Below are 115,343 nucleotides of genomic sequence, written 5' to 3'. Positions count from 1 at the left end.
TCAAGAGCCTATTTAAGTCGTTTTAATTTTTCGGGAAGTGAACAAAACAAGAAAGTAAGCATGCTTTCTGGTGGGGAACGTAACCGTTTGCACTTGGCCATGACTTTAAAAGAAGAAGGTAACGTGTTGCTGTTAGATGAGCCTACCAACGACTTGGACGTGAATACCTTGCGAGCTTTAGAAGAAGGTTTGGAGAATTTTGCCGGATGTGCGGTAGTGATTTCCCACGACCGTTGGTTTTTAGATAGGATCTGTACCCATATTTTGGCCTTCGAAGGGGATTCTCAAGTGTATTTCTTTGAAGGGTCGTTCTCGGAATATGAAGAAAACAAAAAGAAACGTTTGGGCGGCGATTTAATCCCTAAGCGACTTAAATATAAAAAGTTAATTAGATAATAGTCCCTGTAACTTTAATACCGCGGATCCCTGATTTTTTTTTAGGGATCCGTTTTTATTATTAGTACTCCTCATTAGGATACCAATCTAACTGTACGACCCTTATGGTTGAATCCTTTTCATTGACCAATTTTTTAAACTGAAGGACATCGCTAACTTCGGGTTTACCTCTGTAATGATAAGGGTAGACTTCCTTGGGCTTAAAGGCCAATACAGCATCGGCGGCGCTTTCGACCGTCATGGTATAGGGTAGGTTCATGCAAATAAAAGCCTTGTCTATGTTCTGTAAAGCCCGTATTTCAGGTATATCTTCCGTATCCCCGGAAAAATAAATCCTAGTGCCGTTTTTACTTAAGATATAACCATTGCCGCGACCCTTGGGATGAAAGTCTTTGGCAGCTTCCCGAAGATTGTACATAGGGATAGCTTCTATGGTAATTCCAAAGCGTTCCTTACTATCGCCATTGTTTAGAATATCCAATAGAGGTGTGAATTCTGAAGGGATGTTATCGGCGACGGCCTGTGGTACAATTATTTTTGCCTTCTGGGTGTTTAATGCTTCTAGGGTAGAAAGGCTAAAATGATCGCCATGGATATCGGTAATCAATATCAAATCTGCTTCCTTTTGATTCCTAAAAGCATCTTTTCCACCAACCGGATCAATATAAATGGTGATATCGTCCCATTGTAGAACAGCTGTAGCATGTTCTATTGGTGTAATGGTCAAGGTAGGTGCTTTTTGATAAGAAGTGACCGTGGGTGCTTCAGATTCCTTTTGAGATGTCTTAGGCGAATCCTTACAGCTAAATAACAGTACACAGCCTATAATATTAAAGATGATTGTTTTGCTAGTATAGGTCATGACTATATTATTTTAAATTAGTAAGAAGAATCAAGGCTTCAATCTAAAACCAGTTCCATTTTTATATCACTGCGATCAAACGGGATATCGCTTTCTAGTACTACCTCCTTAAAACCATATTTTCTATAGATATGAAGGGCATTCTCTAATTTGGTGCTAGAATATAAAACAAGTTTGTGCCATTGTTTTTGATGGGCAAATTCTATGGCAAAGTTCATAAGCGTCTGACCAATTTTTAATCCTTGATATTTGGTGGTCACTGCCATTTTTCCTAGTTCATATTCTGTGGGACTCAATTGTAACAATGCAAAACATCCTACAATTTCATCGTTGTATTGCGCAAAATAGATGAATCCGTCCTTATTTATGATGGTTTCTTCGCAGTTTTCCAAAAGATTGATATCTTTTGGTTCAACATAAAAGTACTGCTCTAGCCACGCTATGTTAAGATTTTTGAAATCTGCAGCATATTGGGAACTAAAAGGAAGGATTTTTAATGACTTCATAGAATAAAAGTATAATAAGTATAAAGTTAACAATTCATTTTATAAATTTGGTATGAAAATATTTATATACTGTAGGAATCTAAAAACATCATTAGATCGTATATACATATGGTTGTAATGTTTTTAAAAAAAAAATAACAAAAGAAATAAATAATAATTTAGATTATGACAGAAGCAAAAAGCAATAATGGATTAAAAGTTATCGCGGGGTTATTAGGGGTTGTCTTAATTGGAGTGCTGATCTATACCGTAAGTTTATATCAGGACAAACAAAAAACTACTGCCTTACTGACCAAAGAAAAAGAATTGGTCGTTGAAGATTTGACTAGTTTAAAGTCGGAGTACGATAAGGCAATCTTAGAGAGTAATGCCACCAACGAGGAGTTGGTTTCTGCACGTGACAATATCGCCAAATACATAGACTCGGTACAAACCATGAAAGCAGATATCAGTTCTCTATACCGCTATAGAAAGCAAGTGGGAATATTGACCAAGGAAAGAGAGCAACTACTTAGAAAAGTCGATTCTTTGACCAGATCCAATTCTTATTTGGCCATGCAACGCGATAGTACCTATGTCGAATTGGAAAGACAAACTGTTTTTAATGATTCGCTAGTAGTTCAAAACACTCAATTAGCCGATGCTGTTGAAAAAGGATCGGCCTTAAACTTATCCAAGTTTTCGGTAGATGCAATTAAAGAGCGTTCTAGTGGAAAGCTGGTTTCTACCTCTAGAGCCAAGGCAACGGACAAATTAAAAGTATGTTTTACCGTAGCCGATAATATTATCACACAGGCCGGAGATAGGGAGTTTTTTATAGAAGTATTAGACCCGCAAGGAAATGTTTTGGGAGAGAGCTTTTCTAAAACAAACGATGCAGGCGGAATGGTGACTTACAGCAAGGCAACCGGATTTTACTATGAAAACCGCGCTCTGGATGTTTGTGATTTTATAGACAAACCTGCCACAGGAGAATTTCAAAAAGGAAATTATATGGTGAATGTGTATGATAACCGTCTAAAACTTTTGGGGACTTCTAAATTTCAACTGAAATAAGATCTAAAACCCATTAAAATAAAAAGGCCAATCTTTCTAGATTGGCCTTTTTTTATAAACGGTGTTTTGGTAATTAAACCAAATTATTTTAAACTACCTACCATTTCTTCTGGTTTGACCCATTCGTCGTATTCTTCAGCGGTTACATACCCAAGGTTGATGGCTTCCTCCTTAAGAGTAGTGCCGTTTTTATGGGCCGTATTGGCAATTTCTGCTGCTTTGTAATACCCTATTTTTGTGTTTAAGGCCGTTACTAACATTAGAGAGTTATTTAATAGCTGCTTTATAACCTGATGGTTTGGCGCTATTCCTACCGCACAGTTTTCGTCAAAACTAACACAGGCATCCCCAAGTAATTGGGCAGATTGTAAAATATTGGCCGCCATCATAGGCTTAAAGACATTTAACTCGTAGTGGCCTTGGGTTCCCCCAACGCTGATCGCTACATCGTTCCCCATAACCTGTGCACAAACCATGGTTAAGGCCTCGCTTTGGGTAGGGTTTACTTTTCCAGGCATAATAGAACTTCCCGGCTCATTGGCAGGGATGATAATTTCCCCGATTCCCGATCTAGGTCCAGAAGCCATCATTCTAATATCATTGGCTATTTTGTTAAGGGCTACGGCCAATTGTTTTAGAGCACCGTGGCTCTCTACAATGGCATCGTGCGAAGCAAGGGCCTCAAATTTGTTTTCAGCCGTTTTAAAAGGGAGTCCTGTAAATTCGGCAATGTATTTTGCGACCAATACATCGTATCCTTTTGGAGTGTTTAATCCGGTTCCTACAGCTGTACCGCCAAGAGCCATTTCACTTAAATGATCCAAAGTGTTGTTCAAGGCACGTAAACCGTGGTCTAATTGAGAAACATATCCAGAAAATTCCTGGCCCAAGGTAAGGGGAGTAGCATCCATTAAATGGGTACGTCCTATTTTTACGACCTTGGCAAATTCCTGAGCCTTTTTGTGTAAAGTGTTCCTTAGTTGGGTGATCCCGGGAATGGTAACTTCTACAATCTTTTTGTAGGCAGCAATGTGCATCCCCGTAGGGAAAGTATCGTTGGAAGACTGAGATTTGTTGACATCATCGTTGGGTTGAATGGTTTTTTCGCCCTCGCCGATCTTTTTCCCTGCCAATTCATGCGCACGGTTGGCAACCACCTCATTGACATTCATATTGCTTTGGGTTCCAGAACCTGTTTGCCAAATAACTAACGGAAACTGATCGTTGTGCTTTCCGGCTAAAATTTCATCGCAAACTTGCGCGATCAGATCCCTTTTCTCTTTGGTCAATACCCCTAAATCGTGATTGGTGTAGGCAGCGGCTTTTTTCAAGTATGCAAAACCGTAGACAACATCCAAAGGCATAGAGCCCGATGGACCAATTTTAAAGTTGTTTCTAGAGCGTTCAGTCTGTGCTCCCCAATATTTGTCGGACGGAACTTTAACCTCGCCCATGGTGTCCTTTTCTATACGATATTCCATAGTATATATTACGTTTATAATGAATTACAGTTTGTATTTATAAGAGTTGTTGTAAAATAACAATCCCCGATTTCTTTCGTTTTCCTTGGTCTACATAATAGTTTTAAAGAAATTTTCCCTGTAAGCTTTCTTGGGGAGCCATACAGCTGTCTTTCTTCCCGTACCAACGATACCTGTTTTTTGCAACATAATCGTAGATCAGATTCCTAAATCCTTCCGGTATCCATGCTAGCACCATCAAGGCGCTCCATAATCCGCCAAAGGATTTTACAATATGGATCGCGGCCGTAGACTTGGTGTAATAGGCTACCCCCGGATCTATCAGAACAATAGAATCTATTTTTGTAACATCTATACCGCGCTCCTTTACTAATTTTTGACCTATGGTACTCTGCAGGGCTGCAAACCTAAAAGTATCGGCAGCATCGTGCTTAATAACATTTTGTACCCAAGCATTGCAAAGATTGCAAACGCCATCGAAGAGGATTATTTTCTTGCCTTGTGGGACTTCCATTGTTTTATTATTATTTTTTAACGCCTTTTCCCTTGGCAATGTTTGCCGCAGAATTTACCAGTTCTAGCTGATCGACACTGACATTGGTCGTAAACAGCCCATAATTGATAAAAGCTTTGTTTTTTTCTAACTTATCGATACTGCCTATGGCCTTGCCATCGAGTAAACGTACCCGGTCGCCAATTTTAAAAACTGGGCGTGGCTTGTTTTTTTCGGTGATCTCCGCCTTCTTTTTCTTAATCTTTTTTTCCTCCCGAATGACTTCAACTTTTTTGTTGACCTCTTGCTCTACCTTGGCTTTTTTCTCTTTTTTGGCCTTTATTTCCTTGACCGTTTGTTTTTTGCGCTTGCTATTCTCGGTCTCTACTATTTGTAGCAGGTCCGAAATCATACTGCGCTTTTTCTTGTCGTTAAAATAGCGCTCTGCCAGGGTGTTTACCTTATTCCCCAAATAGATCATGCGCTGGTTATGATCATAAAGTTCCTGGTAGTTTTCTAGTTTCGATTTTATTTTGGAATTTAGATCTTCTAGTTTTTGGGCCTCTGTCCTTGCCTTGGATTCTTCCTCTTGCAATCGCGAGCCGGTTTTTTCCATTTTACTGCGTTCTTTTTGCAATTTGGCAATGGTGGCATCAAAACGGACCTTGCCGCGCTCTATTTTTTTCTTGGCCTTGTTGATCAGACTATAGGGTATTCCGTTTTTCTGGGCTACCTCAAATGTAAACGAGCTACCGGCCTGTCCCAAGACCAATTTATAGGTAGGCTCTAAGGACTTTTCGTCAAAAAGCATGTTGGCATTGGTAACATATGGCAATTCGTTGGCCAATAGCTTTAAATTGGCATAATGGGTAGTAATTACCCCGTAAGCCCCTCGTTCATAAAACACTTCCAAAAAGGTTTCGGCCAAAGCGCCGCCAAGTTCGGGATCACTACCTGTTCCAAATTCATCAATAAGAAACAAGGTTTTGTCATTGCACTTCCGCAAAAAGGAATTCATGTTCTTAAGACGGTAGCTATAGGTACTCAGGTGGTTTTCTATAGATTGGTTGTCGCCAATATCCGTTAAAATATGGTCGAACAAACACACCTTGGACCGTTCATGAACCGGAATCAATAGACCACTTTGCAACATCAACTGCAAAAGTCCAATAGTCTTTAAAGTAATACTCTTACCACCAGCATTGGGACCCGAGATAACGATAATCCTATTTTCCTCATGTAGCTCAATGGTCTGTGGATAGGTGTTTTCGTTTTTGTACTTATTGCTCAAAAACAATAATGGGTGATATGCATCTTTTAAATGCATTTCCCTATTCTCACTAATGGTCGGTAATAGCGCATTCATTTCCAAGGCATACTTAGCCTTGGAAGCGGTAATGTCTATATGAATCAAAAACTGTTGGTAAGCATATAGATCGCTAGCGTAAGGGCGAATGAAATTGGTAAGCTCGTTTAGGATTTTTCGGATCTCCTCCCGCTCCTCAAATTCTAAATTGCCCAGTTCTCGGCTATAGCGCAAGGTTGCCTCTGGTTCTATATACACAATACTTCCCGTTTTGGAAGTTCCCATAACCGCACCCTTAACTTTTTTGCGGTACATGCTCTTTACGGCAAGTACGCGCCGGTTGTCTACCACAGATTCTCGTATCTCGTCCAAAAGATCAGAGGCGTGATAGGTGCTTAGGGCCGAGGCAAAACTTTGGTTGATCTTGCCTTTTACCGTATTGATGTTTATCCGTAGTTGGTGCAAGTTATTAGAGGCGTTGTCCTTCACCTCGCCAAACTTATCAATGACCGAATCTATCTTTGTAGGTACCTCCGTATTCAAATGTACGGTCTCGGAAACCTTATATAGCAAGGGGTAATAGTCCTTAAATTTCTTGAAAAACTTTATATGGGTGGCTACATTGTGGAAGATGCTCCCAATTTTCCTGAAACTTCCAATTTCTAGGGTGGTATTCTCGATTTTCAAGAGTTTTAATTCCTGATTTACCGAATCAAAACCATGATGGGGAATGCTATTGTCATTCTGATAAGAAGATAAATACTCCGAGGTTTGCCCCAAAGCATCTAAAATATGTTCCCTGCTCGACAAGGGGGTTAAAAGCAAAACCTCTTCCTTTCCTAATTCCGTAGTACAACGAACCGAAAGTTGTTTTAAAACCGTATTGAATTCTAAATCTTGAAGTGTCTTGGAGCTTATTTTATTCATAGTATATTAAAAAACCATACAAAGGTAGTCATTAGCGACGAAAGTATAAATATGCTACTGCCTTATCCAAAGCATTTAAAGTGCGACTTAATAAAATTCACAACAGCTGCTTAAATTGTAATTAATTAGTGGAGTTTAATTTTTAATGATATATTCGCCATGTAAACTTTGGGAGTAACTAGTAATAGTTTGAGAAATATCCTTAGAACCTGATTTGGTTGATACCAACGTAGGGAAAATTTACAGGCATCTTCATAGCATGATATGCCCTGCACTTTTATATTTCCACACACTTCCTTTTTGGTTTGCATAATTTAATTATGAACGTTAAAAACGACTTTTCCCAAGCGGAAGGTTTTATTCGTATGGTTACAATTAGAGTAAACGACAAAGAGCATCAATTTAAAACACCTCCTTCGCTCGAAGAGGTTTTGGACCAGCTACAATTTTCTTTAAACGGTATAGCGGTAGCTGTAAATCAACAAATCATTTCAAAACCCCATTGGTCCAAGACCAGTTTGTTCCAAGACGACAAGGTTTTGGTCATTACTGCCACTCAAGGCGGTTAGGAGGTTCCATTTTTTTAAACACGAAGTATAACTGTGCTTGGGCTCAAGGAAAAATCCTTGTGTCCTGCACCATAACATGTGAAAATGAAAACAAAAGACACAGCACCAAAAAAAGACGGTATTACGAGACACCCGTTTCCCAGTTCCCAAAAAATTTATGTACCCGGAAAAATCTATCCCGAGCTCCAAGTAGCAATGCGCGAAATATTGCTCAGTGATACCACCGATTCGTTAACCGGAAAGAAGATTCCGAATGAGCCGGTGACCATCTACGATACCTCCGGCCCCTATACCGATCCCAATATAGCTATCGATATACATAAGGGCTTAAAACCTTTACGAAAACAATGGATATTAGATCGTGGCGATGTAGAAGAGTTGAATGAATTTTCCTCTGAGTATTGCAACCAGCGCCTTAATGACAAAAGCTTGGATTATTTGCGTTTTTCGCACCTTAAAAAGCCTTTACGAGCCAAAAAAGGAAAGAATGTCTCCCAGTTATATTACGCAAAGCAAGGTATTATTACCCCAGAAATGGAGTATGTTGCCATTAGGGAAAACCAACGTATCGATGAAATGACCCGTTTGTCGGAACAACATAAAGGGCAAAGCTTTGGGGCTAGTATTCCCGAAAAAATAACGCCCGAATTTGTACGGGACGAGATTGCCAGAGGCCGAGCCGTGCTGCCTTCCAATATTAACCACCCCGAAAGTGAGCCCATGATCTTGGGGCGAAACTTTTTGGTGAAAATAAATGCCAATATCGGAAATTCGGCCACCACTTCTAGTATCGAGGAAGAGGTAGAAAAAGCCGTTTGGGCATGCCGTTGGGGCGCCGATAATATTATGGATCTATCGACCGGAAAAAATATCCATGAAACAAGGGAGTGGATTGTGAGGAATTCCCCGGTGCCAATCGGTACCGTACCTATCTATCAGGCCTTGGAAAAGGTCAATGGAAAAGCCGAGGACCTTACATGGGAAATTTATAGGGACACCCTTATAGAGCAGGCAGAGCAGGGAGTAGACTATTTCACGATCCATGCCGGGGTACGCCTGCGCTACATACCCATGACCGCAAAACGCATCACTGGTATCGTTTCTCGCGGAGGTTCTATTATGGCAAAATGGTGTTTGGCACATCATAAGGAGAGCTTTTTGTATACCCATTTCGAAGAAATTTGTGAGATTATGAAAGCCTACGATGTTGCTTTTTCCCTTGGCGACGGCCTACGTCCGGGCTCTATTGCCGATGCTAATGACGAAGCCCAGTTTGCAGAATTGGAAACCTTGGGAGAACTGACAAAAATTGCTTGGAAACACGACGTTCAAACGTTTATCGAAGGTCCTGGGCACGTGCCCATGCATATGATAAAGGCCAATATGGACAAGCAATTAGAAGCTTGTAACGAGGCGCCTTTTTATACCTTAGGACCACTGACTACCGATATCGCTCCGGGCTACGACCATATTACCTCTGGGATCGGTGCGGCCATGATCGGATGGTTCGGTTGTGCCATGTTGTGCTATGTTACCCCTAAGGAGCACCTTGGGCTGCCCAATAAGGATGACGTTCGGACTGGGGTGGTTACCTATAAACTTGCGGCCCATGCGGCAGATCTTGCCAAAGGCCATCCCGGTGCCCAGCACAGGGACGATGCCTTGAGTAAAGCGCGATTTGAATTCCGTTGGGAAGATCAGTTTAACCTAGCGCTAGATCCGGAATTGGCAAGGGAATACCACGACGAAACCCTGCCTGCCGAAGGCGCTAAAATTGCCCATTTCTGCTCTATGTGCGGGCCAAAATTCTGCTCCATGAAAATTTCTCAGGAAGTACGCGATTTTGCTGCCATCAATGAAATAAAGAACGATGAGGTTTTCGCTAAAGGCATGGAAGAAAAATCTAAGGAATTTAAAGATAAAGGTAGCGAAGTGTATTTGTAAACTTTTTTGGGAGGTCCCCACGCCATCAGATGGCGTGGTCGGGCTTTCCGCTATATCTTTTTTATAAAAATAAAAAAGGATGCCGCTGCAATCCCTAACCCAAAAATATGATGGTTCTTATAGCCCCGGAAACAGACTTGGAAAATGAAACCTCCCGCCTTAACCAAATGTTTAAGGCAGGCCTACAATCCTATCATTTTAGGAAACCTGCAAAAACCTTGGAAGAATGCCGTAGCTATTTAAATCAAATTGAGCACGCATATTACCCTAGAATTGTAACACATGGATTTCATTTCCTGGCCGAGGATTACGCGCTAAAGGGGATACATTTAAAAGAACAGTTGCGAAACGATTTAAAAGAAGAGCTGCTGCCCTATGTGCAAAGGTATCAGGACAAGGGTTTTACGGTTAGTAGTTCCTTTCATGAACCAGAAGTGTTGTCGGACTCTAAGATTCCATTTGATTATCATTTGTTAAGTCCGGTTTTTTCTTCCATTTCAAAGCAAGGATATCAGGGAAGGGGCTTTGATATAAGCCAAATACCCAAAAAGATCATCGGTTTGGGTGGAATCCAAGAAGAAACAATAGCGCAGGCGGTTGCTTTAGGGTATTCCGGTATTGGGGTGTTGGGGGCTATATGGCAATCCAAGGATCCCATAAAAAGTTTTAAAAGGATACAAAAGGCCTACAGGGCATGCATTAAATAAATTCACTTATGGAAAATCGCCCTTATGTATTGACAATAGCCGGGCTTGATCCCTCAAGTGGCGCAGGTATTACCGCAGATATAAAAGCCATGGAGGCCTTAAATTGCTACGGGTTATCTGTCTGTACCGCTATTACTGTCCAGAACGATGTGTCGTTGAAAGCGGTTTATTGGACAACCCTAACTGTTATTTTGGAACAAATAGAATTCCTTTTCGATCGCTTTGACATCACGGTAGTGAAAATTGGGGTAGTAGAAGATTGGACCGTATTAAACACTATACTAACCGTATTACATCAGAAAAATAACGACATAAAAATTGTACTCGACCCTGTTCTTTCCTCTAGCTCATCCTATCGTTTTCACGATTCGGATAGGGCAGAGTTTTATCAGGTGTTGGAGAAAATATATGTGCTTACCCCTAATTATTTAGAGGTGCAAGAGTTATTTCCAGACCGGGATATCGTTATAAACATATCCGAAATCACCCAAAGAGCAAATCTTTTGCTAAAAGGCGGACATCACCCAAACCGAATAGGAGAAGATGTATTATACCTGACGAACGATGAGGTGTACCGCTTTTCGCCCAAGGTCGATAAAGTTTTTCAAAAACACGGATCTGGTTGTGTACTGTCTTCTTATATAGCGAGTTATTTGGCATTAGGGGAATCCTTGCATCAAGCCTGTGAAAAGGCTAAAATCAATATAGAATCCTTTCTGAATTCTAATTCCAGCCTCTTGGGCTATCACTGAAAAAAAAGAAAATGAATCATTTATATTATATCTCCCAGGGAAAAACTCCCGAGGAACATTTAACAAATATAGCCACCGTAGTTCGTGGAGGTTGTCGCTTGGTACAACTGCGGTTAAAAGGGATATCCCAGAACATGGTTTTAAAAACGGCCATGGAGGCAAAGCGAATATGTAATGAAAACGATACAACCTTAATTGTAAACGATGATCCACAGGTTGCCCATGCCATAGATGCCGATGGCGTGCACCTAGGCAAGGAGGATAGCAAAATTGCCGATGCCCGTTTGCTGTTGGGAACTACTAAAATAATTGGAGGTACCGCCAACACTTTGGAAGACTGTTTAGAACTTATAGAATCGGGAGTCGATTATATTGGATTGGGCCCTTATAAGTTTACGTCCACCAAAAAGAACCTAAGCCCCGTGCTGGGGACAGAAGGGATCAGAAAGATAATCACTGCCCTCAGTGCCAAAGGCCACAAGGTGCCTGTATACGCCATTGGAGGTGTTGTAAAGGAAGATGTTGAGGTGTTGTTGGACACGGGAATTTTTGGTCTTGCCGTATCCGGACTCCTAACGAATACATCGGCAGAAAGTATAGCCCAGCTAAGGCAATATGTCCAAAAGAGGTATATGGCGACCAGCATATAAAATATACAGTATAAAAAAACTAAAAAAACGCATGAACAACGATATACTCACCATAGCAGGAAAGGAATTTAATTCCAGATTGTTTACCGGAACCGGTAAATTCAATACTTCCCTTTTAATGAAGGAAGCCTTGTTGGCCTCGGAAAGCGAATTGGCCACCGTGGCCCTAAAACGGGTAGATATAAAGGATGAAAATGATGATATTTTAACCCATCTCAATCACCCTAACATGAGTTTGTTACCCAATACTTCTGGAGTTAGAACGGCAAAAGAAGCTGTTTTTGCTGCCCAGTTGGCTAGGGAAGCCCTAGAGACCAATTGGATAAAATTAGAAATACATCCCGATCCCAAATACTTATTGCCAGACCCTATAGAAACATTACAAGCAGCCGAGGAATTGGTAAGACTCGGCTTTGTGGTCATGCCCTATATCCATGCCGATCCCGTTTTGTGCAAACGCTTAGAAGATGTGGGGGTGCAATGTGTAATGCCTTTAGGAGCTCCCATAGGAAGTAATAAAGGCTTAAAAACCTTGGAGTTTTTAGAAATAATAATAGCCCAAAGCAAGGTGCCGGTCATCGTTGATGCCGGAATCGGAAGTCCGTCACATGCCGCCTTGGCCATGGAGATAGGGGCCGATGCGGTCCTAGTGAACACCGCTATTGCAGTATCTCAAAACCCCATAGCCATGGCAAAAGCCTTTAAAATGGCCGTAGAGGCCGGTAGAATGGCCTATAAGGCCAAATTGGCACCCGTAGTTCAAATAGCATCCGGTAGTAGTCCACTAACCAGCTTTTTAAGTAATTAGACAGCCCATGTTTCAAGATTTATTCGATACCTATAATTGGGACGAAACCCTAAAAAGCATCTATGCTAAAACAGCAAAGGACGTAAGGAACGCTCTAGATAACCCCAACCGGGATCTGGAAGACTTTAAGGCCTTGATTTCACCGGCAGCAGCACCATTTTTAGAAGAAATGGCCCAAATAAGCCGTATGCTTACCAAAAAACGCTTCGGGAATACCATACAAATGTATTCGCCCATGTATTTGAGCAACGAATGCCAAAATATCTGTACCTATTGCGGGTTTAGCCTAACCAATAAAATTCCAAGAAGAACCCTTACCGATAAAGAAATACTACAAGAAGTAGACTATATAAAATCTAAAGGCTATGACCATATTTTACTGGTCACCGGAGAAGCGAATACAACTGTAGGGGTAGCTTACATTGACAATGCCATTCAATTGATTCGTTCGCACTTCTCTAATATCACCATAGAAGTACAGCCCTTAGAGCAAGAAGATTATGAACTGCTGAAGGGTAGTGGCCTCTATGCAGTGCTGGTATACCAAGAAACCTATCATAGGGATGAATATAAAAAACACCATCCCAAAGGCAAAAAATCCAATTTTGATTATCGGTTGGCGACTCCCGATAGATTGGGAAAGGCGGGGGTGCATAAAATAGGCCTTGGCGCATTATTTGGTTTGGAAGACTGGCGTGCCGATAGTTTTTTTACGGCCCTGCATCTAAAATATCTCCAAAAGACCTATTGGAAAACAAAGTATTCTATTTCCTTTCCTAGACTAAGACCACATTCAGGGGGATTAGAGCCAAAAGTGGCGATGACAGATCCGCATTTGGTACAGCTTATTTGCGCTTATAGACTCTTGGATGAGGATGTAGAGCTTTCTATTTCGACCCGAGAAAGTGAAATATTTAGAAACCATATCGTCAATTTGGGGATTACCTCTATCAGTGCAGAATCTAAAACCAACCCCGGGGGCTATACAGTAGAAAAACAATCCTTGGAACAGTTCGAGATATCAGATGAACGCAGTACCGAAGCCGTAGCTGAGATGTTAAAAGCACAAGGCCTAGAGGTGGTTTGGAAAGACTGGGAGCATTATTTATAAAAAAAACCACAACCATACTATAACTACCATGGTTGTGGTTTTTTAAGAGTTATAAAAGCATTAAGCTTCCACTTGATACAACAGATGCTCATAAGCTTCGCCCAAGAGAGTTTTGATCCCTATGGTTATAAAACCCAACTTTTCATACAAGCGTTTTGCATTGGGGTTAGAAACATCGACCAATAAACCTATTCTCTGGTAGCCTCTTTTTGTAGCATGCTGTATTAAAGTGCCGATAAGCCCTTTTCCTATCCCTAACCCCTGTTTGTTGGGCGCTACACTGATGGTATCAATATAATATTCCCCTTCCGCAGTTTCATTTTCCAAGGCCATACTAAAGTTGTAATGCTCCTGTAAGTATGATGTAAAGGGCTGTCGCAGTTGCTGAAACAGGCCACCGTCATAGGCGGTGATAGAACCTACGATCCCCGTATGGTCTTCGGCTACCAAGGTGTTTTCGTAGCTATAGATGTTTTGGGGCTGTGCAAAAAAATACTCAAAAACGGCAACCGCATCCGAGGCCCGTTTCCCATTCACAAATTTTAGGGCCAACTCTTCCATGGCCTGAATCATAAGCGGAGCAACAAAAGTCTTGTCTGTTGGTTTTGCGGTTCTAAAAGTTAATGTAGTATTCATAGTAATAAAAGTGGACCAAGGCCCATTTATATAAGTGATTTGATAAGCTACAAAATTAATGAATATACCAGTAGGGAAGGAGGTTTCGTCCTGGGATAAGATGAGTAAGGTCTTTGCCTATGTCCAATTCAATTTATTACAGCGGGAGTTTTGTGTATATAGGTGTTGTCATTCAGTTGTTTTAACATAAAATCGGCTACACTGACTCTTGAGATGCAAGGAGTAAGGATATAATGGCCTAATTTTTCACCAGCTTGGTAATCGGATTTCATTCTTCCATTAGTCAGTTGTCCTGGACGAACAATAGTCCAGTCTAAATTGCTTTCCATGATAAGTTTTTCTTGTTTGGATTTATCCTTAAAATAAAACCATAAAATTACAGGGATCACAAAGAGGGTATAATACAACCCAAGTTTATAGCGGCTATCGTTAATCCCTAAGGAAGTAATCGCAATAAGACGTTTTACTTGCTGTTTTTCCATGGCCAAGATAATATTCTTCGTGCCTTGGGACAGGATACTGGTTTTAATAAAAAACCGTTTATGACCAAGTGCCGATAGCACTGCGTCTTGATTCTGAACGGCTGCTGTAAGGTCTGGTAAGGATAGAACGTTGCCTTTGCATACTCGAAGATGAGAATGAGTAAGCTTTACTTTTCCGGGCTTGCGTACCATGGCTGTCACTTGGTGTCCTTGTTCTAGTGCCTGCGCTATAAGTTGACGTCCCGTTTTTCCGGTCCCTCCAATGATCAAAAGCTTCATAATACGGTTTTTTTAGGTAGTTATTAAGTTCCGAATAGTAAGGACTACCAGAAAATTTTTATTCCTGAAATGTAGAATTATAAGGACGAACCGCTTAAAAGGAACTAATGGCTTTTAAAGTGCTAATATTAAGATTCTGCCTTATTGGGATTCCTGGGAGAAATCTATTGAACTGACTATAAATATCAATATAAAAACAGATAGAACAACAGAAAACCTAATAAGTGGTGGTCATATGACTATCTACACAAATGATAAAGTCGGCCAAATGCTTGTTTTCTTCTAATAAAACAGCAATATCTTCCTGGGATACCGTGGAAATGGTGGCATACTTTAAAGCGTTGTTTTCTTTTTTTAAATACCATAACATACCTTCATAATGGTCCGAGTGGTAATTGCCGTTATAATGGATGAATACATGGTCGGTTTTATAGTTTTTAAGAATAAAATGCGCCATGGTCGCATCCTTAATGGCTTGTGCCATAACTAACTTTGGGGAACCATGGTCGCCCATCATACCAAGTATATTTTTATAAGTAGGAAGCTCACTGTCAAAAGCGATTGGCAAGGGGGCTATCCATTGTTTTTCTTGGGTAGGAAGCGAGTCTAATACTTCAAAACCATTTTTAAAAACCAGGCTAGCGTACCGCCTAGGAATATTGGTGGCAATAAAGGCTAGTTGCTTTTCTTTGGAAAAATTTACCAATGGAGCATAGTCCGTATGGTAGTTAGACCATAAGCGGCCAATTGTTTCCAGTTCTTTGGCGCTAATACGGCCGTTTAAATAATCATCCAATAGCGTTTGTTGGTCGGCCTCGAGCATTTCTGCTCCCAAAATAAGTTGGTGGTCCTTATGGAGGTCTGCGGTAACCTCCCTTTGTAGCCAATGGGAAATAGGGTTGTTGTGGATTTCTCCAAATAAAACGATGTCTTTTTTTGCCAAGGTCTTTAGCATCTTTTTATAAGAAACCTTCTTTCCTTTGGCGTTATAAAGGATATAAGCTTCTTTCTGACCCAAACAGGGAAGGCTAAGCAAAAGAAAGATGATAAGAAATAGAGTTTTCTTCATGGCGGTCTAAGGATATAACTCGTATGCAACGAGACAATTTCTTTGTTTTTTAAACAAAAGCTTAAATTTAAGATTTTCTTGAAAATAATAAGCTATTTGTTTATTGTGGGCGCCAAACCGGATTTTGGTTTCTTGTAGGATCCTTGGTCAAACGGAGTTTTTTATTAGTGCTGAGGTGTATAATCCAAACATCGTACTGCTTTGGATGTCCGCTAGTGAAGGCAATCCATTGCCCGTCGGGTGACCAGGAAGGGGAATAATCTTCGGCGCTATCGTTGGTCAAATTAATAAGGTTGTCGCCATTGGCATCCATCAAAAAGAGATCCCATTGATCTTGCTCGCTCAGGCCATAAAAAGCAATCTTTTTTCCATTGGGCGAGAAAACAGCACCAGAATCATATCCTTTTTTGTGGGTCAATCGTTTTTCGTTTTTGCCATCACTGTCCATGATAAAAATTTCCCCATTGGAAGCATGAGAGGGATCGTTTGGATCTTTTAATTGTTTGGTGAAAATTATTTGGCTCCTATCGGGGGACCAAGAAGGACTTTCGTTATAATCTTCATCATGGGTCAAGCGTGTTACCTTAGAGCCATCGGTGTTCATGACATAGATTTCACGGGACGAATGGTCTCTATCCGAGGTGAAAACTATTTTATGCCCATCTGGGGACCAGCTTGGTACATATTCGTTGGCAGGATGCTTGGAAATATTAATTTGGTCGGTACCATCGGCATTCATAAAATATAGTTCCTTATTCCCATCACGGTCCGAATAAAATACTAGTTGTTTTCCATCGGGCGACCAAGAGTTTCCATAGTCGGTTGCATTATTGTTGCTAAGGTTCTTTATATTCTTTCCATCGGCGGTCATGGTATATATTTCAAAATTCCCGTCTCGGTTAGATAGAAAGGATATGGTGCCCGAAGGGGTTTCTATGGAAGAAATTTTTTGGGTTGGTTTAGGAGTTTCTCTACAACTTAAAAGACACGTAAATATTATCAGGAAGGGTAGGAGCAACACTTTTTTCGTTTTCATAGCGTACATAGATTAAAGTAAAAAACAATTGGTTGAGCGGTATAGCTTCTTAGTTTTTATTGCCATCAACCTCCAAAAATACAGGGGCCTGTTGGAATTTAAAGCTAGTGTCCGTTAATACCTGCATCTCTTTGGTACGCCAGTTCATTAGACCGATATGAAATTGATCTTGTCCCTCATCAAAAAACTCAATGGCCAACCATTTTCCATCAGGACTCCAACTGTGCCATCCTTCATTCTGGCTATTGTCTGTTAATTTCCATTGTTGCTTTCCGTCTGGGGATACCGCATATAAGCTGTATTTTCCCTGTTGTTTGCTTTGATAGCTTATAAAGTTTTCTGTGGGATGCCAGCGCGGTGGTCCGGCTTTGTAGGCATACCATTCTGCAGTAGTATCGGTAGTAGGGTAGTTGGTTAATTTTTTTAGGCCATTGCCATCGGTGTTTACCACATATATTTCTGCCTGGTATCCATCTTCCTTTTTCGATTTCTTATTACTCCCTACAAAGGCAATCCATTCTCCGTCTGGGGAAAAAGAAGGATCGGAAAAATATGGGGTGCCCGGATTTATTTTTTTTAAGATCTCTCCCTCGGTATTTATCAAATAAAGCAAGGAATCTACCTTAGGGTGGGGGACTACGATTAGTTCTTGTCCGTGTTTTCTAGTTCCCATCCAACTGTCGCGTAACTGAAAATTGGAAATCTTTTTAATTTGTTCGCCTCGGTGATCCATCTCATAAAGAAAAAAGGTCCTAGTAGTGGTGTCCCTATCACTTACAAAATAGATCTTATCGCCATGTGAGAGATAGGTCCAAGCAACATCGGGATGATCCGTAATGTTTTTTTTATACGTACCATCCATTTTCATGGTAAAAATATCATAGTTGTCGTCATGGATACTATCCGGGACATAGACATTATAAGCAATGATATATTCTTTTAGAGGCTCCTTTTTTGTAAAAGTACAGGACAAAAGAAAGAATAGCCCAAATAGCACTGTAATAGTATGTTTCATGACCTTTGGCGGTTTGATGGTATGGACGGTAATTTATTTTTTGCACCAATTTTCAAGATACGGATTTTTGAAACTTCCAAGTTAAAATTTAGGCGTACTGCAATAGATTTTCGGTTACCCAATAAACATATTAGACTTTTATTGTTTTTTCCTATTCTCACTAAAAAGTGTAGGAAAATAAGGAGAACACCTCCTTAGAAGCCATGTTCTAATAGGCCTTCACTGCTCCCATACCAATGGTGATAGGGCCTATTTGGTGACTACTGGGTAAGAGGACTCCTGCTGCCGTTTTTTGCCAACCCTCCCAACTAGCTTCCAATCCGCCTAAAGGAATTATTTCCACCCACATTTTAAAGCTTTTTGGAACAGCATCTGGTCCTAAGAGCCATAAATAAGAATCCCCAGGGGTCGTTCCTCCTTGGGTATAGGTGACCAATAAACCTTGGGAGCCATCTTTTAAAGTTACTAAACGACGTTCGGTACCAGGGTCAAAAACTTTGAAAGGAGCAACTAACCAAAAAGAATCGTTATTAAAGTAATCGGTTGCTTTTTGTATTATTTTTTGCTGTTTCTCGGTCTTGAGAAGCCTGTTGTTTTTATACGCCCTACTCTTGCCTTGATGCTTTAAATTTAAATGAACCCTATATTCGTCCCATAGGACCCTAACAGTGTTTTCTTCCTTGTTCCATACATATTGATGTTTCCCCCTGGCAAAAGACCACTCTAATATTGAAGTGTTTTTATAATTATCTTCCTGTATTGCTGTTAGCATTTTCTTTGCCAAGGCATCCGCTTTGGGGCCTTGTTCCCCCTTTGGCAGCTCTTCGTTATAAAAGCCAAACAATAGTCCTAAGGCAAGAATAAAAAGCAGAAGGGAGCCTGCTGTTATGCGGTATATTTTACTTGGTTTTTTCACAGATAATGAATGGTATCACCTAGTGAATAATGGTAGTTGTTTCTCATTTTTAAAACCCTACAGCGGTATCATCACCACGCTTGTCGGCGCCTCCCTCCAAGCTGCCATTGGGCAGTACTAAGATGGCATCGACTTTTCCTATGATCGGATTGTTTTGTTCGTTAATATGGTACCCTTTTGCTTTAAGCTCGTGAATGAGTTTGGGGGCAAATCCATTAGGCTCAAAAACAATGGCATCGGGTAGCCATTGATGGTGAAAACGGGGAGCGTTGACAGCCGCTTGCATGCCCATGCCAAATTCATAGGTATTTAATATGGTTTGGGCTACTGCCGTAATAATGGTAGAACCTCCCGGTGTGCCGACAACCATCCATAGTTTGTCGTCTTTTTCTACTATGGTCGGAGTCATACTGCTCAGCATACGTTTTTCTGGCGCAATACTATTGGCTTCGGCCCCTACCAATCCGAACATATTGGGGACTCCTGGTTTGGCACTGAAATCATCCATCTCATTATTTAGAAAAAAGCCGAGTTCATCGCAATACAATTTAGAGCCATAGCCACCATTAATGGTCGTGGTCGCAGAAACTGCATTTCCATATTGGTCTACAATAGAGTAGTGGGTGGTTTCGGTACTTTCGGTTATTTGGACCTCGCCGTGGGCTACCTCAGATGATTTTGTAGCTTTCTCAAAGGAAAAATCCTGCATCCTTTCCTTTAAATAGCCTTCATTTAACAAGGCTTCCATAGGAATGTCCACATAATCCGGATCCCCTAAATAGTAGTTTCTATCGGCATAAGCCCTGCGCGAAGCTTCGGTAAACAGCTGAATGGTTTTGGCAGAATTATGACCAAACTCGGACACCTTATATGGCTCCATCATTTTAAAGATTTGATGTATGGTAAATCCGCCACTGCTAGGGGGACTCATAGAAATGATTTTAAGCTCCTTATATTCAAATTCAATAGGGTCGCGCCATTTAGCCTCGTACTTGGCCAAATCTTCTTCGGTAACATAACCGCCATTCGCCTGAATGAAATGGGCTAGTTTTTGGGCTACCTCTCCCTTATAAAATCCGGCCTTCCCCTGATCTGAAATTTTTTTCATGGTCCAACCCAAGGCAGGATATTTTATAGTATCCCCAGCGTGGTAGGTTTTGGCAAAAAAGGTACTATCTCCGTTTACTTGTATAAAAATATCCTGGTATTCTGCCAATCGATCTGCTTGTTTTTGGGTAACCACTACGCCTTTTTCGGCTAATTGAATCACTGGGGCTAAAATTTCTTTTAGACTTAGGGTACCAAACTTTTCGTGAACGGCCATCACTCCGGCTACAGTTCCTGGTACTCCAACAGCAGTAGCCCCTAAGGTGCTTTTGTTGGGGATTACATTGCCTAAAGAATCTAAATACATATCCTTATGGGCAGCCAATGGGGCTTTTTCCCTATAATCTAATCCACCAGTCTCGCCATTGGCCTTTCGGTATACCATAAATCCACCGCCACCAATATTTCCCGCATAGGGATAGGCAACGGCCAAAGCCAATTCCGTGGCTACCATGGCGTCAAAGGCATTGCCGCCTTTTTGTAAAATGGCCGTCCCAATTTTGGAAGCTTCTTCTCGGGCAGAAACCACCATCGCCTTTTCAGTGACTAAACCTGTAAGAGGCTTTGTCTCTTGCCTACAACCCATTAGAGAAAGGATAAATAGAATGCTAAAAAAATGTTTTGCTTGCATATATTGTTTTGTTTGACTTTTAAAACACACTTTTTCCTGTTTTTAAGGAGTGGTGCTTTTGTTTGGAAAAGTTTATCAATTCTTCAAAAAAAGAGGTGAATTCAGCTTCAAAATCGGCGTAGTGTTCCTCTAAGTCACCAATGGCCAAATGCATGTTGGATTTGTATTTTGTACGTCGGTTTATATTGGTCAGGGCTGTAGAAATACCTTTTAGTTTAGAATAATTATAGATCCAGTTGTCAGAAACCATATAGGGCATCATATGTTGTACCCGTTCTGGGAGTATGCTATAGTGGTTTTCTAAAAGGGCATAAAAATTTTCGGTATAGTCAACCAAGGGAATATCGCAATAGGCTGCCCAGTTTTTAGCAAGGAAATGGTCATAGTAGATATCTACAATGACCCCGCTATAATGACTGTAGTTGGGATGTAGGCGTTTGGTGCTTTTACGAAACGTTGGGTGGGCATCGGTAAAACTATCAATAGCACGGTGTAATAGAATCCCTTTTTGTATCTCCTCCGGAAATTGCAAGTATTTATTACCCCTAATACTATCCGCTATAAAATTTCCAATAGTTAAATTATCGTTATTAAAGGATAAGTATATGTGTGCTAAAAAATTCATAAATAGCTAGAAATGTTATTAAATTCGAATTTACGAATTAAGAGGCTAGGTTTTAAGCCTATCTCTTATATTTGTAAAAAAACATTAACATACACTATGACTTTAATAAAATCGATTTCTGGTATTCGAGGAACCATTGGCGGGCAGCCAGGAGATAACTTAACTCCTATTGATGCGGTAAAATTTGCAGCCGCGTACGGAATTTGGCTAAAGGAGTATTCCAATAAAGAAAAATTAACCGTCGCGATCGGTAGGGATGCTCGTTTGTCTGGAGAAATGATACAAAACCTTGTGGTATCAACCCTTGTAGGTCTTGGAATAGATATTATAGATCTAGACCTTTCTACCACTCCTACCGTAGAGATTGCCGTTCCCTTAGAAAAGGCCGATGGTGGGATCATTCTTACTGCAAGCCATAACCCAAAACAGTGGAATGCCTTAAAATTGTTAAACGAGAAAGGCGAGTTTTTAGATGCCGCACAAGGAGCTAAAATTTTGGCAATAGCAGAACAGGAAGCCTTTGTTTTTTCTGAGGTAGACGATTTAGGAAGTATCACCAGAAATGATTCTTATATAGATATCCATATCGATGAGGTGTTAGACCTGCCATTGGTGGATGCAGAAGTTATTAAAGCTGCCAAATTTAAGGTGGTAGTCGACGGCGTGAACTCTACCGGAGGGATTGCCATTCCAAAATTGCTAAAAGAACTTGGCGTTGAGGTAGTGGAACTTTATTGTGACCCTACCGGACATTTTCCGCATAACCCAGAACCTTTAAAAGAACATCTAGGCGATATTTGTGAGCTGGTAGTGAAAGAAAAGGCCGATTTTGGAATTGTTGTAGATCCGGATGTAGACCGTTTGGCCTTTATAACCAATGAAGGAGAAATGTTCGGGGAAGAGTATACTTTGGTTGCTTGTGCCGATTATGTTTTGGGAAAAACGAAAGGAAATACCGTGTCTAACCTTTCTTCTTCGAGAGCGCTAAGGGATATTACCTTAAAACACGGAGGTTCTTATGAGGCTTCGGCAGTAGGAGAAGTAAATGTAGTAGCCAAGATGAAAGCCAATAACGCCATTATAGGCGGTGAAGGTAATGGAGGGATCATTTACCCAGAAAGCCATTACGGTAGGGATTCGCTTGTAGGGACAGCCTTGTTCTTAATGCTGATGGCAGAAAGAGGAGGTACGGTTAGCGAGCTAAGAGCTAGTTATCCTAGTTACTTTATGAGCAAAAAGAAAATTGAATTAACCCCAGGATTGGATGTCGATGGTATTTTAACCGCCATGGCCGGAAAATATAAGGATGAAGAAATTTCTACCATTGATGGGGTGAAAATTGATTTTCCAGAGAATTGGGTGCATTTGAGAAAATCCAATACCGAACCTATTATCAGGATTTATACCGAGGCCAAGAGTCAGGCCGATGCTGATGCTTTGGCCGATAGGATTATCGCCGAAATAAAAACGGTAGCAGGAATCTAACACAGATAAAGTTTAGCTAAGGGTCGGGGTTTTATACTGCCGGCCCTATTTTTTATAAGATATGAAATGGGCATAACCGAAAACTGTTTGTAATTACGAATTCAACGATGCCAATTACATATGATCTTTAAAAACAATAAAATCAACATATGAATCTGACCAATTTAAAAATATCTCTTTTTGTTTTTGTAGCTAGCCTGTCTCTTTACAGCAGTGCCCAGGCCGATACCTTGAGGGTGATGAGCTTTAATATCTTACATGGGGCCACCACAAAAAACGATTTTAATCTAGATACCCTTGCCGGGGTCATTAACCATTATAAGCCCCATTTGGTGGCCATGCAGGAGGTAGATTTTAAAACCAAAAGGGCCAAGGAGTACGATTTGCCTACAGAGCTTGGATATAGGACAAAAATGGCATCCCTTTTTGGCCGGGCCATGTATTATGATGGCGGAGAATACGGGGAAGGGGTTTTGTCCCAATATAGCTTTATTGGTAGTGAAAATGTAGCATTGCCGCATTTGCCCACTTCAGAGCCACGGGCAGCCTTGGTAACTAGGGTAAAGACCCAACAAGGAAATACCATCCAATTTGTGGCAACACATTTAGATCATTTAGAAGATGATACGGATAGAGTGATGCAAGCAAAGGCCTTGGTAGATACCTTTAAAGACTCCCCTTTGCCAACCCTTATTGTGGGCGATTTAAATGCTGAAACCGACAGCGAACCTATGAGGATTTTACAGAAGGAATATACGAAAACAGCACATCCGGAAGCTTTTAAGCCGACTTGGCCTTCAGAAAACCCATCGGTTTGTATTGACCATATTTTAGTGAATATGCCCCAAAAATGGAAGGTTATAGCTTATGAGGTGCTATGTGAAAACTATGCTACCGATCATTGTATTATTATGGCCACTTTGGTGTTTACACCTTAGCCACCTTTTTTTGTGAAGGAATGTTTTGTTGTAAATGCGCGTTCCTTACAATTTTTGCCGTTTGATGTTCTCCCGTATGGCTCCATCCGGGAGGCATTACGGTATACAAAAGCTTGTTTTTTAAGCCTGGTGCCCTTGCGATGTCCTTGAACAAGGCAACAAATTCACCGAAATAAACATCCAAAAAATTGCCCGAATTTATTTCTCGGGTGATACCATATTCAATCGCAATATCTGCTTCCTCATTTTGATAGGTGCCGAAAAGCTTATCCCATATATTTAATAGATTACAAAAGTTGGTATCCATATATAGTGGGTTTTTAGCATGATGTACCCTATGGTGCGATGGGGTTAAGATTATTTTGTTCAGAAAACCCATTCGGCCATTTTTCATCAAATTCTCTCCCACATGGATAAATGCTCCGTAAGTACCATCAATAAACATAATTAAAAAAAGCAGGGCAGGATCTACTCCCAATAAAATACAAACCGTTGTTCTTATCGTATCCGCATAAGGAGCTTCCAGAAAAAAATGTGCATGGGTTACCGAAAGATTCATTTCCTCGGGGGCATGGTGGGTAGAATGCAAACACCAGAATAATCGCACTTTATGACCCAAGTAATGGTAGATAAAGTGCCCAAACTCCCAAATGATATAGCCGTAAATAAACCAATACCACGTCATTTCGGTTTGAAACAAGGCATAGGATTGCAATGCTCCTATGATTAATACAACCATGGCAATTGCGATGAACCTTCCAATGAATCTATTAAAGATATAGATAAGAAAATTGACTTTATATACCTTGGTTTGTGGTTTCTTGTAGACTAACCCTAGTATAAATTCAAGGAGAATCAGCAAAGGAATTATGGGGTATATTAAGGCTACTATACCCTCATAGGTGGTAAAACTACTGTAGTTCCCGGTTTTTAATATCTCCCATACCTGTGAGACTCCGAGAAATCCAATGATTTCGTTATATAAGGTTTGCAAAATATCCATGGGCCTGATAGCTGTTTTTAGTGTTACAGCTTTGAAGGTATATTTAAATTGTAAAACTGCAAAATTTAGCAATGTATTTAACCGAATTTCTCTAGTTCATTGATATTCAGTTTAGGAGAGTGATAGACAAATAGAATTCCTAAACTTTTATACAAAAGGGCAGTTAAGGGGTCTATTCAAGACAAAGCATATTTTTTTCTCGGAAGTAAGTTATATGCTTTAAAAAGAAGTCGGTTTCGGTAGTAATTTGCTATTACTGTGTGCAATTAAGATCAAGGGATAAGTTTAAAATCCTGATGTAGCATATCAAATGCGAATTTAAATGAAGCCATAATAGTTTTACCCCACTAGCAAAGGAAAGGTCCGGTCTTGCTGCGGAGTTTTAAGCCAGTAGAATTTAAAGGGAAGTAGCTTAGGAGGGCCTATTGGTACTCCTTCGGAACTTTATCCCGATGCTTCCAACGTCTATGCGACCAAAGGTAATGTTCTGGCCTTTCCTTAATTTGATTTTCGGTGAGTCTGAAAAACTCGTCCGTAATTTCATTTTTCTCGGTATCTTTTCCAGAAAGGGTGATAGGAATGATTTCAGCAGAATAATACCCTCTTTTTACTTTGCTTACCTTCATGAATAAAACGGCTAGGTCTAATTTTTTGGCTAAATTTTCAGGCCCGTTGAAAACAGGAACCTTAACCCCCATGAATTCTCGCCAATATTGGTTTTTTGTAACCCTAGGAGACTGGTCGCTTACCATTCCATACACAGCTAAAACTCCGTTTCTGGCATTTCCGACGACTGTTTTTACGGTTTCTCTTTGCGAAATTAGCTCCGTATTCCATTTCGCCCGAATTTTTTTTATCAAGCGATCGAAATGCTTATTGCCTACTTTTTGATATACTCCATAACCCTTGGTATCTACATGGTTATTGGTACTAATTAACCACTCCCAATTGGCATAGTGTGAGCAAACTACAAGGACGCTTTTGTTTTTTGAAATATCCTGTAACACCTCAATATTGGTTATTTTAAAACGCCTAAAAGCTTCTTTTTTAGAAAGCGACATTGTCTTTACCATTTCTAGGAAAGTGTCGCACATATGATGGTAAAAACCTCTCCGGATCTTAAGAATTTCTTCTTCGGTTTTTTTGGGGAATACAAGTTTTAAATTGTTGTAAACGACTTCCTTACGGTAGCCGACAACATGAAAAACCAACACATATATAAAGTCGGAAAAGAGGTAAAATAACCTAAAAGGCAATATGGAAATAAGCCATAAAAAAGGGTAGGCCAAAAGATATACTAAAAGCTGCATGAAATTTAAATTAGGGCAAATATAACTATATTTGGAACCAAAATTAATTGTTTTATACATGAATAATATACATTTGGCAACTATGGCTATTATGGCCGCCAATGTCCTGGCATCCTTTAAGGGGTTTAAGGATCAATCATTTTTTGAGCGTTATAAATTTGGAGTTGGGGCGATACAAGCTGGGCAAAAAGACAGAATGATTACTTCTGGTTTTCTGCATGTAGATCTTTCCCACCTTTTCTTTAATATGTTTACCTTATATTTTTTCGCCGATGTGGTGATTGGTTGGTTGGGGCCGGCTAAATTTGGGATCATATATTTTATCAGCCTGGTCGCCGGAAGTATTTTGGCCTTGTTTTTTCATAAAAAAGAACCTTTTTACAGTGCTGTCGGTGCCAGTGGGGCCGTGACGGGTATTTTATATGCAGCTATATTGTTGCAACCCGATATGCGTTTGGGAATTATGTTTATTCCAATTCCGTTGCCAGCTTATGTCCTGGGAATTTTGTATTTGTTCTATTCTATCTATGGAATGAAAAACAGATTGGGGAATATTGGTCATACGGCCCATTTTGGAGGGGCAATCGGTGGATATTTGACGACCTTATTATTTAAACCGGAACTGTTACTTACAGATACTTGGATGGTGCTATTATTGGCAATTCCGATCATTATCCTATTTGTTTTAGGGAAACTAGGGAAGCTTTAATACAATCCTATAACACTAACATAGAAAGTAAAACAGATAGGGGGGCTTTTTAAAAGGCTTCCCTATATTTTTAGTTCCTAAAGAAAATGTGGGGCATTCTTTTTTTTAACTTCCCTAACAGCACAAACCAATCAGGGTTTCTCCCTACACTCGATGCCTGATTGCAGTTTGTTTATTTTAGGAACTAGAGGGTTTTGTTAAAGGTTGCTTAGTGGGTTTTTTATTTTAATGCTGTTGCATTTTGTTTGTTTTTTCTTCTAATAAATGCTTTTGATCGTCATTTAAAACGATGCCGATAATAACCCTTTTGTAAATGAGAGAAAGTATACTCCATAAAAATACTTAGAAAAACTAGCGAGATCCTTTCTCGAGCTAAATTGAGCTAGGGTGTTTTATTAATTTAACCGCTCAAAAGCCAATTTCCTAATTTCGTGTTCCTTGCCATGTAGTGCTATGGAAGACAGCGTTGATTTTATGAATACAATCAACGGCTGACCTTGTGTCTTTTCTTGGTAGAAAACTATATCTATGTTACAATATAAGGAATTATATAGTATTATTCTTACTTGTAAAAAAGAAATAAATTAAGATAGGTTTTTCTGAGGCAGTATTAGCAGTGGTTTTGATAGTTTCTTACACCAGGGAAAAAATAAAGTATAGCTATCAGTGTCTAGAGGGCCCATTGTGATGAATTTTTCCCTTTTTACTAAATATGTTTTTAGGGAGATTCCTAGGGATTAGGTTCTTAGTAGTAAAATTTAAGAAAACGATGCTTTAAGCATTAAAAATATACGGTTTACTGTTGTATTATTTTCGCGTTAGGGATCGCAGCGACATCCCCGCAGCAGGGCAAGGGATATAGCGAAGAGCCCGCCCCGTTAGGGGAACGCCCAAATTATTGTTCTTATTATGGACCATAAGGTATTTAGAATAACAGCGACCGCTTCTCATGGTTTTTGGATTCATCTGCTGAGCGGTATTAATAGGGTGTCTTTTTTAGGGGCCGTTTTAGTAATATCGCAGGGGATCTATAGGTTGTTGCATCTTAATAGGGGTGCGGGGAATGGTCTTTTTTATAAAAATAAACGCAAAAAAAAGACTCATAACAAAATGGTTATGAGCCTTTTTAGGAATAATTAGGAACAGTGTTTTTTACTGTAAAAGCTCGGCTATTTTTGCCTCTAATGCAGGTCCTCTTAGGTTTTTTGCAATAATAACACCGTTTTCGTCCAAGATAAAGGTCGCAGGAATTGCGTCAATATTATATAGGCGAGCGATGGCATCATCAAAATAGTCCAAGCTGGAAATATGGTTCCAAGTAAGTTTGTCATCGGCAATGGCTTTTTTCCAATCCTCGGCCTTTCTGTCTAAAGAAACACCAATAATATTTAGACCTTTACTGTGGTATTTGTTGTAGATATTAACCACATTCGGGTTTTCTACTCTACACGGCTTGCACCAAGCTGCCCAGAAATCTATGATGGTAACTTTCCCCATAGCCTCTTTTAAAGACAACTCTCCACCATCTGGTGTTGGTCCTGAAAAATCTGGGGCTACCGCGCCTATTTGAGTGCTCTTTCCCTTTGCTTCACGATCCTTGACAATATCAAGGCTTTTTTGAATTTTCTTAGCTGCTTCGGTTGCCTTGATTTCGGCCGTTAAAGCATCGTACATTTGCTGAGCTTCTTCTGTGGTTATTATTTTAGTGTTAACACCTTTGTCTATTAATAAAGCGGTAATAAGACCTTCAGGGTTTTCCTTAATAAAATTAAGCTCAAAGTTTTTGTATTCTTCCTGTAATTCTGCAAACTCATCACGCAAAGAATTTACGGTAGCCTCTTTGCCTTCCATAGTAGCTTTTTGCAAATCGCCTTGGATAGACATAGCCTTGTCCGATAATTCACGAGATTGTTTAATATATTTCCCGAATATTTTGTTTTGTAGGGTACCCTCTATCTTAGCAAAGCCTAAGCTGTCTTTTTGGGCAGTAAATTCAATAACACCTTTCTCGATAACGATAGGGCTGTATCCCTGGATATCTCCAACAAAGAGGTATGCTAGATCTGGAGCATCTACAGGTCCGCTTATGCTAAATTTTCCATTTTGGACCATGGTGGTATCTATATCGTACGGCTGATTGTTTTCATTGATCTTACGAATAAAAACTTTGGTTCCATCCTCTACATTGCCAGATAGTGTTCCGTTAATAACAAAACCTTCTGGTTTGTTGTCACAGGCAACTATTCCAACAATAACAGCAAGGGATAATATAATTTTTTTCATTTTTAATTTTTTAAATTGTGCAAATGTACTTATATATGTTAAATAAAAAAATAAGGTTCTACCGGGAATGGCTTCTAAGTTACTGCGCAACTGGCAGAATTTATTAAAACTTATAGCGGATCCCCAAGGCGATATCAAAATCAAAATTGTCGGAGAAATTTTTATAGCCTGCCAATCCAATTTCCGGTCTAAAATCTATAGAAAGCAATAAAGGGATGTCAAATGAATATTCGACCCCAATATCTCCTGCTGCAAAAACAAACAGACCTCCGTCTGGTGTCCTTGTATTACCGGGTTCGCTGCCGGGGACAGGAGCAAAGTCAACATTGCCCAGACCTGCACCAGCACCATAGTACCAGTTAAAGTTGTTTTCTATCGGGAAAATCCATTGGTAGAGGGCCGAAACCTTAAAGGCATCAAAATAACGACTATCGCGCCACCCTAAATTGGCCTCTAAACGGTTGAACTCAAAGAGCGATTTTTGATAGGAAATCTCAGCTCCAAAACCATCGCTATCTCCCAGACGCAATCCAAGCGCATGGTCGGAAATTTCTTGGGCATTTCCAGAATACCAAGAACAACACAGCAATAAAGCAAATAATTTCAGGATTTTCATAACATAAGGGGTTCTATTTATTAATTATTTAAAAAAGGAAACTTCATGGTTTCGTTAAAACAATAAAAACTTAATTTAGTGGCCTAATTGTTTTAGGTGGATAAAAATATGCTAAATAAATTAAAAGAACGATTGGAAGGGGAGTTGTTTATAGATAAATTAACAACGACACTATATGCGACCGATGCTTCTGTGTACAGAAAACTACCCATGGCCGTAGCCTATCCAAAAGTTGATAAGGATATTGAAGAAATAATTCTTTTTGCAAAAGAAAATAACATTGGATTAATTCCAAGAACCGCTGGAACATCCTTGGCTGGTCAGTGTGTGGGAGATGGAATTGTGGTTGATGTTTCCAAGTATTTTACCAAAATAATCTCTGTTGATACCGATAAAAAACAAGTCACTGTACAACCAGGTGTTATTCGCGATGAGCTGAATTTGTTTTTAGCACCATATAACTTGTTTTTTGGACCCAATACCTCTACTTCTAACCGCTGTATGATTGGCGGAATGGTAGGGAATAATTCTTCTGGGACCACCTCTATTCAGTACGGTGTTACCCGAGACAAGGTAGTGTCTTTAAAAACGTATCTTTCCGATGGGAGTAGGGCCGAATTTAAAACCCTGTCCCTAAATGAATTTTTGGGAAAAATGTCCCTTGAGAATCTTGAAGGGGAAATTTATAAAAGCCTTCATAAAGAGTTGTCTAACAATGAAATAAAAGAAGAGATTATCAGGGAGTTTCCCAAGCCTGAAATCCATAGGCGGAATACTGGGTATGCCGTTGATGAGCTTCTTAAAAACAATGTATTTGGGCAAGAGGACGAAGGTATAAACCTGTGTAAGTTATTAAGTGGAAGTGAAGGGACCTTGGCGTTTACTACGGAAATTGTTCTGCAGCTCGATGATATTCCGCCTAGTTTGTCGGCAATGGTGGTTACCCACTATAAGACCTTGGAGGATTGTTTAAGCGATGTGGCGCCCTTGATGGTTAACACCCTGCATACCTGTGAAATGATGGATAAGGTGATTTTGGATTGTACCAAAAATAACCGGACCCAATTGGAAAACCGATTCTTCGTAGAAGGCGATCCGGCAGCATTGTTGATGTTAGAGGTGAAATCGAATACCGAAGAAGATTTAGAACTACAGTTGCAGCAGCTTTTACAAACTATAAGGGCTTCTGGGCTAAGCTATGCCAGTCCTGTTTTAAAAGGAGGCGATATTAACAAGGCAATAGAATTAAGAAAAGCAGGCCTAGGGCTGTTAGGGAATATTGTTGGCGACCGTAAGGCCGTTGCCTGTATTGAAGATACTGCCGTTGCTCTAGAAGATTTAAAAGATTTTATCGGTGAATTTTCCCAGATCATGAAGGATTATGAGCAAGAAGCTGTCTATTATGCCCATGCCGGTGCGGGAGAATTGCATTTAAGACCTATCCTAAACCTGAAAAAATCCGAAGATGTAGCCTTGTTTAGGGCTATTACAACAGATGTTGCCAAGCTTACCAAAAAATACAACGGATCTTTTAGTGGGGAACATGGTGATGGTATTGTAAGGGCAGAGTTTATTCCTTTAATGATAGGCGATAATAACTACGAGCTGCTAAAAAGGGTTAAAACCTATTTTGACCCTACTAATATTTTTAACCCAGGTAAAATTGTAGAGGCTTACCCCATGGACGAGTCCCTACGGTATGAAGTAGATAGGAAAGAACCGGAAATAGAAACATTGCTCGATTTTTCGGATAGCGAAGGTATTTTAAAAGCCGCAGAAAAATGTAACGGAAGTGGCGATTGCAGAAAAACCCATCATATGTCCGGGGCTATGTGTCCTAGTTATCACGCTACAAAAAACGAAAAGGATACTACTAGGGGAAGGGCTAATACCTTGCGTGAGTTTTTAACGAGTACCGAAAAAACGAATCGGTTCGACAACAAAGAGCTCAAAGAAGTTTTTGACCTGTGTTTAAGCTGTAAAGCATGTTCTAGTGAATGTCCCAGTAATGTGGATATCGCTACCTTAAAGGCTGAATTTCTCTATCAGTACCAAGAAGAAAACGGCTACCCTTTAAGGGCAAAACTATTTGCTTACAACACAGCTTTAAATAATTTAGGAAGTAAGGTGGCCGGACTTACCAATAGTGTGTATGAATCAAAACTATTAGGCGGTCTGCTTAAAAAATCGGTGGGGGTAGCGCCGCAAAGAAGCTTGCCTAAAGTCTCAAGCTTTGATTTTGATAGTCATCTTAAAACTGTTAAAAATCAGAATAATGTATCCCTCTCCAAGGTAGTGTTGTATATAGATGAGTTTACAAATTATTTGGATGTGGAGTTGGGGCGCGATGCTATTGAGGTGTTGGGGCGTTTAGGGTACGAGGTGACGCTTTTTTATGCAGAAAGCGGACGTACCTATATCTCCAAAGGCTTTTTAAAACAAGCCAAAAAATTGGCCGTGAAAAACATGGAGAAGCTACGGGAGTTTTCTGAAAAAGGCTTGCCTGTATTAGGGCTAGAGCCTTCTGCGGTCCTTACTTTTAGAGATGAATACAAGCGCTTTGGATTTGATAAAAAAGAGATGGAAGCCATTGCAAATAATTCTTTTTTGATAGAAGAGTTTTTGGCCAAAGAAATTGCCAATGGGGTGTTGACGGCAGATTTGTTTACTGCGGAAAAGAAAACCGTGAAAATTCATAATCACTGCCATCAAAAATCTATTTCCAATCAGAAGGTGACTTTTGATATATTAAACCTGCCCAAGAATTATGAAGTGTCTATTATCAACTCTGGCTGCTGTGGTATGGCAGGGTCGTTTGGGTACGAAAAGGAACATTACCAGATAAGTATGCAGGTAGGAGAGCTGAAATTGTTCCCTGCGGTACGCAAAACATCCTCCGATGTAATTATCGCCGCAAACGGCACTAGCTGTAGGCATCAAATCTATGATGGTACCGAAAGAAAAGCAAAGCATCCTATATCTATATTTAAGGAAGCTTTACTGTAATAAATATATGTTTGTAAAGGCTCTACAGTACGGCATTGCCCTTCTGAGAGCCTTTTTTTTCTTTTTTAGGTGCTTTCTTTGCTTTTTTGTTTTTTTTGTCCTTGGGGATATTGGTGGTAATAGTAGCGATCAATTCGTGAATATCCATGGCCTTTAATGCTTCGTCTACAAAGAATGGTGATAGTTTGTCGGCGTTGTAGCGGTATATCTTCCAGCGCTTAAAGGTGTATTCCAAGGCCGTCAGGTTTTCTACCCAATCGCCAGAATTTAAATAAGTACATCTCCCTTTTTCATTTTCGAATATTTCCTTTTTTGGATGGTGAATATGACCACAAACAACATAGTCGTGCTCATTGGCTATGGCCAGTTCCTTAGCGGTATCCTCAAAATTCCGGACAAATTTCACGGCTCCTTTTACGTTGTTCTTTATTTTTTTGGACAAGGAGTATTTCTCTTTGCCCATTTTAAGAAGGCCCCAATTGATTAGTTTGTTTAGTACAATGAGCAAATCGTAGCCGTAGGCACCTATTTTTGCCAGCCATTTTGCATTTTGAATAGAAATATCAAATACGTCACCGTGAAAAAACCATGCCTTTTTTCCGTCAAGATCCAAAATTAACTTGTCCCTGATGTGTATATTTCCCAAAGAAGCACCGCTAAACTTACGCATCATTTCATCGTGGTTCCCGGTGATATAGTACACCTCCGTGCCATTGGCGGCCATGCCTATAATTTTTCTTAAAACCCTTAAATGGGAGGCCGGGAAGTAATGTTTGCTAAACTGCCACATATCTATGATATCCCCGTTTAGGATTAATGTCTTAGGGTTGATGCTGCTTAAATAGGTTAATAATTCGTCGGCATGGCAACCATAAGTACCTAAATGTACATCTGAAATGACCGCTAATTCTATCTGTCTCTTTTTCAATAGTAGAAGTATTTACACAAACTAAGGAGTTTTGTGTAAAGTGAAGGTGAAGGCAGTGATAAGTTAAAAACAGGAATACGTTAAGTTTCCATTAATTTGTGTCATTTATAAATTTTAGGTACAATAAGAAAGGCTTAATTTTTGTATTTCTTTTTTAAAATTTACCTTTGGGTCGCTTAGCGCATGAGATGGGCAGTAAGCTCATATATTACCAATAACTTAATTACGATAATGGCAGGAAATACTTTTGGGAACCTTTTTAAAGTGACCACTTTTGGCGAATCGCACGGTGTGGCAATAGGAGGGGTGTTGGACGGATGTCCGGCAGGAATTAGCTTAGACATAGAAGCAATTCAAAATGATTTGGACAGACGTAAACCAGGTCAGTCGGCCATTGTTACCCAGCGTAAAGAACCCGATACGGTAGAATTTTATTCCGGGATTTTTGAAGGGAAAACAACGGGGACCCCGATTGGTTTTGCTATTCACAATACCAATCAGAAATCACATGATTACTCGCATATCAAGGATTCTTACAGACCTTCCCATGCCGATTATGTGTACGATCAGAAGTATGGCTTTAGAGATTATCGCGGAGGAGGACGAAGTTCGGCACGTGAAACCGCCAGTAGGGTGGTGGCCGGTGCCATAGCGAAACAGTTTTTGGGCGATATGAAAATAAACGCCTTTGTTTCTCAAGTAGGGGAACTGCAATTGAATAAAAATTATACGGAATTAGATTTCTCCCTGATAGAGTCTAATCCTGTACGTTGTCCAGATCAAGAGACTGCCGCCAAAATGGAGGAGTATATCAAAAAAATAAAAAAAGAAGGCGATACAATAGGGGGTGTCATTACCTGTGTGATCCAAAATGTCCCGATAGGTCTTGGAGAACCTGTATTCGATAAGCTCCATGCAGAACTGGGAAAGGCCATGTTGTCTATAAATGCCGTGAAGGGATTTGAATATGGTAGCGGTTTTGAAGGGGTAAAAATGAAAGGTAGCGCACATAATGACCAGTTTAATACCGATGGGACTACCAAAACCAACTATAGCGGTGGTATACAGGGCGGTATAAGCAATGGTATGGACATCTACTTCAAGGTAGCCTTTAAGCCTGTGGCTACAGTTATACAAGCATATGATACTATAGATAAGGAAGGGAATAAAGTTGCCACTCAAGGAAAAGGAAGGCACGACCCATGTGTTGTTCCAAGAGCAGTGCCCATTGTAGAAGCAATGGCCGCATTGGTGATGGCAGATTATACTTTGTTAAATAGGACGATTAAATTATAAAGAGGCTTTCTTGGAGCTTTGTGCTGCAAAATAGTATCTTACTAGTTTAAAAAAATATTTTTATGAAAAAACTGGAATTGCATTGGCGAATTTTATTGGGAATGGTTGGCGGTGTGCTTTTTGCATTGCTGATGATTCAATTTGAATGGGGGCCTAAGGTCGTTTCGGATTGGGTTAAGCCATTCGGTAATATCTTCATCAATTCCTTAAAGTTGATTGCGGTTCCGTTAATTCTGGGCTCACTGATAAAAGGAGTCTCCGATTTAAAGGATATTTCCAAACTCTCTAAAATGGGGGGGAGGACCATAGGGATCTATATTCTTACCACGGTTATAGCGGTATCTATAGGGTTGACCCTTGTGAATTTAATAAAGCCAGGGAATTCGATAAGTGAAGAGACTAGAACTGAGCTTGTTGAAAACTATAAAGGAGATGCAGATTCAAAAATTGCACAAGCCAATAAGCAAAAAGAATCTGGACCCTTACAGGCCTTGGAAGATTTGGTGCCCAGCAATATCTTCAGCGCTGCCAGCGATAATGGCAATATGTTGCAGGTGATCTTTTTTGCTATCTTTTTTGGCGTTGGATTGATTTTGATACCCGAAGAACAGGCGAGTCCTGTGAAGAAATTCTTTGACGGTTTTAACGAAGTAATCCTAAAACTGATCGATCTAATCATGTTAGCCGCGCCTTATGGGGTATTTGCCTTGTTGGCAGCGTTAATAGTAGAATCGCCCAGCATAGATCTGTTTAAAGCCTTGGCATGGTATGCCTTATGTGTAGTGCTAGGGCTGACCCTTATGATCATGGTGTATGTACTATTTGTTTGGGTGTTTACCAAAAGAAGTCCTTCCTTCTTTTTAAAGGGGATTTCTCCTGCTCAGCTCTTGGCCTTCTCTACAAGTTCTAGCGCCGCGACCTTGCCGGTGACTATGGAACGGGTAGAAGAACATCTTGGGGTAGAAGAAGAAGTGGCAAGCTTTGTACTTCCTATCGGGGCAACCATCAATATGGACGGTACGAGCCTATACCAGGCAGTTGCAGCGGTTTTTATCGCCCAGGCCTTTGGTATGGATTTAAGTTTTGCAACCCAATTGGGGATCATAGTAACAGCTACCTTGGCCTCTATTGGGAGTGCTGCGGTCCCAGGAGCAGGGATGGTGATGCTGGTGATCGTTTTGGCACAAGCCGGAATTCCCGAAGCCGGATTAGCATTGATTTTTGCGGTCGATCGCCCCTTGGATATGTGCCGTACCGTTGTGAACGTAACAGGAGATGCGGCCGTTTCTATGATCGTAGGCAAATCTGTAGGTAAATTAGGAGAACCAAAAGTGAAAAATTGGGACGACACCTATAAAAAGGCAGTATAATTAAACCTTATTTTTTACCCCCTCCCCCGAAACGTATAAATTATTTTTCGGGGGTTTGTAATTTCAAAGGATTGTTCTTGTAAATTAGCGCTTTCTTTTTTGAAGTTATGAAAAACCCTTCTTTGCCCTATTAGATGTCTATAGGGCTTCTTTTTAGATTTATGTTCCTAGGAGTGTCTAGAAGCATAGCGCTTATTTTAGGTCGGATCTATTTATTCGAATCTCTTTTTTTAAGCTGCCTAGGCTATTTTTGGCCCTTTTAATGTTGATGTTCCCAATACAAGTGGTAGCAGCTGTTCCCGGTATCAGCACGCTAAAAGCCATAGGTTTTACTTTCCCGATAATTTTTGGAGTATCTTTACTAATGGCGGTAACTGTTGGCATTGTTATAACTAGTGTTTTTGCGTCAGAAAAAGGTATAGCGCAAAAAACCACTGTCTCCTTCCTTTTTGATGATACCATCGATAAAGAGGTACAATATGCAATCACAAAACCTTCTTTGTATAATAAAGTCGCAACTTTACAGTTCTCAGGAAATTTGGTTTTTAGTATCTCCAATGTCGCTATAGCGAACAGTTTAAAATTTTTGTTATTATTTTCCAGTGTTTTTTTTAGGGGGGAATCAAATGCTTATTTAATGCTGCAGGTATATGGGGTTCAAAGACTTTATAGCAGGCCTTTGCCGATTTTGTTGGGTCGATAGATAGGCGTTACTGTTATGATTGCGCTTCAAAGTGGTTTGGATGGTTTAGGAGTAAGCTTATTTGATTGTGGAAGATAACTAGGTGTTAAACAGCTAAGGGGGGAGTGGTGATAAAAGTGGCTGAATTTGCCATAGAATTGAATGAATTGATTAATAGTAGCCCTAGAATGGGCTCATTAAGGATAAATGTAAAAATGAGTAAAGAAGAAGTGCTAAAGGAAAAGCGGTTGCAATACCCGCAATTGTTTAAAATTGATGCAAATTTAGACCAATTAGTAAAGAAAATAGAACTGATCAGTTATGTAAATCCCTTAAATATAGAAACCGAGAAGCAACGCTTTTTTGCTTCTAAATATGTGGAGTCCCCTGTTTTTAAATATCGGAAACTACCATTTGACCCCTATAAGTTACATCAGTTGTTTTTTTCACAACAGATAGATCGTATCAAGGATGAGCAGATTCGAGCGTTTTACCAAGACGTGATTTACTTCTATGCTAATATGATTCAATGCATAGAAACCATTGGGCAAGGAAAGAAGTTTTTTTACAACTCCTTGAGTACCTATGGAACCCCTACAAAAAAGGATGTACAGAATGCTAAATTTATCCTGCACTTTAGCGATGAGCCGCTTTCCGAGGATATGGAAAAAAAGTATTCTCCGGAAGATGCAAGGTTGTTTTTTGAAAATTTTGTAGAACAGTATAATTTCCCCTTAAATATTGCCTATTCTACCAGTATCGCTGCCGATGCCATGGTTCAAAATAGTTCGCAGTCCCTTTTGATCAAAAAAAATGCGGTATTTAGTAAAAACCAGTTGCTTACTTTGGCAAATCACGAAATAGGAGTACACTTGGTTACCACCTATAATGCCATGTTACAACCCTTAAAAGTTTTTTCTAACGGGCTGCCCAGAAATGTGGAGACTCAGGAGGGCTTGGCGGTATTTAGCGAATATATGAGCGGAGCCCTGACCTTAAAACGATTAAAAGAGTTGGCCTATAGGGTTTTGGCTTCCGATAGCCTTATTAAAGGGTATAGCTTTGCAGACACCTTCGATATGATTCACAGTAAATATAAGCTCAATCGGGACGATGCCTTTACGATTACTTTAAGGGCGCATAGGGGAGGAGGCTTTACCAAAGACCGGCTGTATTTAAGTGGCTTAAGGAAAATACATAAACGTTATAAAAGCGGGCTATCGATGGATACTTTGCTGACGGGGAAAGTGAGTTTAGAATACGAAAGCACTATGTTGAGAATGAGAGAATTGGGATTGGTTCTGCAGCCTGCTCACGGCAATATTGCCTATACGAAAAATAAGAACAAAAATGAGACCTTAGATTTTATCTTAAACAATTTAAAGTAAGCTAAAAACGTTCTCTTTAGAAGTTTTCTATTAGAAAATCAAGGCAATGGCATTATTTGAGGTTATTTGGCTGCTCTAGGGCTAAATTCATTAAAAATATCATAAAATATTTTGGTTGGTTATTGCATATACAAATAAGATTTTGATATATTTGTAGCGTTATTTAAAAATTAAAATTATCATGTTCGATTTTGGCCAATACTTAGGGTTTATAGCTTTCTTAACCATTTTAACCATCGGTTTTTGGTTAATGATATTTCTATTGACTTTTGTGATACCTTATTGGGTAGGGGGATCGCTTCTTGAATTTCTGAAAGAAAAGCGCGACGCTAAAAAAGCAAAGCAAAACGCTTAAAATATATCTTATTTTTACAATAAACGAAGCTGTCCATAATCAATGGGCAGCTTTTTTTGTTTAGAAGAAGTATCTAATTCTTTTTCTGTGGTTCTAAAAGTGCCACACACCGCTTTTATATGTTTGTTGTAAAAAGGGAACGAGCCTAATTAGGAAACTACCTTTGCTGTTTTTGGTCCTCATACGGATATGGATTTGGGCGTTCCCTCCTTCGTCGGTCGGGCTTTTGGCTATATCCCTTGCGCTGCTGCGGGGATGCCGCCGCTATCCCTAACGCGGTTTTCAATCAGCAATTAACGATTGACAATATTCCTGGTTGAACTTCCCTGATTTGGGTTGATCGATTATAGGCCTTCATGAAAGGTTGCCTAAAATTAAGACATAAAAAAAGCTGCCTTTTCGGGCAGCTTTTAATTTTAATTGTTTCAGGAATTATCCTCCAAAGTCCATATCGTTATCACCGTTTCCTGATCCCGGTCCGCTCCTTTGCTTCTGGTTTAGAGGCTGGTTAAAGCGGTACTGAAAAGATAAGGTAACTTGTCTTTCTCTCCATTGAAATTCGCTATATGATAATACGTTTTCTGTTCTGGTTTCCCTTCTGCGTTTTCTAGTATTAAAAATATCGCCCACGTTCAACGAAATGGACCCTTTTTTGTTTAAAACATCCTTGCTCAAAGCTAAGTCAGAACTTAACATACCCTTATTATTGCTTTGGGCATTTTTGGAAGCGCCCATATAAAAGAAGTTTGTTTGAAAGTCAATTTTACCCGGTAATGGTAATTTGGCACTGAATCTTGTAAACCAAGAGAAGTTTTTAGAATCAAAATTCTGAACTATTTCTTCCTTATTACTATTGGTGTAGATATAATCTCCTTGTGTTTCCCTTTGGAAAGCATTTACGTTCCAAGTTAACCTCCAATTGCGCAAGGGAGTATAAGTAGTGGTAAATTCCATCCCATAGCGGTCTTCTGTAGCCAAATTAATCGGGGTCATGGCCTGTACTGGTACTACAATTGGATTTTCCGGATCGTCCGGATTCTCAATGCTTACAAAATCTCCAGTTTCTTTGGTGATAAATTGAAAAACGCCGGTAGATCTATTGAAATATCCAGAGGTGTTAAAGGTAATTTTGTCCCAACGCTTTAAATACCCTAAGTCAAAAGCATTGGTAAAGGTCGGATCTAAGTCTGGATTACCCTGAAAAAGGTTGGTGTTGCTAGATCTAGAAGGGAATGGGTTGATAAACCTAGACCTTGGTCTTCTAAGTCGCTTGCTATAGCTAAGGGTTAACTGTTCCTTTTCAGAAAACTCATATCCTAGGAATAGCGATGGGAACCAATTGACATAGTTCTTTTTAGAAATTTCGTTGTTGTTAAGGAGTTCTATTTCAATGTCCGAAGCTTCAACCCTTAGTCCACCAAGAATACTGATTTTATCTATTTTAGTTCCTAATTGAGTGTAGGCAGCATTTACATACTCCTTGTAATTTAATTCATTGCTAAAGTTAGGGTCACTATTAAAAGCACCATTGTCTTGTAAGATACCGAAATCAAAATCAGTATTGTTATTGTTAAAAGTACCTCTATACCCTAATTCAAATTGAGATTGGTTGTCAGAGCCAAAAGGCAAAACGTAATCTAATTGTAGTAATTGGGTAATTTGTGTTTCTGCATTTAGGGTTTTTTCGGTGTCCAAGGCTATATTATCGCCCAAGATGACTTCACTAATGACAGAATCCTCATCGTCCGTACCTTTCGAATATTGATAATCGAATGTTAGTTCATGTCCGTCCTTATCAAATTTTTTCTGATAATTTAAGGAGTACTGTACCTCTTCCTCAAATTCATCCTCAGTGGTAAACCTGTTTCTTTGGATGGTCGGATTTCTATTGGCATCGAAATTAAAGAAATCTACAGCAACGGTGTTATCACCATTAGACCTTCCAAAAACTAGGGAGTTGGTGATACTGCTGTTCTCGTCCAGGAAAAATTCGAATCCGATATTGGTGTTAAAACTTTTATCCTTTCTGTCGTACTTCCTAATTTCATTTTGATAGTTACGGGTATTGCCGTTATCGTCAAAGTTCTCTTGTTCAAAAAGGGCGTTCCCCGGTCCATTTCTGTACCTATAGGTGGTATTGGTGAAAAAGTTTAGTTTTTCGCGTCGTAAATTTAAGCTAACGGCTCCTCCAAAATTATCGGGGTTCCCGGCGTATAGGTTTACAGAACCATTCAGTCCGGCTGTTTTGCTTTGTTTTAAAATGATGTTTAAGATCCCTGCGGTACCTTCGGCATCGTATCTTGCAGATGGGTTGGTAATGACTTCTACCTTTTCAATAGCATCGGCTGGTAGCTGTTGTAGGGCTTCCGGACTTAGGCCAGATAGGGCAGAGGGCTTACCGTTAATAAGGATGCGGACGCTTTCATTGCCTCTTAAACTAATATTTCCTTCCACATCGACGTTTACGGAGGGTACATTCCCCAAAACATCGGTCACAGATCCTCCTTTTACTGTTAGATCGGAACCTACGTTGTATACTTTCTTATCCAACCGGAGCTCAACGGTGGTCCGTTCCCCAACAAGTTCAATCCCCTCGAGTTGTGCCACATCGAGCCCTAAGTTTATGATGCCGAGTTCGGTATCAGATCTCAAGCTGTAATTCGGAAGCTTGTGAGACCTGAAGGATATATATTCAATGCTGATGTTGTAGTTCCCGGCGGAGGCTTCAACCTCAAACTTTCCTTCGGCATTAGTGATTCCCCCTGTAATCTTATCCGGATTCCTAACACTTTGCAAGACAAGAGTGGCGTATTCCAAGGGTTCTTTGGTCTCTTCATCTAACACGGTCCCCGTGATTTTTACAAGCCTTTGGTTGTCTTGAGGCCCTTGTGCAAAGGTGAGTAGGGAAATAAAGAATAAGGTAATAGGGAGTAATCTTTTCATGCTAATCTTTTGATTTTCTTTTTCGGTTTTTCTTTTTCTTCTTTTTGTTTTTAAATCCGTTTTTTTGAAGTTCTACAAAAGCTTCGTATTTTTCAATTGGAAGGCCGGATTTAAGATCTTCGTCTTGTCTTTCTGTGATTCTCTCAAAACCCTCCTTCATTTTTTCGGGACTGAGTTTTAAAATCTGTAATTCGATACGTTCTTGTAAGTACTTGGTTAATGTGGTACTTAAAATTGCCTTTTCAAATTCATTTAGTCCCAAAATTTCCGTCAAATTTAGCATTTCGGCATCTACCATTTGTTGGGCAGTTAGCTTTTCTGGCTCTTTTGGTGTTTCCTGAATCTGTGGAAGACTGTTTCTTTGTCTGCCACCATATCCGTATCCATTGCCATACCCATAGCCGTTTCCGTAACCGTATTGGGCACTTGCCACAGGGAAGGATAGTAAAATGAAAGAAAAACTTAAAAATATTTTGTTCTTAATTTTCATAATAGTAACTGTTTTATAAGATTCTAAATTTAAAGGATGGTTTAACCTGCTAAGGTTAAAGGTTTGTTAAATAGTCAGAAGTGGTTTATTGCAAATAGGCATGCAAGTTGATGATCTTATTAGATCTGTTGCATGCCTATAGTGGTTTTATAAGAGAAGAATCTTGGGTTCTTAGTCTAAAATATCGTTTATTTTTTCGGTCGGTCGCCCTACAACCGCCTTTTCGCCATTCACCACAATGGGGCGTTCTATTAATTTAGGATGCGCAATCATGGCATCTATAATCTCCTCTTCAGAAAGTAGTTTGCCCTTAAAATTCTCTTTCCAAATAGCTTCATTTTTACGTACCAAATTTTCGGCGCTGATAGAAAGATAATTCAATAAGGTACGAAGTTCCTCTTTTGAAGGAATGTCTTCAAGATATTTAATGACCTGAAAATCCTTGCCCGAATTTTCCAGTAATTTTAATCCTTCTCTAGATTTACTACATCTGGGATTGTGATAAATTTTGATCATGGTTTAATTTTTGACAATTAAATTATTTTAAAATTTTATGGGTTTTAAAAATGATGGTTTCCTCTATTGTTCAAAGGAATGCTCTAAGGTAGTATGATTAATCAGCATCCTTTTGCCCCATCATCATTAAATAAGCCTTAAGAAACTGGTCTATATTTCCGTCCATTACGGCGTCAACATTGCCCGTTTCTTCACCTGTTCGAACGTCTTTCGCCAATTTATAGGGGTGCATCACATAATTTCTTATTTGCGAACCCCATTCTATTTTCATTTTGGTGGCTTCAATTTCTTGTCGGGCCTCTAATTTTTTGCGCAATTCTATCTCATAGAGTTGCGATTTTAGCATTTTTAAGGCCGTAGCTCTATTGTCGTGTTGCGACCTAGAGTCTGAACAGGAAATTTGAATCCCGGTAGGCTTATGGGTCAACTGCACCTTTGTCTCTACCTTGTTGACATTCTGACCTCCCGCACCGCTTGATCTTGCTGTGGTTATTTCAATATCGGCCGGATTGATATCAATTTCAATACTATCATCCACCAAAGGATATACATATACTGAAGCAAAAGAGGTATGGCGCTTGGCATTACTATCAAAGGGAGAAATACGGACCAAACGGTGCACGCCATTTTCGCCTTTTAGCCATCCAAAGCCATAATCGCCCTCAATTTCGAGGGTCACGGTTTTTATACCCGCGACATCCCCTTCTTGGTAGTTGAGTTCTTTTACCTTGTAGCCATGTTTTTCGCTCCACATCATATACATTCGCATTAACATGGCGGCCCAATCACAGCTTTCTGTTCCTCCAGCCCCAGCAGTAATCTGTAGGACGGCCGTAAGTTCATCTCCTTCGGAAGAAAGCATGTTCTTAAACTCAAGTTTCTCAATAGCATCCACGGTTTTTTCATAGTGGCTCCTTAAGTCGCTTTCAGACATTTCTCCTTCTTGGTAAAACTCTAAAAAGATCTCCAAATCACCAACCAAGCTTTTCGCAGCATTAAAGTCGTCTACCCATTGTTTTTTGGATTGGATTAACTTCATCTGCTCCTGAGCTTCTTGCGGATTGTTCCAAAAGTCTGGAGCTAAGGTCTTTTCTTCCTCGTTCTCTATTTCTATAAGCTTGGCATCAACGTCAAAGATACCTCCTTAACGCACCAAGGCGATCTAAAAGACCTTTGTATTGGTCTGAACTAATTATCATATCTTCATTTTTTAACAAAAATAGAATAATAAAGGAGAATAGTATCGGGAAAAATTTAACTTTTTTAGGGGCTGGTCTTCAATTGAAAACCGAACGTGCTGTTGCATTGGCACACCCTGCTTTTAATGAGGGGTTAGGAACTGAATTTCCCTTTTATACATGTTGATATTTTTAAAAAACAATTAGAGTATGGGGGTGACATCTTTTTTATATAATTTTAAAAATTAAATTTTTTAAAGGAAGCGGTAGTGTATTCCTTTAAGTATCATATTAATTCTATACCGTATGCAAATAAATCTAATCAGCGATACTATAACGAAGCCTACGAAAGGTATGCTAGACGCTATGATGAGCGCCGAAGTCGGTGATGACGTTTTTAAAAACGACCCTTCCGTAAATGCTTTGGAGAAAAAAATAGCCGATATGTTTGGGAGGGAAGCCGCGCTGTTTTTCCCTAGCGGTACCATGGCCAACCAAACAGCTATAAAATTGCACACCCAGCCGGGAGAGCAATTAATCTGCGATAAATATTCGCATATCTTTCACTATGAAGGAGGTGGTGTTAGTTTTAACAGTGGTGTTTCTTGTAAGTTGGTAGATGGACACCGAGGAATGATGACAGCAAACCAGGTAAAGGAAGCTATCAATCCGCCCGACTTTTATCACAGTCCATTGACATCTTTGGTTTCTATAGAGAATACCACCAATAAAGGTGGTGGGGCCTGTTGGGATTTTGAGGAACTAAAGGCTATCAGGGAAGTGTGCGATCGCCATCAGTTAAAATACCACTTAGATGGGGCCCGGTTATGGAATGCCCTGGTCGCAAAAAATGAATCTGCATTGCAATACGGAGCCTTGTTCGACACTATAAGTGTATGTTTAAGTAAAGGACTCGGCTGTCCTGTAGGTTCTGTCCTTGTTGGCAGTAAAGAAGATATGAATAAGGCTTTACGGATAAGGAAAGTGTTCGGGGGAAATATGCGGCAAGCAGGATATCTGGCGGCTGCCGGGATATATGCTCTGGATAACCATATGGAAAGACTTGCCATAGATCATAGCAGGGCCAAAGAAATCAGTACAGTGCTGCAAGAGTTGCCTTTTATAAAAGAAGTGGCGCCCACCCAGACCAATATTATCATTTTTGAACTCGATGAAAGGGCCATGAGTATGGCTGCTTTTATGCAAAAGCTAAAGGCTCATAATATACAGATTATAGATATGGGGCAAGGCAAATTACGCATGGTGACCCATCTAGATTATACCCAAGAGATGCATGAAAAACTATTGGAAATATTGGTGGAACTATAGGTCTACAAGCCCGGTGTCGGGAAGCAAATCCACTATTTTTTTTAAATTTTTGATCCCATTTTCCATGCCGGCTTCAGAGGTGTAAAACATAGAGTTTCCAATAATTTTTCCCTCCTTGTCCTTTAATATAAAGAAAAATTTGCCGTGGTAATTAGTCTTGCGTTCAAAAGCAGCGGAAAGCGTCACTAAAACCTTAAGGTCGGTAAGGGTTTTATGCATAGATTCTTTAGTAGTATAAGGGACGCTTTTTAGAAGAGACTGTCCGGTATCGGATTGTAGACTAAAGATGTGAGTGTTGTCTTTATCTTTTGTTATTGTTATCATAAGGCTGGGTAACTTTTCTTTTAAAAATACATAAAAAAACCGAATCCTGCCTTAGTTAATTTTATATCATTGGGAATAATTATCTAACGGTGAGACTTTGGTGTATTTACGGTAAGTAGGGAGGTAGAAAAAAAGTTGAAATCGTTTTGTCCAATCCATGTTTTTTATTTTAGGATAAGAGCGATATCTGTTTTTTGGCATGTAGAAAGTCAAGAATGAACACTATTTAAAGAAAGTTGAATCTTGTTTTTTAAGGAGTTTCTTGGAATCGAATGGATTTATGTGTTAAAAAGCTTTATGAAAGGGCGTTTCTGAAACTTAAGTCTCATAAACGCCCTTTGTTTAGGACTCCTTATTTGTTATCACTTGGTAGGCCGTAAGTATCCACTATAAAATCGATATCCTTATCGCCTCTACCGCTGAGGTTGACCAATATGGATGATTGTGGGTTCTTTTGCGCTAATTTTATAGCATAAGCAACCGCATGGGCGCTTTCTAAAGCAGGAATAATTCCTTCTAAACGGCTCAATTCATAAAAAGCATTTATGGTCTCTTGGTCGGAAACAGAATCGTAAGTTACTCTCTCTTGGTCTTTGAGCATACTGTGCTCTGGGCCTACGCCAGGATAATCTAACCCACTGGCTACGGAATGTACCGCGCCTGGTTCTCCATTTTCGTCTTTGAGCATATAGCATTTAAAGCCGTGGATTACTCCAGGAGAACCTAAGGTCATTGTGGCAGCATGTTCTCCGTACGCCAAAGACCGGCCTCCGGGTTCAACGCCGTACAGGGTACACTCTTTATCGTCCAAAAAGGCTGAAAAAATCCCCATAGCATTACTTCCTCCGCCAACACAAGCGACTACATTGTCTGGTAATTCGCCCGTCATGTCAAAAAACTGTTCCTTGGCCTCTATACCGATAATGCGTTGAAAGTCTCTTACAATCATAGGGAAAGGATGTGGTCCTACCACAGATCCAATACAGTAGATGCTGTTGATTGGGTCTTTTAAATACGCTTCAAAAGCAGAGTCTACGGCTTCTTTCAAGGTTTTTAGCCCGTGGGATACCGGTACCACTGTGGCCCCTAAAATTTTCATTCGCACCACATTTGGGTGCTCCTTGGCTATATCTACCTCGCCCATGTGAATCTCACACTCCAATCCAAAATAAGCCGCGGCAGTAGCCAAAGCAACCCCGTGCTGACCGGCACCGGTTTCGGCAATTAGCTTCTTCTTGCCCATGTGCTTTGCTAATAGCGCCTCACCCATGCAATGGTTTAATTTATGAGCTCCAGTATGGTTTAGGTCTTCTCGCTTTAAATAAATGCGGCCGCCGTATTTTTCGGATAAACGGTTGCAGTAATAAACAGGAGTAGGCCTTCCCTGGTAATGTTTGCGGATACTTCTTAATTCGGAAATAAAAGCATGCGATTTGCTAATGGCAAAATAGGCATCGGTAATTTTTTTCATTTCCTCCTCTAGGACAGGAGGTATAAATGCGCCTCCATAGGATTCAAAAAAACCTTCCTTGTTTGGAAAGGTTTTAAAATAATTATCAGTCATTTAGGGTATCAGTATTAATTAAGTAGTAAAAAATAAACTTGATTTCATCTACAATAATAACGAATTTGGAAGGAAATGTTGACCTTCCTTAGCTAAAATAACCCTATGCGAGTCTAGTCGTTGTTAGAGGCATCCGATAGAAATGTTTTAGTAATATAAGGTGAGATAGTCTCGGAGTATTTTGGGATACTGAAGAATAAGGATAAGCGTAGATCCATGGTTGTATGAAAGAAAAAAATACTTAGATAAAATTATAACTTGCTAAAAAATAGTATATTGTATAGGAGCATGGATGCCTGGATTTCTCTTGTAGCTTACAAACGTGGTATCTATTAAGGAATGCTATTTAAATAAAAGAAATAGAAATGAAAAACATTTTAGTAGCCATCGACTTTAACGACAATGAAAGTATACTTATCGAAAAGGCTTTTCAGTTAGCTAAAGCCTTCGGTTCCAAAGTGTGGGTATTGCATATAGCGGCACCGGATCCTGAATTTGTGGGCTATGGTGTAGGGCCACAATATATTCGCGATAGCAGGGCCGAAGAACTTAGGTATGAGCACCGAAAAATTCAGGAACATGTGGGGTTTCTTAGAAATAATAAAATTGATGCAGAAGGTTTGTTGATACAAGGGGCGACTATAGAAATGGTCATCAAGGAGTCCAAGAAATTAAATGCCGATTTAATAGTGGCAGGGCACCATAAACATAGTTTTTTATTCAATGCCTTTATAGGAAGCGTGTCCACTCAGATTATGAAGAAATCAAAAATTCCGGTACTGATCATTCCACTGGAATAGGTGCGTCAAAATCTTAGTGCCGCTGAAATCACTAGGAAAGTGTCGGTGAATGAATACTTAATAGGGACTTGGGAACAGTCCTAGAGCCTATTTTATACAATAGGTTAGCGATGTGTCTGAAGAAAATCGGCGTATTTAGGCAGATCGTTTTTGGAGCCGTAACCAGACATATAGGCGACTTCTTTTTGTAGGGGGCTAACCACGCTAATGGCTGGGAAAACCCCCTTTTTGTTCCATTTAGCCAACAATTCTTTGTTGTGATTCATTTCTTCTACAGAAAGAAGCTTTTTGTTTCTAGGAATATCTATATAAAGAAGCACATAATTGTTTGCTAGATCCTTAAACTTTGCGGTATCGAACAGGTCGTTTTTCAGGGCCCTGCATGGAGGGCACCAATCGCTACCGGTAAAATAAATAAGAATATTTTTATTGTTTTTCTTAGCCAAGCTCAGGGCGTCGTCGTAATTCGTTGCCCAATAGGTATCCGTTGCTTTAGAAGCCATTTGCCCGGAAAGAAGCATGGGGAAAAACAATAAAAACAATATTCTTTTCATCTATAGATATTTATGATTTCTTAACGATCATATGTAATTCGCATTGGTGTCCAATTTTCGGGCATGCTCATTTCATATAGAGGCTAAGCTTGTTGGTTTTATTTTAAAAAGGAATCCATTCCCGGGATGTTCGGCATCCCCTCTTTAGCGACAGCGGCCAATTCGGCTTCGTTCACATTAGTAGCCTTTTCTATGGCTTTATTCAATACAAGAATCAAATAGTCTTCTAACTGTTCCTTGTCTTCCATCAACTGGTCATCGATAGTGATAGATTTGATGGTTCTATTGGCGGTAAGGCTCACTTTTAAAAGCTCGTCCGATGATTGTTCATCTATAATAACCGTATTTAATCGCTCCTTGGTAGCCTTTACTTTTTCTTGGGTCTCTTTAAGTTTTCCTAACATGCCCATCATATCTCCAAACATAGTATCTAATTTAAAAGTTAAGTGGACAAAATTACAAAATTGCATCGGGATTTTCGCTATGAGGAGATCTGCTACCAAAAAGACAGCATTATTTTTTATTAAGTCTTACTTTTGCCCTTTCTTGTAAAATTCAAAAAGGGATATGTCAACAGAATTGAAAGCACCTAGTGTAAAAAAAATACCAAAAGAACTAATAGCTCATGGGGAGCGAAGGATAGACGAGTACTATTGGTTAAATGATCCAGAGAATCCCGATGTTATTGCATATTTGGAGCAGGAAAATGCATATTATGATACCATTACCGCAAACACCAAGGATTTTCAAGGAGCGCTTTTCGAAGAAATGAAATCTAGGATCAAGGAAGACGATTCTTCCGTGCCTTATAAAAGTAATGGGTATTGGTATGCCACACGGTATGAAATAGGCAAGGAATACCCGATTTTTGGAAGACGATTTGAGAAAGAGGATGCCGCCGAGGAAGTAATCTTCAACTGTAATGAAATGGCAAAAGGTTTTGATTATTTCAAATTGGGGGGACTGTCTATAAGCCCTAACAATCAACTGGCCGCCTTTGGAGTTGATACCGTTTCTAGACGACAATATATCCTGCAGTTCAAAAATCTTCTGACAGGAGAAGTATTTGACGATAAAATAGAAAATACTACCGGGAGTGCTGTATGGGCCGATGATAATAAAACAGTGTTTTACTGTAAAAAGGATCCTGTAACATTGCGTTCCGATAAAATTTACAAACATATTCTAGGTACCTCCAGTGAAGAAGACGTATTGGTGTTTTGTGAAGAAGACGATACGTACTCCACCTTTGTCTATAAAACAAAGTCGAAAAAATATATCGTTATCGGTTCTTCAAGTACCCTGACATCCGAGTATCAGATTTTAAGATCGGACAACCCGGAAGGGGCCTTTCAAATGTTTTCTAAAAGAGAACGAGGGGTAGAGTATTCCTTGGCCCATTACGGAGATAAGTTCTATATCCTGACCAATAAGGACGGGGCTACCAACTTTAAGGTCATGCGGGTAAATGAGCAACAGACGAGCTCGGAGCACTGGGAAGAATTTATTGCCCATAGAGAAGAAGTTCTCTTGGAAGATATTGAGATCTTTTCCGAACATTATGTGTTGTCCGAACGCGAAAATGGGCTTAATCAAATAAAAATTGTGCGTTGGGACGGGAAAGAGAGTTACTACCTGCCTTTCGACAACGAAACATATACCACCTATGTAGGAACTAATCCCGATTTTGAGACCAATGTCCTTCGCTATGTTTATAATTCCTTGACAACCCCCAGCTCGGTGATCGATTTTAATATGGACACCAAAGCCAAGGAGGTTAAAAAGGAACAAGAAGTACTAGGCGGAAAATTCGACAAGGAAAACTACACCTCTGAAAGGGTTTGGGCAACGGCCCAAGATGGTGTTAAAGTGCCTATATCCCTAGTATACCACAAAGACACCCCCTTAGATGGCAGTAGTCCGTTGTTGCAGTACGCCTACGGGTCTTATGGTTATACCATTGACCCTTATTTTTCTACAGTCCGTTTAAGCCTTTTAGACCGCGGCTTTATTTATGCCATTGCCCACGTAAGGGGAGGGGAATACCTTGGTCGTACATGGTATGAAGAGGGGAAACTGTTGAAAAAGAAAAATACGTTTACCGATTTTATCGATTGTTCTAAATATTTGATCGCGGAAAAATATACAAGTCCAGCACATTTGTATGCTTCAGGAGGATCTGCAGGTGGGTTGTTGATGGGGGCTGTAGTAAATATGGCTCCAACATTATATAACGGAATTATAGCCGCTGTTCCCTTTGTAGATGTGGTTACAACGATGTTAGACGATTCTATTCCATTGACCACAGGAGAATACGACGAATGGGGAAATCCTAATACGAAAGAGTATTATGATTATATGATGTCGTATTCGCCCTATGACAACGTGAAAGCGCAAAAGTACCCTCATATGTTGGTGACCACAGGCTTACACGATTCCCAAGTGCAGTATTTTGAGCCGGCAAAGTGGGTGGCGCGATTAAGAGAACTAAAAACTGATAAAAATTTATTGTTGTTCAATATTAACATGGAAGCGGGGCATGGCGGTGCTTCAGGACGATTTGAGTCATTAAAAGAAGAGGCCAAAGAATATGCATTTTTATTAGAATTGGAGCATAAAATTCAATAATTAAAAAAAAAGACTAATTTTGTCCTAGCTATATTGAAGTTTATGTAAAACTCAAGAGGCACAAAAAACCTAGTAATTGTTTATGGAAAATAAGATAGATGCCTATAATAACCTCCTGGAACTTGTAGGAAACACTCCACTTATTAAGCTAAATAAAATCGCTTCAGCCTTTAAAGGTAATTTCTTCGCCAAGGTAGAGGCATTTAATCCCGGACACTCCTCTAAAGATAGAATAGCCCTTCATATTATAGAAGAGGCAGAACGCAGAGGGATTCTAAAAGAAGGAAGTACTATTATAGAAACGACCTCGGGGAATACTGGTTTTAGTATTGCCATGATTAGTATCATAAAAGGGTACGACTGTATTTTGGCCGTCAGTTCAAAATCATCAAAGGACAAAATAGATATGTTAAGATCTATGGGGGCACAAGTGTATGTTTGCCCTGCCCATGTCAGTGCAGATGATCCTAGGTCGTATTATGAGGTTGCGAAGAGACTTCATCAAGAAACAGAAGGTTCTATTTATATCAACCAGTATTTTAACGAGTTAAATACCGACGCCCATTATAAGAGTACCGGTCCGGAAATTTGGAAACAAACCAATGGCCATATTACCCATTTCATTGCTTGTAGCGGTACCGGGGGTACTATTTCGGGAACAGCAAAATATTTAAAAGAACAAAATCCAGATATTAGGGTTATTGGCGTGGATGCTTTTGGTTCGGTATTGAAAAAATATCACGAAACAAAAGAGCTCGATCCTAATGAAATTTATCCCTACCGTATAGAAGGCTTAGGGAAAAATTTAATTCCAACCGCGACCATTTTCGAGGTGATTGACGAGTTTGTTAAGGTGACCGATGAAGAAAGCGCCCATATGGCAAGAAACATATCGCGTACCGAAGGCATATTTGCCGGCTACACTAGTGGTGCCGTAATGCAAGCAGTAAAGCAACTTGATGAATTAGGCGAGTTTGATGAAAATAGCAATGTAGTTGTTGTATTCCCCGATCATGGTTCCCGATATATGAGTAAGATATACAGCGACCAGTGGATGGGCGATCAAGGCTTTTTTGACAGTAAAAATGTTAAGGAGCCTAAAAAGATAGAATTTGTAAAGTGAAAAGTTTAAAAGTATTCCAAAGCTGTAGAAGCAACGGTTTAATATACCGTTGCTTTTATGTATTAAATAAGTTGTGAATGCTTATTAAAAATATATACTTTTGTAATCATAACCAATGTAGGCTAGATGAGAGATTTATTTGAAAGAATTATTGAAAATAAAGGTCCATTAGGAAAATGGGCATCCCAGGCAGAAGGGTATTTTGTATTCCCTAAATTAGAAGGTCCGATTTCTAATAGGATGAAGTTCCAAGGAAAAGAAGTTATTACTTGGAGTATTAATGATTATTTAGGACTTGCCAATTTGCCAGAAGTTAAAAAGGTAGATGGAGAAGCGGCCCTAGAATACGGAGCTGCATTCCCAATGGGAGCAAGGATGATGAGTGGTCATACAGAATTCCATGAGCAATTAGAGCAAGAATTGGCCGATTTCGTTCAGAAAGAATCGGCATATTTGTTAAACTTTGGATATCAAGGAATGGTTTCTGCCATTGATGCTTTGGTTTCTAAAGACGATATCATCGTTTATGATGTGGATTCTCATGCTTGTATTATTGATGGTGTGCGTTTGCATATGGGCAAGCGTTTTACCTTTAAGCACAATGACATTGAAAGCCTTGAGAAAAACTTGGATCGTGCCGTTAAAATGGCCGAGCAGACCGGAGGTGGTATCTTGGTGATCTCCGAAGGGGTTTTTGGAATGAGAGGAGAGCAAGGAAAACTAAAAGAGATTGTTGCTCTAAAAGAAAAATACAACTTCAGATTATTTGTAGATGATGCCCATGGTTTTGGTACCTTAGGAGCTACAGGGGCAGGTGCAGGAGAAGAGCAGGGCATACAAGATGGTATCGATGTATACTTCGCTACCTTTGCTAAATCCATGGCCGGAATCGGTGCTTTTTTAGCTGCTGATAAGGAAATTATAGATTATTTGAAATATAACTTGCGTTCTCAGATGTTTGCTAAGTCATTACCTATGATTTATGTAAAAGGAGCATTAAAGCGTTTGGATATGTTGCGTACACAACCAGAGCTGAAAGCTAAACTTTGGGAAAATGTGAATGCGCTGCAAAATGGACTTAAAGAAAGAGGTTTTGATATCGGAACGACCACAAGTTGTGTTACGCCTGTGTATCTTAACGGTAGTATTCCAGAAGCAATGGCATTGGTAAAAGACTTAAGGGAGAACTTTGGTATATTCTGCTCTATCGTAGTGTATCCTGTTATTCCAAAAGGATTGATCTTGCTTAGAATGATTCCTACGGCAACGCATACCTTGGTAGATGTCTCGGAAACATTAGAGGCTTTCTCTGTGATTAGAGAGCGTTTGCAAAATGGAACTTATAAAAGATTATCTGCCGCAGTAAGTGCTGCAATGGGAGAATAAACTTTCATAGAACAATAGTAAAAAGCCCACTCATGAATTCATGAGTGGGCTTTTTAAATTTAAATGGTTTGTATAGCGTTTGTGCCTACAAATCCTTGCGATAGGTACTTCTTCTTTTATATATCTTTGGATCAAAATGCTTCCATAATTGACGAATAGCTACATTGTCGGCCAATTCTGGGGTCCTAATACAGGTTTCAATTCCTTTTTTTGAAAAAGTTTCATGGTATTGGTTGAAAATAACGGCGGTAACTCCCTTGTTTTGGTATTCTGGGTGTACCCCAATTAAATAAAAAAGCACTTCCTTGCTTTTTTTCTTCGCCCATAGGAGGTGGAAAAGGCCAAAGGGGAACAATTTTCCCTTGGCTTTTTGCAATGCAGTGGAAAAGGAAGGCATCACAATTCCAAAGGCGATCAGCTTATCGTTCTTGTCAACAACAAATTTTATGTATTCTGGATTAATAAAACTGATGTACTTCTTTTTAAAATACTCTTTCTGGATATCGGTGATCGGAACAAAGGAAGATAGCTTGGCGTAGCTCTCGTTGAAAAGATCGAACATTTCATCGGCCATGGCCATAACTTCTTCCGTTTTGGTGAAATTAAGCTCTTTAACGCCGTATCTTTTCTTTACCAATAGATTGGCCTTTTCAAAGAAAATAGGATCGGCATTGGCAAAAGGAAATTTGTTTTCTACATATTCTTTTTCCACGGTAAAACCAAGACGCTCTATATGCTGTACGTAATAAGGATAGTTGTACCAGGTAATCATAGAGCCAATATGGTCGTACCCTTCGGTTAGGACGCCCACCTTGTCCATGTTGGAGAATCCAACCGGACCTTCCATATAGCTGAGCTGGTGTTCTTTCCCAATCTCGGAGACCTTTTGTAAAAGGGCCTCGCTAACTTCTGTGTCATCTATAAAATCGAACCAGCCAAAACGCATCTTTTTAACCTTTTGTTGGTTAATCTCTATATGGTTCACAATAGCGGCAACCCTACCTACAATTTTATTGTTTTTATAGGCTAAGAAAAACCACGCATCGGCATCTTTGAAAACCGGATTTTTATCCCTGTCAAAGGATGCTAATTCGTCAGCGATGATTGGTGGAACCCAATAAGGGGAATCTTTATAGAGGGAAAATGGAAATTTTACGAATTCTTTTAATTCTGATTTTGTTGTAGCTTCTTTTAAGGTAACCATACGATTGTGTTTGTATGGTTCAATATTAGGGATATTAATTTATAGAAAAAACTGAAAAGTTATTTTGTTCCTGCAAAAGGCTTAATTTTTTGTGTCATTAGAAGTTAATTTCTCCTTTGTTTTTCTTGGTATTTTTTTTATAGTTTTGCTGCTGCTTTTTGCCCTTCTTTTTCATGCTGTTCTTCTTTATAGGGCCACCCTCTGCATCGGAGATGGGAGTTTCTTTATATTGGTGCATATCTAACCTGTAAGACATCCCCAAGGCCCCGAATATTCTACTAGGCGTGCTTTTAAAACTAGCACCAAAATTAATATCGGCCTGTAGGTTGTTTGTAATTAAATGGGCGACACCGCTCCTGAATAGGATATCGGAATACAGCTCTCCCTTAATTCCTTGGTTTTCTATGAATACGCTCCAGTTGGGGTCTCTGAAAGAATGGGATAAGGATACGGAATAATTCCATTCCTCAAAATCGGTCCCTATTTTATCATAGGCAATATTGGAAATAAGAACGAACCTTGGCGTTATTCTGCTTTGGGTGGCGATCATAACTCTTGGTGATGCGATAGGGGCGTTTTTATAATAAGGGTTGTCGCCAAATACAAAATTAGCGCCAGCATAAATACTGATTGCCGGAAGTAGGTTTTTTAACTTAAATTTATTGTTGGCTTTCCAACTGTAAATATCGGGCTTGTTCCTTTCTTCGTTTTTAAAGGGGGCGTAGAGTAAATATTTTAATCCAAGCCTGTTTCTGTAAAAATCCTTGTTTTCATTGGTGATACCAGAGTTTAAATCTAGCTTGTCCTGATTGTTAAATATGCCTTCGTAGTTAATTTCTAAACGTTCCCAAAGCAGCCCATAGCGTAGGGATAGGTCTACTCCAAAAATATCCGATTCCGTAAGTAGTCGAGAATGATCTTGCTGCTCAAAAGAAAGTCCCGCTTCGGCCTGTAAAACATTTCTACCAACAGCATAGGCACTCACTGATTCGCCGGGGCGATTAGAATTGATGACATCGGTATATTGGGAAAAGCTTAGCGTATAGGAAAAAATAAATCCCAAGAGAACGATCCTTTTAAAGTATTTGATTTTAGCAAGGTATGCCATGGATGCTATTTTATTATTATTTTATGACTTTAGCACCAAAAATACAACGATAGAATTGTATTTTTGGGTTTAAATTTATTAATAATATGGGTTTCTTAAGAACGATATTAATTATACTATTAGTATACTATTTGCTTAAAATTCTAGCAAAATGGCTTGGGCCAATACTATTGCGATATGCCGCTAAAAAAACACAGGATCATTTTAATAAAAAATTTGGCGGTTATGCCCAACAAAATAACTATACCGAAGAACAAAATGGAGAGGTCATCATAGAGAAAAAGAACTCCAAAAAAACGAAGCCCTCAAAAAAAGTCGGAGAATATATAGATTTTGAGGAAATTGAATAACCCTTTACCATAAAACCAGCCATGAGGAACGGTCTTAAAGCCTTTTTTACCCATTTTTTTGTTCTTGTATTTTTTATAATTGCCGCACTAGCTTATTTTTATCCTGTTTTACAGGGGAAGGTCATTCAGCAGTCTGATATTGTTCAGTTTACCGGAATGGCCAAAGAGCAGATAGATTTCCGGAAAGCTACCGGAGAGGAGCCTTATTGGACCAATAGTGCCTTTGGAGGTATGCCTACCTATCAATTGGGGGCCTATTATCCGCACGACTACGTTAAAAAACTCGATAGGCTCATCCGTTTTTTACCACGCCCGGCCGATTATCTATTTTTATATTTTATTGGTTTCTATATTTTGCTCTGTTGTTTAAAAGTGGACTATAAATTAGCAGTATTGGGAGCCCTTACCTTTGGTTTTTCTACCTATTTAATTATTATTTTAGGAGTAGGGCATAATGCAAAAGCACATGCCATCGGGTATTTTCCTATGCTGCTAGGAGGAATCGTTCTTGTTTTTAGAAAAAAATATTTATGGGGGTTTATTCTTACGGCTATAGCCATGGCATTGGAAGTAGGCGCCAACCATTATCAAATGACGTTTTATTTTATGTTGTTGGTTTTGATATTGGGAGCGGCCTACCTTGTAGATGCTATTAAAAAACGGACTCTTAAACATTTTGGAATCGCTGTTGGGATATTAATTGGAGCGGTGATTTTAGGAGTGGCGGCAAACGCAACCAGTTTAATGGCCACTAAGGAATATGCCGATTGGAGTACCAGAGGTGCCTCCGAATTAACCATAACCCCCAATGGAACACCTAAAGAAAATAAATCGGGACTAGACAGGGAATATATCACCCAGTACAGTTACGGGATTTCAGAATCCTTGAATTTGTTCGTTCCAAGACTTTTTGGTGGGTCTGGGAATGAAAATTTAGGAGAAGATTCCAAGACCTATGCTTTTTTGACCGAAAATGGGATCCCAAGAACAAAAGCCTTGGAATTTGCTAGTGGCTTACCACTGTATTGGGGAGAGCAGCCTATTGTTGCCGCTCCAGCATACATAGGGGCTATAGTAATTTTTCTTTTTGTACTCGGCTTGTTTTTGGTGCAAGGAAAATCTAAATGGTGGCTGGTAGGAGGAACAGTAATGTCCCTTGTACTGTCTTGGGGGAAGAATTTTGGAGCCCTGACCGATTTTATGATCGATTATTTTCCGCTGTACAATAAATTCAGAGCTGTTTCTTCTATACAAGTAATATTAGAGCTGTGTGTGCCAATTATGGCCATGTTAACATTGGTGGCATTATTTAATACCGCTATTCCAACTTCGAAAAAAATAAAGGATTTAAAAATCGCTCTTATGATAAGCCTAGGAATAGGCGGACTCTTACTGCTTTTAAAGGGAATATTTAATTTTGAAGGGCCGAGCGACGAGATGTACCGACAGTACTACGGAGACGATTTGGTGTCCTTGATAAAGGCCGATCGTAAGGCGGTATATACCCAAGACATTTTTAGATCGATTACCTATGTGGTATTGGCGGCCTTGGTTATTTGGTTCTTTATAAAAGATAAGATAAAACAACATTGGGCTATATTAGCCTTAGGGGTTTTAACCGTTTTTGATTTGGTAGGCGTTGCCAAGAGATATGTAGATAAGGACGATTTTGTAGCCCAACGAAGAATGACAGTACCTTTCCAAGAGACGGCCTTGGAAAAGGAACTGCGTAAGGACACTACAGTTTTTAGGGTGTTTGATCCCTCCGAGGGTTTAAACGGGGCAAGGACCTCCTATTTTAACCAATCCATAGGAGGCTATCATGCGGCGAAACCAGCCGGAATCCAAGACTTGTTCGATTATCAGATCGCAAAAAATAATATTGGGATCCTGAACATGCTCAATGTAAAATACGTTATCCAAGAAGAGGAAGGACAAAAGTATCCGGCACTGAATCCAGATGCCAATGGGAATGCCTGGTTTGTTAAGGAACTTGTGCCAGTAACATCTGCCGATGAAGAAATATCGGCCTTGGGTGGGTTGGACTTAAAAGAAAAGGCTGTAGTAAATACCCAAAAGTTCGACCAGCTGACAAGTTTTACTTATAATGTGGACTCTACAGCGAGTATTGAACTCCTAGAATATAAGCCCAATTATCTTAAATACACCGCTGATAACCAATATGAGGGAATCGCTGTGTTTTCGGAGATGTACTATGCAAATGGATGGAATGCTTATATAGACGGGGAACTAAAAGAACATTTTGAGGTAAACTATGTACTTAGAGCCCTGGCAATACCCGCCGGGAAACACCTAGTAGAATTTAGGTTTGAACCTGAAGTCGTAAAAACAGGAGGAAAGATTACGATGGCAGTGTCTATATTGATTGGGTTAATTATATTAATGGGGTTAGGATATAGCTATAAGCAACGCCAGAACAAAACCGCCTCCTAATGCAGAAGGTTCTCATTATTACTTATTATTGGCCCCCAGCAGGAGGGCCAGGGGTTCAGCGATGGTTAAAATTTGTAAAGTATCTTAGGGATTTTAATATAGAACCGGTATTGTATGTACCCAAAAATCCCCATTACCCGATGACCGATGAATCTTTTTTGAACGAGGTGCCAGAGGGAATAAAAATATATAGGCATCCAATATTTGAACCCTATGGGCTAGCGAGTATTTTTTCATCAAAAAAGACTGCCCAAATCAGTGCCGGGATCATTACGACAAAAAATCAGACCACCATAGAGAAAGCCTTGTTGTGGGTTCGGGGCAACTTATTTATTCCGGATGCCAGAAAATTTTGGGTTAAACCTTCTGTGAAGTTTTTATCAGAGGTGCTTCAAAAAGAAAATATCGCAACCATTATTACTACTGGCCCACCACATAGCGTACACCTTATAGGGCATGGCTTAAAAAAACGCCACTCTGTAAAATGGCTGGCAGATTTTAGGGACCCTTGGACATCTATAGGGTATCACCAAAAGTTAAAACTCAGTCGCGCTTCAAGAAAAAAACACGAACATTTAGAGAATTTGGTTTTGAACAGTGCCGATAAAATTCTGGTTACTAGCAATACTACCAAAAAGGAATTTTCGGTTATTACCAATAAACCTATTGAAGTTATTACCAATGGTTACGATACCTTGGAGGATGTAAATATACCCTTAGACAAAACTTTTACCATATCGCATATAGGTTCTTTGCTTTCGGGGCGTAATCCGGCTAGTTTATGGAAGGCGCTGGCAGAACTGATTAAAGAGAATGCAAGTTTTAAGGAAAGGTTTAAACTGCAATTGGCCGGGGTTGTCAGTGCAGATGTCCTTAAGAGTGTGTATGGTGCTGGACTAAAGCCCTATACCGAGCTGTTAGGCTATGTTTCTCATGAAGATGCTTTGCGTTTTCAAAAAAAATCGCAAGTATTGTTATTGGTCGAGATCGATTCTGAGGAAACAAAAGGGATTATTCCCGGCAAGGTTTTCGAATATATGGCGGCCAAAAGGCCTATCTTGGGAATTGGTCCTAAGGCATGGGAAGTAGGACAGATTATTGCCAAAACCCATACCGGCAACACCTTTGAATACCAAGAAAAAGAGCTTATAAAAAAACAGCTTTTAGAATGGTTTATGGCCTATAAAACGAAGGAGCTAATACTGCCAGCGGCCACTATAGGACAGTTTCATAGAAGGGAGTTGACCAGAAAATTGTCCAAATTTTTACAATGGGAATAGTTTTAAAACAATCCTTGAGCAATACCCTGATCACCTACTTTGGATTTGCCATCGGGGGAATAAATCTACTTTTTCTATATACGCGTTTTTTAAGCGATGAATATTTTGGATTGGTCAACGTTATTCTATCGGCTTCGGCAGTGATTATGCCTGTTCTGGCTTTTGGGGTTCCCAATGCTTTGGTGAAATACTACGCAGGTTTCCAAGCCAGTCAAAAAACCGATGGTTTTTTGACCTTAATGCTGCTATTGCCACTTTTACTAGTAGTGCCAATTGGGGTGCTATCCTATATCGCCAATGAGGCTATAGGACAGTTTTTGTCCAGGGAAAATGCGATCGTAAAAGGGTACGTTTGGCATATATTTATCGTGGGGGTGGCTATGGCCTATTTTGAAGTCTACTATGCCTGGGCCAAGGTGCGAATGAAATCTGTTTTTGGAAATTTCATGAAGGAGGTTTTTAGTAGGATAGGGGTGACTTTGCTTTTGATGTTGGTGTATTGGAATCTTATTTCTGTGCCTCAATTTCTAAATGCCTTGGTGGGTCTTTATGTGCTAAGGACAGTGGTTATGAAGCTGTATGCACTTCGACTTCAGCAGATAAGGTTAAATTTCAACTTCCCTAAAAATACCCCTGAAATCATTAGTTATAGTGCCTTGATTATATTAGGGGGGTCGGCAGCCATCGTCCTGTTGGAGGTAGATAAGGTAATGATCAATCAGTTTATTGCCATCAAAAATGTAGCCTATTATTCCGTGGCAGGGTATATTGCGACGGTGATAGCGGTTCCATCCAGGTCCATGCACAATATAACCTACCCGTTGACCGCTGAAATTCTACATAAACAAGATTACCAAGCCCTAAAAAGTCTATATAGAAAAAGCTCACTGACGCTTTTTATAGTATCGGGACTTTTGTTTCTATTGATAATTTTAAACCTAGATAATTTATTCGATTTACTGCCCGATAGCTATAGAGGGGGCTATATCATAGTTGTCATTATAGGACTGGCCAAAGTATATGATGCCATGCTGGGAAACAACAATGCCATTCTGTATAATTCCGATTTTTACAGAACCCTGCTGCTTCTGGGGGTGCTTTTGGCTGTACTCACCATACTGTTGAACCTTTGGCTGATCCCTAAATATGGATTGGATGGTGCTGCAATTGCTAGTTTTATGGCGTTTTTCATTTATAATAGCATAAAACTGGCTTATGTGAAATCTAAATTCAATATCCAGCCTATTACGATTGATACCTTCAAGGTTTTATTGCTTTTAATAGTGGTAGGGGGAATTTTTTATTTTTTTCAGTTTCCTTTTCATCCTGTAATAAATATAGGGCTTAAGAGTACCTTTATAGTGCTCGTGTATGTCATGGCCCTGTACCGGTTTAAAATATCGGAAGATGTATATAGGATTTTGGCCAAGTATGTGGAAAAATTAAGGACAAGAATATAATCTCTCCTCAGGGCGAAACTTTTTCGGCCTTTACGAACCGCAGAACAACATAGATTAGCGCTTCATTATCCCAATTTATGTAAAGGACCTCTTTGGAGTCAAAAAAAATAGCCCTGTTGCAAAAATTTTGCAACAGGGCTATACAACCAACTAACCTAAAACTAACTTAATTTCCTCTTATATTTCCAGTTCTTGATGTATTTGAACCGGATACATTACTTCTTACCCTTCCAGACGATTCCCTATCAGAAGACCTTCTCGAAGCAGTTCTTACAGTCGACTTTGATCTTTCAGACGGAGACTCCTTACGGGTTTTTTCATGTCTATTTTTTGTAGCACTAGTATTCCTAGTTACATGTCTATGCGGCTGACTAGAAGCCTCTTTTTTACTCGATGTTCTAGTAGTGACCCTGGCAGAGCGCGAAGTGCTAGAGTTGTTGTTGCGATCTTGGTAACGAGGATTTGTGCTTTTACTTTTTGTAGTGGTCACTTCCTTTTTTGTTACCGATCTATGGGTGGTAGACCTGTCTGCAGCACCCCTATAGTTTCTATGACCATTATTGTTTTTGTACGAATCCCTGTTCTTAGAGTCTTTATTTCTATCATGGTTCACTTGAACGGCATTGGATCTCGAAGAAGAGTTTCTATAATGATTCCGATCGTTATATTGCTGTACAGTCCTGTTAGACCTCGACGCAGGGGCGGTTCTATACCCATGGTCCCTGACCGCTACTCTTTTATCATTTCTATAGACTTTGTCTCTTTTGTGTTTTTTAGGGTGGTATTTATAATGCTTTCCAACATGTACATGTGCTCTTCTTGGGTTATAGTGGTACGGCCTGTAATAGCTGTACCTAACAGGCTCATAGTACCTTCTGTACGGTCTATGGTATACCATGTGAAAACCTACTGCAGGGCGTGCAAAATAATCGTGGAACGGTCTGTAAACATAGTGCCTGTTATACACATTTATATAGCCTCTGTGGTGACTAAAATACCCTCTATGGTCGTAGTAAACACGTAATCCACCAACCCTGGAAACCCTAGAATTTCTGTATCGGATATCGACATTCCCAATTTGAGATACCCTACCGTAATAATCGTAATAAATAGGTACGTTTTCAATTTGTAAAATCGCCCCGTAATCGTCGTATTGTACATAGGGGTCATAGTTGTAACCACTGTTGAAGGTTATGTTCGCTCGTCCAATATTTACATTGGCATTTATACCGCCAACACGGTCATCGATATAAAAATCGAACTCCCCATCTGGGTAAACGGAAAATGTAATTCCGCTTTCAATAAATATAAAAGAGTTTTGATATCTATATGCATCGCTTACCGCCGCCTTATCCTCTAGAGATGCGGCAAAGGTAGGGGCAGTACCTAAAATTAGCGCTGTAACAAGTAGTAGTAAATTTCTCATATCATAAGGTTTTAATTCAGAATGCTACTATTGACATTCGATTAGAACCATACAAACAACATGCCAAAAACGGTACTAAACAAAAAAGCATTGATAGGAAAGAGGGCAATTTAAAGAGTGTTGGGCAGTAGAAAAGAAGGTGTTTCTATTGTAATAAGTTGTAGTACAGGTACTTGTGTTTAGGGCGTTCCCTCCTTCGTCGGGCGGGCCCTTGGCTATATCCCTTGCTCCGCCGCGGGGATGCCGCCGCGGTCCCTAACGCAAAAAAAATAGTGCAGCGGTGAAAATCATACGTTTTTCACCATACACACAGCCGAAAAACTTGGTTTTAACGGCATAAAGAAATAAGCAGGCCTAAAGCCTAAGCTTTTAGCTTTGGCCTTAGGTATGTAGCTGTATAAGAAGTTTTATTTTTTGCGACTTCTTCTGGAGTTCCCTGTACAATAAGATTCCCCCCTTTATCACCGCCTTGCAATCCGAGATCTATAATATAATCGGCACATTTTATAAGATCTATATTGTGTTCTATAACGGTTATGGAATGGCCTTTTTCTATGAGGGCGTTAAAGGATTTTAGCAATTTTTTGATATCGTGGAAATGTAAGCCAGTGGTAGGTTCGTCAAAAATGAACAAGGCTTTATCGGCTGTATTCCCTTTTACCAAAAAGGAAGCTAGCTTTATACGTTGTGCTTCGCCACCGGAAAGGGTAGAAGAGGACTGTCCTAGGGTAACATATCCCAGGCCAACATCTTGAAGCGGTTTTAATTTGCCTACTATTTTGGTCTGTTTATTTTTTTCAAAGAATTCAACGGCATCGTCTATGGTCATAGAAAGGACATCGTCTATATTGGCATCATGGAATTTTACCTCTAGGACCTCTTTTTTGAATCGTTTTCCGGAACAGGTCTCGCATTCCAGATACACATCTGCCATGAATTGCATCTCTACGGTGATTTCACCGTCGCCCTTACATTTCTCACAGCGCCCCCCGTCGACATTAAATGAAAAGTGTTTTGGTTGATAGCCTCTTAACTGGCTTAATTTTTGGCTAGCGAAGAGATTCCTAATATCATCATAGGCCTTGATATAGGTAACTGGGTTAGATCGAGAGGACCTACCTATTGGGTTTTGGTCTACAAACTCTATGTGTTTAATATCTTTAAAATTGCCTTCTACGGAAGTAAACTGACCTGATTTTTCGCCATATCCGCCAATTTCCTTCAGGATAATCGGGTATAATAGTTTTTTTACCAGGGTACTTTTACCGCTCCCCGACACGCCTGTAATGACCGTTAGCGCATTGAGAGGGAAGGTAACATCGATATTCTTAAGGTTATTTTCCCTGGCCCCCCTAATGGTGATATAATTCTTATAAGTCCTTCTTTGTTTGGGCACTGCAATTTTCTTGCTACCATTTAAATAGGCAGCGGTAAGGGAGTTCGATTGTAAGATCTGATCCATGGTGCCATGGGCGACTACTTCCCCGCCATGGGTTCCGGCTTTAGGGCCAATATCGATCACTTCATCGGCAGCTCTCATAATGTCTTCATCGTGCTCTACTACAATAACCGTATTGCCTAAATCGCGGAGCGATTTTAGTACTACGATTAAATTTTCGGTGTCTTTTGGATGAAGGCCAATACTGGGCTCATCCAAGATATACATAGATCCTACTAGGCTGCTGCCCAAGGAGGTCGCTAAATTAATACGCTGACTCTCGCCCCCCGATAGGGAATTCGATTTTCTGTTCAAGGTTAAATAGCTTAGGCCAACATTGTTAAGGAACCCTAGTCTGCTGTTTATTTCTTGCAGCAGGCGGTGGGCTATTTTTTGCTCATTTTCACTCAGTTGTATCTCCTTAAAAAATAAAATCAGGTTTTCAATAGGCATTTCAACGAGGTCGGAAATAGATTTTTCGGATACTCTCACATAATCCGTTTCCTTTCGCAACCGTTTTCCCTTACAGCTATTACATTTGGTCTTTCCACGGTAGCGAGACAACATCACCCTATTTTGGATTTTATAGTTTTTTTCTTCTAAAATCCCAAAAAATTCGGTCAAGCCGGTAAAATGACTGTTGCCGTCCCACACTAATTGTCTTTGAGCTTCGCTTAATTGGTACCAAGGTTTGTGAATGGGGAAGTCAAATTTATAGGCCGCATTTACCAATTGGTCCCTGTAGGCGCCCATACTTTCTCCTTTCCAGGGGAAAATAGCATTTTCATACACGGACAAGGCCGTATTGGGAACGACTAAATCTTCGTCTATACCTACGATATCCCCATAGCCCTCACAGCTAGGACAGGCACCGTAGGGATTGTTAAAGCTAAACAAATGAACATTGGGCTCTAAGAACTGCATCCCGTCCAATTCAAATTTATTGCTAAAATGGGTGTTGTTTCCCGAAGCTAGTTCCTGAATGATGCATTCGCCCTTGCCTTCGAAAAAGGCTGTGTCAATAGCATTGGCCAAACGATTGAAAAAATCTTCATCGTTTTTGAAGATAATCCTGTCAATGACCAATTGAAACTCACGATCTATTTCTTCAATATCATCATCTATACGGATAACCTCGCCCTTGTAGAATATTCTGGCATATCCTTGTTTGGAGAATAGTTGAAGGGATTTTATAGGATCTCTGTCTTTACTGATAGTTATAGGGGCAAGCAACAATAACTTGGTACCTTCCTCAAAGGACTTAATGTGCTCTACAACATCGGTGACGGTATGTTTTTTTACTTCTTCTCCGGATACGGGCGAAATGGTGCGGCCGATACGGGCAAAGAGTAATTTTAAATAATCATATATTTCCGTGGTGGTGCCTACGGTAGATCTAGGATTGGTAGAATTTACCTTTTGTTCTATGGCTATGGCCGGGGCTATTCCCTTAATATAATCGACCTTGGGTTTGTCTAATTTTCCTAAAAACTGTCGGGCATAGGAAGATAAACTCTCTACATACCTCCTTTGTCCCTCTGCATATAAGGTGTCAAAGGCCAAGCTCGATTTCCCAGATCCCGACAAACCTGTGATCACCACTAATTTGTTTCTAGGAATTACGACATCTATATTTTTTAAATTATGGAGCTTTGCTCCTTTAATTATAATGTTCTCCTTGGGATTTATATCTTTAATTGAAGCCATATGCCTATTTAAGAAAGCAAAGATACAATATGTGTATTTATAAAATGCCAGCAGTCATAATACAATTAAAATGCTATTGTTTATGACAATCTTTTATGGAAAACCCGAATTTTTTATATATTTGGGTTAAATCCTAGTACCAACGACTTATAGACCTGAAATTACTTTTTTAAAAAATAATGGAATTGCCTAATAGCTTTTTTTTACAAAAAAGAGAAGCTTGCTATTAGGTTCCTAAAAAGTAATTTATATGGAACTATTAATTGAAGACTCAGTACTGGTAAGCAACTATATCAATGGAGACGAAAAGTCTCTGGAGACATTGATAAATCGTCATAATCAACGCCTTAGCAGCTTTATTTACTCCAAAGTTCAAGACAAGGTGGTTACCGAAGACATATTTCAGGATACTTTTATAAAGGTGATTAAAACCTTAAAGAAGGGAATGTATATTGAAGAAGGGAAATTTTTGCCCTGGGTAATGCGGATATCCCATAATCTAATCATAGACTATTTTAGAAAAAACAATAGAATGCCCAAGTTTGAGGTGTCTAAAAATTTTAATATTTTTTCTGTTATGGGAGACGACCATTTAAACGCGGAAAGGAGACTCATAAAAGACCAGATAGATATAGAACTTTCCCTAATGGTAAAGGAATTGCCGGTAGACCAAAGAGAGGTGGTAGAAATGCGCATTTATAGGGATATGAGTTTTAAGGAAATATCAGAAAACACGGGAGTCAGTATCAATACTGCTTTGGGAAGAATGCGATATGCCTTGATAAATCTTCGGAAAATGGTAGAAAAGCATCAGCTTACACTAACGAATTAACTAGTTCTAAGGAATCGCAATAAAGATTGTTCCAATATGTTGGTGGTGTAAAATACTCTGCCGATGGCCCTATTTAGAAGCAAAACAAATGCTTTTATATGGGGCTATTGTTATATAGTGTAAACTTCCTGTGCGACACATAATAGGGATGAGGGGTAAAACTTGGTTTTGCTTCATTTTTAGAGTATCCGCGTTAGGGACCGCGGCGGCATCCCCGCAGCGGAGCAAGGGATATAGCCAAGTGCCCGCCCGACGAAGGAGGGAACGCCCCAATTTTGATACTTCAAAAATTCCTTACCTACTCCCAACAGCGGGGCGGCCTCGTTTATAAGGGTTCCATATACCGTATAGTATCTGGGGGTATTTATGACAGCCCCCCAGATTTAAAGCTTTTTTGGTCTTCTTACATACAGTTAGGACTATCCTCATCACTAGAAATTATTAAGGTATTTTCATTATATCAAAATCAATACCTTCTATTGTTTTGATATAAAAGGTACTATGGGGAGCGTTTTTAGGCTTAAGCATGTTTGTTTTAAAAGGCTTTCTTTTTTAGCTAACTGCGATATTCGACTATTATTATAGCAAAGAAATATAAAATCGGCATTTGACATCACAATAAAGCCGTTTTACAACATACTTTTTACCATACTTCATGTTTTCTATACTTTTATGATGTAAGAAAATAACAACATTTATTAAAGCTGCAGCACTTTAGTAAACTTTGACAAAAATGAAGTCCGACCCGTTTTGGCAAGGCATCTAGTTTAATCCTTAAAACAAAATTTGTATGGAACTGCAGATAGACGATTCAGTATTAGTAAAAGACTATATAAACGGTAACGAAAAGGCCTTGGAGGTATTAATTAACCGTCATAACCAACGTATTAGCAGCTTTATTTATTCCAAAGTTCTGGATAAAGATATTACCCAAGATATTTTTCAGGATACATTTATAAAGGTAATCAACACCCTGAAAAGGGGGAAATACAGTGAAGAAGGTAAATTTTTACCTTGGGTAATGAGAATTTCACATAACCTGGTCATCGATCATTTTAGAAGAAATAAAAGGATGCCTATGTTTGAAGGAACTGATGATTTTAATATTTTTTCTGTCATTGGGGATCAAAAGTTGAATGTAGAGAAGCAGATGATCAAAGATCAGATAGATTCAGATTTAAATGTAATGATAGAGGAGCTTCCGGAAGATCAAAAAGAAGTGCTGGTGATGCGTATTTACAAGGACATGAGTTTTAAGGAAATCTCCGAAAACACCGGTGTAAGCATTAATACAGCCTTGGGAAGAATGCGTTATGCTCTTATTAATCTTCGAAAAATCATAGAAAAAAACAATATCGTTTTAACGAATTAATCACAACTTACGATCTACAGGGCAATATATCCAAGTAAGTGGCGTTATCTTATCATAACAATACTTTTATACTATGGAAAAAATTTACTCTGAAAATCAAAGCAAGTGTAAACTTACCAAGGCAAATTCGGAAACTATAGCGTTTTTGATGAGTTATTCCAAATCCTTACAAATTGTTGAATGCAACAATATGCAGTTCGAAAGTAATTTAAACTAGACCTAAAAAAGACCAATGATCAATTGGTCTTTTTTAGTTTATAATATTGGTCTAGAACTGTTTTCCTACCGATGGTTTTGGTGATAATGTCTTTTTCTAAATCCCAGCCTCTGGCCGGCGAGTATTCCCTTCCGTACCATATGATCTGTAGGTGAAGGTCGTTCCATAGCTCTTTTGGAAATAAGCGTTTGGCATCTTTTTCGGTTTGTACGACATTTTTGCCATTGGTAAATCCCCATCGATACATAAGTCTATGGATATGGGTATCGACCGGAAAAGCAGGTATTCCAAAGGCTTGGGCCACCACGACCCCCGCTGTTTTATGACCTACCCCGGGAAACTCTTCTAACAAGGCCATATCCTGTGGGACTACGCCATCGTATTTTTCTATGAGCATTTTTGATAGCCCATGGATTCCCTTCGCCTTCATAGGGGAGAGTCCGACCGGCTTAATGATTTCCCTAATTTCATCGACACTTAATTTTACCATATCGTATGGGTTGTCGGCTACTTCGAACAATAACGGGGTAATCATATTTACCCGAACATCGGTGCTTTGTGCCGATAATAAAACTGCAATTAACAGCGTATAAGGGTCTTTGTGGTCTAAAGGTACGGGGATACTAGGGTAGAGCTTCTGAAGAGTTTGTATCGTAAATTCAACTTTTTCGGCTTTTGTCATTTATTACGTAGTTTTATGCTTATTTTAAACTATAAATTTACTTAAATTTAAACTATGGACACATTAAAAGTTGGGGATAAGGTTCCTTCGTTTTCTGCAATAGATCAAGACAACAATACTATTAATCTTTCTGATTATAAAGGGAAAAAATTAGTGGTGTTTTTCTATCCAAAAGCAAGTACTCCAGGATGTACTGCCGAAGCTTGCAACCTGCGCGATAATTATGCTGAATTACAGGGGCAAGGGTATGAATTACTAGGAGTAAGTGCAGATTCTGCTAAAAGACAATCTAATTTTAGAAATAAATACGAGTTTCCTTTTCCGTTATTGGCCGACGAAGACCGCAAGGTGATTGAAGCCTTTGGTGTTTGGGGGCCTAAGAGTTTTATGGGAAAAAAATATGACGGCATTCACAGAATGACCTTTATAATTAATGAAGAAGGAGTAGTAGAGAGGGTGATTGAAAAGGTGAAAACAAAAGATCATGCCGCCCAGATTTTGGAAGGCGTATAAACGAACCTATAAAAAAAGCCCCAATTTAATGGGGCTTTTTATTTTATTCGATTTTTGCTATTTCATTTGTGGGATTATATCCAAAAAGATGTTTCTTTTTTATGATTTCTGCAATTCCTTCCGGTAGTACAGTTTCCCAGCCTTCTTCACCATTAGATATTTGTTTAAGAACATCCCTAGAGAAAACATGTAGTATTTCAGGGTCGTAATCAATGATGTCCATAACCTTACCGTTGTATTTGAAGAATTTGTACAATTCTTTCATTCTAGGATGAACCTTTACGGTATTGCTGGTCATTATTTGTCCGGTTTCGTCATTTCTCATAGGGTATAGGTACACCTTAAGGTCTTTAAAGAACAGTTTTCCGAAGGCTTCAAGAATACCTCCACTTAGGTGTCTATAGTATTTTTCATCAAAGATATCGACCAGGTTGTTTACTCCCATGGTCAGCCCTATCCTAGCTTTGGTATAGTTGCTAAAGTATTCTACCAATTTAAAGTACTCCTGGAATTTAGAGATCATTACCGTATGGCCCAAGGAACACAACAGTTCTGCCCGGTCCATAAAATCGCGTTCATCAATTTCTCCGGAAGCCCTTAGGTTAGAGAGGGTAATTTCAAAAATAACGACGGTATTTTCTTCTTCGACACTGTTTTCGCGGATAAATATTTCGTATGACTTTTGAAACATATCCATATTTACCTTGGTCACCGGTCTAAAACTTCCGCGTAAAGCCAAGAGGTTTTTTTTGTACAAGATAGCGGCCGGCAACAGGTTGTTACCATCAGGGCCAAACATCACCGCATCGGTCATGTCATTTTTAACCAGCTGTAGACTCATTAATCTGTTGTCTACTTCGCTGAAATTAGGGCCGGAAAAATTGATCATATCAATTTCTATGGTATCCTTGTCGATATGGTCGTATAGGTATTTTAATAATTTTCTGGGCTTGTCGTGTTTGTAAAAAGCGCCATAGATTAAGTTTACCCCTAATATACCCAGTGTTTCTTGTTGCAATCGCGCCTCGTTTTGTTTAAAACGCAGGTGTAGGATAATTTCGTTAAGTTCGGTTTGGTTAGGATCTAGTTGGTAACGAATTCCAACCCATCCATGGCCTTTATAGCGTTTTGAAAAATCAATCGTGGCCACGGTATTGGCATAGGAGAAAAATAATCTGTCGGGATGTTTTTCTCGACTTATTCTTTCGTCCATATGAGCCATTTCGTGACTCAACATTTTTTTTAACCTCGATTGAGTGACATATCTGCCATCTTCTTCAATGCCGTATATAGCATCACTAAAATCTTTATCATAGGCACTCATTGCTTTGGCAATAGTTCCCGAAGCGCCTCCCGATTTAAAAAAATGACCAGAAGTTTCTTGTCCGGCTCCTATTTCGGAAAAGGTTCCATAGATATCCGGATTTAAATTTATCCGTAAGGTTTTTGCTTTTGTTGATGGTACGTTGGTAAAAGCAATTTCTTTTTTAAAAATAGACATGTAGTGGTTTTTGCTTGTGGCAAAGTTAAAAAGATTGCGCTATCAATTTAAGTAAATAAGTTATAAATTTGGATTAAATAGATATATCGCAGTGAAAATAACATTTTTAGGTACCGGAACATCACAAGGAATCCCAGTTATAGGTAGTAAACATCCCGTTTGCTTAAGTAAAAACCCGAAGGATAAACGGCTTAGAGTGTCGGTAATGGTCGAGTGGGACGACTATAATTACATCATAGATTGCGGACCCGATTTTAGGCAACAGATGCTTGCCAATCAGGTCACAAAAATAGATGGCATATTATTCACCCATGAGCATTCGGACCATACTGCTGGGATAGACGATATTAGGCCTTTTTTCTTTAGACAGGGAGATATTCCGGTTTTTGCCCATGAGAGGGTCATTAATTCCATAAAGACAAGATTCGATTATATATTTTCGGATGTCAATAGATATCCCGGGGCCCCAGCGGTGGAAATTAATATAGTAGAGAATAACGTTCCCTTTAAAATAGGGAATACGAAAGCTATCCCCATTGATGCAGAACATAACAGGATTCAAGTCTTTGGGTATCGAATTCAGGATTTCGCCTATTTAACGGATGTCAAACGAATTGCTTCAGAAGAAATAGAAAAAATAAAAGGGGTAAAAGTATTGGTTATTAATGCTTTGCGGTTAGATCCGCATCATTCTCATTTTAATTTAGAGGAAGCTTTGGCTTTTATCAAAGAGGTGAAACCCGATAAAGCCTATTTGACCCATATAAGTCATCACTTAGGTTTTCATGATGAATTGGAAAAACAATTGCCAAAAAATGTACATTTGGCCTACGATAATTTAAGTTTATACATTTAAGAAAAGTATTGAATGAAGAAAAAGATTTATTTCTACCTATTTATTTTTGTGTCAATGATAACCCTTTACCAATTTGTAAGTACCAGTAATATGGTACAGGCAAAAAATAAGGCTATAGAAACAAAGCAAGCACGAATAGAGCAATTAGAAGATTCGGTTCAAAAATTACAATTAAAGGTTCTAGGGATGCAGTACTTTTCTTTGGAGAACAATGATGACGCCCTTGCTTATTACGACCATCTTGATATAAAAGATGTCAGTCTTTATATTTCCGATAAATTATTGGAAACCAATGAGAATAAAGGCGACAACCCCCTGATTCCTTATGAAGGAATGGAAAATGATTTTAAGATCAATAAAATAAAGGTGCTGAACCACAAATGGATCTTAGCCGATTTCTCTGATGGAAAATATTGGGGAGAGTTATTGATTAAATATGAATTAAAAGATGATCTGGGAATTGATTTTTCCTTAACAGATCATCTTTTATATACTAGAAGTCATTAAATTTTATGGCTTAGCCACTCTTTAAAGGCGTAAAAGTTTTGAGGCGCTACTCCATGGCCGACCGGGAATTCTTGATAAAGGTGGTCTATATCTAAACTTTTCAAGAATTCTGGGGCCTTTTGCGCCCATGAGACCGGGATAACTTGGTCTACATTACCATGGGAGGCATAAATGCTTAGGTGGCTATAGTCATTCTCTTTATAATTATCGAGGATAATATTTTCGTTGATGTAACCGCTTAAGGCAATTACATTTTTAATTTTCTCCGGGTAAGACAAGGCTACGGCATAACTAAGGATGGTGCCTTGGCTAAATCCTAACAAACTTACGTTGGTCTGGTCTAGGCCATAAGTGCTACACGCTTCATCGATAAAGTCTTTTATTTTATCCCTTGATAGGGCTGCCTGTTCCTCATCGTTCCATTTGCCTTTTTCGGCTTCAAAATTAATGGCATACCATGCATTGCCATAGGGTTGCATAGGGTAGGGGGCGCGGACAGAAATAATACAAAGCTCTTTTGGCAATTCCTCGGCAAAGGAAAATAAATCTTCTTCATTACTGCCGTACCCGTGAAACATAAAGAGAACCGGTGGCTTAGAGGTAGTAATAGAAGAAGGTCTTATAATGTGTTCTAGGGAAAGAGGTGCTGTTGTCATCTTATTGAATAAAAGTAAACCATTTTTGAAAATAATTGCCGACTAAGGGAACGCTTATTTTTTTCTCGTTTAGGGCTCCCAGAAATCCGTAAAACCATAGGACGATATAAAATACATATAGGCCATACCATGCATATTCGTTGTACCAATTACTTAAAAATATGGCAAAACCGAGAAAGACAAGGTGTAATCCAAATGCTTGTCTGGTATGAAAGCGTGCAAAATCGTTCTTAGCATCTGAATTCATAGAAATGGCAATTAGGGCGCCTACCATAGTTAAGTAAGCGACAATTGCAGTAGTTTTTCCTTCTTTAATAGTGTTCATGAAATCTAAGTTAGTTCAAGTTTAAAGCACGCACAATAAAAGAGGCCTTTTTAGACCTCTTTTAATTGTTGAACGTGTAATTTTTATTCGCCAATAGTTCCAATAAAAGGCAATTTTGTCACTTTTCCGTTATAAGCATTTACGGCGCCCATAATAGCGAAAATAAACGGAAGCCAGCGAAGAGCTTCAAGGAAATGAATACCTAATAACGAACTCAATAATCCCAAACTTATAGAGATAACGATAGAAAGGATCCATACTCGTATCGATTGTCCGATATGGAACTTTGTGTATTGATTTTGTTTGCTATTATTGGCGATATAGGCAATGAGGAGTCCAATTACGGTTATGTAACTAATGACGGCCATAGTTTTGCCTTCGTTGATAGTTGTCTGATTCATTTTTTAAATATTAAATGTTAATTTTAAGAAATTAATTGTTTTTTGGCAATGCTGCCATATACTTTTCCTTTTAGGGTACTCCCTATAAAACAGCTGTTTTTAGAGGCTGAAAGGATGTGTTCAGTGTCTAAAGTAAATTCTGGTTCAGGATTAAAAAGGGTTAATGTTGCGCTTTCACCCACTTGTAGTTTTGGGGTAGGAATACCATAGCGTTCCCGTCCTTTGGTCAACAAGGAAATTAAGGTTTCCAAATCAAATAGTTGATTTAAAATGCCAAAGGCGGTTTCCAAGCCTATGGTACCGTCTTCGGCATTGTCGAATTCTACTCTTTTAAGCTCTATATCCATAGGCCTATGGTCTGTGGTAACGTAGTCGATGGTACCGTCTTGTAAACCTGCTATTAATGCCTTGCTGTCTTCTTTGGTGCGCAGAGGTGGCATCAACTTAAAATGAGAATCGAAACCTTCCAAAGAGGCATCGGTAAAATATAAATTGTGAATGGCAACACTGCAGCTGACGTCCAATCCTTTTTTCTTTGCTTCTGCTATAAGTTTTACTCCCTTGGCAGTAGATATGGTGGGAATATGTAATTTTCCACCGGTATATTCCAAAATATAAAGATCTCTCGCTATAAACAGCTCTTCGGCCAGGTGGGGGATACCTTTTAGCCCTAGTTTGGTAGATATCTCTCCTTCGCTGACAATTCCTTTTCCTGAAATTTGCTTGTCTAGTGGAAAGGAATGTACAAGGCCATTGAAGTTTTGGTTGTATTGCAAGGCAATCTTTAAAAGATTGGCATTTTTTAAAGGGTGTTTGTAATCGTAGAATCCTACCGCTCCGGCGTTCTTCATATCGTAGAGCTCTGCAAGAGCTTCTCCTTCCGCTCCTACAGTTAGGGCTCCTAAAGGATATAAGCTTGTAGCACTTTCTTTGGCTGCATTTTTTAAAAATACAATGTCCGAACTACTGTCTGGAACAGGGTTGGTATTAGGGTTTAGGACGATATCTGTAAATCCACTTTTTGCTGCCACGAATAGACCGTGTTTAATGGTCTCTCTTTCTTCATATCCAGGTTCTCCAAAACTAACGCTACTGTCAAACCAACCCGTGGAAACATGTAGGTTGTCCTTTTCAAGGATTTCAATATTTTCCCCTGTTTGGATATCAGTAGCGATTTCTGCAATTATTCCGTCCTTAATAAGAATATCGTGCTTTTTTAAATGGTATTCTTTGTTAGAAGGATCTACTATCTGTGCTTTTTTTATAAGTATGTTCATTTCAGGTATTTTTGGATAAGAACTTCGATAAGGATAAATGCTAAGGCTAAAATAACAAACCATTTCCAAAGCTCCGCGATGCTATTCTCTTTTTCTAATTGATCGAAGAAGCTAGCTATGGCGTTATTTTTAGTAGTAGCAGTAAGGTTTTTGAGGTCTATATAATTAAGTTGACTTTCTTTTCTAGAGGGATTAAAACTGATGTTTTGAATAGGCGTCTTGTCATTTGTAATGCTATAAATACCTGCTTTGGACAGGTCTTTGTCAAAAAAGAGAGTAGTTTTATTAGCAAAGGCTTGTTGCCTAGGAATATATTGTAATTGGTTATTGGTTACCGATAAGACATTATCCTTGATCAATACTATGGGAATATCAATGGTGGTGTTTTGCCCCAAAACTTCATAAATAGAAGGCAATTTTAAGCTGTTGACCCCTATTTGATAGAAGGTAGGAACAATTAAAGGCGATTTAGTTATATTAGAATATTCATCGGAAAGGGGCGATGTAAATAGATAATTACCATCTATTCCGCATAAAAAAGGCTCTTGGTTGGCATACGAAAGTATCTTCGGCAGTATTGATTTAAGCTTGTAATATTGTTCTACAGAAGGGTATTGGAAATTGTTGATTTCCTTATCGAATACATTGCGGTATAGGGGATGGGAAAAATTAATGTTGCTTATGATACGATGTTCGGAAACAAGAGAAGTAAAGGATGATCCCATTACCTGACTCAAGAAATTGTTATACTCTTTAAAATCGGTCTTAAAAGCAGGTACAAAAACCAGACTGCCGCCATTATTTTTATAGGTAATCAAAGCCGACTGAAGAGCACCGGGAATGTCTTGGAGCTCATTGACTATGATAAGGTTTTGCGCTCCCAAAACGCTATAGTTTAATGTTCTTATACTACTGTTTATATAATCAAATTCATCTTTAGAGAATATACGTTCAAGATAATTACTGTTGTCATCTCCTATGGACAATACCTTTATTTTTTCCTTTTTATTAATATTAAAATAAAGTTCATTGTCATATTGAAGGACTGGGTCCGAGATCTCTATGAGGCCATTTATGGATTCGTTTTGGGGCAAAGAAAAAGTAACCGAGGCCTTATTGTCAGCACCAAAAATAGCCGCTGTTTTCGCAATTAATTGTTTCTCATTAAACAAGGATACTGGGGTGCTTTTTATTTGACCATTACTCGATAAATGCCCTGTCAAGGTTATATTTTCGGAAGATGTATTAGAAATATAAGCAGTATCTATGGCGACATTAATATTGTTGTCAGGCGTAATTTGTATCAGATGGGTTTGGGTATTTCCGGGGTAATCTTTGCGTTTAGAAACCATGTTTGCTTGAAAATCCGAAATTATAACCAAATCGTTCACAGTCTCTAAACGGTCCTTGAAAAGGGTGTTTGCCTTTAAATAAACCTCCTCTAGGGATAATTGGTTTGCTGAATGGGAAAGAGATAGCAGGTTGTTTTTAATGTCTTTTATAAAAACCTTTCTAAACACCCCGTCATTGGTAAAAAGAGAAAATTCCTGATCCTCAGGAACGTGTTTTAAGATTTCTTGTACTGCATTTTCCAATAAAGTACCGTTGCTCAGCTTTGCCTGCATGCTAAAGGAGTTGTCTATGTAAAAGACCCTTTCTTTTTTCTTTAATGCCGTATTTTCGGCAAAAAAAGGTTGGGAAAACGCAAAGACCAAGGCGGTTATTAATAACATTCTAGTCATTAATAATAGCCATTTTTTTATGGATTTACTCCGTCTGGACTCCGAAATTATTTCTTGTAATAATTTGACGTTGGTAAAAGGAGTTTTCTTAAATCTACGTAACTGAACAAGGTGAATAAATATAGGAATCAGTAGCAGAAATAAGGCCCAAAGAAGTTCCGGATGTTTAAATAGCATTCCCATATTTAATTTCACAAATATAAGAAAAGTATTTAGGAAAAGGAATCAAAAAACGAAATGGATTTTCGGGTAAAAAACAATGACAAGAAGCTTTGACTAGCGTGTTTAACGCCAGATTCTTAGGGTTTGTCTACCCTTAGCAAAATAAAAAATAGTCCTCTGCCAAAAGCATATTCATTCCTTGAAGATGCTCCTTAATAAACTCTTGAGCTTCCTTATTGGCCACAGTAACGATTACTTGAGGACGATTGAGCTGGGGTAAATGCTTGTAGGATAACATGTGTTGGCCATAAATGATTTTCCCTATTTTTTGCTGATTATTGCACAGCCAGAAAAATGGCACTCCTTGTTCTACTAAGATCTTAGCAATGTTTTTTCCTTTTTTTCCGGCACCCCAAAGGACTAATGGTCTATTTTTATCATGATCGAGTTTTAAGAAATAGTGCATTTTTAGGTCCAAAAAATAATTTTGGGCATAATGTTCACTAGTACGGGAGGTTCTGTCTTGGTAATCGCGCCAATAATGAAGAACATTTTCTGAAGGGATACACTTAAATTGTTTTTCATAAAAGCGAAAAGCAAGGTCATAGTCTTCGGGGTATTGGTCGGGAGTAAAGGCTTTTGCCTTATCCAAATCGCTTCTGTGCACCATCCAACAGGGAGAGGGTATTACGCATTCTTTGTATATTTCTGAAAAATTCGTTCCTTTTTCACTTAGACGGTTTAACCACTTTTCATAACTTTTATACCCATTGGAGACCCCTTCTTTAGAGAAATAAGAAACTTTTCCTAAGGCCACATGCCCAAGACCGTTTTTTAATAGGGCAGTGGTCATGAGCTGCAGTTTGTTGGGAGTCATCATATCATCAGAATCCATGCGGGTAATAAGGGAGCCGTTACTCTTGCTATAGGCTGTTCTTAGCGCGTGAATGATCCCTTGGCCTTCATTTTGTAAAACGGTAATTCTTGAATCATGGTTGGCATAATGGTCCATAATTTGGCAACTATTGTCGTCGGACCCGTCATTGACTGCCAGAACTTCCCAGTTTTGATAGGTTTGATCTATAATAGAGGAGATACATTCTGAAAGGAACTCTTCAGTGTTTTTAAAAGGAATTAGGACGCTAACTTTCGGATTTTGCATGCTTACAAAATTAACCAATGATTATTAAATGAGGTCACTCTGGACAAAGAGAATATAAAAGGGCGAGGTTTTAATTTGTAAATACTTTTATGTAAGTGTTTTTATTGTCAAGGGAGTGGATGGACTTCTAGGGGTGCGGATGGCTGGGGAAGAGAAAACTCTGCTTTTATTTGTCCGGTTTTTAATAGAATTAAATATCGGAGATTTTATTCCTTATTGCGATAAGGCTTTATCAATTGCTTTTTGAGCCAAGGGAGCCATTATTTTATAGCCTTCAATATTAGGATGCACCCCATCTTCCGAATATTTTTTTGGCAATCCATTGCAATCATCGACCAGGGCAGAAAAATAATCGAGGTATACCATGTTGTTTTCTTCGCTGTAATTTTTAAGGTACCGATTTAATTTAGCAATTTTTTCTACCGGTTCAAGTCCGGGTTTCCAAGGGTAATCAAAAACAGGGAGTACGGACGAAAGTACTACTTTAATCCCATTAGCCTTGGCCAATTCGGCCATGGAGACAATATTGTCCTGTATCATTTCTACAGTAGCCGGACCGGTATTTCCGGCAATATCATTGGTACCGGCCAAAATCACCACAACAGCAGGGTGTAGGTTGATAACATCTTGCCTAAACCGCACCAGCATCTGAGGTGTGGTTTGTCCGCTGATGCCTCTATTGATATAGGGAGTGTCTTGGAAAAAATCGGGCTGCATTTGCAACCAGCCTATGGTAATAGAATTCCCCATAAAAACCACCCTGTTTTCGCCCTCTTTTGGAAGCCCGATTTTTTTATTGTCTTTTTTAAAGTGATGCAGTGCCGGCCAATCTTGAGCCATAATTGTTTGTATGTTCAATAAAAGAAAAAGGAGGGCGCATAAATTGATCGTATTAAACTTCATATCTTAGCTTGTGTTGGATTATGATGTGTTGGCTGGTTTTTAAAACAAGTGTTTAGGGGAGCGTTTCTTCGTTTTTCATAAACAATTCTTCGTGATCTTTTTTTAATTTTAAATCGCTCATTACTTTTAACTTAGTTGGTCTTTGAGACCATAAATACAAAAGCAGCAATACGGATATTACAAGGTAAAAAACGTTATGTATCCTCGAAAAAGCGATGAGACTAAAAATAGCGGCACCCTCAATAAATGCATATTTTATGATGGAGGCCGAAGAATAACGACTTAATATTGACTTTAAAGATGCCTTCGGATCAATGGCATCCAATTGTTTTTTAAATATTAAATTACCACCAAAATAACCAATCATAGCTACTAGTGGGATTATAATTCTGTAAATATCTTCGGTGTCTTGAAACCCAAAAATAAGGGCATCACTACTATAGTAGACCGCTACAAGGATAATAAAAACTCCCGTTGTCAATACTGCATGTAATACGGTCATAGTCCGCATAAAGCTTTTGGGAGTCTGGGGTTTATGAGTGTCTGAATTCATTCGTATTTTGCAGGTTTTCCGTTTGTTAATGTGTTTTGAATAAAGATTCTAATATCGTCATTTGCTTGTTTTAAGTCTTCTTTTCGCAAGTACATCATGTGTCCGCTTCGGTATCCTTTAAAACTAAACCGATCTTTAAGTCTACCGCTAGGATCTACCTGCCACATACTGTATTTACTGTTGAAATAGGTTGTAGCCCCGTCATAATATCCCGCCTGATATAAGACGTGTAAATAAGGGTTCTGTGCCATCGCTTGGCGCAAATTGTCCAAAGTATTATCATTTTCATTGTTCCAGGGGTGAACATTTCCGAACATATTGTACTTAACGTCGGTTTTAAACTTCAATTCTTCCTGTAAATAATAATTAATGGCAGGAGTAAAAGAATGAAGCCAAGAGGTAAGCTCGGCACTATAATCGGGCGAGTTCCCTGCGAGCTGTCTATCGATCCCCAGGTAACGCGAGTCTAAACGACCAATGTTATAACCTCCTTTGTTTCTAAGAAGTGCTTTCCAGAAATATTTTGTCGGTACCGATAAATTATGTTCCAAAATTTCCTTTGTACTCAATCCGGAAAAACGAGCCATTTTGGTGGCTACTTCGTTTTTTTCTTCTTCCGAAATAAATCCGCCCTTTGCAAGGGCCGGGATTAGGGTATTAATGGTATAGGCTTCAGATTCTGGCAAAATCTCAGACAGATCCTTCTCTTGAAGGTCAGGGTTTAATGCCTTGTGATACCAGGCAGCGGCAGTAAAATAAGGTAAATTTAGGGCTTCGGATACTGGTCCGCCAGTGCGGAGTACCTTATAGTCTGCTGGGGACACCATAATTACCCCATTTAAATACATCCATTGCTGATTTTGTAAAGCAAGGGCAAGACCGGCTACACGGGTACCCCCATAACTTTCACCAATAATATATTTGGGCGATTGCCAACGGTTGTTTCTGGTAACAAAAGTATTAAGCCATTCTGCCAAATATTTTATATCGGCATTGATACCAAAGAATTTACTGCGATCTACATCTTTCCCGCTTTCTGGAATGGTTCTAGAATAGCCAGTGTTTACAGGATTCACATACACAATATCTGCGATGTCCAGAATGGTAAAAGGGTTTTCTTTTATACCGTACGGCTGAACCGGGTATCCCTCATCGTCAATATTTAAAATCCTGGGGCCTGTATAAGCTAACTGCATCCAAACAGAAGCAGAACCTGGTCCGCCATTAAAGGAAATCAACAAAGGTCTTTCTGCTCGATTCTTTATGTTGTCTCGGGTATAATAGGTGTAGTTTAAGGTCGCTATAGGAGCACCCAATTCGTCCCAAAGCGGCAACATTCCTGTTTGGGCGGTGTAGGAAAAAGAAGTTCCATTGGCGGTAACGCTATGTTTGGTGACAACGATAGTGTCTGTTGGGATTTTACGTTCCTGGGCTCCAATAGCTCCGAATATCATTATAAAAGCAAGTAGTAATAGGGAATTCTTTTTAATCATTATTTATCTATGTTAGTGTCCGTTTAAAAATAGGAAATTAATTATAGGATATAAACTTTATGTATGTTTTAAGTAGCCATATGTTAGTGCCGGATATTTTTATTAGAAGCTATGCTGTTGTATTAGTTGTTTTTTCAACGACAGAAAAACGCTATTAGAATTTCTCAAACACTCCCAATCCAAATAAGGCAAAATCGTATTTTACAGGGTCCATGGGATCTAATTTCCGAAGATTTGCGTCCAATTCGGCCAAGGCCTTGCCATCGTTCTGTTTTCTTTTGATCAGGCCTAATTTTCGGGCCACATTGCCCGAGTGAACGTCCAAAGGACATGATAATTGAGCAGGGGAAAGCTTTTTCCAAATACCAAAATCTACCCCTGTCGTATTATCTCTGACCATCCATCTTAAAAACATGTTGATACGTTTTGCTGCCGAGCCTTTTAAAGGGTCCGAGATGTGTTTGGTAGTTCTGGCAGGATGTGGGATTTCAAAAAATACGGATTTAAAACTAGAAATTGCGGCTTGCAATGGCAAGGTATCCGTTGCTTTGGAAAAAACATCCTCCAGGCCATGGTGATGCTTGTATATATTTTTTAAGCTGCGAACAAAAAAGGTCAGGTCATCTCCATTAAAGGTGCGATGGACAAAACCTTGCAGTTTTTCCAAATCACTGGCTTCATGGTTCATTATAAAATCATAGGGAGAAGAATCCATCAACTCCATCATTTTATTAGCATTGGTAATAATACTCTTTCGATTGCCCCAAGCAATGGTAGCGGTTAAAAATCCGCTTATTTCTATATCCTCCTTAATGGAAAACAGGTGGGGAATTTGAATAGGGTCCGATTGTAAAAACTCGGGGAGATTATATTGAATTACCTTGGCGTCTAAAAATTCTTTTAACTCTTTTTTGGTCATTCCAAAGAAATATTAAATAGTTTTAAAATGATTATAGGTCCCAAAAAGATAGCGTTGTAGCTGGCATGTAGGAGGATGGCCCATAATAACCCTAATTTTATTCGGATATACGCTAAGAATACCCCTAGTATTATTTGTGGTGCCGAAAGCAATGGTCCAAGGATAAAAATTTCCTTGGAAAATTGAAAGTTGAATAAATGTACAGCTCCAAATAAAAGTACGGAAAGATATAGGAAATGCCTAAAATATTTTTTGTCTTTAAATAATATAAGAGGACCTCTAAATATAGCTTCTTCTAGTACAGGGGCTAGGATAGCAACGGAAAAAAATATTCCTAGGGCCGATTTTTTAGCCATAAACAGATCGCTGGCATGTACTCCTAGGTCAATATTTAACAGCTTTAGCAGGGATTGATTGAAAAGACCAATCGCAACACCGAACATAGCGCCTAGTATCAGTAAGTTAGCGAACAGATGAGCTTTGGCGGAACTAGTAGGCTGCCCTAGTTTGATATAAGAAGGAGACCATATGAAATTCCAAACATTATGAAGTACGTTCATTATTGTATAACACCATCTACCATGGTAAGCTTTCTATCGGCCATATTTGCTAATTCCTCATTGTGGGTAACGATAACAAAGGTTTGACCAAATTTATCCCTTAAATCAAAAAATAATTTATGTAGTTTATCTGCGCTTTCAGAATCTAAATTACCACTGGGTTCATCAGCAAAAACAACGGCCGGGTTATTTACCAAGGCCCGAGCAACGGCAACTCTTTGTTGTTCACCTCCTGAAAGCTCAGTAGGTTTGTGATTAATTCGGTGCGACAATCCCAAAAAACCCAATAATTCTGTGGCTCTGGCTTCGGCATCATTTTTAGAGGTTCCCTTAATGAAAGCAGGGATACAAACGTTTTCCAAGGCAGTAAATTCTGGCAATAATTGATGAAATTGAAAAATAAATCCAATATTTTTATTTCTAAATTTGGCCAGCTCCTTCTCTGATAATCTGGTTACATCCTCTTTGTTGATTTTTAACTCTCCATCATCCTTATTCGTCAACACATCCAAAGTGCCCAGTATTTGTAATAGGGTTGTTTTCCCTGCGCCAGACGGGCCAACAATAGAGACAACCTCTCCTTTTTGAATATGCACATCGACACCTTTTAGAACTTGAAGGTTTCCGTAGAATTTCTTAATATTATTTGCCTTGATCATTCATCAATAATTATGGGCTGAAAGTAAACATAACCACCAAGAATACAAAATAAGAAGGAGGTTAAGGGAAAAAAATGGATAAGGGCGTAATTTAGAAAATGAATATAAAACACCCTATATTGGGGTGTTTTCTTATTAATTTACCAAGTATTTAACACAGTTGGCGGTTAAAAACTGTCAACGGGTTAAAATTAAATATTAATTTAGATTTTTTAAATAAAAGTGGTCGATAAAAGCGGCACAAAAACAAAATACACATAAGTTTATGGCACCATACAAGAGTTTGGAAGAGTATAATTTAGAAATTACGGACGAAGTTAAAAACCGTTACTCCTCCATAATTAATGAAATAGGAGAAGACGTATCGAGGGAGGGTCTCCTTAAAACGCCAGAAAGGGCAGCCAAGGCCATGTTGTTTTTAACCCAAGGATACAAACAAGATGCGGTAGAAATATTGGAAGGAGCCTTGTTTAAGGAATCCTATGATGATATGGTTATTATAAAGGATATAGAACTTTATTCGCTCTGTGAGCATCATATGTTGCCTTTTTTTGGAAAAGCTCATATTGCTTATATTCCTGATGGTCAAATTGTTGGTTTAAGTAAGATACCGCGAGTAGTCGATGTTTTTGCAAGAAGGTTACAGGTGCAGGAAAGGTTAACTCACGACATCTTAGAGTGTTTAAACAATACTTTGAAACCTAAAGGAGTAGCTGTAGTGATAGAGGCCTCCCATATGTGTATGATGATGAGAGGGGTGCAGAAGCAAAATTCTGTTACTACTACATCTGGTTTTCGCGGGCAATTTGAAAAGATAGAGACAAGGAATGAGTTTTTAAAATTAATCAGTGCCAAGCTTTCCTAAAAAAAAGCTTGTTTAACACATTTTAAAAATATAGAAAGGATACAGGAGATTTTAAAGAACGATATAAAAGTAGAATCAAAAATAAATAGCGTAAAACCATTTTATACAGGGGCTTATGTTTGTTTATTACAATAGGGGATTCCGAGAATTTTAAATTATCAATTATGGCGGTGGAAAGGGGTGATAAAATTAGAGACTTATTTTTAGGTCTTCTTTTTGATGGAATAGGAATGCTTTCTTTTGTTATTCCTGGAATAGGGGAATTTTCGGATATTGTTTGGGCTCCTGTTTCGGCTTGGCTGATGACTCGTCTTTATAAAGGTAAAATTGGTAAAGTTGCAGGAGTTGTAAATTTTATAGAGGAAATAGTTCCAGGCTTTGATATAATACCATCGTTTACCTTAATGTGGTTATATACCTATGTGTTTAGTCCTTCCGAAAAAAAATCAGTGACCACCAAATAAGGAAAGACTTTGGTTTGGTGGATTTATAATAAGTTTTATCGTTAATAGCGCCTTAAGGACGCAATAATCCCTCATGATTTTAGGGGTTAGTTTAATTTATGATCAATTAATGAAAAGAAGAAATTTTGTTAGAAGCTCTGTTTTGGGGTCTCTGGCCAGTATTTTAGGAGCCGAAATTGTTTATGGTGCAACAATGCCAGAAAATTATATCCCCTTAGGGATGCAGGACCCAGATCCGTTCGCTTTGTTTAATAAGGACAAGGAAATGTTGGTTTTAAATAGTAAGCCATGGAATATGGAAGCTCTGGCGCATTTACTAGATGATAAAATCACCCCCAATAAGTTTATGTTTGTCAGAAACAATGGGTTGGTTCCTGAAAACATAAATATTAAAGAATGGGCGTTAACTATTGACGGGGAATCCGTAAAACAAAAAAAAACGTATACACTTGAAGAGTTAAAAAACAATTTTAAACAGCACACCTACCAACTCACCTTGGAGTGCGGTGGTAATGGCCGTAAAGAATTTGATCCTCCTGCCAAAGGAAATCAATGGGATGTTGGTGCTGTTGCTTGTCCGTCATGGACAGGAGTGCGGCTAAAGGATGTTCTTGAAGATGTAGGGATTAAGGCTGATGCAGTCTATATTGGATACCATGCCATTGATGAGCATTTGAGCAGGGATCCTTCAAAAAAACCTATCTCAAGGGGAGTGCCAATTGGCAAGGCTATGCAAGAAGAGACCTTGTTGGCTTTTAAAATGAATGGCGAGGACATCCCTTTGGTACATGGATATCCTTTGCGTTTGGTTTGTGGGGGATGGCCAGCTTCAACCTCGGGAAAATGGATACAAGGGATAAGTGTAAGAAATATTGTCCACGATGGTGAAAAAATGACCGGATCTTCTTATAAAGTTCCCAAAAATCCAGTAGCACCAGGAGAAAGTGTAAAGGATGAAGATATGCGCATCATAGAATCTATGCCGGTAAAATCCCTAATTACCTATCCAAAATCGGGTGCGGTATTACCTTTGGACAAGAAATTAAATATTAGAGGTCATGCTTGGGCAGGGGAGTTAGAAGTTTCCAAGGTGTCCTATTCTATAGATTTTGGTGCCACTTGGTCCGAATGTGGTTTGGAAAAACCAGTAAACAGGTTGGCATGGCAACATTTTAAGGCCAGTATTTCTTTTCCAAAACCTGGTTATTACGAAGTATGGGTGAAGGCAACCGATGCTAAGGGGGTTAGTCAGCCTATGTTATTGCCTGGATGGAACCCAAAAGGGTATTTAAACAATGCTTGCCACCGCATAGCCGTAAAAATCAGCTAAATGGAAAAGGAACGGAGTTTTAAAAACAACGTAAAAGAGCTTTATAAGCAGCTTTTGGTTTTATGCGGTATAGTTTTCTTATTTGCCTTTATTGGGATCACCTATATGGTGTCTCCTGAGTCTTTATTACTGGCTAGCGATACTCCCAAAGTGGAAATCACAAGTATAGACCCGGAGCAGGACGATTGGGATAAGGTAGAGAATGGAATTCATTTAAGAACAGGATTGAAGGAAGCAGAAGGGTATATGGCAGTGGTAAACAATTGCACTAACTGTCATTCGGCGCAATTGGTCATGCAAAACAGGATGAACGAAGAAAGGTGGATTGCAACCATCCGATGGATGCAGGAAACCCAAAATTTATGGGATTTAGGTGAAAATGAAGCTGTAATCGTCAACTATCTGGTAACCAATTATCCTGTTATCAGTAAAGGCAGGAGAGAATCTTTGTCTAATATTGAATGGTACGAGTTAAAGGAGTAACAATAATTAATTAAAATTTTGGAAAAGTATTTACAGGCATTTTCGAATGCCTTTATGGGAACTGTAAATTGGACAGGGAAGTCTATTGTTTTTGATGTTCCTTGGTATTCAAATTATTTCTGGGGCCTAATCATAATATCTTTAATAGTATGGGGCATGGAAATCTTGTTTCCTTGGCGAAAAGAACAATCTATTTTCCGGAAAGATTTTTGGTTAGATGGTTTCTATATGTTTTTTAATTTTTTCCTTTTCGCAATTGCGATCAGTGGGTTTTATAAGGTTATAGGGCTGCTATTTAACGATTTTGGGATTGATAAAAGCAGTCTAACTCTTTTAAATCTCTCGGAACTCCCTAATTGGGGGCAATTGTTAGTGTTTTTTTTGGTCTTAGATTTTGTGCAATGGTTTACTCATGTGCTTTTGCATACCTATCCTGTCTTGTGGAAATTTCATCAAATACACCACAGTGTCAAGGAAATGGGATTTGCCGCACATTTGCGATATCATTGGATGGAAAATATATTTTACAAGCCGTTAAAAACGTTTGGAGTCATGATTTTAGGAGGCTTTGAGCCCGGGCAGGCTTTTATGGTTCACTTTTTTGCGATTACCATCGGCCATTTAAACCATGCTAATATTAAAATAACGTGGGGACCATTAAAGTACTTGCTAAACAATCCAGTAATGCATTTGTATCATCATGCCTATAAATTGCCAAAAGGAAAAAATGGGGTTAATTACGGTATTAGCCTTAGTTTGTGGGACTATATTTTTAAAACCAATTACATTCCTGAAGATAGTGGAAAGCTGCAACTGGGATTCGAAGGTGATGAAAAAATCCCAAATTCCTTTTTAAAACAAATTACCTATGGCTTAAGTAAGCATAGGCCATAGGTAGTTTGTTTTTTAAATTTTTATAAAAGAATATTTACCCCTATAGAAACCGATCTTCCCATATTTGGGATGCCATCGGGTTTTAGGCGCGAAAGATGACTAATATAGCGTTTGTCTAAAATATTATTTGCGCTGATATTGATCTTCATAGATTTTTTTAGAAATTTCACTTCACTTCCGAACCCGGCATTTAAAAGGGAATATCCGGGACTTACCGTTTCGTAAACGTTTACTTTTCCTTGTTTAAAGGTCGTGTTTAACGTAACGTACGCATTGGTGTTTAACCACCAAGGGTGCTCGTTCACAAATTCGACCCTAAAGGTGTTGGTCAAATTATTGGCCGGAATTAAAGGTAAGTGCTCTCCGTTGTTTAGTTCACCATATACCGTTTGGTAGCTACTTTCTATATGCAACCAATCGTAGGGATGTGGGTGTAAATGAAAACCGATTTCCCCTCCGTAGAGCGTCGCATTTTCTTGTAGGTAGTTGTATACAACATTTTCGTTTATAAAAGTGCCATCGGGAGCGATAAAGATATAATTCGTGATGGTATTGTAAAATCCATTTAGAAAAAATTCGAAATGTTCATTCTTAAATTCCAAGGCCAAATCGAATTGTATATTTTGTTCATTTTTTAAATCCGGATTTCCAATTTCAAATCTATTGGCGCCTTCATGGCTACCGTAAGAGGTTAGTTCCGCTAAATTAGGGGCTCTAAATCCTGTAGCGATATTGAAACGGGTGGTGAATTGTTCCGAAATATTATTTTTATAGCCAAAAGCGCCATTAAAGCTATTGAAGCTACGGTTCAATGCAGGGATATGTCCTTCTTCTCCCAATTCTCCATAGGCCTTTCCGGCTATATTTCTATGGTCGTAGCGAAAGCCTAATTGAAAATCGTTGTTTTCGTTAAGATGAAAATGCGTTGTACCTAAAACACCAATATCATTGGTAACAGCATCAGGAATTAATATCTCTTCTCCAAAATTGGTATTGGATTGATGTATTCCTTGAGCGCCAATAATGGTTTCAAACTTATTCCATTTTGGTAGGTGGTATTGTATATCGTAAGTAAAAGTGTTGAGTTTCATATGTAAAGCAGCCTCCATATGTTCCTCTTCGTCATGGTCGTCAGTTGTAGTGTGCTCTTCATGGTGGTCATGCTCATCCTCATGTTCCTCATGATGATGGTGGTCTTCAAATTCTTTCCGATCATTGCCTACATATCCTAGTGTGATGTCTAAATTTGAGTCTTTAAAGAAAATCTTGGTTTTAGAGCTTAAAATATGGTTGTTGATTTTTTGATACGGCAGTTCTGGTGTTCTAGAGGTGGTTTGTGTGCTAATAGTCTCGGGAATTCCTAAGTTAGACTGGTTATAGTTATATCTAATTTCACTTTTGAAGGAAGTGGCTTGATAGCCCAGACCCATTTTTAGGTCTTTTTCGTTAAATCTAGAATTGGTAACTCTATTCCCGTCTCCAGCTTTATAGTCTACATGGTTGATGGTTGCTGCTCGAGCCAAGAACTTAAATCTATCTCCAGACGATTTTACACCCACATTGCTCGTTATTCCTTGAGTATTGGTGTTGTAGTCCAGGTTTAGATCGCCTTCGGTAGTATTTAAAATTGCAAACTTTTCTGGGTTTAAATAAAGTACACCTCCCATGGCATCGGAGCCATAGAGTAGGGATGCGGGGCCTTTAATAACCTCAACGCTTTCTATTCCGGCTTCATTAACGCCAAGACCGTGTTCTGCACCAAACTGTTGGTTTTCTAATCGTATACCCTGGGTGTAGACTAAAACCCTGTTAGATGTTAATCCTCTAATTACAGGTTTTCCGATTCCAATACCCGTAGAAACCATATCTACGCCAGGAATGGTTCCAATACCTTCGATTAGGGTAGGGGCTCCTTTTGATTTTAGCGCTGCGATTTTTGCAAACTCTACCTTCATAACGTTTTCACTCTGTAGCTTGTGGAAAGGGGTAGATACAATAACCTCCTCCATCTCAATAGCACTTGGATACAGCCTAAAATCTAAGGTGTTCCTTCCTTTTTTTATGGTTATGGTTTGGGAAAATGTCTGAAAACCAATATAAGAGGCTACGATATTGTAAGTGCCTTCGGGTAAATCATTGATTCGGTAGTGTCCATTGTCATTGGAAATACCGCCTTGTTCTAATTGGGGGAAATAAATGGCTACCTGCTCTAGGGGTTCATTTGTAGTCTTGTCTAGGGCTGTTCCTTCTAAAAAATTTTGTGCATGCGTTGCCACGGTTGTCAAAATGCAAAGCATTGACAAGAATAATTTTTTCATAACTTGAAACTTAAAAATAAATGTAAATGATTTTAAATGAGTGTGTTATGAAAACTTTGGCGGACCTCTTCTAGAGAAATGTAGTTTTTGGTATTTACTTAGAAAGTGATAGAAGTTAATGATTTTGGTTGTTTTTTCAACGGCCAAATAATTAGTAATTTCCTGAAAAGGCCATATGTAGTAATGGGTAATTGTTAAGGTATCAAAATCACATTCAAATTCTATCTCATGAATATGTAAACTTCCTTTTTCCTTACAAACAAAATTCTGGTGTTCATATAAAGCATGCTGTATCTTTAGTATTGTAGGCACACTGATAGCGGCCAACAATAAGATAGCAACAATTGAAAAAATATATTTTTTTAATTTAAAATTCACGTGAATAAATAACAGGCCTAATGCATAATTTTATAGACAAGGGAATGTTTATTTTAAAAGAAATCCGAGTCCTAATCTTGCTAACATCTTTTTTTCGAAGGCCCAAAAGAATTTAAACTGACCAAAAAACCATCCGTAAATAACTAACAGAATCTGGTATATTGGAAAAATCAGCAATATCCTAAAGGTTAGGTAAAGGAGTCCTCCCCAAATAAAATCGGGAGAAAAATTATGACGGTCTAATCCAATCCATGCAAGAAAAGGTTTCGCTGCAAACACAGCTGAAGAACCGGTAATTGAAAACACCATAAAGATAACGGCCAATTGCAAATTAGAGGTAACGCCCCATCGCTCTTTTAATTTCTTCATAAATCTTATAAAATCGGAAGCAAATATAAGTTTTATATACGAGGAACAAAAGGACCAAGGCGTTGATTATATTTTCTCTGAAAGTAAATGAAGTAATTATAGAGCTTATAATTTACTTCATAACCATAATCTATTTGTGGATTATAGTCGATTTGCATCTCGTAAAGGTTAGGGTCGTATCTAAAAGGTTGTAAAACTCTTGAATTCCATTCGATCACGTATAAATGATTTCGGTTTTCCAAAAACGATTGGGAATAATAGCCTTCGGGTTTTGCGATGCTTTGCAGCCAAAAATCAAATCCAGGTTCTATGATAATTATTTGATAGGAGGTTTTCTCGTCTGCAATTGCAATGGTATCTCCTTGGGTTTTGGAAAAGGCAGCTTTCTCTTCGTCCGTAACGGTAATAGCTTGTTTAGTACTATTACAGCTGGCGAGAGAAAAAATCATCGTTAAAACAAAAATACCGCTTGCTTTTATCCAAGTTTTCATATCCAAAAGATACAAAAAAAATGCCAATTGGGAAACAAATGGCATTTCTAAAATATCGTTAAAAGAGACGTTTATTTTCCAAAAAGACCTTCCATTAATCCACCTAATCCATCTTTCTTTTTCTTAGACCCTAGCACCATTCCGGCTACATCGTCCAAAACACTTCCATCCCCATCGGCATCCAATAAGGAATTGATCAGGCTTTGGTTTTGAGATGATTGTCCACTCAAGAGGTTTCCAAGTAATCCGGTAAGGCCGTTGGCGTCATTGACATTGGACTGATTCTTGTTCTTAGCCAAGTAAGCCATTAATAATGGAGCTGCAATTTTAAGAATCTCTGCAATGGTGCTGGTGTTCATTCCAGATTGTTTGCTTAAGGCATTTTCGACCGTACTTTGTTTGTTGCCAAATACATGTCCAAGTATTCCGGCCCCATCCTTCTTGAGCGAATCATTGACTCCGCCGCTGAACACTTGGCCTATATTGTCCCATTGGCTCCCGTCATGGTTCTTATTTAAAGCGCTCATTAAACTTTGTGCTCCACTTGGAGAGCTTGCGTTTTTTTTCATGGCACCCATGATCAACGGTAGGGCCACGGCTAAAACTTCGGCGGTTTTACCTTCGGGTTGTCCTGTTTGTGAGGCAACTCCACTGACCAGTTGCTGGCCAGTGGAACTGCTTAGTAAATCTAATAATCCTGACATAATATGTGGAATTAATGTTTTTTACAAGTTACAAAAAAGAGCCTTCCAATGAACATTAATTAAAAATAGTAATGATCTGGGAGGCAAGTTCCAGCCCAATTCTATCCTGGGCTTCGGCAGTAGAAGCACCAATATGAGGGGTTAGGGAAATATCTGGGTGCATTAGAATCCTTATTTCTGGATTGGGTTCCGTTTCAAAAACATCCAAACCGGCAAAGGCAACTTTTCCGCTTTCAAGGGCATCTACAAGGGCAACTTCATCCAAAACTCCACCACGGGCAGCATTTACAATACCCACACCTGGCTTCATCAAGTCAAATTCTTTTTTACCGATTAGGTAACTGTTTTGTGCCGGGACATGGAGGCTTATAAAATCGGATGATTTTAAGAGCATTTCCAAAGAAGTGCTTTTTAAGCTAAAAGAAACAGATTGACCATCAAAAAAAGGAACCGTTACGGTTGTTTCTTGTAATACAGGATCAACAAATTGTACTTTCATGCCTATTCCTAAGGCTATTTTTGCGGTTTCGCTTCCAATTCTTCCAAAACCGATGATTCCTAAGGTTTTTCCTCTTAATTCGGCCCCTTTGGCGTAGGCTTGTTTCAGTTTTTTAAAATTACTATCTCCTTCTAGAGGCATGTTTCTATTGGCATCGTGTAAAAAGCGTACTCCGCTAAACAAATGCGCAAAAACTAATTCTGCTACGGAAGATGAGGAAGCTGCCGGGGTGTTGATAACATGCAGGCCTTTGGACTTGGCGTATTCTACTTCTATATTATCCATACCAACGCCTCCACGACCAATAATCTTAAGTGTCGGACAGTTGTCCAATACCTCTTTTGTGACTTTTGTAGCGCTACGTACCAATAAAACTGAAACCTGTTGGTCGTTGATGTATTTTGCTAATTGCTCTTGGGCAACATTTACTTCCAGGACTTCAAAGCCTGCTTTATTAAGGGCTTCTTGTCCGCTTTTAGATATTCCGTCGTTTGCTAATACTTTCATAGGTCGTGGCCTTTTTGTTCTTTCGGTTTAACTTGAAAAAAGGCGTTTTTATTATTATATATTTTACTTTTTATGGCTCGTTCAAGCAGTTGTCATAGGATGAAAAACAAATTATCCTTTTCGCTCTAACTCGCTCATGATATCTACCAAAACACCAACGCTCTCCAACGATAGGGCGTTGTACATAGAAGCTCTATAGCCACCTACAGATCTATGACCGTTTAAACCGTTAATGCCCCCTTCCTTACACATTCCTTCGAACTCTTCTTTTAGCTTGTTCTCCGTAAGATTAAAGGTTGCGTTCATAATGGAACGGTCTTCTTTTTTTGCGTAGCCCTTAAACATTGGATTTAGGTCTATTTCCGAATATAACAACTGTGCTTTTTTGTTATTTATTTTCTCTATAGCCGGTATACCGCCTATGTTTTGCAACCACTCTAGGGTTAGCATAGAGACGTAGATAGGGAAAACAGCAGGTGTGTTAAACATGCTTTCTTTTTCTATTTGCAATTGGTAATTTAGGATAGAAGGTATTTTTCTGGTCACCTTTCCTAAGATATCTTCTTTAACGACCACTAAAGTAGTACCGGCGGGGCCCATGTTTTTTTGTGCACCTGCATAGATTAAATCAAATTGTGAGAAATCTAATTGTCTTGAAAAGATATCCGAACTCATATCGCATATTAGAGGCACATTTCCCTTAGGGAATGATTTCATCTGTGTCCCGTAAATAGTGTTATTGGAAGTTATGTGAAGGTAATCGAGGTCATTTGGTACCGAAAAATCTTTCGGAATATAATTGTATCCCTTATCCTTGGAAGATGCAACTTCTACTACATCGCCAAAAAGCTTCGCTTCTTTAATAGCGTTATTGCTCCATGTCCCTGTATTTAGATAACCTGCTTTTTTCTCCAACAGATTATAAGCAACCATTAAAAATTGCATGCTGGCACCTCCATGAAGAAATAACGCCTGGTATCCTTTTCCTTTTAGGCCTAGATGATCTAAAGCTAGTGATCTTGCGTTTTCCATTACTGCTACAAAATCCTTGCTTCTGTGTGAAATTTCTATTAGGGAAAGTCCAGAACCATTAAAATCTAAAACGGCTTCAGAAGCTTTCATCATTACTTCTTGTGGTAAAATGCAGGGTCCTGCGCTAAAATTATGCTTTTTCATTACTTTCTGTTTATTATTAAAAATAACTCCTTAGTGTATATCGGTATTCTATAGTTATTAAGCCATATAATACTGTTATGTCGTCCTTGTCACTATTGGAGTTTTGTTATTTGTTCTTTTTGTTGTTTTCTATGGAAAGAATTCTTTTGTACATCTTATGTATTATGACCTTTTTAAAAATGTTATAATCGGTTAATAACGCTATAATCTTTCTAGGATTTAAGGTGATAAATTTATAAGGATGTGTCTAAATAAAAAAGGTATTTTTAAATTATGTTTTTATTAAAAATTCCACGGTGTCTATGTTATCTGCATAGTCTTTTAAAGAAGGCTTTTGTGTGTGGCCAAATTTAACTTCATCTTTTAAAACACCATCAGCTACGATGCATTGCAATCTATCACTATTAGCTGTTAGTTTATTTTTTAGTTCTTCTAAAGAATCGTAGTATTCATAAAATAAAGTAGCTATAGGAGAGGCGTAATTAGTATCTTCCTTGAGCATTAAAAAACCGTTGTCCAGAATTTTGTATTCACTCATTAAATAGACGGCTTTATTGTAGTCGTAATTATTAGAGAATTTAGCTTGGTCTAAAATGTCCTTATAGCTGTAAATAGCCTCATAAAGTTGATCAAAATTATAGTCTCTAGGAACAAATATTTTTGAAATACTTCTGCAACCTAAGCCATAATATCTAAAAATATCCTCTCCTAAGGCAGTCAGTTGTTCTTTGGTCTCGTTGTTGGTAAGGACCGCAACGGAGTTCCTGCTTTTTCGGATAAGGTTAGGTTTTTTACTAAAGTAGTGTTCAAAATAACGCGATGTGTTATTGCTTCCGGTAGCTATGACCGCGTCAAAAGCGTCTAATTTTCCGTCTGTAAAATCAATTTTGTCCTTGAAGGTCGGTTCTATTTCTATCAAGTATTGGGCTACACAGGGCAATAATACGCTGTCATTGGACGACAATTTTATTAATATTCTGTTTCCTGTTATCAAGGTGCTTAAAAAGTCATGAAAACCTACCAAGGGAATATTTCCGGCCATTACAATAGCAACGGTTTTTGGTTGATTTTTCTCTATCTCATAGGTAGAAAGCCATTCTTCCAGATTTTCAGCAGTCAATTGCTCGGCCCAACTTTTAAGACTATAAAGAATATTCTCTTTAGTAAACCAGCCGTTTTTATGTCCAGATAAGGTTATAGCTTCGTCAAATTTTTGAAACCATGATTGTTGATTGCTGTTTATTTCGGTATTATTCTTTGAATATTCGTAATATTCTTGAAAAAAACTTCCAAGTTTAACAAAAGAGTTTGATATATGTGTAAGGTCTGTCATTATATTTGTAAAAGATTTTATTAGGCTTTACCTTTGTGCAAAAGTAAGCATTAGAAATAAAAAAATATGGCAATTATAATAACAGATGAGTGTATAAATTGTGGGGCATGTGAACCTGAGTGTCCAAATACTGCAATTTATGAAGGTGCAGATGATTGGCGTTATAGTGATGGTACTTCACTAAAAGGCAAGGTAGTCTTACCTGATGGCAAAGAAGTCGATGCTGATGAGTCGCAAGAGCCAGTCAGTGATGAGATTTACTACATAGTACCAGATAAGTGTACGGAATGTCAAGGATTTCACGAGGAGCCGCAGTGTGCTGCGGTCTGTCCGGTAGACTGTTGCGTGCCCGATGATGATAATGTAGAGACCGAGGAGGTTCTTTTAGGAAAGCAACGTTTTATGCATCCGGAATAGGTAAAACCTTATTTCGTATCCTGATCAATAAAAAGACAAAACCCGCCAATTGCGGGTTTTGTCTTTTTTTGAAAACATATAGTTTAAAATTTAAAATTCAATCTCCCAAAGATATAGGTGCCGTCCGATCCCATTTGTACAGAGTCGGCCAAGCCTCCTTGGTCTGTCCAGCCATCAAATTGTGAAGTAGGGTAAGTGTTGAATAGGTTATTGGCACCTACTGTGAACTTAAGGTTGCTATTGAGCTGGTATCCCACGCTGGCATCGGTTACCATTTTTGCTTTGTAAATATCCGTGGCAACAGGAAATAAGGCGTCAGCCTCAGCTTGGGTGGTAGCAGGTGTTTCTACCCATTGAAAATCTTGCAAAGTAACTTCACTGAATTGCGTTAGACTAAGGTTGGCATCGAATTTTTCGGAAGAATACCTCATATTTAAGCCAAATTTATAATCTGGCGCGGCGGCTTTTAAATAAGCTTGGGAAAAGGGACCGAAAAAGGTAAACTGGTTGAGGTTGCCATTATGGATCTCTTTAATTTTAAGATCGTTGATGTTTCCGATAAGTCCTACCTTTATTTTTCCAGCATCGCCTACCCAAGTTTCATAAGAGAGCACCATGTCGATACCGGAGGTTCTTGTGTCTACCCCATTGGCGAAAAATTGGGCAGCGTCTACCTTTAAGGGACCTAAAACAGCTTGATCGGTAAAGTTATCTGTTAAAATAATTCTGTCTTTAACAGTAATAGAGTAGGCATCTATAGTAGCGGTAAACCCTTTTTTTCTATAAGTAAAACCTAAACTAGCATTGAAAGCCTTCTCCTCGTTTAATTGGCCTATTCCAAAAGCCTTAGTAACAGTACTGTTGTTAGCAGATAATAGGGACGGGACAGATTCTCCTGCTACAATATTGTTGAAAATCAGGTTGTAATATAGCTGTGCTAAAGAAGGGGCTCTAAAACCAGTAGAGATGGAGCCTCTTATAGATAAATCGTTGTTGATTTTATATCTACTAGCCAATTTGAAGTTGAAGGTATTTCCAAAATCACTGTAATCTTCGAAACGCAAGGCTCCGGCAACCATAAAGTTGTCTGTAATATTTAATTCTGAATCTACATATATACCGTAATTAGATCTGCTTCTATCTACCTCGTTATCCGGACTATAGCCGGGAAATCCTTGTGAGCCTCCGGGTAGGTCTTGACCGTTTCCGTCGGTGGCAACGGTTTGTGAAGCGGGATTGCTAATAGGAGTTCCGTTGTTGTCGTACAAGGCGTAAGAGGATTCTTCTCCGGCAAAAATTCCGAAATTTTCAGTTCTATATTCCAAACCATAAGCGATATTAAGTCCGGAAGCAATATCTTCAAAATATTTATTGAATTCCAGTCCAGTAGTGTTCATTGCTAAAAAGTGGCCTCCAGCATCAAAATCCGTTGGAGATGCTTCCTTCATGGAAGCGTTGTTGCTTTCCTTGATGTAATAGTGAAAATTGTTTTTACCGTAAGTGTTGTTAAAATCTACATTCCATCCGTTTTCCATTTCATGTCGGATGCCTGCTGATACAGATACATCGGTAATCAGAGAAGTAATTCTAGGTGTAAATCCATCCGGGTACAAGCTAGGTACTGTTCTGTTGTCCGAGGCATCGGCATCACCTTGAATATAAGCGTCTCTAGAAAAGGCGTAAGCGTCTGTGTCTCTAAAGTTTCGCCCCCCAAAGGCGTACACTTCTGTTTTATCTCCAACAGGAACCGCAGAATTTATCATAAAGTTAAATCCGTCTACGGCAGCGCTACCGTATCCTTTTCGCCAAGAAAATCCTGGCCTTAAGGTTTTTTCTTTAGAAAGCAATTCTGTTGTAATATTTACAAAACCACCGTTTTCTCCTAGGGGCATACCGTAATTAGCATCGATTTTTGTTGTGATGCCATCGAAATTCCTGCTTTTTCCGTCCAATCTATTTTTGCCCTCTACATTGTAAAGGGTTTCTCCTGATTCTTCGGCCCAGCCTTCGCCTATTGCAGTACTGTTTCCGCCATAAGTAATACCGCCAGTGAATCCTTGACTATTATCTTTAAGAACAATATTGATAACCCCAGCAATAGCATCGGACCCGTATTGTGCAGAAGCTCCATCGCGTAAAACTTCTATTCTTTTAATAGCAGAGGAGGGGATGGCATTTAGGTCTGTACCTGAGTTTCCTCGACCTCGAGTACCAAAAATATTTACCAAGGAAGATTGGTGGCGTCTTTTTCCGTTAATAAGTACCAGGGTCTGGTCTGGCCCTAGTCCCCTTAAAGAAGCCGGGACAATATGATCGGCTCCGTCCGATCCTGATTGTTTGCTGGCATTAAAGGAAGGGGCTGCGTATTGAAGAATGTCATTTACCTCGACTTTACCTGTGGTAGTGGCTATGTCGGCAACATCGAGTACATCGATTGGGACAGCAGTGTCCGTGGCTGTTCTTTTAGAGCTTCTGGAGCCGACGACCTGTACTTCGGATAAAAGCATTCCTTCTGTCAGGGTAATATTAATTATCGGGTTTCCATTGACAATTTTTTCCGTGGTATTGTAGCCAATGTAGCTAAAAATAAGGGTAGCGTTTTTGGCTACAGAAATTTGATACTTGCCATCGAAGTCAGTGGCCGTACCATTGGTAGTGCCCTTTTCTACAATATTGACACCTGCTAGCGCCTGTCCGCTATCATCTACGACTGTTCCTGTCACTGTAAGCTGACCTAGTAGTGTGTTGAGGTGAAATAAAAATGCCAAAGATAAAAAACATGATAGTTTCATAATTAGTCGTTTAGGTTTTGGTTTCTTTAAATTTACGTAAATAATCTTTTAAAAAATTTATCATAATTAATTTGTATTAGAAAATGGACTTAAATAGTATCTTTGTAGCTGTTTTAAACAGCCAGAGCATGGGAATATTTTTAAATAATTCTGGCGTATAATTATAATTGATAATGAAAGCAGGTATCGTAGGATTGCCCAATGTAGGTAAATCAACACTTTTTAATTGTTTGTCTAATGCAAAAGCGCAAAGTGCCAATTTTCCTTTTTGCACCATAGAACCTAATATCGGCGTTGTAAATGTGCCGGATACAAGATTACAGAAGCTAGAGGAGTTGGTTAATCCGGAGCGGGTTTTGCCAGCTACTGTAGAGATCGTGGATATTGCAGGACTTGTGAAAGGAGCAAGTAAAGGAGAAGGGTTAGGGAATCAATTTTTGGGGAACATCCGTGAAACTGACGCTATTTTGCATGTGCTTCGTTGTTTTGACAATGATAATATTGTGCATGTTGACGGTTCTGTAAATCCTATCAGGGATAAAGAAACCATTGATATGGAATTGCAGTTAAAAGATTTGGAAACTGTTGATAAAAAGCTAGAAAAAGTAAAGCGTGCGGCTAAAACAGGAAATAAAGAGGCTCAGAAAGAAGAGGCGGTACTTTTAAAATTAAAACAAGGTCTAGAAGCTGGTGTTTCTGTTAGAGCTATTGAGTTTAGTGAAGATGAGCACGCCGAATTTGTAAAGCCATTGCAGTTTATTACGGATAAACCGGTAATGTATGTTTGTAATGTCGATGAAGATGCCGCTACCACTGGAAATGTTTATGTAGAACAGGTAAAAGAAGCTGTTGCCAAGGAAAATGCCGAGGTAATCTTTTTGGCTGTGGGGACAGAGGCAGATATTACGGAGTTGGAAAGTTATGAGGAGCGTCAAATGTTTTTAGAAGACCTAGGTTTAACGGAGCCAGGATCGGCAAAATTAATCAGGGGAGCTTATAAGTTGTTGAATTTAGAAACATATTTTACTGCAGGTGTAAAAGAAGTAAGAGCATGGACGATTCCTGTAGGAGCGACCGCGCCTCAGGCAGCTGGAGTGATCCATACCGATTTTGAAAAGGGATTTATACGTGCAGAAGTTATTGCTTATTCTGATTTTGTAAGTTTCGGAAGTGAATCTAAAGTTAAGGAAGCTGGAAAAATGCGTGTAGAAGGCAAGGAGTATATTGTTAAAGATGGTGATGTGATGCATTTTAGATTTAATGTGTAGTTTTTCTTGTTTTGTTCTTTCTTTATTTATAGGAAGAAAGTATAGTGTATCTTTATAGAATTTTATATTAAACGTTTTACGGTATTTTTAAGACTGTAAGGCGTTTAATTTTTTTTTCATAGATTGTAATTGGAGCAAATTGCGGTTTTAAGAGTATTGTTGGTTGATAATAATGCTGATTACTGCAGCTTTTTTTGTTTCGTGATTTGTGATTTTATCCTTAATGGTGAAGATTGTGAACAATTATTAAATTTTTATTGTTGATTACTTTATCGCTTAAGGGTTTTATCTTTTTGCAACACTTGCTATATTAGCAACACTTTCGTTTAAAACCCTAATTAATGTTAGAAAACGCCCAGTATACTGAAGATAATATTAGATCGTTAGATTGGAAGGAGCATATTAGAATGCGCCCTGGAATGTATATAGGTAAATTAGGAGATGGCTCCTCGGCAGACGACGGTATTTATATTCTTCTCAAAGAAGTTATAGATAACTGTATAGATGAATTTGTCATGGGGGCGGGCAAGACCATCGAAATCGGGATTAAGGATAAAGAGGTGAACGTACGCGATTATGGGCGAGGGATACCTTTGGGTAAGGTTGTAGATGTAGTTTCCAAGATGAATACCGGTGGAAAATATGATTCTCGGGCCTTTAAAAAATCGGTAGGTCTTAACGGGGTAGGTACCAAAGCGGTAAATGCCTTATCGAGCTCCTTTAAAGTACAGTCTTCACGGGAGGGGATGCTTAAAACGGCCGAATTTGAACAAGGAACCCTTATTAGTGAGAATGGGCCCGAGGAAACCTCCAGACGGAAAGGGACAAAAGTTACCTTCTCGCCAGATGAAGCTATTTTTAAAAACTATAAGTTTAGGAATGAGTACGTAGAGCGAATGCTTAAAAACTACGTGTACCTAAACCCTGGATTAACTATTGTTTTTAATGGTGAAAAATTTCATTCCGAAAATGGATTAAAGGATCTTTTGGAAGATAATAATAGTATGGAGGATATGGCTTACCCTATTATTCATTTAAAGGGAGAAGACATAGAAATAGCGATAACCCATAGTAAAACACAATACAGTGAAGAGTATCACTCCTTTGTCAATGGACAAAACACCACCCAGGGAGGAACGCACCAGGCAGCTTTTCGTGAGGCGATTGTAAAAACTGTACGCGATTTTTACAATAAAAACTACGATCCTTCAGATGTGAGGAAATCCATAGTCTCCGCGATTGCCATCAAGGTAATGGAGCCGGTCTTTGAGAGTCAGACGAAAACCAAATTAGGGTCCACCGATATGGGAGGCGAATTGCCTACCGTAAGGACTTATATCAATGACTTTGTCGGTACTTACTTAGATAACTATCTGCATAAGAATCCAGAAACGGCCGAAAAGCTGCAACGGAAAATCATGCAGGCAGAACGGGAGCGAAAGGAATTGTCCGGTATTCGTAAATTGGCCAAGGATAGGGCTAAAAAGGCCAGTTTGCACAATAAAAAATTAAGAGACTGCCGAGTGCATTTAGGAGATACTAAAAATGAACGTAGTTTAGAGAGTACCTTGTTTATTACCGAGGGTGATTCTGCATCGGGGTCGATTACAAAATCTAGGGACGTAAATACACAAGCGGTATTTAGTTTAAAGGGAAAGCCCTTGAACTCCTATGGAATGACCAAAAAGATTGTGTATGAAAATGAGGAATTCAACCTGCTTCAGGCAGCATTGAACATAGAGGAGTCAATGGAGGATTTGCGGTATAATAATATTGTGATCGCTACCGATGCCGATGTCGATGGAATGCATATCAGGTTGTTGTTAATTACTTTTTTTCTTCAATTCTTTCCGGAGTTGATTAAAGAAAACCATTTGTATATCCTGCAAACCCCCTTGTTTAGGGTTCGAAACAAAAAGGAAACGTTATATTGTTATAGTGAGGAGGAGAAAACGGCAGCTATAGAAAAGCTGTCCGGAAAACCAGAAATCACAAGGTTTAAAGGTTTGGGGGAGATTTCACCTGATGAGTTTAGATACTTTATCGGTGCCGATATACGATTAGAGCCGGTGATGTTGGATAAAGCAATGTCTATTGAAAATTTATTGGAATTTTATATGGGGAAAAACACTCCCGAACGACAAAAATTTATCATAGAAAATCTTAAAGTAGAGCTAGATATAGTAGAAGAAAACTAATTATAAACCAATACAATACGAATCTTTCTATATGGAGGAAAACGAGGAGTTTAACGAAGGATTGAATGAAGACATGACCGATATGTCAACCGAAAATACTGATGAGCCTCAAGACGCCCTTACCAAGGTTACCGGGATGTATAAGGACTGGTTCTTAGATTATGCTTCCTATGTTATATTAGAGCGTGCAGTGCCTGCTATCGAAGATGGTTTTAAGCCGGTGCAGCGAAGGATTATGCATGCTTTAAAGGAGCTCGATGACGGTCGGTACAACAAGGTGGCGAATGTGGTTGGGCATACGATGCAATACCATCCCCATGGCGATGCGAGTATTGCAGATGCTATGGTTCAAATTGGGCAAAAAGATTTACTGATAGATACCCAGGGGAACTGGGGTAATATATTGACGGGGGACCGAGCGGCCGCATCTCGATATATAGAGGCTCGTTTGACCAAGTTTGCTCTAGAAGTTGTTTTTAGCCCTAAAATCACCGAATGGCAATTGTCTTATGACGGTAGAAAAAAAGAACCGGTGAACTTGCCGGTTAAATTTCCGTTGTTATTGGCTCAAGGGGCCGAAGGTATTGCAGTAGGTCTCTCTACAAAGGTGCTTCCTCATAACTTTAATGAATTAATCGATGCGTCCATTAAACATTTGAAAGGACAGCGATTTAAGTTTTATCCAGATTTTCCAACCGGAGGTATCATTGATGTAAGTAATTATAACGATGGTCTACGAGGGGGTAAGATACGGGTAAGGGCTAAAATAGCTCAGTTAGATAAAAACACACTGATTATAAGTGAGATACCTCATGGAACCAATACCTCTACTTTAATAGATTCAATATTAAAAGCCAATGATAAAGGCAAGATAAAAGTAAAAAAGATAGAGGATAATACGGCTGCGGATGTTGAAATTTTAGTACATCTGCCAAGCGGTATTTCTCCCGATAAAACCATTGATGCCTTATATGCTTTTACAGCTTGTGAAACTTCTATATCTCCATTAGGATGTATTATAGAAGATAATAAGCCGTTGTTTATAGGGGTTACCGAAATGTTGGCCCGCTCTACCGACTATACGGTATCACTATTGAGGGCAGAATTGGAGATTCAGTTGAGGGAGCTAGAAGAGCAGTGGCATTTTGCATCTCTAGAGCGAATCTTTATAGAGAATAGGATATATAGGGATATAGAAGAACAGGAAACTTGGGAAGGTGTTATAGCAGCAATAGGCCAAGGGCTTAAGCCTTTTACGGCTCACTTGAAAAGAGCGGTTACCGAAGAAGATATTGTAAGGCTGACGGAAATAAGGATTAAACGTATTTCTAAATTTGATTTGGATAAAGCGCAGCAGTATTTAGATAATTTAGAGGAGCGTATTGCCGAAGTAAGACATCATTTAGAGAATTTGGTCGATTTTGCCATTCATTATTTTAAATCATTAAAAGAAAAATACGGCAAAGAAAAAGAGCGAAAATCAGAAATTAGGGTTTTTGACGATATCGAAGCTACCAAGGTTGCTATTAGAAACACGAAACTGTATGTAAATAGGGAGGAAGGCTTCGTAGGTACTTCGTTAAAACGCGATGAATATGTTACGGATTGTAGCGATATTGACGATGTTATAGTGTTTACGAGAGATGGCAAAATGATGGTTTCCAAGGTTGATTCAAAGATTTTTGTAGGGAAGAATATTATTCATGTAGCGGTATTTAAGAAAAAGGATAAACGCACTATCTACAATATGATTTATAAGGACGGCAAAGGTGGTCCTAGCTATGTAAAACGATTTAGTGTAACCAGTATAACCCGTGATAAGGTTTATGACCTTACCAATGGCAAGGCTAATTCGGAGATTCTTTATTTTTCGGCAAACCCTAACGGTGAGGCCGAAGTCGTAACTGTATTGTTGCGACAGGTGGGGAGTGTTAAAAAACTAAAGTGGGATATAGATTTTGCAGACGTTCTTATTAAGGGAAGGGCTTCTAAAGGAAATATTGTAAGTAAGTATTCAGTTAAGCGAATAGAATTAAAAGAAAAAGGGGTCTCTACTCTAAAACCGAGAAAAATTTGGTTCGATGATATCGTTAGGCGATTAAATGTAGATGGTAGAGGAGAGTTGTTGGGCGAGTTTAAAGGAGAAGATCTGTTGTTGGTGGCTACTCAAAAAGGAGTAGTTAAAACTATAATTCCAGAATTGACGACTCATTTTGATGAGAATATGATTGTCTTGGAGAAATGGACTCCTAATAAGCCAATTTCGGTGATTCATTACGAAGGGGAGAAAGAGCGCTATTATTTAAAGCGTTTTTTGATAGAAAGCGAGAATAAAGAAGAGTTGGTAATTTCGGATCACCCTAAATCATTTTTAGAAATAATCTCTACTGATTGGAGGCCTGTGGTAGAAATAGAATTTGTGAAGCCTAGAGGAAAGGAAGTGAGGCCAAGTCAGGTTGTTGATGTAGAGGATTTTATCGCTATTAAAGGAATAAAAGCGATAGGGAATCAACTGACTGCAGATAAGGTTAAAAGCATAAACGTACTAGAGTCGCTCCCTTATGAAGCGCCAGAAAATGAAGCGGAAAAGGAAGAAGATGCTGCTGACATGGAAGTCGTAGATGAGGAAAATGTAGATCCTCGGGCCGCGGAAAAGGAGAAAAAGGCTGAAATGTCTGATGATAAACAAGATGATAGTGAAGGGCAGTCGAAGCTTTTTTGATAGGTAGTGTGTATGAAGAAGTTTTTTGATGAGTTTAAGAGTTTTGCCATTCAGGGGAATATGATTGATATGGCGGTAGGGATTATTATAGGGACTGCTTTTAATAAAGTGGTTAGTGTATTGGTTAATAAGGTAATTATGCCGCCTTTGTCTCTTTTGACTAGCGATGTTCATTTTGCGGACAAACAATACGTTTTAAGAGAAGCTCAAGGGAAATCTGAAGAAGTTGCTATAGGGTATGGAGCTCTTATTGAGGTTTTGGTAGATTTTTTAATTATTGCCTTCACTATTTTTGTGGTTATAAAATTTATGACCCGTTTTAGGACAAAAGCCGAAGACCCTAAAGACACAGAGGTAAAAACACCAAAAGATATCCAATTGTTGGCCAGTATGGAAAAACTTATGGAAGAACAAAACGAATTGCTTCGAGGTTTGAAAAAATAATCCCCCACCTTATTAGCAGTCTTTCTTTTATATTCTTTAAGAATCTTATTATATTGCTATATTTGAGGAAAATTGATTGATTTATGGATTTTACCAACCCCCTGGTATATGGTGTACCTTGCTTTATTGCTTTTATTTTATTAGAACTTACCTATAGTAAAACCCACGGAGACGACCAATTATATAACTGGAAAGATTTAGCTGCTAGTGGATTTATGGGTATTGGATCGGCCATTATCGCTCCCTTGATTAAAGTTGTTTCGGCTATTGTCATTTTTGAATATACTTATGAATTGTTCAATCCTGTTACCGATGGTGTTAGGGCTAATGTTTTAGGGTATTCATCATTTGGATATGTGTGGTATGTGTGGATTTTTTGTCAATTAGCCGATGATTTTACATATTATTGGTTTCATAGGGCCAATCATGAGATCCGAATACTATGGGCTGCACATATAGTGCATCATTCTTCTGAAAATTTTAATTTGGGAACTGCTATTCGTAACGGATGGTTTACTATTTTTTACAAACCATTGTTTTATATGTGGATGCCAGCTATTGGTTTTCCGCCAGAAATGGTCGTGGTGTGCTTAGGGATTGAGGCTTTATGGCAATTTCAGTTGCATTCGGTGTATATTCCCAAGCTAGGTTTTCTAGAAAAGATCTTTAATACTCATACGATGCATCAGGTGCATCATGCGCAAAATGTAGAATATTTAGATAAAAACCATGGTGGGTTCTTGAATATTTTTGACAAAATGTTTGGTACTTGGAAAGAGTATGATGAAAATATTGATGTAAAGTACGGGGTGACCCACGCGCCGGATACCTATAACCCTGTAGTGATATTAACACATGAGTTTAAGGATATTTATTTGGATGTAAAACGATCTAAAAAGTTCTCCCATGCCTTGATGTATATTTTTGGACCTCCAGGATGGAGTCCGGACGGCAGTACGTTAACAGTAAAGCAACAACAACGATTGCTAAAAAAAGAAAGTAAGTCGACAGCAGAAGTGTCGTTTAGCCAGCCAAACTAATTTAGTTTGGCTTTTTTTATTGCCAATATGTAGGTTGGATATCAGAAAGGGGTTTCTTGGGAGGAAGAAGTATGTTTATTAAAGGGAAGTATCGAAGGTTCTTCTGGGCAGTAATTCCCACATTAGCATAGAGGTACATTTTTGTGTTTTTCCGCGTTAGGGACCGCGGCGGCATCCCCGAAGCGGAGCAAGGGATATAGCCAAGTGCCCGACCGACGAAGGAGGGGGCGCCCAAGGAAATATTCTATAAAATCTGTATAAACGGGATTGTTGAGTAAGGTCTTGAGGGTTTTGCTGACGAAACCCCTATAGGTATCCTTTTAAGGCTGTTTGACGGGCTTTTGAATAAACTCATCTGGTAGTATGGTTTTAACTTAAAAAGCTTCGTGCAGACAAGATGGCTGTGTTTGGCTTGTTTACTAAAAAAAAAGACACTTATATTATTAAAATTTAATAATCCTCGCAGTTGTTTGTTAGAGTGGGTAATTTTGTGTCGCGATTTTAATTGTGGAAATAAAGTGTTGTTTTTAATGAAGTGACTTAGTGTTCTCGTGTGGCGAGAAAAAAGATCGTCGGGAAAATGGCCGCACTGTAATAAGATTTATGTCACCACAGCTAATAGTTAGGGTTATTTAAGCGGCCAGATTATTAAGTACGTTAAAAAAGTTATTCTATTTTGATAGCAGTACCTATCGATTTTTTAGTGTTTCCCACAACGCTGTATTCAAAAGTATAAGAATCTTCCGAGGTAGATAATATTTTCATGTGAATAGACTTTTCTTCGGCCATGTTTCTTGGATGTAATTTTTTGACGATATATTCGCAATCGTTAATCCATCTTACGGACGAGGTGTCTATCCTTCCTTCAAACTCGTCAATTTCAATAGCGTCTTCACGAGTAAAAATGGTGGTCTTGGTTTCACCGTTTATTTCTGTTGTAAACGAAAACTTTCCATTTTGAAATTTTTTACAATTTCGCTCTGGTTGGTAACAAGAGCTAGCGCCAAAAAGTAGCACAACTAAACCTAAAAACATCTTATTTATCATGCCTGCAAAATAAAGAAATTAAGGGTGATTATCTAGTCGGGATGTGGGAAAAAAAGAAAATATTTATTTAACCATTTTCATTATAAGCTTTAAAGCTTCCGTCCGTATAAAAGATGATAATCTTTTCAATGGTCTTGTGTTTTTCAGAAGGATCAACATATTGCTGGATTGGTTTTTTAGGCTGGGTTTCTGGAGCAACAACGATTTCCTTTTCGACGTCATTTGTTTTTGATCGGCTAGGAAAGGAGCCCTTACCGTTTAAAAGCCAATATAGATCTACGTCGGGAAAAGCCGAAATTACCTTCAATACAAATTCTAGGCTAGGCTTGTTTCTGCCCGATAAAAGATGGGAGATACTAGAGCGCTGGACACCAATTTTATCCGCGAAAACAGAGGCTGAAAGATCGTAAAAACCCAGCACTTTGTTTAGTCTCTCAATGAATTCCGAAGTGTTTACCATTGTAATTTAATATAGTCAAAAATACGTAATTTACAATTATAAAACCAATGAATAATCTTTAAAATTATAATTGTTAATTAATTTAAAAATTTAGGTAAATATATATAAAAAACTGATTTTGAGGTTTTTGTATATGTAAAATATATTAACGAGAAGTTGGTGATACAAATGTAACATTTTACAAAAAGCAACGCCCCGAATGAATTGCTTTGGGTTTACAAAAGTAAACTTCAGAAGTTACAGATGTAATTAATTTTGACCTTACCTTTGTTGCTAGCTAATAAATTTACGGTTGTAATGAGTCATAAGAAGTATAGTGTTATAAAGGAGGGATCAATAAAAGGAAGGTATGTTGTGGGAAGTGACATCGATGGGTATTTAGAAAAACTCCCGGAAAATTTTAAGGTTCAAACCATAGGCAGGTCTGTTGAGGATCGCGAAATTAAAATGGTAACTTTAGGTGGTGGGGAGACAAAAATCTTAATGTGGTCTCAAATGCACGGAAATGAATCTACTACTACTAAAGCTGTTTTAGACCTTCTAAATTTTTTGCAGACCGATGAACCAAATGCATTGTCAATTCTTAAAAACTGCACCATTAAAATTATCCCTATTTTAAATCCGGATGGGGCTGCAGCTTATACAAGGGTAAATGCAAATGAAGTTGATTTGAACAGGGATGCGCAACAAAGAACTCAGCCCGAAAGTGTCGTTCTGAGAAATGTGTACGAAGGGTTTAGGCCTAATTTTTGTTTTAATCTTCATGACCAGCGTACTATTTTTAATGTAGGAAAAACACCAATGCCTGCAACGGTTTCTTTTTTGGCGCCGGCTCAGGATGAAGAACGAAGTATTTCTAAGACCAGGGGAATGAGTATGCAATTAATTGTGGCTATGAACCAGGAGTTGCAGAAATTTATTCCTGGTCAGGTGGGTAGATACGATGATGGTTTTAATAGCAATTGTATTGGGGATACTTTTCAAATGCTAAATACTCCTACAGTTTTGTTTGAAGCAGGGCATTTTAAAGGTGATTACCAAAGAGAGGAAACTAGGCGGTTTATTTACATAGCGTTAGAAAAAGCCTTGGATGTTATAGCTAAAAATGAAGTAAACAATTATGATATTAAGAAATACACCGAAATCCCCAACAATAATAAATTGTATTATGATGTATTGATTAAAAATATCCACCTTTTTGATCCTAAATATAAAAAGGGGGAGAGTGCAGGGGTTTTATTTAAAGAAACCCTGATAGATGGGGAGGTTGTTTTTAAAGAAAGGCTGGAAGATATAGGTGTCTTGGAGGGTGTGTACGGGCATAAAACATTTAACTGTTTAAATAACAGTGATGTACAGGAGCTGGAGAAGTATGTAGAGGTCTGTTTGTTGTTAAAATAAATTGGAATACTTTTTTAAAACCTTAAATCCGTTACATTTTTCATAAAAAAAACATTGTTTTATTGAATTTAATTTGTTTTTGTTTTATTTTTGCAATTAAACTAAACACTAATGAGTAAAGTAAAATTAGACGAAATAGACCATCAAATCCTAGATATGTTAATAGATAACACTAGGACGCCGTTTACAGATATAGCGAAAAAGCTTTTGATTTCTGCCGGTACTGTGCATGTTCGTGTTAAGAAAATGGAAGAGGCGGGGATCATAAGAGGGTCTTCCTTGACTTTAGATTATGTAAAGCTTGGATATGCATTTATTGCCTATGTTGGTATTTTCTTGGAAAAAACCCACCAGACAAAATTTGTTTTGGAAAGATTAAATTTGATACCAAATGTAACTGTTGCTCATATTACCACAGGTAAGTTTAATATTTTCTGTAAGATCCGTGCAAAAGATACCAATCACGCTAAAAATATTATCTTTAAAATTGATGATATCGATGGAATCAGCAGAACAGAAACGATGATTTCATTAGAGGAAAGTATTAATGATAAAAAACGATTGATGCATACCATTTTTAATGAAATGTAATTATAGGTGAATAATAACTTAAAATCCCATTCAAATTATTTGTTTGGGATTTTTTTAATTTAGGGCATATATGAACAAGTTTAATTTACCTGATGAGGTGCATAATGAGTTTTATGGCTCTTATGTCTCTTTATTGAATGGCGATCAATTGATGGATTTGTTAAAGGATGGTAGTGATGAGTTTATTTCTTTTATAGAAAGCATACCTGATGGTCTATTTTTGTCGTCTTATGGGAAAGGGAAATGGACAATTGCCGAAGTTCTCGTACATGTTATAGATGCCGAACGTGTATTTCAATATAGGGCCTTGCGGTTTTTGCGAAATGATAAAACTTCCCTACCGGGATTTGATCAGGATGATTTTGTTTTGCATTGTAATGCTAATAGTAGAAGTAAAGAGAGTATCGTAGAGGAGTATCGAACTGTTAGGGCTGCTACTATTTCCTTGTTTTCGGGTTTGGATGATGAAATGCTAAGGCGTGAAGGAACGGCAAGCAATATAAAATGGAGTGTTGCTATTTTGGGATTTGTGATCTGTGGGCATCAAAAACACCATCAATTGATTTTGGAACAAAAATATATGTCTGTCTAATATAAAACTTAGTTTTCTTTGACCTGATTGCGTTATAAAGGATATTGATTTGCGATAATTTATGGGGTTCCGCTTGCAATGAAGAGAACAGGTTGGAAAGGCTTTTTTAATAGGGAGTCTGTGTGAAGGTGATGTAACAACTGTTGTTTACTAGATAAACGCAGTTTTGCATTTTAAACACAGCTTTTTTTTGATGAATTATCTTTTGAGTTTAAAGAAAACAGTTGGAGCAATCTTATTCTTACCTAGCTGTTTTGCAAGAAGCTACGAGGTTGTTTTTGGGAGGTTTACTAAATTATTTTTAGGTGTATTGACTAGCTTGGATGTCTGGTTCTTATCCTTTAACCGAAACCAAACATCCAAGAAGTGTTCTTGTATTTTTGTAAGAGTGTTTATTCTGCATAGAATTCAAAGGCTTCCTTTAATAAATCTTCAGGGACCTTGATGTCTATTGCACATTCCCCAATATTTTTCAGCAGTACAAAATTTACATTGCCGTGGGAGTTTTTCTTATCAAACTTCAATAAAGTCAGAATAGTGTCTATGTCTGTTTTGGTGAAGGTTGTTTTCTTGTATCTGGCTAAAAAACTAGCTTTAATATCATTTAATTCTGATTCCGGAAGGCCGGTCAATTTAAAGGAAAGGTATCCTTCTAGGATCATCCCGATGGAGATGGCTTCTCCATGTAGCAATAAATCGTGCTTTGGGCTTTCTAGGAAATACGATTCTATGGCATGCCCTAGTGTATGCCCATAGTTTAGTATCTTACGAAGATTTTGTTCGGTAGGGTCTTGTAAAACGACTTCATTTTTAATGGTAACCGAGGTATAAATAAAATCAGCGATATTCTCAAAGTCCAAAACAGCTTTTAAGCTTTCCCAATAAGCAGCATCTCTAATTAATCCGTGTTTAAGCATTTCCGCAAAACCACTTTGCAGTTGACGTTCGTTAAGTGTTTTTAAAAACTCTGGGACAATCAATACCATTTGTGGCTGATTAATGACGCCAATTTGATTTTTTAAAGGTCCTAGGTCTACTCCGGTTTTTCCGCCCACGGATGCGTCTACCATAGATAATAGGGTGGTGGGGACATTGATAAAGTCTATTCCTCTTTTAAAACAAGAAGCCACAAAGCCTCCTAAGTCGGTAACGACGCCTCCACCAAGGTTTATCATGGCGCTTTTTCGGTCTGCATCCAATTCCGAAAGAACCTCCCACACCTGGGTGCAGGTGTGTATATTCTTATTTACTTCACCTTCTTCAATTTCTATAATTTCAAAATCATAATCTTCGTTAATTTGAGCCAAAAAAGTTGGCAAACAGTAATTATGGGTGTTTTCATCTACTAGAATAAAAATCTTAGAGTATTTAGACTGCGAGAGATGTTTATTTAATTCCGTATAAGCAATTTGGTTAAAATGTACGGCGTAAGATGGTGTTGTAATAGAGTTCATTTGAAATAAAATTTGAAACACAAAATAAACACTATTTTGTGTGATAAGAATACAAATACTGTACTTATATTTGCCTCCTTATAAAATTCGTATAAATGAAGGATATTTTTGAGGATACCGCAACGGCTTTTGCTCTTAAAACCGACTCAGAACTAGAAAGAGCCTATTTCTTGTTTAAGTTAATAGCAAATGAACCATTGGTTAAGATTGGTACTGCGGTTACTAATTTTGCAATTAAAGCCAAATTGCCTGTTGAGCGTCTTATACGGGTGACCGTGTTTGATCATTTTTGTGGAGGAGTTAATGAAGAAGATTGCTTGTCGGTAGCCGAGAAGCTTTATCAAAAAGGTGTTTCTACGATTTTGGATTACTCTGTGGAAGGTCAGGAAGAAGAAAGTCAGTTAGTAGCTTGTTTTGAGAAAACCCTAAATATATTGGATTTCGTAAAGAAACAAGAGGCTATTCCTTTTGCCGTATTTAAGCCGACCGGATTTGGTAGGTTTGGTCTATATGAAAAGATAAGTGCAGGGAAAAGCTTAACCGAGGCCGAGACTAAAGAATGGGAGCGGGTAGTAGATAGGTTTGATCAGGTTTGTAAAAAAGCTCATGACTTGGATATCTCCCTGCTGATAGATGGGGAGGAAAGTTGGATGCAAGACGCAGCAGACAGGCTAATTGAAGATATGATGCGGAAATACAACAAAGAGAAAGCAGTGGTATACAATACACTGCAGACCTATCGTTGGGATCGCTTATCGTATTTGAAAAAACTTCATGAAGATGCAAAGAAGCACAATTACATCATTGGAATGAAGGTGGTTCGTGGTGCTTATATGGAAAAGGAAAACTTAAGAGCGGAAGAAAAAGGTTATCCTACTCCAATTTGTGCATCAAAAATGGCTACAGATGAAAATTTTGACAGTGTAATTAGTTATATGTTGGACAATATAGAGACGATGTCTTTATTCGCGGGAACCCATAACGAAGTTAGTTGTTATAAATTGATGGAGCAATTAGAGGAGCGCAACATGAAGGTTGATGATGACAGAGTTTGGTTTGGGCAATTGTACGGAATGAGCGATCATATATCTTTTAACTTGGCCAAAAGAGGGTATAGGGTAGCCAAATACTTGCCTTTTGGACCTGTTCGAGACGTGATGCCTTATCTTATCAGAAGAGCTGAAGAAAATACTTCGGTGGCTGGGCAAACCAGTAGAGAGCTTTCTTTGTTGCAAAAAGAACGCAGTCGTCGTAAACTGTGAGTTTCTTTGGAATAAAAAAAAGTTTTTTGTGGTAATTAATAAACTATCAAAAATCGACATAACTAAAAAGCGATCCTGTTATATTTTTTAACGGGATCGCTTTTATTGTAGAAATCGATTTGCTTATTGGGTGTCAATTCGTTCTATGGTCGCCTTTTTAGCGCAATTTTTCACGGTAAGAACGGCTTCTTTTTCTCGTAAGGTTCCTTCTATGATATAGGTTTTGCAAGGAGTGGTTCTGGTTTGGCTTCTTTTAAAATTGACATCTCCATTTTGTAAAAAATTATCGATATCGGTGCTGTCCAATTGTTTTTCTTGGATGAGTTGGTTTATTGCGTCGGAATAGGATATGTTTTTAGATCTAATATCTTTAAGAGCTCTGCAATTAGGGAAATAACAAAATTCCGATCCTGTTTCTTCGGACTTTTTCTTCAGGAATACGGTTAAAAATACCAAACCAATGGATAATCCAAAAATGAAGAAGCCTAAACGTTTTAAAAATGCCATAAATTAAAAAATAAGAAAATTAATGTCGCTATAGGAGAGGTCGAACCATTCGCCTACAGATTTGTTAGTTAATATACCGTGGTAAAGATACAAACCGTTTCTTAGACCTTTGTCAAATCGGAGAGCGTTTTCTAGCCCTCCATCTTCTCCGATTTTCAATAAGTAGGGAGTAAAGATATTGCTTATAGAAATGGAGGCTGTTTTGGGGTATCTCGAAGGGATGTTAGGTACCCCGTAATGCAATACACCGTGTTTAGAGATTATAGGTTTGGCATGGGTGGTAACCTCGCTAGACTCAAAGCATCCTCCCATGTCAATACTTACATCTATGATAACGGCTCCTTTTTTCATTTGCTCAACCATGGTGTTGGTAACGACTACCGGAGAGCGATCTTTTCCTCTCATCGCTCCTATGGCTACATCACACCGTTTTAGAGCTTTTAATAAGTTTTTAGGCTGTAAAGTAGAGGTGTATACGGTTTGTTTTAAATTGGTTTGTATACAACGTAGTTTAGAGATCGAGTTATCGAAGATTTTAATATTAGCGCCAAGACCTATGGCAGATCTGGCTGCGAATTCACCTACGGTCCCAGCACCTATGATGACTACCTCTACTGGCGGAACGCCACTAATATTGCCAAACATTAAGCCATTTCCCTTATTGGTGGCAGACATGATCTCGGAGGCGATTAAGACAGAGGAGATTCCGGCGATTTCACTTAGTGATCTTACAGCAGGGTATTTGCCGTCTTCGTCTCTGATATATTCAAAAGCAATGGCAGTCACTCTTTTTTTAGCGAGCTCTTCAAAATATTTTTTGTTCTGGGTCTTTATTTGTAAAGCAGAAATAATGGTGCTCTGTGGATTCATTAATTGAATCTCGTGAAGGGTAGGAGGTTCTACTTTCAAAAGGATAGGGCAGGAGAATACTTTTTTGGTGTCCCTGGTTATTTCTGCTCCGGCATCGGTGTAGTCCATGTCGGAATAATTAGAGCCTTCACCGGCTCCGGACTCAATTAAGATTCGATGTCCATTAGCAGTAATGGCATTTACGGCATCTGGGGTGAGGCAAATCCGTTTTTCCTGATATTGATTCTCCTTAGGGATTCCAATAAACAGTTCTCCTTTCTGCCTAAGTATTTCTAAAGTTTCTTCTTGAGGCAGTAATTGATGTCTGCTAAAAGGTGAGGAATGTTGGATCATACGCTGTAATTCAGTCTTTAGTATTCCGATAAATACCGGAACCTCCCAAATTCAAAATTACGATATTTTTTCTTTAGCCGTTTTTTTCTTTTTCCGAACGCTCCTTTTCCAAACGCTCCTTTTCCTTGTAAGCGTTTAATTCCTGGTCCATGGCATCTAGGTCAATGCCTAGAACATGTTTGTCGAATAATTTTAAACGTATAAAATAAACAAATGGAATTATAATGGTCATTATTGGTAATAACCAGTAAAGTTCTACTTCGTCTAAATATCGGTCTTCATAAATAAGGGAGACAATTTGAAAAGAAAACATTGCAATAGGAATCAGAAGTACATGATACCACCAATGTTTACATGTAAAAAACCAAATCAGCATTAATAGTAACGGGATAGACTTTACCATAAAAAACCACATGACCAAGGAAATACTTTCTTGGTATTTGCTTTCGTAAGTGAAAAAGTAAAAATCCACGGTGCTGCCAGAGGGAGCTGACTTGTATAGGTAGAATAAATATGGGGTCATAGCAATAACAAAAGCTACAATACTCCCTATAAGGATACTTCTCGATTTTGATTTTTTCGGGGAATTATCAAGGTTTTTGTACGATTTCAACATGCTTTATTTTATACGGTATGTTTTCAAAGTACATATATAGTAAAAAAAACAAGGTTTCTAATGAATCTAGAAACCTTATTTTAATAAATAGTATAAGAATTATCCATTAGAAGGAAGCTTTTTAATTTTAGTTCTATCAATTCCGTTGCTTGGAAGCTTTTTAATTTTTGTTCTGTCAATTCCGTTCGAAGGAAGTTTTTTGATTTCCGTACGATCTATGCTTTGTTCGTA

104 protein-coding genes and 1 riboswitch (1 of these 105 running past the window's edge) are annotated in these 115,343 nt (G+C 38.8%); of the genes, 45 read left to right on the top strand and 59 right to left on the bottom strand.

Annotated elements, in window-relative coordinates:
- Positions 1–396, top strand: the end of a protein-coding gene (gene ettA / locus BUA16_RS04950) for an energy-dependent translational throttle protein EttA (RefSeq protein WP_072763533.1). Its footprint begins 1,296 nt before the window's first position; only the last 396 of its 1,692 coding nucleotides appear in the window; its start codon lies off the left edge, out of view; the stop codon is at positions 394–396.
- A gap of 61 nt (positions 397–457) precedes the next feature.
- Here ettA and BUA16_RS04945 read toward each other — a convergent pair whose 3' ends face one another.
- Both BUA16_RS04945 and BUA16_RS04940 read right to left on the bottom strand, forming a co-directional pair.
- On the bottom strand, positions 458–1,258 hold the full coding sequence (locus BUA16_RS04945) for an MBL fold metallo-hydrolase (protein WP_072763532.1): 801 nt from the start codon (positions 1,256–1,258) through the stop codon (positions 458–460).
- 38 nt (positions 1,259–1,296) lie between these two features.
- Positions 1,297–1,764, bottom strand: a complete 468-nt coding sequence (locus BUA16_RS04940; protein WP_072763531.1) for a GNAT family N-acetyltransferase — start codon at positions 1,762–1,764, stop codon at positions 1,297–1,299.
- Positions 1,765–1,929: 165 nt separating this feature from the next.
- On the opposite strand from BUA16_RS04940, the gene BUA16_RS04935 reads away from it, so the two are divergent.
- Complete coding sequence (locus tag BUA16_RS04935; RefSeq protein WP_072763530.1) at positions 1,930–2,820, top strand: hypothetical protein; 891 nt, start codon at positions 1,930–1,932, stop codon at positions 2,818–2,820.
- Between the two features lie 83 nt (positions 2,821–2,903).
- Here BUA16_RS04935 and fumC read toward each other — a convergent pair whose 3' ends face one another.
- The 3 genes from fumC to BUA16_RS04920 all read right to left on the bottom strand — a co-directional run bounded on the left by fumC (position 2,904) and on the right by BUA16_RS04920 (position 7,027).
- On the bottom strand, positions 2,904–4,301 hold the full coding sequence (gene fumC / locus BUA16_RS04930) for a class II fumarate hydratase (protein ID WP_072763529.1): 1,398 nt from the start codon (positions 4,299–4,301) through the stop codon (positions 2,904–2,906).
- Positions 4,302–4,404: 103 nt separating this feature from the next.
- A complete protein-coding gene (locus BUA16_RS04925; RefSeq protein WP_072763528.1) occupies positions 4,405–4,815 on the bottom strand; it encodes a thiol-disulfide oxidoreductase DCC family protein in 411 nt (136 codons plus the stop codon).
- 10 nt (positions 4,816–4,825) lie between these two features.
- Positions 4,826–7,027, bottom strand: coding sequence for an endonuclease MutS2 (locus BUA16_RS04920; RefSeq protein ID WP_072763527.1), 2,202 nt, complete (start codon positions 7,025–7,027; stop codon positions 4,826–4,828).
- A gap of 160 nt (positions 7,028–7,187) precedes the next feature.
- A riboswitch (TPP riboswitch) is annotated at positions 7,188–7,280 on the top strand.
- 67 nt (positions 7,281–7,347) lie between these two features.
- Between BUA16_RS04920 and thiS the strand changes: the two genes are divergently transcribed.
- The 7 genes from thiS to thiH all read left to right on the top strand — a co-directional run bounded on the left by thiS (position 7,348) and on the right by thiH (position 13,568).
- Positions 7,348–7,596: a sulfur carrier protein ThiS gene (thiS, locus tag BUA16_RS04915; protein ID WP_245795520.1), complete on the top strand. Its 249-nt coding sequence runs from the start codon at positions 7,348–7,350 to the stop codon at positions 7,594–7,596.
- Positions 7,597–7,680: 84 nt separating this feature from the next.
- Positions 7,681–9,540, top strand: coding sequence for a phosphomethylpyrimidine synthase ThiC (gene thiC / locus BUA16_RS04910; RefSeq protein WP_072763526.1), 1,860 nt, complete (start codon positions 7,681–7,683; stop codon positions 9,538–9,540).
- A 107-nt stretch (positions 9,541–9,647) separates the two neighbouring features.
- On the top strand, positions 9,648–10,247 hold the full coding sequence (locus BUA16_RS04905) for a thiamine phosphate synthase (RefSeq protein ID WP_072763525.1): 600 nt from the start codon (positions 9,648–9,650) through the stop codon (positions 10,245–10,247).
- An 8-nt stretch (positions 10,248–10,255) separates the two neighbouring features.
- A complete protein-coding gene (locus tag BUA16_RS04900; protein ID WP_072763524.1) occupies positions 10,256–10,999 on the top strand; it encodes a hydroxymethylpyrimidine/phosphomethylpyrimidine kinase in 744 nt (247 codons plus the stop codon).
- An 11-nt stretch (positions 11,000–11,010) separates the two neighbouring features.
- On the top strand, positions 11,011–11,649 hold the full coding sequence (gene thiE, locus BUA16_RS04895; RefSeq protein WP_072763523.1) for a thiamine phosphate synthase: 639 nt from the start codon (positions 11,011–11,013) through the stop codon (positions 11,647–11,649).
- 31 nt (positions 11,650–11,680) lie between these two features.
- On the top strand, positions 11,681–12,457 hold the full coding sequence (locus tag BUA16_RS04890; protein WP_072763522.1) for a thiazole synthase: 777 nt from the start codon (positions 11,681–11,683) through the stop codon (positions 12,455–12,457).
- A gap of 7 nt (positions 12,458–12,464) precedes the next feature.
- The gene (thiH, locus tag BUA16_RS04885; protein ID WP_084668437.1) at positions 12,465–13,568 is read left to right on the top strand and encodes a 2-iminoacetate synthase ThiH; all 1,104 of its coding nucleotides are present in this window, start codon (positions 12,465–12,467) and stop codon (positions 13,566–13,568) included.
- 60 nt (positions 13,569–13,628) lie between these two features.
- On the opposite strand, the gene BUA16_RS04880 is transcribed toward thiH, so the two are convergent.
- The 8 genes from BUA16_RS04880 to BUA16_RS04845 form a co-directional block, all read right to left on the bottom strand.
- On the bottom strand, positions 13,629–14,204 hold the full coding sequence (locus tag BUA16_RS04880) for a GNAT family N-acetyltransferase (RefSeq protein ID WP_072763520.1): 576 nt from the start codon (positions 14,202–14,204) through the stop codon (positions 13,629–13,631).
- 128 nt (positions 14,205–14,332) lie between these two features.
- A complete protein-coding gene (locus tag BUA16_RS04875) occupies positions 14,333–14,965 on the bottom strand; it encodes an NAD(P)-dependent oxidoreductase (RefSeq protein WP_072763519.1) in 633 nt (210 codons plus the stop codon).
- A 217-nt stretch (positions 14,966–15,182) separates the two neighbouring features.
- The gene (locus tag BUA16_RS04870; RefSeq protein WP_072763518.1) at positions 15,183–16,034 is read right to left on the bottom strand and encodes a ChaN family lipoprotein; all 852 of its coding nucleotides are present in this window, start codon (positions 16,032–16,034) and stop codon (positions 15,183–15,185) included.
- A gap of 100 nt (positions 16,035–16,134) precedes the next feature.
- Positions 16,135–17,070, bottom strand: coding sequence for a DUF5050 domain-containing protein (locus tag BUA16_RS04865; protein WP_072763517.1), 936 nt, complete (start codon positions 17,068–17,070; stop codon positions 16,135–16,137).
- Positions 17,071–17,119: 49 nt separating this feature from the next.
- Positions 17,120–18,085 carry a DUF5050 domain-containing protein gene (locus BUA16_RS04860; protein WP_072763516.1) on the bottom strand — a complete coding sequence of 322 codons (966 nt, stop codon included), beginning with the start codon at positions 18,083–18,085 and terminating at the stop codon, positions 17,120–17,122.
- Positions 18,086–18,293: 208 nt separating this feature from the next.
- Complete coding sequence (locus BUA16_RS04855; RefSeq protein WP_143150460.1) at positions 18,294–19,001, bottom strand: hypothetical protein; 708 nt, start codon at positions 18,999–19,001, stop codon at positions 18,294–18,296.
- 49 nt (positions 19,002–19,050) lie between these two features.
- A complete protein-coding gene (gene ggt, locus BUA16_RS04850; protein ID WP_245795521.1) occupies positions 19,051–20,694 on the bottom strand; it encodes a gamma-glutamyltransferase in 1,644 nt (547 codons plus the stop codon).
- 64 nt (positions 20,695–20,758) lie between these two features.
- Positions 20,759–21,364 (bottom strand): acyl carrier protein phosphodiesterase, encoded by a 606-nt coding sequence (locus BUA16_RS04845; RefSeq protein ID WP_072763514.1) that lies wholly within the window; start codon positions 21,362–21,364, stop codon positions 20,759–20,761.
- 96 nt (positions 21,365–21,460) lie between these two features.
- Between BUA16_RS04845 and glmM the strand changes: the two genes are divergently transcribed.
- Positions 21,461–22,849 (top strand): phosphoglucosamine mutase, encoded by a 1,389-nt coding sequence (gene glmM / locus BUA16_RS04840; protein ID WP_072763513.1) that lies wholly within the window; start codon positions 21,461–21,463, stop codon positions 22,847–22,849.
- A 149-nt stretch (positions 22,850–22,998) separates the two neighbouring features.
- Positions 22,999–23,787 (top strand): endonuclease/exonuclease/phosphatase family protein, encoded by a 789-nt coding sequence (locus tag BUA16_RS04835; RefSeq protein WP_072763512.1) that lies wholly within the window; start codon positions 22,999–23,001, stop codon positions 23,785–23,787.
- Here BUA16_RS04835 and BUA16_RS04830 read toward each other — a convergent pair.
- Both BUA16_RS04830 and BUA16_RS04825 read right to left on the bottom strand, forming a co-directional pair.
- Positions 23,777–24,790, bottom strand: coding sequence for a sterol desaturase family protein (locus tag BUA16_RS04830; protein ID WP_072763595.1), 1,014 nt, complete (start codon positions 24,788–24,790; stop codon positions 23,777–23,779). The genes BUA16_RS04835 and BUA16_RS04830 overlap by 11 nt on opposite strands.
- Before the next feature lie 422 nt (positions 24,791–25,212).
- Positions 25,213–26,100 carry a lysophospholipid acyltransferase family protein gene (locus BUA16_RS04825; RefSeq protein ID WP_072763594.1) on the bottom strand — a complete coding sequence of 296 codons (888 nt, stop codon included), beginning with the start codon at positions 26,098–26,100 and terminating at the stop codon, positions 25,213–25,215.
- 58 nt (positions 26,101–26,158) lie between these two features.
- Here BUA16_RS04825 and BUA16_RS04820 point away from each other — a divergent pair, with 58 nt between their 5' ends.
- A complete protein-coding gene (locus tag BUA16_RS04820) occupies positions 26,159–26,809 on the top strand; it encodes a rhomboid family intramembrane serine protease (RefSeq protein ID WP_072763511.1) in 651 nt (216 codons plus the stop codon).
- Positions 26,810–27,961: 1,152 nt separating this feature from the next.
- Here the strand turns inward: BUA16_RS04820 and BUA16_RS04810 are convergent.
- Together BUA16_RS04810 and BUA16_RS04805 are read right to left on the bottom strand one after the other, a co-directional pair.
- Positions 27,962–29,092 (bottom strand): TlpA disulfide reductase family protein, encoded by a 1,131-nt coding sequence (locus BUA16_RS04810; RefSeq protein ID WP_072763593.1) that lies wholly within the window; start codon positions 29,090–29,092, stop codon positions 27,962–27,964.
- A 103-nt stretch (positions 29,093–29,195) separates the two neighbouring features.
- Positions 29,196–29,708, bottom strand: a complete 513-nt coding sequence (locus BUA16_RS04805; RefSeq protein ID WP_072763509.1) for a hypothetical protein — start codon at positions 29,706–29,708, stop codon at positions 29,196–29,198.
- Between the two features lie 108 nt (positions 29,709–29,816).
- On the opposite strand from BUA16_RS04805, the gene BUA16_RS04800 reads away from it, so the two are divergent.
- Positions 29,817–32,714: an FAD-binding and (Fe-S)-binding domain-containing protein gene (locus BUA16_RS04800; RefSeq protein ID WP_245795519.1), complete on the top strand. Its 2,898-nt coding sequence runs from the start codon at positions 29,817–29,819 to the stop codon at positions 32,712–32,714.
- Positions 32,715–32,736: 22 nt separating this feature from the next.
- On the opposite strand, the gene BUA16_RS04795 is transcribed toward BUA16_RS04800, so the two are convergent.
- On the bottom strand, positions 32,737–33,642 hold the full coding sequence (locus BUA16_RS04795) for a UDP-2,3-diacylglucosamine diphosphatase (protein WP_072763507.1): 906 nt from the start codon (positions 33,640–33,642) through the stop codon (positions 32,737–32,739).
- A gap of 231 nt (positions 33,643–33,873) precedes the next feature.
- On the opposite strand from BUA16_RS04795, the gene aroC reads away from it, so the two are divergent.
- Positions 33,874–34,938, top strand: coding sequence for a chorismate synthase (aroC, locus tag BUA16_RS04790; RefSeq protein ID WP_072763592.1), 1,065 nt, complete (start codon positions 33,874–33,876; stop codon positions 34,936–34,938).
- Between the two features lie 62 nt (positions 34,939–35,000).
- Positions 35,001–36,308, top strand: coding sequence for a dicarboxylate/amino acid:cation symporter (locus BUA16_RS04785; RefSeq protein WP_072763506.1), 1,308 nt, complete (start codon positions 35,001–35,003; stop codon positions 36,306–36,308).
- Positions 36,309–36,500: 192 nt separating this feature from the next.
- Here BUA16_RS04785 and BUA16_RS04780 read toward each other — a convergent pair whose 3' ends face one another.
- On the bottom strand, positions 36,501–36,692 hold the full coding sequence (locus tag BUA16_RS04780; RefSeq protein WP_072763505.1) for a hypothetical protein: 192 nt from the start codon (positions 36,690–36,692) through the stop codon (positions 36,501–36,503).
- Positions 36,693–37,205: 513 nt separating this feature from the next.
- On the opposite strand from BUA16_RS04780, the gene BUA16_RS04770 reads away from it, so the two are divergent.
- Positions 37,206–38,378, top strand: a complete 1,173-nt coding sequence (locus BUA16_RS04770) for a peptidase MATCAP family protein (RefSeq protein ID WP_072763591.1) — start codon at positions 37,206–37,208, stop codon at positions 38,376–38,378.
- A gap of 787 nt (positions 38,379–39,165) precedes the next feature.
- Here BUA16_RS04770 and BUA16_RS04765 read toward each other — a convergent pair.
- From BUA16_RS04765 to prfB, 4 genes are all read right to left on the bottom strand, one after another.
- Positions 39,166–41,676 carry a TonB-dependent receptor gene (locus BUA16_RS04765; RefSeq protein ID WP_072763503.1) on the bottom strand — a complete coding sequence of 837 codons (2,511 nt, stop codon included), beginning with the start codon at positions 41,674–41,676 and terminating at the stop codon, positions 39,166–39,168.
- Between the two features lies 1 nt (position 41,677).
- Positions 41,678–42,166 (bottom strand): hypothetical protein, encoded by a 489-nt coding sequence (locus BUA16_RS04760; protein WP_072763502.1) that lies wholly within the window; start codon positions 42,164–42,166, stop codon positions 41,678–41,680.
- A 171-nt stretch (positions 42,167–42,337) separates the two neighbouring features.
- Positions 42,338–42,682, bottom strand: a complete 345-nt coding sequence (gene arsC / locus BUA16_RS04755; RefSeq protein WP_072763501.1) for an arsenate reductase (glutaredoxin) — start codon at positions 42,680–42,682, stop codon at positions 42,338–42,340.
- A gap of 97 nt (positions 42,683–42,779) precedes the next feature.
- A protein-coding gene (gene prfB, locus BUA16_RS04750) for a peptide chain release factor 2 (protein WP_143150462.1) occupies positions 42,780–43,878 on the bottom strand; the annotation gives its coding sequence in 2 pieces (ribosomal slippage) (positions 42,780–43,814 and positions 43,816–43,878; 1,098 coding nt in all).
- Between the two features lie 288 nt (positions 43,879–44,166).
- On the opposite strand from prfB, the gene BUA16_RS04740 reads away from it, so the two are divergent.
- Complete coding sequence (locus BUA16_RS04740; protein ID WP_072763499.1) at positions 44,167–45,189, top strand: threonine aldolase family protein; 1,023 nt, start codon at positions 44,167–44,169, stop codon at positions 45,187–45,189.
- On the opposite strand, the gene BUA16_RS04735 is transcribed toward BUA16_RS04740, so the two are convergent.
- Together BUA16_RS04735 and trpB are read right to left on the bottom strand one after the other, a co-directional pair.
- Positions 45,184–45,513: a YegP family protein gene (locus BUA16_RS04735; protein WP_072763498.1), complete on the bottom strand. Its 330-nt coding sequence runs from the start codon at positions 45,511–45,513 to the stop codon at positions 45,184–45,186. The genes BUA16_RS04740 and BUA16_RS04735 overlap by 6 nt on opposite strands.
- A gap of 352 nt (positions 45,514–45,865) precedes the next feature.
- Positions 45,866–47,077: a tryptophan synthase subunit beta gene (gene trpB, locus BUA16_RS04730; protein WP_072763497.1), complete on the bottom strand. Its 1,212-nt coding sequence runs from the start codon at positions 47,075–47,077 to the stop codon at positions 45,866–45,868.
- A 365-nt stretch (positions 47,078–47,442) separates the two neighbouring features.
- Here trpB and BUA16_RS04725 point away from each other — a divergent pair, with 365 nt between their 5' ends.
- Complete coding sequence (locus BUA16_RS04725) at positions 47,443–47,877, top strand: universal stress protein (protein ID WP_072763496.1); 435 nt, start codon at positions 47,443–47,445, stop codon at positions 47,875–47,877.
- Between the two features lie 104 nt (positions 47,878–47,981).
- Here the strand turns inward: BUA16_RS04725 and BUA16_RS04720 are convergent, their stop codons facing one another.
- Together BUA16_RS04720 and BUA16_RS04715 are read right to left on the bottom strand one after the other, a co-directional pair.
- Positions 47,982–48,431, bottom strand: a complete 450-nt coding sequence (locus tag BUA16_RS04720; protein ID WP_072763495.1) for a thioredoxin family protein — start codon at positions 48,429–48,431, stop codon at positions 47,982–47,984.
- A gap of 98 nt (positions 48,432–48,529) precedes the next feature.
- Positions 48,530–48,856, bottom strand: a complete 327-nt coding sequence (locus BUA16_RS04715; protein ID WP_072763590.1) for a YbaB/EbfC family nucleoid-associated protein — start codon at positions 48,854–48,856, stop codon at positions 48,530–48,532.
- A 142-nt stretch (positions 48,857–48,998) separates the two neighbouring features.
- On the opposite strand from BUA16_RS04715, the gene BUA16_RS04710 reads away from it, so the two are divergent.
- From BUA16_RS04710 to BUA16_RS04700, 3 genes are all read left to right on the top strand, one after another.
- Complete coding sequence (locus BUA16_RS04710; RefSeq protein ID WP_072763494.1) at positions 48,999–51,059, top strand: S9 family peptidase; 2,061 nt, start codon at positions 48,999–49,001, stop codon at positions 51,057–51,059.
- Between the two features lie 82 nt (positions 51,060–51,141).
- A complete protein-coding gene (locus BUA16_RS04705) occupies positions 51,142–52,182 on the top strand; it encodes a cysteate synthase (RefSeq protein WP_072763493.1) in 1,041 nt (346 codons plus the stop codon).
- 126 nt (positions 52,183–52,308) lie between these two features.
- Positions 52,309–53,568: a cysteate-C-fatty acyltransferase gene (locus BUA16_RS04700; protein WP_072763492.1), complete on the top strand. Its 1,260-nt coding sequence runs from the start codon at positions 52,309–52,311 to the stop codon at positions 53,566–53,568.
- A gap of 85 nt (positions 53,569–53,653) precedes the next feature.
- Here the strand turns inward: BUA16_RS04700 and BUA16_RS04695 are convergent, their stop codons facing one another.
- Complete coding sequence (locus tag BUA16_RS04695) at positions 53,654–54,772, bottom strand: GTP cyclohydrolase (protein WP_072763491.1); 1,119 nt, start codon at positions 54,770–54,772, stop codon at positions 53,654–53,656.
- A gap of 97 nt (positions 54,773–54,869) precedes the next feature.
- Complete coding sequence (locus tag BUA16_RS04690) at positions 54,870–55,880, bottom strand: transporter (protein WP_072763490.1); 1,011 nt, start codon at positions 55,878–55,880, stop codon at positions 54,870–54,872.
- Between the two features lie 86 nt (positions 55,881–55,966).
- On the opposite strand from BUA16_RS04690, the gene BUA16_RS04685 reads away from it, so the two are divergent.
- The 4 genes from BUA16_RS04685 to BUA16_RS04670 are packed head-to-tail and all read left to right on the top strand — an operon-like array spanning position 55,967 to position 61,424.
- The gene (locus BUA16_RS04685) at positions 55,967–56,230 is read left to right on the top strand and encodes a DUF4834 family protein (protein WP_072763489.1); all 264 of its coding nucleotides are present in this window, start codon (positions 55,967–55,969) and stop codon (positions 56,228–56,230) included.
- 21 nt (positions 56,231–56,251) lie between these two features.
- Complete coding sequence (locus BUA16_RS04680) at positions 56,252–58,684, top strand: hypothetical protein (protein WP_072763488.1); 2,433 nt, start codon at positions 56,252–56,254, stop codon at positions 58,682–58,684.
- Positions 58,684–59,964 (top strand): glycosyltransferase family 4 protein, encoded by a 1,281-nt coding sequence (locus BUA16_RS04675; protein WP_072763487.1) that lies wholly within the window; start codon positions 58,684–58,686, stop codon positions 59,962–59,964. The genes BUA16_RS04680 and BUA16_RS04675 overlap by 1 nt, the downstream gene beginning before the upstream one ends.
- Positions 59,955–61,424 (top strand): oligosaccharide flippase family protein, encoded by a 1,470-nt coding sequence (locus BUA16_RS04670; RefSeq protein WP_072763486.1) that lies wholly within the window; start codon positions 59,955–59,957, stop codon positions 61,422–61,424. The genes BUA16_RS04675 and BUA16_RS04670 overlap by 10 nt, the downstream gene beginning before the upstream one ends.
- Positions 61,425–61,590: 166 nt before the next feature.
- On the opposite strand, the gene BUA16_RS04665 is transcribed toward BUA16_RS04670, so the two are convergent.
- Positions 61,591–62,850 (bottom strand): hypothetical protein, encoded by a 1,260-nt coding sequence (locus BUA16_RS04665; RefSeq protein WP_072763485.1) that lies wholly within the window; start codon positions 62,848–62,850, stop codon positions 61,591–61,593.
- 361 nt (positions 62,851–63,211) lie between these two features.
- Complete coding sequence (gene uvrA, locus BUA16_RS04660) at positions 63,212–65,995, bottom strand: excinuclease ABC subunit UvrA (RefSeq protein ID WP_072763484.1); 2,784 nt, start codon at positions 65,993–65,995, stop codon at positions 63,212–63,214.
- Positions 65,996–66,245: 250 nt separating this feature from the next.
- On the opposite strand from uvrA, the gene BUA16_RS04655 reads away from it, so the two are divergent.
- Together BUA16_RS04655 and BUA16_RS04650 are read left to right on the top strand one after the other, a co-directional pair.
- Positions 66,246–66,827: an RNA polymerase sigma factor gene (locus BUA16_RS04655; RefSeq protein WP_072763483.1), complete on the top strand. Its 582-nt coding sequence runs from the start codon at positions 66,246–66,248 to the stop codon at positions 66,825–66,827.
- 790 nt (positions 66,828–67,617) lie between these two features.
- Positions 67,618–68,199 carry an RNA polymerase sigma factor gene (locus tag BUA16_RS04650; RefSeq protein ID WP_072763482.1) on the top strand — a complete coding sequence of 194 codons (582 nt, stop codon included), beginning with the start codon at positions 67,618–67,620 and terminating at the stop codon, positions 68,197–68,199.
- 236 nt (positions 68,200–68,435) lie between these two features.
- Here BUA16_RS04650 and BUA16_RS04645 read toward each other — a convergent pair whose 3' ends face one another.
- Positions 68,436–69,098 (bottom strand): endonuclease III domain-containing protein, encoded by a 663-nt coding sequence (locus BUA16_RS04645; protein WP_072763481.1) that lies wholly within the window; start codon positions 69,096–69,098, stop codon positions 68,436–68,438.
- A gap of 54 nt (positions 69,099–69,152) precedes the next feature.
- Here BUA16_RS04645 and bcp point away from each other — a divergent pair, with 54 nt between their 5' ends.
- The gene (gene bcp / locus BUA16_RS04640) at positions 69,153–69,611 is read left to right on the top strand and encodes a thioredoxin-dependent thiol peroxidase (RefSeq protein WP_072763480.1); all 459 of its coding nucleotides are present in this window, start codon (positions 69,153–69,155) and stop codon (positions 69,609–69,611) included.
- A gap of 43 nt (positions 69,612–69,654) precedes the next feature.
- Here the strand turns inward: bcp and BUA16_RS04635 are convergent, their stop codons facing one another.
- A complete protein-coding gene (locus BUA16_RS04635; protein ID WP_072763479.1) occupies positions 69,655–71,112 on the bottom strand; it encodes a nicotinate-nucleotide adenylyltransferase in 1,458 nt (485 codons plus the stop codon).
- A gap of 91 nt (positions 71,113–71,203) precedes the next feature.
- Between BUA16_RS04635 and BUA16_RS04630 the strand changes: the two genes are divergently transcribed.
- Entirely contained in the window at positions 71,204–71,968 is a 765-nt protein-coding gene (locus tag BUA16_RS04630) for an MBL fold metallo-hydrolase (RefSeq protein WP_072763478.1), read from the top strand.
- 12 nt (positions 71,969–71,980) lie between these two features.
- On the top strand, positions 71,981–72,475 hold the full coding sequence (locus tag BUA16_RS04625; protein WP_072763477.1) for a hydrolase: 495 nt from the start codon (positions 71,981–71,983) through the stop codon (positions 72,473–72,475).
- Here BUA16_RS04625 and BUA16_RS04620 read toward each other — a convergent pair.
- The 12 genes from BUA16_RS04620 to BUA16_RS04565 all read right to left on the bottom strand — a co-directional run bounded on the left by BUA16_RS04620 (position 72,472) and on the right by BUA16_RS04565 (position 83,287).
- Complete coding sequence (locus BUA16_RS04620) at positions 72,472–73,131, bottom strand: alpha/beta hydrolase (RefSeq protein ID WP_072763476.1); 660 nt, start codon at positions 73,129–73,131, stop codon at positions 72,472–72,474. The genes BUA16_RS04625 and BUA16_RS04620 overlap by 4 nt on opposite strands.
- 1 nt (position 73,132) lies before the next feature.
- On the bottom strand, positions 73,133–73,456 hold the full coding sequence (locus tag BUA16_RS04615) for a hypothetical protein (RefSeq protein WP_072763475.1): 324 nt from the start codon (positions 73,454–73,456) through the stop codon (positions 73,133–73,135).
- Between the two features lie 83 nt (positions 73,457–73,539).
- Positions 73,540–73,857, bottom strand: a complete 318-nt coding sequence (locus BUA16_RS04610; RefSeq protein ID WP_072763474.1) for a magnetosome magnetite crystal formation protein family — start codon at positions 73,855–73,857, stop codon at positions 73,540–73,542.
- Positions 73,858–73,880: 23 nt separating this feature from the next.
- Positions 73,881–75,134, bottom strand: coding sequence for a dihydroorotase (locus tag BUA16_RS04605; protein ID WP_072763473.1), 1,254 nt, complete (start codon positions 75,132–75,134; stop codon positions 73,881–73,883).
- Positions 75,131–77,053, bottom strand: coding sequence for a BatA domain-containing protein (locus tag BUA16_RS04600; RefSeq protein ID WP_072763589.1), 1,923 nt, complete (start codon positions 77,051–77,053; stop codon positions 75,131–75,133). The genes BUA16_RS04605 and BUA16_RS04600 overlap by 4 nt, the downstream gene beginning before the upstream one ends.
- 139 nt (positions 77,054–77,192) lie before the next feature.
- A complete protein-coding gene (locus tag BUA16_RS04595; protein ID WP_072763472.1) occupies positions 77,193–78,200 on the bottom strand; it encodes a glycosyltransferase family 2 protein in 1,008 nt (335 codons plus the stop codon).
- A gap of 213 nt (positions 78,201–78,413) precedes the next feature.
- A complete protein-coding gene (locus BUA16_RS04590) occupies positions 78,414–79,103 on the bottom strand; it encodes an SGNH/GDSL hydrolase family protein (protein ID WP_072763471.1) in 690 nt (229 codons plus the stop codon).
- A 52-nt stretch (positions 79,104–79,155) separates the two neighbouring features.
- Complete coding sequence (locus tag BUA16_RS04585; protein WP_072763470.1) at positions 79,156–79,656, bottom strand: hypothetical protein; 501 nt, start codon at positions 79,654–79,656, stop codon at positions 79,156–79,158.
- Positions 79,653–81,149, bottom strand: a complete 1,497-nt coding sequence (locus BUA16_RS04580) for a S10 family peptidase (protein ID WP_072763469.1) — start codon at positions 81,147–81,149, stop codon at positions 79,653–79,655. The genes BUA16_RS04585 and BUA16_RS04580 overlap by 4 nt, the downstream gene beginning before the upstream one ends.
- A 154-nt stretch (positions 81,150–81,303) precedes the next feature.
- A complete protein-coding gene (locus tag BUA16_RS04575) occupies positions 81,304–82,068 on the bottom strand; it encodes a TIGR02757 family protein (RefSeq protein WP_072763468.1) in 765 nt (254 codons plus the stop codon).
- Positions 82,065–82,628 (bottom strand): CPBP family intramembrane glutamic endopeptidase, encoded by a 564-nt coding sequence (locus BUA16_RS04570; protein WP_072763467.1) that lies wholly within the window; start codon positions 82,626–82,628, stop codon positions 82,065–82,067. The genes BUA16_RS04575 and BUA16_RS04570 overlap by 4 nt, the downstream gene beginning before the upstream one ends.
- Positions 82,628–83,287, bottom strand: coding sequence for an ABC transporter ATP-binding protein (locus BUA16_RS04565; protein ID WP_072763466.1), 660 nt, complete (start codon positions 83,285–83,287; stop codon positions 82,628–82,630). The genes BUA16_RS04570 and BUA16_RS04565 overlap by 1 nt, the downstream gene beginning before the upstream one ends.
- A gap of 265 nt (positions 83,288–83,552) precedes the next feature.
- Between BUA16_RS04565 and folE the strand changes: the two genes are divergently transcribed.
- The 5 genes from folE to BUA16_RS04540 all read left to right on the top strand — a co-directional run bounded on the left by folE (position 83,553) and on the right by BUA16_RS04540 (position 87,323).
- Entirely contained in the window at positions 83,553–84,152 is a 600-nt protein-coding gene (gene folE / locus BUA16_RS04560) for a GTP cyclohydrolase I FolE (RefSeq protein WP_072763465.1), read from the top strand.
- A gap of 164 nt (positions 84,153–84,316) precedes the next feature.
- Positions 84,317–84,616, top strand: a complete 300-nt coding sequence (locus BUA16_RS04555; RefSeq protein ID WP_072763588.1) for a hypothetical protein — start codon at positions 84,317–84,319, stop codon at positions 84,614–84,616.
- Positions 84,617–84,725: 109 nt separating this feature from the next.
- Complete coding sequence (locus BUA16_RS04550) at positions 84,726–85,946, top strand: sulfite oxidase (RefSeq protein WP_072763587.1); 1,221 nt, start codon at positions 84,726–84,728, stop codon at positions 85,944–85,946.
- A complete protein-coding gene (locus BUA16_RS04545) occupies positions 85,947–86,429 on the top strand; it encodes a monoheme cytochrome C (RefSeq protein ID WP_072763464.1) in 483 nt (160 codons plus the stop codon). It abuts the gene before it with no gap.
- Between the two features lie 18 nt (positions 86,430–86,447).
- Positions 86,448–87,323 carry a sterol desaturase family protein gene (locus BUA16_RS04540; RefSeq protein ID WP_072763463.1) on the top strand — a complete coding sequence of 292 codons (876 nt, stop codon included), beginning with the start codon at positions 86,448–86,450 and terminating at the stop codon, positions 87,321–87,323.
- 20 nt (positions 87,324–87,343) lie between these two features.
- Here BUA16_RS04540 and BUA16_RS04535 read toward each other — a convergent pair whose 3' ends face one another.
- The 7 genes from BUA16_RS04535 to BUA16_RS04500 form a co-directional block, all read right to left on the bottom strand.
- On the bottom strand, positions 87,344–89,641 hold the full coding sequence (locus BUA16_RS04535) for a TonB-dependent receptor (RefSeq protein ID WP_072763462.1): 2,298 nt from the start codon (positions 89,639–89,641) through the stop codon (positions 87,344–87,346).
- 426 nt (positions 89,642–90,067) lie between these two features.
- The gene (locus BUA16_RS04525; protein ID WP_072763460.1) at positions 90,068–90,388 is read right to left on the bottom strand and encodes a DUF6787 family protein; all 321 of its coding nucleotides are present in this window, start codon (positions 90,386–90,388) and stop codon (positions 90,068–90,070) included.
- Positions 90,389–90,420: 32 nt separating this feature from the next.
- On the bottom strand, positions 90,421–90,879 hold the full coding sequence (locus BUA16_RS04520; protein WP_072763586.1) for a DUF6146 family protein: 459 nt from the start codon (positions 90,877–90,879) through the stop codon (positions 90,421–90,423).
- Between the two features lie 71 nt (positions 90,880–90,950).
- The gene (locus tag BUA16_RS04515) at positions 90,951–91,583 is read right to left on the bottom strand and encodes a DUF937 domain-containing protein (RefSeq protein WP_072763459.1); all 633 of its coding nucleotides are present in this window, start codon (positions 91,581–91,583) and stop codon (positions 90,951–90,953) included.
- A 55-nt stretch (positions 91,584–91,638) separates the two neighbouring features.
- Entirely contained in the window at positions 91,639–92,589 is a 951-nt protein-coding gene (locus BUA16_RS04510; RefSeq protein ID WP_072763458.1) for a D-2-hydroxyacid dehydrogenase, read from the bottom strand.
- A 111-nt stretch (positions 92,590–92,700) separates the two neighbouring features.
- Positions 92,701–93,765 carry a 3-phosphoserine/phosphohydroxythreonine transaminase gene (gene serC, locus BUA16_RS04505; protein ID WP_072763457.1) on the bottom strand — a complete coding sequence of 355 codons (1,065 nt, stop codon included), beginning with the start codon at positions 93,763–93,765 and terminating at the stop codon, positions 92,701–92,703.
- Between the two features lie 271 nt (positions 93,766–94,036).
- Positions 94,037–95,098: an acyl-CoA reductase gene (locus BUA16_RS04500; protein WP_072763456.1), complete on the bottom strand. Its 1,062-nt coding sequence runs from the start codon at positions 95,096–95,098 to the stop codon at positions 94,037–94,039.
- 66 nt (positions 95,099–95,164) lie between these two features.
- Between BUA16_RS04500 and BUA16_RS04495 the strand changes: the two genes are divergently transcribed.
- A complete protein-coding gene (locus BUA16_RS04495; protein ID WP_072763455.1) occupies positions 95,165–95,515 on the top strand; it encodes a 4Fe-4S dicluster domain-containing protein in 351 nt (116 codons plus the stop codon).
- 83 nt (positions 95,516–95,598) lie between these two features.
- On the opposite strand, the gene BUA16_RS04490 is transcribed toward BUA16_RS04495, so the two are convergent.
- On the bottom strand, positions 95,599–98,307 hold the full coding sequence (locus tag BUA16_RS04490) for a TonB-dependent receptor (RefSeq protein WP_072763454.1): 2,709 nt from the start codon (positions 98,305–98,307) through the stop codon (positions 95,599–95,601).
- Between the two features lie 173 nt (positions 98,308–98,480).
- Between BUA16_RS04490 and ychF the strand changes: the two genes are divergently transcribed.
- From ychF to BUA16_RS04465, 5 genes are all read left to right on the top strand, one after another.
- Entirely contained in the window at positions 98,481–99,575 is a 1,095-nt protein-coding gene (gene ychF, locus BUA16_RS04485) for a redox-regulated ATPase YchF (protein ID WP_072763453.1), read from the top strand.
- Between the two features lie 341 nt (positions 99,576–99,916).
- A complete protein-coding gene (locus BUA16_RS04480) occupies positions 99,917–101,773 on the top strand; it encodes a DNA topoisomerase IV subunit B (RefSeq protein WP_072763452.1) in 1,857 nt (618 codons plus the stop codon).
- 31 nt (positions 101,774–101,804) lie between these two features.
- Complete coding sequence (locus BUA16_RS04475; RefSeq protein WP_072763451.1) at positions 101,805–104,495, top strand: DNA gyrase/topoisomerase IV subunit A; 2,691 nt, start codon at positions 101,805–101,807, stop codon at positions 104,493–104,495.
- 12 nt (positions 104,496–104,507) lie between these two features.
- Positions 104,508–104,939 (top strand): large-conductance mechanosensitive channel protein MscL, encoded by a 432-nt coding sequence (gene mscL, locus BUA16_RS04470; RefSeq protein ID WP_072763450.1) that lies wholly within the window; start codon positions 104,508–104,510, stop codon positions 104,937–104,939.
- An 83-nt stretch (positions 104,940–105,022) separates the two neighbouring features.
- Positions 105,023–105,979 carry a sterol desaturase family protein gene (locus BUA16_RS04465; RefSeq protein WP_072763449.1) on the top strand — a complete coding sequence of 319 codons (957 nt, stop codon included), beginning with the start codon at positions 105,023–105,025 and terminating at the stop codon, positions 105,977–105,979.
- A gap of 666 nt (positions 105,980–106,645) precedes the next feature.
- Here BUA16_RS04465 and BUA16_RS04460 read toward each other — a convergent pair.
- On the bottom strand, positions 106,646–107,026 hold the full coding sequence (locus BUA16_RS04460; protein ID WP_072763448.1) for a DNA topoisomerase IV: 381 nt from the start codon (positions 107,024–107,026) through the stop codon (positions 106,646–106,648).
- A gap of 67 nt (positions 107,027–107,093) precedes the next feature.
- The gene (locus tag BUA16_RS04455; RefSeq protein ID WP_072763447.1) at positions 107,094–107,486 is read right to left on the bottom strand and encodes a helix-turn-helix domain-containing protein; all 393 of its coding nucleotides are present in this window, start codon (positions 107,484–107,486) and stop codon (positions 107,094–107,096) included.
- A gap of 297 nt (positions 107,487–107,783) precedes the next feature.
- On the opposite strand from BUA16_RS04455, the gene BUA16_RS04450 reads away from it, so the two are divergent.
- From BUA16_RS04450 to BUA16_RS04440, 3 genes are all read left to right on the top strand, one after another.
- The gene (locus BUA16_RS04450; protein WP_072763446.1) at positions 107,784–108,887 is read left to right on the top strand and encodes a M14 family metallopeptidase; all 1,104 of its coding nucleotides are present in this window, start codon (positions 107,784–107,786) and stop codon (positions 108,885–108,887) included.
- 111 nt (positions 108,888–108,998) lie between these two features.
- A complete protein-coding gene (locus BUA16_RS04445) occupies positions 108,999–109,478 on the top strand; it encodes an Lrp/AsnC family transcriptional regulator (protein ID WP_072763445.1) in 480 nt (159 codons plus the stop codon).
- 70 nt (positions 109,479–109,548) lie between these two features.
- On the top strand, positions 109,549–110,070 hold the full coding sequence (locus tag BUA16_RS04440) for a DinB family protein (RefSeq protein ID WP_072763444.1): 522 nt from the start codon (positions 109,549–109,551) through the stop codon (positions 110,068–110,070).
- A 392-nt stretch (positions 110,071–110,462) separates the two neighbouring features.
- On the opposite strand, the gene aroB is transcribed toward BUA16_RS04440, so the two are convergent.
- Positions 110,463–111,524 (bottom strand): 3-dehydroquinate synthase, encoded by a 1,062-nt coding sequence (gene aroB, locus BUA16_RS04435; protein ID WP_072763443.1) that lies wholly within the window; start codon positions 111,522–111,524, stop codon positions 110,463–110,465.
- 95 nt (positions 111,525–111,619) lie between these two features.
- Here aroB and BUA16_RS04430 point away from each other — a divergent pair, with 95 nt between their 5' ends.
- The gene (locus tag BUA16_RS04430; RefSeq protein ID WP_072763442.1) at positions 111,620–112,786 is read left to right on the top strand and encodes a proline dehydrogenase family protein; all 1,167 of its coding nucleotides are present in this window, start codon (positions 111,620–111,622) and stop codon (positions 112,784–112,786) included.
- A 123-nt stretch (positions 112,787–112,909) separates the two neighbouring features.
- On the opposite strand, the gene BUA16_RS04425 is transcribed toward BUA16_RS04430, so the two are convergent.
- From BUA16_RS04425 to BUA16_RS04415, 3 genes are all read right to left on the bottom strand, one after another.
- Positions 112,910–113,293, bottom strand: a complete 384-nt coding sequence (locus tag BUA16_RS04425) for a hypothetical protein (protein WP_072763441.1) — start codon at positions 113,291–113,293, stop codon at positions 112,910–112,912.
- A gap of 3 nt (positions 113,294–113,296) precedes the next feature.
- Positions 113,297–114,496: an alanine dehydrogenase gene (locus BUA16_RS04420; RefSeq protein ID WP_072763440.1), complete on the bottom strand. Its 1,200-nt coding sequence runs from the start codon at positions 114,494–114,496 to the stop codon at positions 113,297–113,299.
- A 73-nt stretch (positions 114,497–114,569) separates the two neighbouring features.
- Positions 114,570–115,112 (bottom strand): hypothetical protein, encoded by a 543-nt coding sequence (locus BUA16_RS04415; RefSeq protein ID WP_072763439.1) that lies wholly within the window; start codon positions 115,110–115,112, stop codon positions 114,570–114,572.
- Between the last annotated feature and the right edge of the window lie 231 nt (positions 115,113–115,343).

The organism is Arenibacter nanhaiticus (genome assembly GCF_900141935.1).
Classification (GTDB): Bacteria; Bacteroidota; Bacteroidia; order Flavobacteriales; family Flavobacteriaceae; genus Arenibacter; species Arenibacter nanhaiticus.
Note: the sequence above shows the minus strand (reverse complement) of the source record. Positions and strands in the feature narration are given on the sequence as shown.

What these genes read in the sequence shown, in the direction of transcription:
- BUA16_RS04945 (WP_072763532.1), bottom strand. Translation starts at nt 1,258, where the DNA reads ATGACCTATACTAGCAAAACAATCATCTTTAATATTATAGGCTGTGTA.
- BUA16_RS04940 (WP_072763531.1), bottom strand. Translation starts at nt 1,764, where the DNA reads ATGAAGTCATTAAAAATCCTTCCTTTTAGTTCCCAATATGCTGCAGAT.
- BUA16_RS04935 (WP_072763530.1), top strand. Translation starts at nt 1,930, where the DNA reads ATGACAGAAGCAAAAAGCAATAATGGATTAAAAGTTATCGCGGGGTTA.
- fumC (WP_072763529.1), bottom strand. Translation starts at nt 4,301, where the DNA reads ATGGAATATCGTATAGAAAAGGACACCATGGGCGAGGTTAAAGTTCCG.
- BUA16_RS04925 (WP_072763528.1), bottom strand. Translation starts at nt 4,815, where the DNA reads ATGGAAGTCCCACAAGGCAAGAAAATAATCCTCTTCGATGGCGTTTGC.
- BUA16_RS04920 (WP_072763527.1), bottom strand. Translation starts at nt 7,027, where the DNA reads ATGAATAAAATAAGCTCCAAGACACTTCAAGATTTAGAATTCAATACG.
- thiS (WP_245795520.1), top strand. Translation starts at nt 7,348, where the DNA reads ATGAACGTTAAAAACGACTTTTCCCAAGCGGAAGGTTTTATTCGTATG.
- thiC (WP_072763526.1), top strand. Translation starts at nt 7,681, where the DNA reads ATGAAAACAAAAGACACAGCACCAAAAAAAGACGGTATTACGAGACAC.
- BUA16_RS04905 (WP_072763525.1), top strand. Translation starts at nt 9,648, where the DNA reads ATGATGGTTCTTATAGCCCCGGAAACAGACTTGGAAAATGAAACCTCC.
- BUA16_RS04900 (WP_072763524.1), top strand. Translation starts at nt 10,256, where the DNA reads ATGGAAAATCGCCCTTATGTATTGACAATAGCCGGGCTTGATCCCTCA.
- thiE (WP_072763523.1), top strand. Translation starts at nt 11,011, where the DNA reads ATGAATCATTTATATTATATCTCCCAGGGAAAAACTCCCGAGGAACAT.
- BUA16_RS04890 (WP_072763522.1), top strand. Translation starts at nt 11,681, where the DNA reads ATGAACAACGATATACTCACCATAGCAGGAAAGGAATTTAATTCCAGA.
- thiH (WP_084668437.1), top strand. Translation starts at nt 12,465, where the DNA reads ATGTTTCAAGATTTATTCGATACCTATAATTGGGACGAAACCCTAAAA.
- BUA16_RS04880 (WP_072763520.1), bottom strand. Translation starts at nt 14,204, where the DNA reads ATGAATACTACATTAACTTTTAGAACCGCAAAACCAACAGACAAGACT.
- BUA16_RS04875 (WP_072763519.1), bottom strand. Translation starts at nt 14,965, where the DNA reads ATGAAGCTTTTGATCATTGGAGGGACCGGAAAAACGGGACGTCAACTT.
- BUA16_RS04870 (WP_072763518.1), bottom strand. Translation starts at nt 16,034, where the DNA reads ATGAAGAAAACTCTATTTCTTATCATCTTTCTTTTGCTTAGCCTTCCC.
- BUA16_RS04865 (WP_072763517.1), bottom strand. Translation starts at nt 17,070, where the DNA reads ATGAAAACGAAAAAAGTGTTGCTCCTACCCTTCCTGATAATATTTACG.
- BUA16_RS04860 (WP_072763516.1), bottom strand. Translation starts at nt 18,085, where the DNA reads ATGAAACATACTATTACAGTGCTATTTGGGCTATTCTTTCTTTTGTCC.
- ggt (WP_245795521.1), bottom strand. Translation starts at nt 20,694, where the DNA reads ATGGGTTGTAGGCAAGAGACAAAGCCTCTTACAGGTTTAGTCACTGAA.
- BUA16_RS04845 (WP_072763514.1), bottom strand. Translation starts at nt 21,364, where the DNA reads ATGAATTTTTTAGCACACATATACTTATCCTTTAATAACGATAATTTA.
- glmM (WP_072763513.1), top strand. Translation starts at nt 21,461, where the DNA reads ATGACTTTAATAAAATCGATTTCTGGTATTCGAGGAACCATTGGCGGG.
- BUA16_RS04835 (WP_072763512.1), top strand. Translation starts at nt 22,999, where the DNA reads ATGAATCTGACCAATTTAAAAATATCTCTTTTTGTTTTTGTAGCTAGC.
- BUA16_RS04830 (WP_072763595.1), bottom strand. Translation starts at nt 24,790, where the DNA reads ATGGATATTTTGCAAACCTTATATAACGAAATCATTGGATTTCTCGGA.
- BUA16_RS04825 (WP_072763594.1), bottom strand. Translation starts at nt 26,100, where the DNA reads ATGCAGCTTTTAGTATATCTTTTGGCCTACCCTTTTTTATGGCTTATT.
- BUA16_RS04820 (WP_072763511.1), top strand. Translation starts at nt 26,159, where the DNA reads ATGAATAATATACATTTGGCAACTATGGCTATTATGGCCGCCAATGTC.
- BUA16_RS04810 (WP_072763593.1), bottom strand. Translation starts at nt 29,092, where the DNA reads ATGAAAAAAATTATATTATCCCTTGCTGTTATTGTTGGAATAGTTGCC.
- BUA16_RS04805 (WP_072763509.1), bottom strand. Translation starts at nt 29,708, where the DNA reads ATGAAAATCCTGAAATTATTTGCTTTATTGCTGTGTTGTTCTTGGTAT.
- BUA16_RS04800 (WP_245795519.1), top strand. Translation starts at nt 29,817, where the DNA reads ATGCTAAATAAATTAAAAGAACGATTGGAAGGGGAGTTGTTTATAGAT.
- aroC (WP_072763592.1), top strand. Translation starts at nt 33,874, where the DNA reads ATGGCAGGAAATACTTTTGGGAACCTTTTTAAAGTGACCACTTTTGGC.
- BUA16_RS04785 (WP_072763506.1), top strand. Translation starts at nt 35,001, where the DNA reads ATGAAAAAACTGGAATTGCATTGGCGAATTTTATTGGGAATGGTTGGC.
- BUA16_RS04780 (WP_072763505.1), bottom strand. Translation starts at nt 36,692, where the DNA reads ATGCCAACAGTTACCGCCATTAGTAAAGATACTCCAAAAATTATCGGG.
- BUA16_RS04770 (WP_072763591.1), top strand. Translation starts at nt 37,206, where the DNA reads ATGAGTAAAGAAGAAGTGCTAAAGGAAAAGCGGTTGCAATACCCGCAA.
- BUA16_RS04765 (WP_072763503.1), bottom strand. Translation starts at nt 41,676, where the DNA reads ATGAAAAGATTACTCCCTATTACCTTATTCTTTATTTCCCTACTCACC.
- BUA16_RS04760 (WP_072763502.1), bottom strand. Translation starts at nt 42,166, where the DNA reads ATGAAAATTAAGAACAAAATATTTTTAAGTTTTTCTTTCATTTTACTA.
- arsC (WP_072763501.1), bottom strand. Translation starts at nt 42,682, where the DNA reads ATGATCAAAATTTATCACAATCCCAGATGTAGTAAATCTAGAGAAGGA.
- BUA16_RS04740 (WP_072763499.1), top strand. Translation starts at nt 44,167, where the DNA reads ATGCAAATAAATCTAATCAGCGATACTATAACGAAGCCTACGAAAGGT.
- BUA16_RS04735 (WP_072763498.1), bottom strand. Translation starts at nt 45,513, where the DNA reads ATGATAACAATAACAAAAGATAAAGACAACACTCACATCTTTAGTCTA.
- trpB (WP_072763497.1), bottom strand. Translation starts at nt 47,077, where the DNA reads ATGACTGATAATTATTTTAAAACCTTTCCAAACAAGGAAGGTTTTTTT.
- BUA16_RS04725 (WP_072763496.1), top strand. Translation starts at nt 47,443, where the DNA reads ATGAAAAACATTTTAGTAGCCATCGACTTTAACGACAATGAAAGTATA.
- BUA16_RS04720 (WP_072763495.1), bottom strand. Translation starts at nt 48,431, where the DNA reads ATGAAAAGAATATTGTTTTTATTGTTTTTCCCCATGCTTCTTTCCGGG.
- BUA16_RS04715 (WP_072763590.1), bottom strand. Translation starts at nt 48,856, where the DNA reads ATGTTTGGAGATATGATGGGCATGTTAGGAAAACTTAAAGAGACCCAA.
- BUA16_RS04710 (WP_072763494.1), top strand. Translation starts at nt 48,999, where the DNA reads ATGTCAACAGAATTGAAAGCACCTAGTGTAAAAAAAATACCAAAAGAA.
- BUA16_RS04705 (WP_072763493.1), top strand. Translation starts at nt 51,142, where the DNA reads ATGGAAAATAAGATAGATGCCTATAATAACCTCCTGGAACTTGTAGGA.
- BUA16_RS04700 (WP_072763492.1), top strand. Translation starts at nt 52,309, where the DNA reads ATGAGAGATTTATTTGAAAGAATTATTGAAAATAAAGGTCCATTAGGA.
- BUA16_RS04695 (WP_072763491.1), bottom strand. Translation starts at nt 54,772, where the DNA reads ATGGTTACCTTAAAAGAAGCTACAACAAAATCAGAATTAAAAGAATTC.
- BUA16_RS04690 (WP_072763490.1), bottom strand. Translation starts at nt 55,880, where the DNA reads ATGGCATACCTTGCTAAAATCAAATACTTTAAAAGGATCGTTCTCTTG.
- BUA16_RS04685 (WP_072763489.1), top strand. Translation starts at nt 55,967, where the DNA reads ATGGGTTTCTTAAGAACGATATTAATTATACTATTAGTATACTATTTG.
- BUA16_RS04680 (WP_072763488.1), top strand. Translation starts at nt 56,252, where the DNA reads ATGAGGAACGGTCTTAAAGCCTTTTTTACCCATTTTTTTGTTCTTGTA.
- BUA16_RS04675 (WP_072763487.1), top strand. Translation starts at nt 58,684, where the DNA reads ATGCAGAAGGTTCTCATTATTACTTATTATTGGCCCCCAGCAGGAGGG.
- BUA16_RS04670 (WP_072763486.1), top strand. Translation starts at nt 59,955, where the DNA reads ATGGGAATAGTTTTAAAACAATCCTTGAGCAATACCCTGATCACCTAC.
- BUA16_RS04665 (WP_072763485.1), bottom strand. Translation starts at nt 62,850, where the DNA reads ATGAGAAATTTACTACTACTTGTTACAGCGCTAATTTTAGGTACTGCC.
- uvrA (WP_072763484.1), bottom strand. Translation starts at nt 65,995, where the DNA reads ATGGCTTCAATTAAAGATATAAATCCCAAGGAGAACATTATAATTAAA.
- BUA16_RS04655 (WP_072763483.1), top strand. Translation starts at nt 66,246, where the DNA reads ATGGAACTATTAATTGAAGACTCAGTACTGGTAAGCAACTATATCAAT.
- BUA16_RS04650 (WP_072763482.1), top strand. Translation starts at nt 67,618, where the DNA reads ATGGAACTGCAGATAGACGATTCAGTATTAGTAAAAGACTATATAAAC.
- BUA16_RS04645 (WP_072763481.1), bottom strand. Translation starts at nt 69,098, where the DNA reads ATGACAAAAGCCGAAAAAGTTGAATTTACGATACAAACTCTTCAGAAG.
- bcp (WP_072763480.1), top strand. Translation starts at nt 69,153, where the DNA reads ATGGACACATTAAAAGTTGGGGATAAGGTTCCTTCGTTTTCTGCAATA.
- BUA16_RS04635 (WP_072763479.1), bottom strand. Translation starts at nt 71,112, where the DNA reads ATGTCTATTTTTAAAAAAGAAATTGCTTTTACCAACGTACCATCAACA.
- BUA16_RS04625 (WP_072763477.1), top strand. Translation starts at nt 71,981, where the DNA reads ATGAAGAAAAAGATTTATTTCTACCTATTTATTTTTGTGTCAATGATA.
- BUA16_RS04620 (WP_072763476.1), bottom strand. Translation starts at nt 73,131, where the DNA reads ATGACAACAGCACCTCTTTCCCTAGAACACATTATAAGACCTTCTTCT.
- BUA16_RS04615 (WP_072763475.1), bottom strand. Translation starts at nt 73,456, where the DNA reads ATGAACACTATTAAAGAAGGAAAAACTACTGCAATTGTCGCTTACTTA.
- BUA16_RS04610 (WP_072763474.1), bottom strand. Translation starts at nt 73,857, where the DNA reads ATGAATCAGACAACTATCAACGAAGGCAAAACTATGGCCGTCATTAGT.
- BUA16_RS04605 (WP_072763473.1), bottom strand. Translation starts at nt 75,134, where the DNA reads ATGAACATACTTATAAAAAAAGCACAGATAGTAGATCCTTCTAACAAA.
- BUA16_RS04600 (WP_072763589.1), bottom strand. Translation starts at nt 77,053, where the DNA reads ATGCTATTTAAACATCCGGAACTTCTTTGGGCCTTATTTCTGCTACTG.
- BUA16_RS04595 (WP_072763472.1), bottom strand. Translation starts at nt 78,200, where the DNA reads ATGCAAAATCCGAAAGTTAGCGTCCTAATTCCTTTTAAAAACACTGAA.
- BUA16_RS04590 (WP_072763471.1), bottom strand. Translation starts at nt 79,103, where the DNA reads ATGAAGTTTAATACGATCAATTTATGCGCCCTCCTTTTTCTTTTATTG.
- BUA16_RS04585 (WP_072763470.1), bottom strand. Translation starts at nt 79,656, where the DNA reads ATGAATTCAGACACTCATAAACCCCAGACTCCCAAAAGCTTTATGCGG.
- BUA16_RS04580 (WP_072763469.1), bottom strand. Translation starts at nt 81,149, where the DNA reads ATGATTAAAAAGAATTCCCTATTACTACTTGCTTTTATAATGATATTC.
- BUA16_RS04575 (WP_072763468.1), bottom strand. Translation starts at nt 82,068, where the DNA reads ATGACCAAAAAAGAGTTAAAAGAATTTTTAGACGCCAAGGTAATTCAA.
- BUA16_RS04570 (WP_072763467.1), bottom strand. Translation starts at nt 82,628, where the DNA reads ATGAACGTACTTCATAATGTTTGGAATTTCATATGGTCTCCTTCTTAT.
- BUA16_RS04565 (WP_072763466.1), bottom strand. Translation starts at nt 83,287, where the DNA reads ATGATCAAGGCAAATAATATTAAGAAATTCTACGGAAACCTTCAAGTT.
- folE (WP_072763465.1), top strand. Translation starts at nt 83,553, where the DNA reads ATGGCACCATACAAGAGTTTGGAAGAGTATAATTTAGAAATTACGGAC.
- BUA16_RS04555 (WP_072763588.1), top strand. Translation starts at nt 84,317, where the DNA reads ATGGCGGTGGAAAGGGGTGATAAAATTAGAGACTTATTTTTAGGTCTT.
- BUA16_RS04550 (WP_072763587.1), top strand. Translation starts at nt 84,726, where the DNA reads ATGAAAAGAAGAAATTTTGTTAGAAGCTCTGTTTTGGGGTCTCTGGCC.
- BUA16_RS04545 (WP_072763464.1), top strand. Translation starts at nt 85,947, where the DNA reads ATGGAAAAGGAACGGAGTTTTAAAAACAACGTAAAAGAGCTTTATAAG.
- BUA16_RS04535 (WP_072763462.1), bottom strand. Translation starts at nt 89,641, where the DNA reads ATGAAAAAATTATTCTTGTCAATGCTTTGCATTTTGACAACCGTGGCA.
- BUA16_RS04525 (WP_072763460.1), bottom strand. Translation starts at nt 90,388, where the DNA reads ATGAAGAAATTAAAAGAGCGATGGGGCGTTACCTCTAATTTGCAATTG.
- BUA16_RS04520 (WP_072763586.1), bottom strand. Translation starts at nt 90,879, where the DNA reads ATGAAAACTTGGATAAAAGCAAGCGGTATTTTTGTTTTAACGATGATT.
- BUA16_RS04515 (WP_072763459.1), bottom strand. Translation starts at nt 91,583, where the DNA reads ATGTCAGGATTATTAGATTTACTAAGCAGTTCCACTGGCCAGCAACTG.
- BUA16_RS04510 (WP_072763458.1), bottom strand. Translation starts at nt 92,589, where the DNA reads ATGAAAGTATTAGCAAACGACGGAATATCTAAAAGCGGACAAGAAGCC.
- serC (WP_072763457.1), bottom strand. Translation starts at nt 93,765, where the DNA reads ATGAAAAAGCATAATTTTAGCGCAGGACCCTGCATTTTACCACAAGAA.
- BUA16_RS04500 (WP_072763456.1), bottom strand. Translation starts at nt 95,098, where the DNA reads ATGACAGACCTTACACATATATCAAACTCTTTTGTTAAACTTGGAAGT.
- BUA16_RS04495 (WP_072763455.1), top strand. Translation starts at nt 95,165, where the DNA reads ATGGCAATTATAATAACAGATGAGTGTATAAATTGTGGGGCATGTGAA.
- BUA16_RS04490 (WP_072763454.1), bottom strand. Translation starts at nt 98,307, where the DNA reads ATGAAACTATCATGTTTTTTATCTTTGGCATTTTTATTTCACCTCAAC.
- ychF (WP_072763453.1), top strand. Translation starts at nt 98,481, where the DNA reads ATGAAAGCAGGTATCGTAGGATTGCCCAATGTAGGTAAATCAACACTT.
- BUA16_RS04480 (WP_072763452.1), top strand. Translation starts at nt 99,917, where the DNA reads ATGTTAGAAAACGCCCAGTATACTGAAGATAATATTAGATCGTTAGAT.
- BUA16_RS04475 (WP_072763451.1), top strand. Translation starts at nt 101,805, where the DNA reads ATGGAGGAAAACGAGGAGTTTAACGAAGGATTGAATGAAGACATGACC.
- mscL (WP_072763450.1), top strand. Translation starts at nt 104,508, where the DNA reads ATGAAGAAGTTTTTTGATGAGTTTAAGAGTTTTGCCATTCAGGGGAAT.
- BUA16_RS04465 (WP_072763449.1), top strand. Translation starts at nt 105,023, where the DNA reads ATGGATTTTACCAACCCCCTGGTATATGGTGTACCTTGCTTTATTGCT.
- BUA16_RS04460 (WP_072763448.1), bottom strand. Translation starts at nt 107,026, where the DNA reads ATGATAAATAAGATGTTTTTAGGTTTAGTTGTGCTACTTTTTGGCGCT.
- BUA16_RS04455 (WP_072763447.1), bottom strand. Translation starts at nt 107,486, where the DNA reads ATGGTAAACACTTCGGAATTCATTGAGAGACTAAACAAAGTGCTGGGT.
- BUA16_RS04450 (WP_072763446.1), top strand. Translation starts at nt 107,784, where the DNA reads ATGAGTCATAAGAAGTATAGTGTTATAAAGGAGGGATCAATAAAAGGA.
- BUA16_RS04445 (WP_072763445.1), top strand. Translation starts at nt 108,999, where the DNA reads ATGAGTAAAGTAAAATTAGACGAAATAGACCATCAAATCCTAGATATG.
- BUA16_RS04440 (WP_072763444.1), top strand. Translation starts at nt 109,549, where the DNA reads ATGAACAAGTTTAATTTACCTGATGAGGTGCATAATGAGTTTTATGGC.
- aroB (WP_072763443.1), bottom strand. Translation starts at nt 111,524, where the DNA reads ATGAACTCTATTACAACACCATCTTACGCCGTACATTTTAACCAAATT.
- BUA16_RS04430 (WP_072763442.1), top strand. Translation starts at nt 111,620, where the DNA reads ATGAAGGATATTTTTGAGGATACCGCAACGGCTTTTGCTCTTAAAACC.
- BUA16_RS04425 (WP_072763441.1), bottom strand. Translation starts at nt 113,293, where the DNA reads ATGGCATTTTTAAAACGTTTAGGCTTCTTCATTTTTGGATTATCCATT.
- BUA16_RS04420 (WP_072763440.1), bottom strand. Translation starts at nt 114,496, where the DNA reads ATGATCCAACATTCCTCACCTTTTAGCAGACATCAATTACTGCCTCAA.
- BUA16_RS04415 (WP_072763439.1), bottom strand. Translation starts at nt 115,112, where the DNA reads ATGTTGAAATCGTACAAAAACCTTGATAATTCCCCGAAAAAATCAAAA.